This window comes from Amycolatopsis regifaucium, from assembly GCF_001613935.1.
Lineage (GTDB): Bacteria > Actinomycetota > Actinomycetes > Mycobacteriales > Pseudonocardiaceae > Amycolatopsis > Amycolatopsis regifaucium.
In genome coordinates this window covers 230687-346029 of the sequence record NZ_LQCI01000051.1, presented here as the reverse complement: position 1 = coordinate 346029, position 115343 = coordinate 230687, and the positions used below count along the sequence as shown (strand labels likewise).

At 69.1% G+C, this 115343-nt stretch carries 97 protein-coding genes, 3 pseudogenes and 1 riboswitch (1 of these 101 cut by a window edge); of the genes and pseudogenes, 59 read left to right on the top strand and 41 right to left on the bottom strand.

Going from position 1 to position 115343, the window contains the following annotated elements; translation table 11 throughout:
• From treY to glgB, 7 genes are all read left to right on the top strand, one after another.
• Positions 1-488 carry the end of a malto-oligosyltrehalose synthase gene (gene treY, locus AVL48_RS35505; protein ID WP_061985428.1) on the top strand. Its footprint begins 1795 nt before the window's first position, so 488 of the gene's 2283 nt are visible here — the last part of the coding sequence; the start codon falls outside the window, past its left edge; its stop codon occupies positions 486-488.
• On the top strand, positions 485-2200 hold the full coding sequence (treZ, locus tag AVL48_RS35500; protein WP_061985426.1) for a malto-oligosyltrehalose trehalohydrolase: 1716 nt from the start codon (positions 485-487) through the stop codon (positions 2198-2200). The genes treY and treZ overlap by 4 nt, the downstream gene beginning before the upstream one ends.
• Before the next feature lie 71 nt (positions 2201-2271).
• The gene (glgX, locus tag AVL48_RS35495) at positions 2272-4407 is read left to right on the top strand and encodes a glycogen debranching protein GlgX (protein ID WP_061985424.1); all 2136 of its coding nucleotides are present in this window, start codon (positions 2272-2274) and stop codon (positions 4405-4407) included.
• Between the two features lie 455 nt (positions 4408-4862).
• The gene (locus tag AVL48_RS35490) at positions 4863-6845 is read left to right on the top strand and encodes a maltotransferase domain-containing protein (protein WP_061985422.1); all 1983 of its coding nucleotides are present in this window, start codon (positions 4863-4865) and stop codon (positions 6843-6845) included.
• Between the two features lie 60 nt (positions 6846-6905).
• The gene (treS, locus tag AVL48_RS35485) at positions 6906-8714 is read left to right on the top strand and encodes a maltose alpha-D-glucosyltransferase (RefSeq protein ID WP_061985420.1); all 1809 of its coding nucleotides are present in this window, start codon (positions 6906-6908) and stop codon (positions 8712-8714) included.
• 6 nt (positions 8715-8720) lie between these two features.
• Entirely contained in the window at positions 8721-10106 is a 1386-nt protein-coding gene (locus AVL48_RS35480) for a maltokinase N-terminal cap-like domain-containing protein (RefSeq protein ID WP_061985418.1), read from the top strand.
• Entirely contained in the window at positions 10103-12310 is a 2208-nt protein-coding gene (gene glgB, locus AVL48_RS35475; protein ID WP_061985416.1) for a 1,4-alpha-glucan branching protein GlgB, read from the top strand. Before AVL48_RS35480 ends, glgB begins: the two co-directional genes overlap by 4 nt.
• Positions 12311-13027: 717 nt before the next feature.
• Here the strand turns inward: glgB and AVL48_RS35470 are convergent.
• Both AVL48_RS35470 and AVL48_RS35465 read right to left on the bottom strand, forming a co-directional pair.
• Entirely contained in the window at positions 13028-13852 is an 825-nt protein-coding gene (locus tag AVL48_RS35470; protein ID WP_061985414.1) for an NAD-dependent epimerase/dehydratase family protein, read from the bottom strand.
• A 36-nt stretch (positions 13853-13888) separates the two neighbouring features.
• Entirely contained in the window at positions 13889-14704 is an 816-nt protein-coding gene (locus tag AVL48_RS35465; RefSeq protein ID WP_061985412.1) for an IclR family transcriptional regulator, read from the bottom strand.
• Positions 14705-14859: 155 nt separating this feature from the next.
• On the opposite strand from AVL48_RS35465, the gene AVL48_RS35460 reads away from it, so the two are divergent.
• The 8 genes from AVL48_RS35460 to AVL48_RS35425 all read left to right on the top strand — a co-directional run bounded on the left by AVL48_RS35460 (position 14860) and on the right by AVL48_RS35425 (position 25913).
• Positions 14860-16371, top strand: coding sequence for a sodium:solute symporter family protein (locus tag AVL48_RS35460; RefSeq protein ID WP_061985410.1), 1512 nt, complete (start codon positions 14860-14862; stop codon positions 16369-16371).
• 46 nt (positions 16372-16417) lie between these two features.
• Positions 16418-17362, top strand: coding sequence for a 5-dehydro-4-deoxyglucarate dehydratase (locus AVL48_RS35455; protein ID WP_061985408.1), 945 nt, complete (start codon positions 16418-16420; stop codon positions 17360-17362).
• Between the two features lie 2 nt (positions 17363-17364).
• Positions 17365-18621, top strand: a complete 1257-nt coding sequence (locus AVL48_RS35450) for a glucarate dehydratase family protein (protein WP_061985407.1) — start codon at positions 17365-17367, stop codon at positions 18619-18621.
• 4 nt (positions 18622-18625) lie between these two features.
• Positions 18626-19771, top strand: coding sequence for a hypothetical protein (locus tag AVL48_RS35445; RefSeq protein WP_061985405.1), 1146 nt, complete (start codon positions 18626-18628; stop codon positions 19769-19771).
• A 14-nt stretch (positions 19772-19785) separates the two neighbouring features.
• Positions 19786-21243 carry an aldehyde dehydrogenase (NADP(+)) gene (locus AVL48_RS35440; RefSeq protein WP_061985403.1) on the top strand — a complete coding sequence of 486 codons (1458 nt, stop codon included), beginning with the start codon at positions 19786-19788 and terminating at the stop codon, positions 21241-21243.
• A 109-nt stretch (positions 21244-21352) separates the two neighbouring features.
• On the top strand, positions 21353-23704 hold the full coding sequence (locus AVL48_RS35435) for a polysaccharide lyase 8 family protein (RefSeq protein ID WP_061985401.1): 2352 nt from the start codon (positions 21353-21355) through the stop codon (positions 23702-23704).
• Positions 23705-23895: 191 nt separating this feature from the next.
• The gene (locus AVL48_RS35430; RefSeq protein WP_061985399.1) at positions 23896-25044 is read left to right on the top strand and encodes an epoxide hydrolase family protein; all 1149 of its coding nucleotides are present in this window, start codon (positions 23896-23898) and stop codon (positions 25042-25044) included.
• Positions 25045-25115: 71 nt separating this feature from the next.
• Complete coding sequence (locus AVL48_RS35425) at positions 25116-25913, top strand: alpha/beta fold hydrolase (RefSeq protein WP_061985397.1); 798 nt, start codon at positions 25116-25118, stop codon at positions 25911-25913.
• Here AVL48_RS35425 and AVL48_RS35420 read toward each other — a convergent pair.
• A complete protein-coding gene (locus tag AVL48_RS35420) occupies positions 25906-28653 on the bottom strand; it encodes an AfsR/SARP family transcriptional regulator (RefSeq protein WP_061985395.1) in 2748 nt (915 codons plus the stop codon). The genes AVL48_RS35425 and AVL48_RS35420 overlap by 8 nt on opposite strands.
• Before the next feature lie 124 nt (positions 28654-28777).
• On the opposite strand from AVL48_RS35420, the gene AVL48_RS35415 reads away from it, so the two are divergent.
• Positions 28778-29266, top strand: coding sequence for a hypothetical protein (locus AVL48_RS35415; protein ID WP_061985393.1), 489 nt, complete (start codon positions 28778-28780; stop codon positions 29264-29266).
• 32 nt (positions 29267-29298) lie between these two features.
• Here AVL48_RS35415 and AVL48_RS35410 read toward each other — a convergent pair whose 3' ends face one another.
• Entirely contained in the window at positions 29299-30111 is an 813-nt protein-coding gene (locus tag AVL48_RS35410; RefSeq protein WP_061985391.1) for an SAM-dependent methyltransferase, read from the bottom strand.
• A 171-nt stretch (positions 30112-30282) separates the two neighbouring features.
• Here AVL48_RS35410 and AVL48_RS35405 point away from each other — a divergent pair, with 171 nt between their 5' ends.
• The 3 genes from AVL48_RS35405 (at position 30283) to AVL48_RS35395 (ending at position 34972) form a co-directional block, all read left to right on the top strand.
• Complete coding sequence (locus tag AVL48_RS35405) at positions 30283-31626, top strand: cytochrome P450 (RefSeq protein ID WP_061985389.1); 1344 nt, start codon at positions 30283-30285, stop codon at positions 31624-31626.
• Positions 31627-31702: 76 nt separating this feature from the next.
• A complete protein-coding gene (locus tag AVL48_RS35400; protein WP_143105014.1) occupies positions 31703-32752 on the top strand; it encodes an alpha/beta hydrolase in 1050 nt (349 codons plus the stop codon).
• Between the two features lie 105 nt (positions 32753-32857).
• Positions 32858-34972 (top strand): EAL domain-containing protein, encoded by a 2115-nt coding sequence (locus AVL48_RS35395; protein ID WP_061985384.1) that lies wholly within the window; start codon positions 32858-32860, stop codon positions 34970-34972.
• A 478-nt stretch (positions 34973-35450) separates the two neighbouring features.
• Here AVL48_RS35395 and AVL48_RS35390 read toward each other — a convergent pair whose 3' ends face one another.
• A complete protein-coding gene (locus tag AVL48_RS35390; protein WP_061985382.1) occupies positions 35451-35888 on the bottom strand; it encodes a MarR family winged helix-turn-helix transcriptional regulator in 438 nt (145 codons plus the stop codon).
• A 38-nt stretch (positions 35889-35926) separates the two neighbouring features.
• Between AVL48_RS35390 and AVL48_RS35385 the strand changes: the two genes are divergently transcribed.
• A complete protein-coding gene (locus AVL48_RS35385) occupies positions 35927-36448 on the top strand; it encodes a hypothetical protein (protein ID WP_061985380.1) in 522 nt (173 codons plus the stop codon).
• Here AVL48_RS35385 and AVL48_RS35380 read toward each other — a convergent pair.
• The 4 genes from AVL48_RS35380 to AVL48_RS35365 form a co-directional block, all read right to left on the bottom strand.
• Positions 36438-37208, bottom strand: coding sequence for an SH3 domain-containing protein (locus AVL48_RS35380; RefSeq protein WP_061985378.1), 771 nt, complete (start codon positions 37206-37208; stop codon positions 36438-36440). The two genes, AVL48_RS35385 and AVL48_RS35380, sit on opposite strands and share 11 nt — an antisense overlap.
• A gap of 95 nt (positions 37209-37303) precedes the next feature.
• On the bottom strand, positions 37304-37993 hold the full coding sequence (locus AVL48_RS35375; protein WP_061985376.1) for a sigma-70 family RNA polymerase sigma factor: 690 nt from the start codon (positions 37991-37993) through the stop codon (positions 37304-37306).
• A gap of 145 nt (positions 37994-38138) precedes the next feature.
• The gene (locus AVL48_RS35370; RefSeq protein ID WP_061985374.1) at positions 38139-38636 is read right to left on the bottom strand and encodes a hypothetical protein; all 498 of its coding nucleotides are present in this window, start codon (positions 38634-38636) and stop codon (positions 38139-38141) included.
• 301 nt (positions 38637-38937) lie between these two features.
• Complete coding sequence (locus AVL48_RS35365; RefSeq protein ID WP_061985372.1) at positions 38938-39807, bottom strand: alpha/beta fold hydrolase; 870 nt, start codon at positions 39805-39807, stop codon at positions 38938-38940.
• A gap of 116 nt (positions 39808-39923) precedes the next feature.
• On the opposite strand from AVL48_RS35365, the gene AVL48_RS35360 reads away from it, so the two are divergent.
• Complete coding sequence (locus AVL48_RS35360; RefSeq protein ID WP_061985370.1) at positions 39924-43046, top strand: ATP-binding protein; 3123 nt, start codon at positions 39924-39926, stop codon at positions 43044-43046.
• Between the two features lie 158 nt (positions 43047-43204).
• Here AVL48_RS35360 and AVL48_RS35355 read toward each other — a convergent pair whose 3' ends face one another.
• From AVL48_RS35355 to AVL48_RS35345, 3 genes are read right to left on the bottom strand one after another with little or no spacing between them, the layout of a single operon-like run.
• The gene (locus AVL48_RS35355; protein ID WP_061985368.1) at positions 43205-43501 is read right to left on the bottom strand and encodes a hypothetical protein; all 297 of its coding nucleotides are present in this window, start codon (positions 43499-43501) and stop codon (positions 43205-43207) included.
• On the bottom strand, positions 43498-46893 hold the full coding sequence (locus tag AVL48_RS35350; protein ID WP_061985366.1) for a TM0106 family RecB-like putative nuclease: 3396 nt from the start codon (positions 46891-46893) through the stop codon (positions 43498-43500). The genes AVL48_RS35355 and AVL48_RS35350 overlap by 4 nt, the downstream gene beginning before the upstream one ends.
• A 52-nt stretch (positions 46894-46945) precedes the next feature.
• Entirely contained in the window at positions 46946-47656 is a 711-nt protein-coding gene (locus AVL48_RS35345) for a GntR family transcriptional regulator (RefSeq protein ID WP_061985521.1), read from the bottom strand.
• 121 nt (positions 47657-47777) lie between these two features.
• On the opposite strand from AVL48_RS35345, the gene AVL48_RS35340 reads away from it, so the two are divergent.
• The 4 genes from AVL48_RS35340 to AVL48_RS35325 all read left to right on the top strand — a co-directional run bounded on the left by AVL48_RS35340 (position 47778) and on the right by AVL48_RS35325 (position 52100).
• The gene (locus AVL48_RS35340) at positions 47778-48689 is read left to right on the top strand and encodes a glycoside hydrolase family 16 protein (protein WP_061985364.1); all 912 of its coding nucleotides are present in this window, start codon (positions 47778-47780) and stop codon (positions 48687-48689) included.
• Between the two features lie 69 nt (positions 48690-48758).
• Positions 48759-49631 (top strand): sigma-70 family RNA polymerase sigma factor, encoded by an 873-nt coding sequence (locus AVL48_RS35335; protein WP_061985362.1) that lies wholly within the window; start codon positions 48759-48761, stop codon positions 49629-49631.
• Between the two features lie 85 nt (positions 49632-49716).
• A complete protein-coding gene (locus tag AVL48_RS35330; protein WP_061985360.1) occupies positions 49717-50493 on the top strand; it encodes a cyclase family protein in 777 nt (258 codons plus the stop codon).
• A complete protein-coding gene (locus AVL48_RS35325; RefSeq protein WP_061985358.1) occupies positions 50490-52100 on the top strand; it encodes a thiamine pyrophosphate-binding protein in 1611 nt (536 codons plus the stop codon). The genes AVL48_RS35330 and AVL48_RS35325 overlap by 4 nt, the downstream gene beginning before the upstream one ends.
• A 3-nt stretch (positions 52101-52103) precedes the next feature.
• On the opposite strand, the gene AVL48_RS35320 is transcribed toward AVL48_RS35325, so the two are convergent.
• The 3 genes from AVL48_RS35320 to AVL48_RS35310 are packed head-to-tail and all read right to left on the bottom strand — an operon-like array spanning position 52104 to position 56085.
• Positions 52104-53366 (bottom strand): class I SAM-dependent methyltransferase, encoded by a 1263-nt coding sequence (locus tag AVL48_RS35320; protein ID WP_061985356.1) that lies wholly within the window; start codon positions 53364-53366, stop codon positions 52104-52106.
• A 30-nt stretch (positions 53367-53396) separates the two neighbouring features.
• Positions 53397-54782: an FAD-binding oxidoreductase gene (locus tag AVL48_RS35315; protein WP_061985519.1), complete on the bottom strand. Its 1386-nt coding sequence runs from the start codon at positions 54780-54782 to the stop codon at positions 53397-53399.
• A gap of 58 nt (positions 54783-54840) precedes the next feature.
• Positions 54841-56085, bottom strand: a complete 1245-nt coding sequence (locus AVL48_RS35310; RefSeq protein WP_061985354.1) for an SGNH/GDSL hydrolase family protein — start codon at positions 56083-56085, stop codon at positions 54841-54843.
• Positions 56086-56196: 111 nt separating this feature from the next.
• On the opposite strand from AVL48_RS35310, the gene AVL48_RS35305 reads away from it, so the two are divergent.
• The 4 genes from AVL48_RS35305 to AVL48_RS35290 all read left to right on the top strand — a co-directional run bounded on the left by AVL48_RS35305 (position 56197) and on the right by AVL48_RS35290 (position 61432).
• Positions 56197-56568 (top strand): MmcQ/YjbR family DNA-binding protein, encoded by a 372-nt coding sequence (locus AVL48_RS35305; RefSeq protein WP_061985352.1) that lies wholly within the window; start codon positions 56197-56199, stop codon positions 56566-56568.
• Between the two features lie 120 nt (positions 56569-56688).
• Positions 56689-57864, top strand: coding sequence for a sensor histidine kinase (locus tag AVL48_RS35300; protein ID WP_061985350.1), 1176 nt, complete (start codon positions 56689-56691; stop codon positions 57862-57864).
• Positions 57861-58523 carry a response regulator gene (locus tag AVL48_RS35295; protein WP_061985348.1) on the top strand — a complete coding sequence of 221 codons (663 nt, stop codon included), beginning with the start codon at positions 57861-57863 and terminating at the stop codon, positions 58521-58523. Before AVL48_RS35300 ends, AVL48_RS35295 begins: the two co-directional genes overlap by 4 nt.
• Positions 58524-58525: 2 nt before the next feature.
• Entirely contained in the window at positions 58526-61432 is a 2907-nt protein-coding gene (locus AVL48_RS35290) for an AfsR/SARP family transcriptional regulator (protein ID WP_061985347.1), read from the top strand.
• Here the strand turns inward: AVL48_RS35290 and AVL48_RS35285 are convergent.
• Positions 61404-61844 (bottom strand): hypothetical protein, encoded by a 441-nt coding sequence (locus AVL48_RS35285; RefSeq protein ID WP_061985345.1) that lies wholly within the window; start codon positions 61842-61844, stop codon positions 61404-61406. The genes AVL48_RS35290 and AVL48_RS35285 overlap by 29 nt on opposite strands.
• 108 nt (positions 61845-61952) lie before the next feature.
• Complete coding sequence (locus AVL48_RS35280; protein ID WP_061985343.1) at positions 61953-62693, bottom strand: carbonic anhydrase family protein; 741 nt, start codon at positions 62691-62693, stop codon at positions 61953-61955.
• 392 nt (positions 62694-63085) lie between these two features.
• On the opposite strand from AVL48_RS35280, the gene AVL48_RS35275 reads away from it, so the two are divergent.
• From AVL48_RS35275 to AVL48_RS35260, 4 genes are all read left to right on the top strand, one after another.
• A complete protein-coding gene (locus tag AVL48_RS35275) occupies positions 63086-63442 on the top strand; it encodes a hypothetical protein (RefSeq protein WP_143105012.1) in 357 nt (118 codons plus the stop codon).
• Positions 63443-63721: 279 nt separating this feature from the next.
• The gene (locus tag AVL48_RS35270; RefSeq protein WP_061985339.1) at positions 63722-64561 is read left to right on the top strand and encodes a class I SAM-dependent methyltransferase; all 840 of its coding nucleotides are present in this window, start codon (positions 63722-63724) and stop codon (positions 64559-64561) included.
• A gap of 6 nt (positions 64562-64567) precedes the next feature.
• Entirely contained in the window at positions 64568-65179 is a 612-nt protein-coding gene (locus tag AVL48_RS35265; RefSeq protein WP_061985337.1) for a TetR/AcrR family transcriptional regulator, read from the top strand.
• Between the two features lie 107 nt (positions 65180-65286).
• Positions 65287-65748: an ATP-binding protein gene (locus AVL48_RS35260; RefSeq protein WP_061985336.1), complete on the top strand. Its 462-nt coding sequence runs from the start codon at positions 65287-65289 to the stop codon at positions 65746-65748.
• Between the two features lie 7 nt (positions 65749-65755).
• Here AVL48_RS35260 and AVL48_RS35255 read toward each other — a convergent pair whose 3' ends face one another.
• Both AVL48_RS35255 and AVL48_RS35250 read right to left on the bottom strand, forming a co-directional pair.
• Entirely contained in the window at positions 65756-67120 is a 1365-nt protein-coding gene (locus AVL48_RS35255) for an MFS transporter (protein WP_061985517.1), read from the bottom strand.
• Positions 67121-67209: 89 nt separating this feature from the next.
• On the bottom strand, positions 67210-67812 hold the full coding sequence (locus AVL48_RS35250) for a TetR/AcrR family transcriptional regulator (RefSeq protein ID WP_061985334.1): 603 nt from the start codon (positions 67810-67812) through the stop codon (positions 67210-67212).
• Positions 67813-67897: 85 nt separating this feature from the next.
• Between AVL48_RS35250 and AVL48_RS35245 the strand changes: the two genes are divergently transcribed.
• Positions 67898-68947: an NAD(P)-dependent alcohol dehydrogenase gene (locus tag AVL48_RS35245; protein ID WP_061985333.1), complete on the top strand. Its 1050-nt coding sequence runs from the start codon at positions 67898-67900 to the stop codon at positions 68945-68947.
• Between the two features lie 46 nt (positions 68948-68993).
• Here the strand turns inward: AVL48_RS35245 and AVL48_RS35240 are convergent, their stop codons facing one another.
• Positions 68994-69890 (bottom strand): CPBP family intramembrane glutamic endopeptidase, encoded by an 897-nt coding sequence (locus AVL48_RS35240; RefSeq protein ID WP_061985331.1) that lies wholly within the window; start codon positions 69888-69890, stop codon positions 68994-68996.
• Between the two features lie 78 nt (positions 69891-69968).
• Here AVL48_RS35240 and AVL48_RS35235 point away from each other — a divergent pair, with 78 nt between their 5' ends.
• Genes AVL48_RS35235 through AVL48_RS35215 form a run of 5 tightly spaced genes read left to right on the top strand, consistent with a single transcriptional unit; the run spans position 69969 to position 74382 of the window.
• On the top strand, positions 69969-70163 hold the full coding sequence (locus AVL48_RS35235; protein WP_061985329.1) for an ABC transporter ATP-binding protein/permease: 195 nt from the start codon (positions 69969-69971) through the stop codon (positions 70161-70163).
• Between the two features lie 59 nt (positions 70164-70222).
• Entirely contained in the window at positions 70223-71254 is a 1032-nt protein-coding gene (gene tdh / locus AVL48_RS35230; protein ID WP_061985327.1) for an L-threonine 3-dehydrogenase, read from the top strand.
• On the top strand, positions 71254-72435 hold the full coding sequence (locus AVL48_RS35225) for a glycine C-acetyltransferase (RefSeq protein WP_061985325.1): 1182 nt from the start codon (positions 71254-71256) through the stop codon (positions 72433-72435). The genes tdh and AVL48_RS35225 overlap by 1 nt, the downstream gene beginning before the upstream one ends.
• Positions 72432-73346, top strand: coding sequence for a LysR family transcriptional regulator (locus AVL48_RS35220; RefSeq protein WP_061985323.1), 915 nt, complete (start codon positions 72432-72434; stop codon positions 73344-73346). The genes AVL48_RS35225 and AVL48_RS35220 overlap by 4 nt, the downstream gene beginning before the upstream one ends.
• Before the next feature lie 40 nt (positions 73347-73386).
• Entirely contained in the window at positions 73387-74382 is a 996-nt protein-coding gene (locus AVL48_RS35215) for a TerC/Alx family metal homeostasis membrane protein (protein ID WP_061985321.1), read from the top strand.
• On the opposite strand, the gene AVL48_RS35210 is transcribed toward AVL48_RS35215, so the two are convergent.
• Positions 74379-74942, bottom strand: coding sequence for a TetR/AcrR family transcriptional regulator (locus AVL48_RS35210; protein ID WP_061985319.1), 564 nt, complete (start codon positions 74940-74942; stop codon positions 74379-74381). The two genes, AVL48_RS35215 and AVL48_RS35210, sit on opposite strands and share 4 nt — an antisense overlap.
• Before the next feature lie 81 nt (positions 74943-75023).
• On the opposite strand from AVL48_RS35210, the gene AVL48_RS35205 reads away from it, so the two are divergent.
• Both AVL48_RS35205 and AVL48_RS35200 read left to right on the top strand, forming a co-directional pair.
• Complete coding sequence (locus AVL48_RS35205; RefSeq protein ID WP_061985515.1) at positions 75024-76118, top strand: FAD-dependent oxidoreductase; 1095 nt, start codon at positions 75024-75026, stop codon at positions 76116-76118.
• A gap of 235 nt (positions 76119-76353) precedes the next feature.
• A pseudogene (locus tag AVL48_RS35200) lies at positions 76354-77495 on the top strand (HNH endonuclease signature motif containing protein); the annotation flags it as partial.
• Positions 77496-77652: 157 nt separating this feature from the next.
• On the opposite strand, the gene AVL48_RS35195 reads toward AVL48_RS35200, so the two are convergent.
• Entirely contained in the window at positions 77653-78429 is a 777-nt protein-coding gene (locus AVL48_RS35195) for an alpha/beta fold hydrolase (protein ID WP_061985317.1), read from the bottom strand.
• Positions 78426-79076, bottom strand: coding sequence for a TetR/AcrR family transcriptional regulator (locus AVL48_RS35190; RefSeq protein WP_061985315.1), 651 nt, complete (start codon positions 79074-79076; stop codon positions 78426-78428). The genes AVL48_RS35195 and AVL48_RS35190 overlap by 4 nt, the downstream gene beginning before the upstream one ends.
• 49 nt (positions 79077-79125) lie before the next feature.
• Here AVL48_RS35190 and AVL48_RS35185 point away from each other — a divergent pair, with 49 nt between their 5' ends.
• From AVL48_RS35185 to AVL48_RS35175, 3 genes are read left to right on the top strand one after another with little or no spacing between them, the layout of a single operon-like run.
• Positions 79126-80073: a patatin-like phospholipase family protein gene (locus AVL48_RS35185; protein ID WP_244162328.1), complete on the top strand. Its 948-nt coding sequence runs from the start codon at positions 79126-79128 to the stop codon at positions 80071-80073.
• Positions 80070-80918, top strand: a complete 849-nt coding sequence (locus AVL48_RS35180) for an SDR family oxidoreductase (RefSeq protein WP_061985311.1) — start codon at positions 80070-80072, stop codon at positions 80916-80918. The genes AVL48_RS35185 and AVL48_RS35180 overlap by 4 nt, the downstream gene beginning before the upstream one ends.
• Positions 80915-82396, top strand: a complete 1482-nt coding sequence (locus AVL48_RS35175; protein WP_061985309.1) for a flavin-containing monooxygenase — start codon at positions 80915-80917, stop codon at positions 82394-82396. The genes AVL48_RS35180 and AVL48_RS35175 overlap by 4 nt, the downstream gene beginning before the upstream one ends.
• 51 nt (positions 82397-82447) lie before the next feature.
• On the opposite strand, the gene AVL48_RS35170 is transcribed toward AVL48_RS35175, so the two are convergent.
• Complete coding sequence (locus AVL48_RS35170; protein WP_061985307.1) at positions 82448-83200, bottom strand: hypothetical protein; 753 nt, start codon at positions 83198-83200, stop codon at positions 82448-82450.
• A gap of 4 nt (positions 83201-83204) precedes the next feature.
• Positions 83205-83795, bottom strand: a complete 591-nt coding sequence (locus AVL48_RS35165; RefSeq protein ID WP_061985305.1) for a papain-like cysteine protease family protein — start codon at positions 83793-83795, stop codon at positions 83205-83207.
• Between the two features lie 333 nt (positions 83796-84128).
• Between AVL48_RS35165 and AVL48_RS35160 the strand changes: the two genes are divergently transcribed.
• Positions 84129-86969, top strand: a complete 2841-nt coding sequence (locus AVL48_RS35160; RefSeq protein WP_061985303.1) for a helix-turn-helix transcriptional regulator — start codon at positions 84129-84131, stop codon at positions 86967-86969.
• 243 nt (positions 86970-87212) lie between these two features.
• On the opposite strand, the gene AVL48_RS35155 is transcribed toward AVL48_RS35160, so the two are convergent.
• Together AVL48_RS35155 and AVL48_RS35150 are read right to left on the bottom strand one after the other, a co-directional pair.
• Complete coding sequence (locus tag AVL48_RS35155; protein ID WP_061985301.1) at positions 87213-87644, bottom strand: HPP family protein; 432 nt, start codon at positions 87642-87644, stop codon at positions 87213-87215.
• Complete coding sequence (locus tag AVL48_RS35150) at positions 87641-88144, bottom strand: carboxymuconolactone decarboxylase family protein (protein ID WP_061985299.1); 504 nt, start codon at positions 88142-88144, stop codon at positions 87641-87643. The genes AVL48_RS35155 and AVL48_RS35150 overlap by 4 nt, the downstream gene beginning before the upstream one ends.
• A gap of 107 nt (positions 88145-88251) precedes the next feature.
• Between AVL48_RS35150 and AVL48_RS35145 the strand changes: the two genes are divergently transcribed.
• Positions 88252-88803, top strand: a complete 552-nt coding sequence (locus AVL48_RS35145) for a TetR/AcrR family transcriptional regulator (RefSeq protein ID WP_061985297.1) — start codon at positions 88252-88254, stop codon at positions 88801-88803.
• Between the two features lie 15 nt (positions 88804-88818).
• On the opposite strand, the gene AVL48_RS35140 is transcribed toward AVL48_RS35145, so the two are convergent.
• Positions 88819-89745 carry a hypothetical protein gene (locus AVL48_RS35140; RefSeq protein WP_061985295.1) on the bottom strand — a complete coding sequence of 309 codons (927 nt, stop codon included), beginning with the start codon at positions 89743-89745 and terminating at the stop codon, positions 88819-88821.
• A gap of 185 nt (positions 89746-89930) precedes the next feature.
• Entirely contained in the window at positions 89931-90257 is a 327-nt protein-coding gene (locus tag AVL48_RS35135; protein WP_061985293.1) for a rhodanese-like domain-containing protein, read from the bottom strand.
• An 81-nt stretch (positions 90258-90338) separates the two neighbouring features.
• On the opposite strand from AVL48_RS35135, the gene AVL48_RS35130 reads away from it, so the two are divergent.
• Positions 90339-90917 (top strand): TetR/AcrR family transcriptional regulator, encoded by a 579-nt coding sequence (locus tag AVL48_RS35130; RefSeq protein ID WP_061985511.1) that lies wholly within the window; start codon positions 90339-90341, stop codon positions 90915-90917.
• Between the two features lie 148 nt (positions 90918-91065).
• Here AVL48_RS35130 and AVL48_RS35120 read toward each other — a convergent pair whose 3' ends face one another.
• Positions 91066-91554 (bottom strand): MarR family winged helix-turn-helix transcriptional regulator, encoded by a 489-nt coding sequence (locus AVL48_RS35120; RefSeq protein WP_061985290.1) that lies wholly within the window; start codon positions 91552-91554, stop codon positions 91066-91068.
• Positions 91555-91625: 71 nt separating this feature from the next.
• Between AVL48_RS35120 and AVL48_RS35115 the strand changes: the two genes are divergently transcribed.
• The 3 genes from AVL48_RS35115 to AVL48_RS35105 all read left to right on the top strand — a co-directional run bounded on the left by AVL48_RS35115 (position 91626) and on the right by AVL48_RS35105 (position 95642).
• On the top strand, positions 91626-92024 hold the full coding sequence (locus AVL48_RS35115) for a hypothetical protein (protein ID WP_244162329.1): 399 nt from the start codon (positions 91626-91628) through the stop codon (positions 92022-92024).
• Positions 92025-92077: 53 nt separating this feature from the next.
• Entirely contained in the window at positions 92078-94363 is a 2286-nt protein-coding gene (secD, locus tag AVL48_RS35110) for a protein translocase subunit SecD (protein ID WP_061985288.1), read from the top strand.
• Between the two features lie 91 nt (positions 94364-94454).
• Positions 94455-95642 (top strand): cation:proton antiporter, encoded by a 1188-nt coding sequence (locus AVL48_RS35105; RefSeq protein WP_061985286.1) that lies wholly within the window; start codon positions 94455-94457, stop codon positions 95640-95642.
• Between the two features lie 36 nt (positions 95643-95678).
• Here the strand turns inward: AVL48_RS35105 and AVL48_RS35100 are convergent, their stop codons facing one another.
• Positions 95679-95993 carry a hypothetical protein gene (locus AVL48_RS35100; RefSeq protein WP_061985284.1) on the bottom strand — a complete coding sequence of 105 codons (315 nt, stop codon included), beginning with the start codon at positions 95991-95993 and terminating at the stop codon, positions 95679-95681.
• 350 nt (positions 95994-96343) lie between these two features.
• Here AVL48_RS35100 and AVL48_RS35095 point away from each other — a divergent pair, with 350 nt between their 5' ends.
• Positions 96344-97327: a LysR family transcriptional regulator gene (locus AVL48_RS35095; RefSeq protein WP_061985282.1), complete on the top strand. Its 984-nt coding sequence runs from the start codon at positions 96344-96346 to the stop codon at positions 97325-97327.
• A 131-nt stretch (positions 97328-97458) separates the two neighbouring features.
• A pseudogene (locus AVL48_RS35090) lies at positions 97459-98682 on the top strand (S1 family peptidase); the annotation flags it as partial.
• Between the two features lie 68 nt (positions 98683-98750).
• Here AVL48_RS35090 and AVL48_RS35085 read toward each other — a convergent pair.
• Both AVL48_RS35085 and AVL48_RS35080 read right to left on the bottom strand, forming a co-directional pair.
• On the bottom strand, positions 98751-99065 hold the full coding sequence (locus AVL48_RS35085) for a DMT family transporter (protein ID WP_061985507.1): 315 nt from the start codon (positions 99063-99065) through the stop codon (positions 98751-98753).
• An 11-nt stretch (positions 99066-99076) separates the two neighbouring features.
• Positions 99077-99145, bottom strand: a riboswitch (guanidine-III (ykkC-III) riboswitch).
• A gap of 63 nt (positions 99146-99208) precedes the next feature.
• Positions 99209-99793: a TetR/AcrR family transcriptional regulator gene (locus tag AVL48_RS35080; protein WP_061985278.1), complete on the bottom strand. Its 585-nt coding sequence runs from the start codon at positions 99791-99793 to the stop codon at positions 99209-99211.
• A 45-nt stretch (positions 99794-99838) separates the two neighbouring features.
• Between AVL48_RS35080 and AVL48_RS39370 the strand changes: the two genes are divergently transcribed.
• On the top strand, positions 99839-100396 hold the full coding sequence (locus AVL48_RS39370; RefSeq protein ID WP_156515794.1) for an SRPBCC family protein: 558 nt from the start codon (positions 99839-99841) through the stop codon (positions 100394-100396).
• On the opposite strand, the gene mptB is transcribed toward AVL48_RS39370, so the two are convergent.
• A complete protein-coding gene (gene mptB, locus AVL48_RS35070; RefSeq protein ID WP_061985276.1) occupies positions 100300-101739 on the bottom strand; it encodes a polyprenol phosphomannose-dependent alpha 1,6 mannosyltransferase MptB in 1440 nt (479 codons plus the stop codon). The genes AVL48_RS39370 and mptB overlap by 97 nt on opposite strands.
• 110 nt (positions 101740-101849) lie before the next feature.
• Here mptB and AVL48_RS35065 point away from each other — a divergent pair, with 110 nt between their 5' ends.
• The 4 genes from AVL48_RS35065 (at position 101850) to AVL48_RS35050 (ending at position 105940) form a co-directional block, all read left to right on the top strand.
• A complete protein-coding gene (locus AVL48_RS35065) occupies positions 101850-102485 on the top strand; it encodes a DUF4230 domain-containing protein (RefSeq protein WP_061985505.1) in 636 nt (211 codons plus the stop codon).
• 70 nt (positions 102486-102555) lie between these two features.
• Positions 102556-104883 (top strand): molybdopterin oxidoreductase family protein, encoded by a 2328-nt coding sequence (locus AVL48_RS35060; RefSeq protein ID WP_061985503.1) that lies wholly within the window; start codon positions 102556-102558, stop codon positions 104881-104883.
• A 3-nt stretch (positions 104884-104886) separates the two neighbouring features.
• Entirely contained in the window at positions 104887-105345 is a 459-nt protein-coding gene (locus AVL48_RS35055) for a hypothetical protein (RefSeq protein WP_061985274.1), read from the top strand.
• 85 nt (positions 105346-105430) lie between these two features.
• Positions 105431-105940 (top strand): SRPBCC family protein, encoded by a 510-nt coding sequence (locus AVL48_RS35050; protein ID WP_061985272.1) that lies wholly within the window; start codon positions 105431-105433, stop codon positions 105938-105940.
• 4 nt (positions 105941-105944) lie between these two features.
• On the opposite strand, the gene AVL48_RS35045 is transcribed toward AVL48_RS35050, so the two are convergent.
• The 3 genes and pseudogenes from AVL48_RS35045 to AVL48_RS40920 form a co-directional block, all read right to left on the bottom strand.
• Complete coding sequence (locus AVL48_RS35045; RefSeq protein ID WP_061985501.1) at positions 105945-107195, bottom strand: cation:proton antiporter; 1251 nt, start codon at positions 107193-107195, stop codon at positions 105945-105947.
• Positions 107196-107289: 94 nt separating this feature from the next.
• Positions 107290-108084, bottom strand: coding sequence for an SDR family NAD(P)-dependent oxidoreductase (locus tag AVL48_RS35040; protein WP_061985271.1), 795 nt, complete (start codon positions 108082-108084; stop codon positions 107290-107292).
• A gap of 100 nt (positions 108085-108184) precedes the next feature.
• Positions 108185-108433: pseudogene (locus AVL48_RS40920) on the bottom strand (VOC family protein); the annotation flags it as partial.
• 318 nt (positions 108434-108751) lie between these two features.
• On the opposite strand from AVL48_RS40920, the gene AVL48_RS35035 reads away from it, so the two are divergent.
• Both AVL48_RS35035 and AVL48_RS35030 read left to right on the top strand, forming a co-directional pair.
• Positions 108752-109522: a carbon-nitrogen hydrolase family protein gene (locus AVL48_RS35035; protein ID WP_061985268.1), complete on the top strand. Its 771-nt coding sequence runs from the start codon at positions 108752-108754 to the stop codon at positions 109520-109522.
• Positions 109519-111210, top strand: coding sequence for a flavin monoamine oxidase family protein (locus AVL48_RS35030; protein WP_061985266.1), 1692 nt, complete (start codon positions 109519-109521; stop codon positions 111208-111210). The genes AVL48_RS35035 and AVL48_RS35030 overlap by 4 nt, the downstream gene beginning before the upstream one ends.
• Positions 111211-111437: 227 nt before the next feature.
• Here the strand turns inward: AVL48_RS35030 and AVL48_RS35020 are convergent, their stop codons facing one another.
• From AVL48_RS35020 to AVL48_RS35005, 4 genes are all read right to left on the bottom strand, one after another.
• The gene (locus AVL48_RS35020; RefSeq protein ID WP_082857868.1) at positions 111438-111983 is read right to left on the bottom strand and encodes an isochorismatase family protein; all 546 of its coding nucleotides are present in this window, start codon (positions 111981-111983) and stop codon (positions 111438-111440) included.
• 10 nt (positions 111984-111993) lie between these two features.
• Positions 111994-112983 (bottom strand): TolB-like translocation protein, encoded by a 990-nt coding sequence (locus tag AVL48_RS35015; protein WP_061985262.1) that lies wholly within the window; start codon positions 112981-112983, stop codon positions 111994-111996.
• Entirely contained in the window at positions 112980-114239 is a 1260-nt protein-coding gene (locus AVL48_RS35010) for an MFS transporter (RefSeq protein ID WP_061985260.1), read from the bottom strand. Before AVL48_RS35010 ends, AVL48_RS35015 begins: the two co-directional genes overlap by 4 nt.
• 66 nt (positions 114240-114305) lie before the next feature.
• A complete protein-coding gene (locus AVL48_RS35005) occupies positions 114306-115169 on the bottom strand; it encodes an alkaline phosphatase family protein (RefSeq protein WP_061985258.1) in 864 nt (287 codons plus the stop codon).
• Positions 115170-115343 lie beyond the last annotated feature (174 nt).

Sequence of the window (115343 nt, the reverse complement as noted above, 5' to 3'; positions counted from 1 at the left end):
TCCAGCTGACCGCTCCCGGCGTCCCGGACGTGTACCAGGGCACCGAGCTGTGGGATTTCTCGCTGGTCGACCCGGACAACCGGCGCCCGGTCGACTACGGCGCCCGTCGCGCCATCCTGGCCCGGATCGCCGACGGCGAACAGCCCGCCGTCGACGCATCCGGCGCCGCGAAGCTCCTGGTCACGCACAAGGCGTTGCGCCTGCGCCGCGATAGGCCCGCGCTGTTCGCCGGTTACCGGCCGCTACGGGCTGAGGGCAGCGCCGCGGCGCACGTGCTGGCCTACACCCGATCGGCCGATCTGGTGGTCGCGGTGACCCGTCTGCCGGTCGGCCTCGAAGCCGGCGGTGGCTGGGGCGACACCGTGCTGCCCCTCGCCGACGGCAGGTGGACCGACGTGGTGACCGGTCGTGAGATCGGCACCCGGCCGCGACTGTCCGAATTGTTCGACCGTTACCCGGTCGCGTTGCTGGTGCGAGGAGACGCATGAGGTTCAGCGTGTGGGCCCCCGAGGCACAACGGGCGCGGGTCCGGGTCGACGCCGGGGTGCACGAGATGACCGCCGGTGACGGCGGCTGGTGGCACGCCGACGCGGAGGGCGTCACCTACTCCTTCCTGCTCGACGACGACGACGTGCCGCTGCCGGACCCGCGGTCACGGTGGCAGCCGCACGGCGTGCACGAGGCGTCGCGCGTCTATGACCACAGCGAGTTCGCCTGGGCTGACGACGCCTGGACCGGGCGGCAGCTGCCCGGTGGCGTGCTCTACGAGCTGCACATCGGCACCTTCACCGCGGGCGGCACCTTCGACGCGGCGATCGAGCGGCTCGACCACCTCGTCGATCTCGGCGTCACGCACGTCGAGCTGCTGCCGGTCAACTCCTTCGACGGCACCGCAGGCTGGGGTTACGACGGGGTGCTCTGGGGCGCGGTCCACGAGCCTTACGGCGGGCCGGACGGGCTCAAGCGGTTCGTCGACGCCGCCCACGCCCGCGGGCTGGCCGTCGTCCTCGACGTCGTCTACAACCACCTCGGCCCCTCGGGCGCCTACCTTGACCGGTTCGGGCCGTACTTCGCCGGGCAGAACGACTGGGGGCCGGGGCTCAATCTCGACGGCCCCGGTTCCGACGAGGTCCGCCGGTACGTCATCGACAACGCGCTGGGCTGGTTTCGCGACTTCCACCTCGACGCCCTGCGCCTGGACGCGGTGCACGCGCTGGCCGATCGGCGGGCCACCCACCTGCTCGAAGAGCTCGCCACCGAGACCGACGCGCTGTCCGCGGTGCTCGGCAGGCCGCTGACACTGATCGCTGAATCGGACCTCAACGATCCGAAGCTGGTGACCTCGCGGGAGCGCGGGGGCTACGGCCTGCACGCCCAGTGGTCCGACGACCTGCACCACGCCCTGCACGTCAAGCTCACCGGTGAAACCTCCGGCTACTACGCCGACTTCGCGGCCCCGGACGCATTGGAACGGGTGCTGCGCGAGGTGTTCTTCCACACCGGCACCTGGTCGTCGTTCCGCGAGCGCACCCACGGCCGCCCGGTCGACACCGCGGTCCTACCGGGGCACCGGTTCCTCGGCTACCTCCAGAACCACGACCAGATCGGCAACCGCGCGACCGGTGACCGGCTCTCGGCGACAGTGGCGCCGGGCCGCCTCGCCTGTGGCGCGGCGCTGCTGTTCTGCTCGCCCTACACCCCGATGCTGTTCATGGGGGAGGAGTGGGCCGCGAGCACGCCGTGGCAGTTCTTCGCCTCCTTTCCGGACCCGGAACTCGCCGAGGCCGTGCGCACGGGACGACGGCGGGAATTCTCTCGTCACGGCTGGGGTGAGGCCGAGGTGCCCGATCCGATGGACCCCGCCACGGTGGAGCGCTCGCGGCTGGACTGGACCGAAGTGGACCGTGAGGGACACCGGGAAATGCTGGAGCTTTACCGGAATCTGATCCGGTTGCGCCGTGAGCGGCCCGAGTTGGCCGATCCTCGGGTGGCGGACCTGCGCGTGGAGACCGCCCCCGACGGGTCGTGGCTCGTACTGCACCGCGGCGGGCTCCGGCTGGCGTGCAACTTCGGCCGGGCCGAGGCGCGGATCCCGCTCGGGGCCACCGCCACCCTGCTCGCCTGGGGAACGGCCACCGTGGACGGTCGCGAGGCCCGGCTGCCGCCAGAGACCTTCGTCCTGGCGGAAACGACACCCTGACGGCGGTTGCCGGAGGAAACATCCTCTGGCAGGAGCGGAAGACAGCGGTCCGGATCTGCGATCATCGGGCCATGGCCACACGACCTTCCGTTGATCACGTCCTCGCCGGCCGCCCGTTTCCGCTCGGGGCCCACGCCGAGGCGGGCGGTGTCCGGTTCGCGATCACCTCCGCGGTCGCCGACTTCGTCGAGCTCTGCCTCATCGACACCGACGGGTCCGAACGGCGGATCGCGCTGACCGAGCGGACTTTCGGCGTCTGGCACGGGCTCGTCCCCGGCGTCACCCCGGGGCAACGCTACGGCTACCGCGTCCACGGGCCCTATGAGCCGACCCGCGGTCTGCGGTGCAACCCCAACAAGCTGCTGGTGGACCCCTACGCGCGGCGCATCACCGGCGCGCTCACCGACCTGCGCGCCGCCCAGGGTTTCACGGGCGACCCCGATCGCGGTCGGATGTCCACAGTGGACTCTTTGGGCAGCGTGCCGCTGTCGGTCGTCACCTCCCCCGGCGGGCCGGACACCGGCACCAAGCCGGAGGTGCCGTTCGAGGAAGCGGTGATCTACGAGTTGCACGTCAAGGGCTTCACCGAGCAGCACCCGTTCATTCCCGAGTCGCTGCGTGGCACCTACCTCGGGCTGGCCCACCCGGTCGCCATCGAGTATCTGACCCGCCTCGGCGTCACGTCGGTGGAGCTCTTGCCGGTGCACTGGTTCCAGGACGAGCCGGCGCTGATCCGCAACGGACGGCGCAACTACTGGGGTTACTCGCCGTTGGGATATTTCGCCCCGCACGCGGCGTACGCCAGCGAGCCCGGCCGCGAGGTCGAAGAGTTCCGGTTGATGGTGGCGGCCCTGCACGCGGCCGGTATCGAGGTGATCATCGACGTGGTGTTCAACCACACCGCCGAGGGCGGGCCGGACGGGCCGACGCTGAGCTTCCGGGGACTGGACGCCCCCGCCTACTACCTGCACACCGACCGCGGTCACCTGGCCGACATCACCGGTTGTGGCAACACCCTCGAGGCCGCGTCGCCGACCGTGGTGCGGCTGGTGACCGACTCACTGCGATATTGGACCCAGGAGATGGGCGTCGACGGTTTCCGGTTTGACCTGGCCAGCACGCTCGGCAGGCCGCACGGGGGGAAGTTCGACCGCGACTCGACGCTGCTGACCGCGATCACGACCGATCCGGTGCTCTCGCGGTGCAAGCTCATCGCCGAGCCGTGGGACGCGACGGGGGACGGCTATCGCGTCGGCGACTTCGGTGCTCAATGGGCGGAGTGGAACGGCCGCTACCGCGACACCGTCCGCGACTTCTGGCGTGGCGCGACCGGCGTGCGAGATCTCGCCTACCGTCTCTCGGGTTCGTCGGACCTCTACGACCACAATCTTCGCCGTCCGTGGCAGTCGATCAACTTCATCACCGCGCACGACGGCTTCACGCTGCGCGATCTGGTGTCCTACAACGAAAAGCACAACGACGCCAACGGCGAGGACAACCGTGACGGCACGAACGACAACCGCTCGTGGAACCACGGCGTCGAGGGCGACACGGCCGATCAGGAAATCCGTGCGCTCCGGACGCGCCAGGCCCGCAACCTGTTCGCGACGTTGCTGCTGTCCACGGGCACCCCGATGTTCACGGCGGGTGACGAGTTCTGGCGCACCCAGCATGGCAACAACAACGCCTACTGCCTGGACGACGAGACGTCGTGGTTCGATTGGACCCCCGACGGGGGAGCCGACGAGGCGACGGCGATGCTGGCGTTCGCCCGGCGGGTCATCCGCTTGCGGGCGGCGAGCCCAGCCCTGCGCCAGCCGGAGTTCTTCGAAGGCCGCACCACGCCGACGGGCAAACCGGACCTCATCTGGTTCCGCCCGGATGGCGAGGAGTTCGACGAAAGCGACTGGTTCGAGGACCGTCGCACCCTGGGCATGTGGATCGACGGCTCGAACAGCCAGGCCCGCAACCGTGAAGGCGAGCTGGTCCCGGACCATTCGTGGCTGCTGTGGCTGCACGCGGGCGCCGAGCCGGTGCAGGTGATCCTCCCCGGCCGGGAGTACGGAGAGACGTTCAAAGCGTCTCTGGACACGAGTTCGACGGACGGCTCTCCGGCCGGCTTCGGCGTCCTGGAGGCGAAGAGCAGGATCACCCTCCCGGCAAGGTCGCTGCTGTTGCTGAGGGCGCCGAGGACAGGCAGCTCCTGAGGTTGAGGCTCAGGGGGCGTGGTGAGTCGGGAGGGCGAGGAAGGCCGGCACGGGCTCATCACGGGTGAAGCCGACGTGAAAGCCTCCTTGCCCACCCGGACGGTGGCGAACTCGTCCTTTGCTCCCGCCATGGCGACGGTCGCGGGGTCACGGGGTGCCCGCTTTCCGGCCCGACCAGGGTGAAGATGTCCTGCGCCGGCCAGTTCCGTCCGCGAACACGCCGCCGATGACCGCCCTCGTAGCCGTCGTCACCACGGTTTCGCCTGGCAGGTGTCGTGCCCCTCGGAAGATCGACCCGCCCCGGTGACCACGAGGGAACATCTCCTGTGACAGAAGAGTTTCGCCGCGCTCGATTTGGGTATCCCGAAAGAGGACCCTGGCGTCAGGGACCTTGATCGACTCGGGCAGGCTGTGCCTGTCTTCGTCCACCCCCGACACCTTGAGGGGCGTTGCCCATGACCGGCCGGCTCGGCATCGATGACGTCTCCCCCTGCGTGAGCTGCGGCCGGTATCCGGCCAAAGCCGTTGTGGGAGAACACATTCCTGTCACCGCGACGGTCTGGCGGGAGGGGCACGACGCCGTGGCCGCCACCGTCGCCTGGCGCGGACCGGGCGACCGGCTGACCCGGCAGACCCGGATGGCTCCTCGCGGCGCCGACCACCCTGACAGCTTCGCGGCCGTGATCGTGCCCGACGCCCGGGGCCTGTGGACCTACCGCGTCGACGCCTGGAGCGATCCGTGGGCGACGTGGACACACGCGGTCGAGGTGAAGGTCGCCGCCGGTCAGGGGCCCGACGAACTGGCCAACGACCTCGAGATCGGTGCCCGGCTGCTCGAACGCCTCGCCCGTCGTCCGGACCGGCGCGCCGAACGAGCGTTGCTGACCGGAGCGGTGACAGCGCTGCGGGACACCGAACGCGCCTTGCTCGAGCGGATCGGACCCGCGCTCTCGCCCGAGGTGCGGCAGCTGATGCACGAGTTCCCCGTGCGTGAGCTGGTCACCAAGGGCAAGGCGATGAAGCTGTGGGTCGACCGTGAACGCGCCGCCTATGGCGCCTGGTATGAGTTCTTCCCGCGCTCCACCGGAGGTATGGACGAGCACGGCAGGCCGGTGCACGGTACCTTCACCACCGCCGCGGCCGAGCTCGACCGCGTCGCGCGGATGGGTTTCGACGTCGTCTACCTGCCGCCGATCCACCCCATCGGGCGGGTGAACCGCAAGGGTCCCAACAACACCCTTGACGCGGGTCCCGACGACGTCGGTTCGCCATGGGCGATCGGTGCCGACGAGGGCGGGCACGACGCGGTCCACCCGGAGCTGGGCACGCTGGAGGACTTCGACGCCTTCGTCGCCCGCGCCGGCGACCTCGGCCTGGAGGTCGCCCTCGACCTCGCTCTGCAGGCCGCACCCGACCACCCTTGGGTGCTCAAGCACCCGGAGTTCTTCACCACTCGTCCGGACGGTTCGATCGCCTATGCGGAGAACCCGCCGAAGAAGTACCAAGACATCTACCCGATCAACTTCGACAACGACCCGAAGGCGATCTACGAAGAGGTGTTGCGGGTCGTCCTGCACTGGGTCGACCACGGGGTGCGGATCTTCCGCGTGGACAACCCGCACACCAAGCCCCCGGACTTCTGGGCCTGGCTGATCCAGTCGGTGAAGGAGGTCGACCCGGACGTCGTGTTCCTGGCCGAGGCGTTCACCCGCCCGGCGCGGCTGTGGGGCCTGGCGCGGCTGGGCTTCAGCCAGAGCTACACCTACTTCACCTGGCGGACCGGGAAGCAGGAACTCATCGACTTCGGCGTCGACCTGTGGCAGCACTGGGACGAGGGCAGGCCGAACCTGTTCGTCAACACCCCGGACATCCTCCACGAGTCGTTGCAACGCGGTGGCCCGGGCATGTTCGCTTTGCGGGCGGCCTTGGCGGCGACGCTGTCGCCGACTTGGGGCGTTTATTCGGGCTATGAGTTGTTCGAGCACCTTCCGGTCCGCGAGGGCAGCGAGGAGTACCTGGACTCGGAGAAGTACCAGCTACGTCCACGCGACTTCGAAGGCGCGCTCGCCGAGGGACGATCCCTGGAGCCGTGGCTGACCAAGCTGAACGTCATCCGCCGTGCCCACCCGGCGCTGCGGCAGATGCGCACGCTGTACTTCCACCACATCGACAACGACGCCCTCTTGGCCTACTCCAAACAGGACCCGGCCACCGGCGACACCGTGGTCACCGTTGTCACGCTTGATCCGTACATGGCTCAAGAGGGAACGCTCTACTTCGACATGGATGCCCTCGGGTTCGAGCCGCACGACCGGCTGATCGCGCAGGACGAAGTCACCGGTGACACCTGGGACTGGGGCCAGGCCAACTTCGTCCGGCTCGAACCCTGGCGTGCGGTGGCCCACGTCGTGGCGCTCAGGCGCCGCTTGGCCACTTGAACATTCGGTACCCCCGACTGATTTTGCGGATGGACGGACTTGCGGATACGAGGTGGAGCTATGCCGGAAGAGGCCGGGCCCGAGGTGGCGCTGAGGCTGGAGAACGTCCCGCACACCGGTGAGGCGATGACCGCCGACGGCATGCTGGTGGAGCCGCAAGCCGACGACTTCCGGGCGGCGCAGCAGGCGCCGTCGGACCCGGAGTGGTTCAAGGGCGCGGTGTTCTATGAGGTGCTGGTGCGCGCGTTCGCCGACTCGAACGGGGACGGCACGGGTGACCTGCGGGGCCTGGCCGAGCGGCTGGACTATTTGGCCTGGCTGGGCGTCGACTGTCTCTGGCTGCCGCCGTTCTACGCCTCACCGCTGCGCGACGGTGGCTACGACATCAGCGACTTCCGCGCCGTGCTGCCGGAATTCGGCACCGTCGAGGACTTCGTGTTCCTGCTCAACGAGGCACACCGCCGCGGCATCCGCGTGATCACCGACCTGGTCCTCAACCACACTTCGGACGCGCATCCCTGGTTCCAGCAATCCCACAGCGACCCCGATGGTCCGTACGGTGACTACTACGTCTGGAGCGACGACGACTCCCGCTACCCCGACGCGCGGATCATCTTCGTCGACACCGAGACGTCGAACTGGACCTACGACCCGGTGCGCGGCCAGTTCTACTGGCACCGGTTCTTCTCCCACCAGCCCGACCTGAATTACGAGAACCCGGACGTCCAAGAAGCGATGATCGACGTCCTGCGCTTCTGGCTCGACCTGGGCATCGACGGATTCCGGCTCGACGCGGTGCCGTACCTGTTCGAACAAGAGGGCACCAACTGCGAAAACCTGCCGCGCACGCACGAGTTCCTCAGGCGCTGCCGGAAGGTCGTCGACGACGAATACCCCGGGCGGATCCTGCTGGCGGAGGCCAACCAATGGCCTTCGGACGTCGTCGAGTACTTCGGCGACCCGGAGGTCGGCGGCGACGAGTGCCATATGGCGTTCCACTTCCCGCTGATGCCGCGGATCTTCATGGCCGTGCGCCGCGAATCGCGGTTTCCGATCACCGAGATCCTCGCCCAGACCCCGGAGATCCCCAGCGGCACGCAATGGGGGATCTTCCTGCGCAACCACGACGAGCTGACCCTCGAGATGGTCACCGACGACGAGCGCGACTACATGTACGCGGAGTACGCCAAGGACCCGCGGATGAAGGCCAACATCGGTATCCGCCGCAGGTTGGCCCCGCTGCTGGACAACGACCGCAACCAGCAGGAGTTGTTCACCGCGATGCTGCTTTCCCTCCCGGGCTCGCCCGTTCTGTACTACGGTGACGAGATCGGCATGGGAGACAACATCTGGCTCGGCGACCGCGACGCGGTGCGCACACCCATGCAGTGGACGCCGGACCGCAACGCCGGATTCTCCTCCTGCGACCCGGGCCGGATCTACCTGCCGGTGATCATGGACCCGGTCTACGGCTACCAGGGACTCAACGTCGAGGCGCAGTCGAACAACGCCTCTTCGCTGCTCAACTGGACCCGGCGGATGATCGAGGTGCGCAAACAGCACCACGCCTTCGCCGCGGGCGAGTTCCTGGACCTCGGCGGGTCCAACCCCAGTGTGCTGGCCTACAAGCGGCACTGGAAACGGCCGGACGGCGGTGAGGACGTGGTGCTCTGCGTCAACAACCTCTCCCGCTTCCCGCAGCCGGTGGAACTGGACCTCGCGGCGCACCGCGGGGCCACGCCGGTGGAGCTGACCGGCGGCGTGCAGTTCCCGAGCATCGGCGAGCTGCCTTATCTGCTGACCTTGCCCGGACATGGCTTCTACTGGTTCCAATTGCAGAACCCGGCAGAAGCAGGCGAAACGAGGTGAGACCTTTTGATCGACCCCCGTGTGCTGGTCGAAGAACTGGCCACTGATCTGAAGCACTGGCTGCCGGAGCAGCGCTGGTTCGCCGGCAAGGACCGGCCCGTGACCACCGTCCGGCCGCTCGGCGTGACCGAGCTGGTCGAAGGCGACCCGCAGTTGCTGCACGTGGTCGTCGAAGTCGATCAGGACGGGCGGCGTGAGCCCTACCAACTGCTCGTCGGACGCCGCACGCATCCGCCGGAGATCGCCTCCACCAGCTGGATCGGCGCCGGCGGTGAGCTCAACGCGTACGAGGCCTCCGGCGACGCGGACCTGACCAGCGTGCTGCTGGAGCTGATGGCCCGCGGCGGTCAGGTCGGCACGCTGTCGTTCGAGCACGAAGCCGGTGTCGAGCTCGACACCGGGCTGCGGGCCCGGCCGATCACTTCCGAACAGAGCAACACTTCGCTCGTGTACGGCGGCCAGTACATCCTGAAACTGTTCCGCAAGCTGAGCCCTGGCGAGAACAAGGACCTGGTGCTGCACCGCGCCCTGCAGAAGATCGGCAGCAAGCACATCGCGCAGCCGCTGGGCTCGATCACCGGTGAGCTGGACGGGGAGCCGGCCACGGTCGGGATGCTCCAGCGGTTCGTTCCCGACGCCGTCGACGGCTGGGCGATGGCCACCACGAGCGTCCGGGACCTGATGGCGAGCCAGGACCGGCACGCCGAAGAGGCCGGTGGTGATTTCGCCGGTGAGGCCGAGCGGCTCGGCCGGGCGGTCGCCGAGGTGCACGCCGACTTGGCGAAGGCGCTCGGTTCGGAGGCCGCCGACGCCGCCGAACTCGAACGCACCGTGCGGGCGATGGTCGCCCGGCTGGAGACCGTCGCCGGGCAAGTGCCGGAGCTGGCCGAGCACGCCCCGATGCTGCGGGCGGCATTCGAGAAGCTGCGCGGGGTGTCCGCCGACGCCGTCCCGATGCAGTACATCCACGGAGATCTGCATCTCGGCCAGGTGCTGAGGACGGTCAACGGCTGGTTGCTGATCGACTTCGAAGGCGAGCCCGCCGCCCCGGTCGAGGAACGGCAGGCGCTCCGCTCCCCGCTGCGGGACGTCGCCGGCATGCTGCGTTCGTTCGATTACGCCGCTCAGCAGATGCTGGTCGGGCAGCCGGACGACGTGGAACTGGAGCAGCAGGCAGCCGAATGGGCCGCGCGCAACCGCGCCGCCTTCTACAAGGGCTACGCCGTGGCGAGGGAAGACACGTCGGTGTCCCCCGGCGACCAAGACGAATTGTTGCGGGCTTTCGAACTGGACAAGGCGATCTACGAGGTGGCCTACGAGTACGCGAACCGGCCGGACTGGTTGGGCGTGCCGCTCGCCTCGATCGCCCGTATCGCTCAAGGAGAAGCGTGAACTCGAACGCCGCATCGGACGACCTGCCCGACGCCGCCCCGCCTGCCGCCGATATCGACCGGCTCCTGGCCGGGGATCACCACAATCCGCACTCGGTGCTGGGCGCCCACTCGGCGGGCTCGGCGTTCGCGGTGCGGACGCTGCGGCCCGGCGCGAAGGCCGTCACGCTGTGCGTCGACGGCCACCGATACCCGATGGAGCGAGTGACCGACGCGCTGTTCGCCGTCGCCGTACCCGAGCATCCCGGCGACTACCGGCTCGAGGTCGACTATGACGGGCACACCGTCGTCACGGACGATCCGTACCGCTGGCTGCCGACGGTGGGGGAGCTGGACCTGCACTTGATCGGCGAAGGCAGGCACGAGCGCCTCTGGGAGGTGCTGGGAGCGCGGGTGCACTCCTACGAGACGCCGAACGGTGTCGTCGAGGGCACGTCGTTCGCGGTGTGGGCGCCGAACGCGCGAGGCGTGCGCGTGATCGGTGACTTCAACGGCTGGGACGGGCGCGCGCAGCCGATGCGCTCGCTCGGCTCGTCCGGCGTCTGGGAGCTGTTCCTGCCCGACGTCAAGCCGGGCGCCTGCTACAAGTTTCGCATCCTCGGCTCGGACGGCACCTGGCACGAGAAGGCCGACCCGATGGCGTTCGCCACCGAGACACCACCGGCGACGGCCTCGGTGGTCACCACGTCCGGCCACACGTGGGGTGATGAGGAGTGGGTCGCGCGGCGCGAGGCGACCGACTGGACCAAGGCGCCGATGAGCGTCTACGAGGTGCACCTCGCCTCGTGGCGCGCGGGCCTGGACTACCGTGAGTTGGCCGAGCAGCTGGGTGACTACCTGGTCGAAACCGGCTTCACGCACGTCGAGCTGTTGCCGGTGTCGGAGCACCCCTTCGGCGGCTCCTGGGGCTACCAGGTCACTTCGTACTACGCGCCGACCGCGCGGTTCGGATCGCCAGACGACTTCCGGTACTTCGTCGACCATCTGCACCGGCGGGGCATCGGTGTACTCGTCGACTGGGTACCGGCGCATTTCCCGCGTGACAGCTGGGCGCTCGCCCGTTTCGACGGCACACCGCTGTACGAACACGCGGATCCGCGCCGCGGCGAACAGCCGGACTGGGGCACCCTCGTCTTCGACTTCGGCCGCAATGAAGTCCGCAACTTTCTGGTGGCCAACGCGTTGTACTGGCTCGACGAATTTCACCTGGACGGCCTTCGGGTCGACGCGGTCGCGTCGATGCTTTACCTCGACTATTCCCGTAAGGATGGGGAGTGGCTGCCCAACCAGTACGGTGGTCGTGAAAACCTGGACGCCGTACGGTTTCTCCAGGAGTTGAACGCCACCGTCTACAAGCGGCACCCAGGGGTGGTGATGGTGGCCGAGGAGTCAACCGCTTGGCCGGGCGTCACGCGCCCGACGCACCTTGGCGGGCTCGGTTTCGGCTTCAAGTGGAACATGGGCTGGATGCACGACACACTGCGTTATCTGTCCCATGAGCCGGTCCACCGCGTCTACCACCACAACGAGATGACGTTCTCCCTCGCCTATGCCTGGAGCGAGAATTTCATGCTTCCGCTGTCCCACGACGAAGTGGTACATGGCAAGGGCTCGCTGTGGGACCGGATGCCCGGCGATGAGTGGAACAAGGCGGCCGGACTGCGTTCGCTGCTGGCGTTCATGTGGGCGCACCCCGGCAAGCAGCTGCTGTTCATGGGTGCCGAATTCGGCCAGGCCGCCGAATGGGCGGAGTCACGTTCGCTCGACTGGCATCTGCTGGACGCGCCCCTGCACAGAGGAGTGTGGGAGCTGGTGCGCACTCTGAACGAACTGTACCGCTCGACCCCGGCGCTGTTCAGCCAGGACACCACCCCGGAGGGTTTCGCCTGGATCGACGCCAGCGACGCGGGCGGTAACGTGCTCAGTTTCCTCCGCATCGGCGAGGACGGCTCACGCCTGGCGTGTGTGGCGAACTTCGCCGGGACCCCGCACCACGATTACCGCGTCGGCCTGCCGTCGGCTGGCCGTTGGCGCGAGGTGCTCAACACGGACGCGGCTTCCTACGGTGGCTCGGATGTGGGCAACCTGGGCGAGGTGGAGGCGACGAAGGAGGCGTGGCACGGCCAGCCGGCTTCCGCGGTCCTCCAGCTTCCCCCGGCCGGCGTCCTCTGGCTGACCGAGGATCGCCATGGCGTGATCGGCTGATTGCCGTGAAGGCCCCCTTCCTTACCGTGACGGTAGTGAAGGCCTGGCGTTCGCTATTTGGTCGCAGTCAAGTACTGCGTGTGCGGCTTTGGGATGGGTCGTGAGTGCTGATCAGGGTTACCGCACCACTTGGCACTCACGACCCCCTCGGGAACCACGCACTGCTCATGTCGGACACTGGCCTGCCAAAAGTGTCCTTTGTGGACATTCTGTCTTCGTTCCGGCCTCCGGTGGCCAGTCCGGACCCGCGGGAGGGCACGCCATATTTGCCTTACCCTCAATAATCCTCATTGGCACTCATGACCTTCCTGAAGCTCCGCAGATCATTCCGAATCGGGCGTCGCAGACTCGGGGAGTGGCCCTTATGGACACTCAAGAGCTGGGGTTTGTGCGACTTTGCCGACACCCTTCCTTCAAGGTAGGAAAGCGGCATTAAGGGGCCTTCCTGGCTGAGGCGTCCGGTGTTCGCGGTCCCCTTGGGACGGTAACTATAGGCGTCAATAGGCCCTTTCGCCGCGAGCGTCACCTCGACCATCGGCTGTGGCGGGAGCGAAGGAAGAGTCCCTGCTTTCAGAGCCGGCAATCACAGAACGCTGTTGCACGCGATTCGCCAGGACTGACAGTCAGCCGCCGTTGCCTTACGGCTCAGATAGCCGTCCATGGCACTCACGACGCGCGGAGCGAAGTGCCGCCCACCGGGATTCCGCCGTCAGAGCCTCAGAGCGGGTTGTGCGCGCCCAGTGGCGCCGTGCAGAACGGCCCGCCGACGTACTCCGCCGCGGCACCGGTCGGCGCCGGCTTGTCCGCCAGCTGGTCGGCGTAGATCTCCGCGTTGTCGAGCGATTTGTAGCCCAGCTCTTCGGCTTCGGCGAGTGAGTAGATCCGGCGCGTGTTGTCGGAGACGCCCCAGATCAGCCGGTAGCCGGGGGAGGGGTAGCTCAGGCACGCCTCGAACAGGCGGGCACCGTCGTCGGGGGAAAGCCAGGTCGTCAGGCCGCGGGGGCCGAGCACGAGCGGGTTCTCGAAGCACGAGCCGATCCGGATGACGATCACGTCCATGCCGAACCGCGAGTGGTACAGGCTGCCCAGCGATTCGATGGCCGCCTTGCTGACGCCGTAGTAGGTGTCGGGCCGAGGCGTCGAGTCGGCGGGGAGGCCGTTCTCGCCCGCTTCGTCGTTGCGGCGGAAACCGACGGCGTGGTTGCTGGAGGCCAGGATCACCCGCGGCACACCGGCCGCCCGCGCGGCTTCGAGGACGGTGTGGGTGCCGTTGATGTTGACGTCGAGCGTCGCTTCCCACGAGTTCTCGCGGCTGTGCCCGCCGAGGTGGATCAGCGCATCGACGCCTTCGCACGCCTTCGCCATCGCTTCCGGGTCGGTCACCGACGCCGTGATCAGCTCGACGCTCTCACCTGCTTTCGCTTCGGGCTGCGGTGCCAGGTCGAGCAGGCGCAACACCCGTCCGGAACGGCGCAGCCGCGGCCGCATCAGGGTGCCGACGATGCCCGCCGAGCCGGTGATCAGGACGCGCTGGTCTGCCATGGAAGCCCCTTGTCTGTGCGTGAAGAACGGGAATGATCAGCGGATACCGGCGCGGCGCAGCTGCTGGCCGAGCTCGGCGGTGATTTCGGCGAGGAGTTCGCCGACGTGCTGAGCGTCGGCGTCGGTGACTTCGGTGACCGGCATGGAGCAACTGATCGCGTCCGTGCCGGGAATGCGGTAGGGGATCACGGCCGCCACACACCGGACGCCGAGGCTGCCTTCCTCGATTTCCGCCGCGTAGCCGCGCTCGCGGGTCTTCGCGCATTCGGCGTGCAGCGCCTCGACCGTGGTGATGGTGTTCGGGGTCAGCGCCGACAGCTCTCCGGTCAGGAGGTCGTCGATCTCGTCGTGCGTCAGTTCGGCCAGCAATGCCTTCCCCAGCGCGGTCGCGTGCGTGGGCAGCGTGCGGCCGACGCGGGAGACGAGATGCGTCGAGTGCCGTGACTCCCGCGTCTCCAGGTAGACGACGTCGGTGCCCTCGCGGCGCGCGAAGTGCGCGGTGAAACCGGTCTTCTCCCGGATCCGCTCCAGCGCCTCCGTCGCGAACGGGACGACCGGGTCGCGGTCGAGGTAGGCCGTGCCGCAGATCAGCGCGCGCACGCCGAGGCGGTAGCGGGCGGTGTTGGTGTCCACTTCCAGCCAGCCGGCTTCGAGCAGCGTGCGCAGCAAGCCGTGCAGGCTCGACCTCGGGAAACCCGTGCGCGCGTGGAGATCCGAAAGGGAAAGCCAGACGTCGTTGGCGGCGAAGGTCTCGATCAGGTCGATCGCCCGCCGTGCCGACTTCACCCCGGCGGGCTCGGACGCGGACGCGCCGTTCGCCACCATGACAGCGGGGGCTTCCTGCTGCGGCATCCGCGCTCCTCCATCCGGCCGTTGACTTGTGACTCTGGCCATATTAGCGTCCCGAACAGCGTTCTTATGGATGAACATAATCACTATAACAGACTCCGTTCATGGATGTGAACAGTACTGGGCCGCATCGTCGTGGACGCGGAAAGGAGTCAGCGGTGCATTTGCTGGACTGGATCATGGTGTCCGCGTATTTCGTGCTGATGGTGGTGATCGGCCTGTGGTCACACAGCCGGGTCAACACGGTCAGTGACTTCTTCACCGCCGGCGGGAAGATGCCGTGGTGGCTGGCCGGGATCTCCCACCACATGTCCGGCTACAGCGCGGTGCTCTTCGTCGCGTACGCGGGCGTCGCGTACACCGACGGCATCACGGTCTATTTCTGGGGCATGGCCAGCATCGGTATCGGCGTCGGCATCGGCAGCTGGCTGTTCGCCTCACGCTGGAACCGCCTGCGCTCGAAGCTGGGCGTCTCGTCGCCGCTGGAGTACCTGGCCAAACGCTTCAACGTGCCCACCCAGCAGGCGCTGGCCTGGAGCGGCAGCCTGCTGAAGATCTTCGACATCGCGGCCAAGTGGTTCGCGGTCGCGACGATCCTCAACGTCTTCGCGGGCGTGCCCTACACCTGGGGCATCATCATCACCGGCTCGATCACGTTGATCTACTGCACCGTCGGCGGCCTCTGGGCCGACGCGCTCACCGACTTCGGCCAGTTCGTCATCCAGGCCATCGCCGCGATCGTGATGCTGTGGGTCGTGCTGGACAAGCTCGGTGGCGTCTCCGGGCTGTGGACCGTGTGGCGCGACCTCCCGCCGAGCCACCTCAATCCGACGACGTCGAAGTTCACCACCGTCGTGTTGCTCGTCTACGTGCTGGTGAAGACCCTGGAGTACAACGGCGGTATGTGGAACCTGGCGCAGCGCTACATGGCCGCGCCGAACACCTTCGAAGCCCGGCGTGGCGCGCGGCTCTCCTCGATCCTGTACCTGGTGTGGCCGCTGGTGATGATGTTCCCGATGTTCGCCGCCCCGCTGCTGATCCCGAACATCTCCAACCCCAACAACGCCTACGCGATCATGACCACGACGTTCCTCCCGCCGGGGCTGGTCGGGCTCGTGCTCGCGGGCATCTTCTCGCACACCATGGCGATGGTCTCCTCCGACGCCAACGCGATCTCCGCGGTCATCACCCGCGACATGATGCCGGTGCTGTGGAAGAAGGCGAAGAACTTCACCGAATCCCAGGGGCTGCTCGCCGCCCGGGTTTCGACGGTGATCTTCGTCGTGCTGACCATGGCGGTCGCCACGCAGGCCGAGAAACTCGGTGGGGTGCTGGGTATCGTGGTGCTCTGGGTCGCGGCGCTGATGGGCCCGATCTCGGTGCCGCTGCTGCTGGGCATGCTCCCCGCGTTCCGCCGGTCCGGTTCCCGTGCGGCGCTCATCTCGTGGGCGGGCGGTCTCATCGCCTACGCGATCGCTTACTACGGCTACAACGCCACCCTCGCGGTCACCGTCTCCACCCCGATCCTGGTCTCGCTGGCGCTGTTCATCGGGCTCGGCTACCTCATGCCCGAGCGCAAGGCCGGCACCGACGCGATCATCGACACGATCGACCGTGACGACGACGTCCTACCCCGCAAGTCGCAGGACGGCACCACCGTGCCCGCCTGACCGGGCCCGTACCCGGGACCATCCACAAAGAACGAAAGAGAAATCCATGGCACAGCCCAAGATCGAACTCGACGGCCTACTGGCGTTCCCGCTGACCCCCTTCACCGAGGGGCTGGAACTCAACCTCGACGCGTTCGCGGAGAACGTCGAGAGCCACGTGGCCGCCGGAGCCGGCGCGCTGTTCGTCGCCTGCGGTACGGGCGAATTCAGCTCGCTGTCCCCGGACGAGCACGCGGCGATCCTGCGCAAGGCTCGTGAGGTCGTCGCCGGGCGCGTACCGGTCTGGGTCGGGGCCGGCGGCGGCGCGTCGTCGGCCCGTGCCGGGATCGCGGCGGCGGAGGCGGACGGCGCGGACGGCGTCCTCCTCCTGCCGCCCTACCTGATCACCGGCCCGCCGTCGGGGCTGGTCGACCACGTTCGTTACGCCGTCGGGGATTCTTCGATCCCGGTGATCGTCTACCACCGTTCCACCGGGGTCTTCACCCCGGAATCCGCGGCCGCCCTCCTCGACATCCCCTCGGTGGTGGGCCTCAAGGACGGCTTCGGCGACGTCGAACTGATGAGCCGGATCATCACCACCATCCGCTCGGCCGGCACCGACCGCGCGCGGGACTTCCTGTTCTTCAACGGTCTTCCGACCGCGGAGGTCTCCGCTCGCGCTTACTCCGCCATCGGCGTGGCCCGGTACTCCTCGGCCGTGCACTGCTTCGCGCCCGAGATCGCGGCCCGGTTCCACCGCGCGCTCGCCGAGCACGATGACGCCGTCATGGAGGCGCTGCTCGCCGGGTTCTACCTGCCGCTGGTGGCGTTGCGGGACGAGGGACGGGGCTTCGCCGTGTCGCTGGTCAAGGCCGCCGCGCGCCTGCGGGGTGACAAGGTCGGCTCCGTCCGGCCGCCGCTGGTCGAACCGACCGCCGACCAGATCGCCCGGCTGGAGAAGATCGTCGACGACGGCTTCGCCGTCCTCAAATCCGTCGAGGCCGGTGCCTGAAGATGAAGATTCTCGACGTCGTCCTGACCCCGGTCGCCTTCGCCGACCCGCCGCTGCTCAACGCGATGGGCGTGCACGAGCCCTTCGCGCTGCGCGGCGTCGTCCAGCTGATCTGCGAGGACGGTGTGGTCGGCCTGGGTGAGTCCTACGGGGACCTCGCCTTCCTCGAGCAGGTCCGGAAGGTGCTGCCGGAACTCAAGGGCCAGGACGTGTTCGACCTGCCCGGCCTGCGCCGGAAGGTCGCCACCACCCTCGGCGAGGTCGTCTTCGCCGACGCGCACGGGCTCACCGGCGGCTTCTCCGTCAGCAAGACCGTCGCCAGCGTGTACTCGCTGTTCGAGGTGGCCGCGCTCGACGCGCAGGGCCACTACCTCGGCAGGCCGGTGGTGGATCTGCTCGGCGGCAAGGCACGCGACGCCGTCGACTTCTCCGCCTACCTGTTCTACAAGTTCGGCGCCCACATCGGCGCCGAAGAGGACTCGTGGGGCGAGGTGACCACGCCGGAGGCACTCGTCGGCGAGGCGCGGCGCATGGTCGAGGAGTACGGCTTCGGCTCCATCAAGCTCAAGGGCGGCGCCTTCGATCCCGACCAGGAGATGGACGGCATCCGCGCGCTCGCGGAGGCGTTCCCGGACCACCCGCTGCGGATCGACCCCAACGCGGCGTGGACCGTGGACACCGGCATCCGGGTCGCCGAGGAACTCGACGGCGTCCTGGAGTACCTCGAAGACCCGACCCCGGGCATCGAGGGGATGGCGCGAGTCGCCGAGAAGGCGAACATGCCGCTGGCCACCAACATGTGCGTCGTGCGCTTCGCGGACATCGAGCCGGCGTTCCGGCAGCGAGCGGTCGGCGTAATACTTTCGGACCATCATTACTGGGGTGGCCTGCGGGACACGCAAGCCCTCTCCACCACGGCGGAATGCTTCGACGTGGGGCTTTCCATGCATTCGAACAGTCATCTCGGGATCAGTCTGGCCGCTATGGTGCACGTGGCCGCGGCGACGCCGCACCTGACCTACGCCTGCGACACCCACTGGCCGTGGAAGACGGCCGACGTCATCGCCCCGGGTGCGCTGGAGTTCGTCGACGGTGCGGTCGCGGTGCCCGACAAACCGGGGCTGGGGGTCGAACTCGACCCCGACGCGCTGGCGCGGGCCCATGAAGACTATGTCCGATGTGGACAGACCAAACGGGATGACGTGACCTATATGCGGAAGTTCGTCGGAGACTTCGAACCGAATACGGCGCGGTGGTGACAGGGTGAAGGTCACCGGATACGCCTACCCTTGGGACGTCGTCGACGATCCAGGATTCGTCGAGCGCGTACGGGAACTCGGCGTCGACGAGGTCGCCGTCGCCGTGTCGTACCACAGCGCCCGCGCGGCGACCCCCTGGTCGCCGGACCGCACCTCGGTCGTCGCGCGCCACGCGGCGCTGTACCGGCCGGTGCGCGAGGACGCCTGGGGAGAGCTGCGGCCGGCCGAACCGGATTGGGTGGAGAGCCGGGACAGCGCGGGCGACGCCGTCCGGGCGCTGACCGAGGCGGGCATCCCGGCGGCGGCCTGGCTCGTGCTGACCCACAACTCCCAGCTGGGCACGGAGTTCCCCGATTTCACCGTGCGCAATTGTTTCGGTGAGCGGTACCCGTGGGCGCTGTGCCCCGGGCAGCAGGCGGTCCGCGAATACGCCGCGAACGTGACGGCGGAGAGCCTCGCCGGACTCGACTTCACCTCGGTGATCCTCGAGGCGTGCGGGCCGCTCGGCGCCGTGCACCAGCACCAGCACGAGAAGACCGACGGCGTCTGGTCGCCCGCGACGGCGCGGCTGCTGTCGATCTGCTGCTGTGACGCGTGCCTGGAGGAGTGGGCCAAGGCGGGTCAAGACCCGGCGAAGGCACTGGGCAAGCTGCGCGCCGAGGTCCGTCGGCTGATCGACAGCGGTGACCTCCGTGCCACCGAGGACAAGATCCTGCCCACCCTGCGGCAGGTCCTGCTCGACACCCGGCAAAAGGCCACAGACGCGCTCCGGCGCGAAGTGATCGCGAAGATCCCGTCCGGGCCCAGGATCGTGCTCCACGGCGCGATGGACCCGTGGATCACCGGCGCGCTGCCCGGGCTGACGCCGTCGGCCCCGGACGACGTCGACGCGGTGGTGCTGCAGAACTGGGCACCCGGACGGCCCAGCGTGGGCGCCGTCGCGACCGCGCGGGCGAAACTGCCGGAGAAGGTCGCCGTGGGCAGCTACATCACCGCGGTGGCGGCGAGCCCGGTGCCCGACATCGAGGCCTACACCACCGAACTCGGCAAGGCAGGCGCCACCGAACTGCACCTGTACCACCTCGGCCTCGCCGGCCCGGGGCGCTGGGCGGACCTCATCGCCGCCGTCAGCGCCGCGCAAGAACTCTAGGAGAAGCAGAACCCATGAGCCAGGCAACAGATCCCGCCACGCTCGACCAGATCCTCGCGGCCGCCGCCGATGCGGCGGGCACGGCGGCTGCCGCGACCCCAGCCCAGCGCGCCGACTGGCTGAACGCCGCGGCGGACGCCCTCGACGCGGCCGCCGACGAATTGATCGCGCTCGCGGCCGAGGAGACGCACCTCCCGGCCGCCCCGCGCCTGCAGGGAGAGCTGAAGCGCACGACGTTCCAGCTGCGCCTGTTCGGTGAGGTACTGGCCGACGGTGCGTTCCTCGGCGCCACCGTCGACCACGCGGACGCCGCGTGGCCGATGGGCCCGCGGCCGGACATCCGGCGGTTGCTCACGCCGATCGGTCCGGTGCTGGTGTTCGCCGCCAGCAACTTCCCGTTCGCGTTCAGTGTCGCGGGCGGTGACACCGCGTCGGCGCTGGCGGCCGGCTGCCCCGTGGTGCTCAAGGCACACTCCGGGCACCCCGAGCTGTCCGCCCGCACCGGCGAGGTCCTCCGTGAGGCGCTGGTCAAGGCGGGCGCCCCGGAGGGGATCTTCGCGGTCATCTACGGCCAGCAGAACGGCGTGACGGCGCTGAAGGACCCGCGGATCCAGGCGGCGTCGTTCACCGGCTCGGTTCCGGGCGGGCGCGCGCTGTTCGACATCGCGACCTCGCGGCCGTCGCCGATCCCGTTCTACGGCGAGCTCGGCAGTGTCAACCCGGTCGTCGTCACGCAGGCCGCGATCGACGCCCGCGGTGAGGCGATCGCCAAGGGCTACGCGGGTTCGTTCACCCTCGGTGCCGGCCAGTTCTGCACCAAGCCGGGTCTGCTGTTCCTTCCCGAGGGGCACGGGCTGGAAGACACGCTGCGCGAGGCCGTCTCGACGATCCCGGCGCAGCCGATGCTCAACGAGCGCATCGCGGCAGGCTTCGCCGAAGGGCTGGCGAAGCTGAGTGAGGTCGAGGGTGTCGAGGTACTGTCCGAGTCCGGTGGCACGGAAGGGATCTCGCACGGCGCGACCCTGCTCGCCACCACCGCCAAGGCCTTTCTCGCCGACGGCGACACCGTCCGCGAGGAGTGCTTCGGCCCGGCGTCGCTGATCGTCACCTACGCCGATCGGGCCGAGCTGATCAGTCTGCTCGGGGTGATGGAACCCGGGCTCACCGCGACCATCCAGGGTGAAGAGTCCGATGTGGACTGGATTCGCCCCGTCCTTCCCTCGTTGACCCGGGTCGCCGGCCGCCTGCTGTGGAACGACTGGCCGACCGGTGTCACGGTCACCTGGGCACAGGAACACGGTGGTCCCTACCCGGCGACCACCGCGCCGACCAGCACCTCGGTCGGCACCGCCGCGATCGAGCGGTTCCTGCGACCGATCGCCTGGCAGGGCTTCCCCGACGCGCTGCTGCCGGAACCGTTGCAGGAGAACAACCCGTGGGGTCTGCCCCGCAGGACCGACGGGAAACGCTAGAAAGCTCGTGAGTGATTTGGGTCGTCCTGACGACCCAAATCACTCACGAGCCGCTTCACCACGCCGCCGCCCCTTGTTGCCGTCTTTCGACCCCTTGGGAGGCCCCGTCATGCCCGGATTCGGTTACGTGGACCGGAGAACCGCCTTGCGTGGAGGAGCGGCCGCGGCCGCTTCGGTCGCGCTGTCGACCGCGATCACCCGTCCCTCGTTCGCCGCTTCTCCGTCTCCTGCGGGGATGTCGTCCATCGTCACCGGCTATCGCGAGCTGCAGACCGGGATCAACCGGCCGTCGGCGGAGCGGACGGCCGCGCTGGCGAACCTGGACAGGGTCGCGAAGGCCTACCACGACAGCATGACGGTCGGCGGCGGTCCACTGTGGAAGGACCTCCCGCTCGGACCGGGCAGCGAGTTCACCACGTCGATGTACGCGCGGTTGCGCGCGATCGCGGTCAACTGGGGCACCCCCGGCGGTGCGCTGGCCGGTGATCCCGCCGTGCTCGGCCGGATCAAGGCGGCGCTGGAACTGTTGTACACCAGCGATCAGTACAGCGAGAAGACCGCCGAGATCGGCAACTGGTACACCTATGAGATCGGCATCCCGCTCTACCTGCTGCATATCTTGGCAACGGTGGCGGACGAGCTGACCCAGGACGAGATCGCCAGGTATTCGAAGCCGGTGCTGAAGTTCTCCGGCAACCCGAACCTGCGCACGAACAACCCGAACGTCGTCGAGACCGGCGCCAACCGCGCGGACAAGTCGACGATCGCCATCGTGTCCGGGGCGATGCTGGGTGACACCGAGCGGATCCGGCGCGGCGTCGGGGCGTTCACCGACGTCGAAGGCGGGGGAGCGGCGAGCGTCATCGCCAAACTCCACCGCGCGGCGGGTGACGGTTTCCACACCGACGGCTCATTCATCCAGCACGATTCGGTGCCGTATCCCGGGCACTACGGGATCGTGTTGCTCACCGCGGTCGCGGCGGCCGTCCACGTCACCAAGGGCACGGAGTTCGAGCTGCCCGCCGATGTCAGGGAAGCGGCGTACGCGTTGGTGTCCGACACCTTCGCGCCCTTCGTCTACGCGGGCGCGCTGATGGAGTCGGTCCGCGGCCGGTTCCTCTCCCGGCAGGGGGAATCCGCGCACGACATCGGCCATCAGCTCACCGGCGCCGTCGTCCTGCTGGCGCGGTCGGCGAGCGGGAAGCGCAAGGAAGAACTCGGCGGGCTCGCCGCGAAGTGGATCGCCGAGGACACTTTCGCGCCGTATCTGAAGATCCCCGATCCCGAGCGGTTCGCACCGGGACCGGATCTCGTCGGCGTTCCCGGCATCGAGTTCGCGCAGGAGTTGCTGGCGACCGGCATCCGGCCGGCACCGACGGTCGCGACCCACCGGGTATTCGGCCAGCAGGACCGGATGGTGCACAGCACCGAAGGCTGGTCGGCCTCGCTCGGCGTCGCTTCGACGCGGATCTCGCGGTACGAGTCGGTCAACGCGATGAACCTGCACGGCTGGTACACCGGCGACGGTTCGCTGTATCTGTTCGTGCCCAAGGCCAAGGGACACTTCACCGACGCCTACTGGCCCACGGTCGATCCGCTGCTGCTTCCGGGCACCACGACCAAGACCGGGCCGACGCCGACCCTGGAACAGGTACCGCTGACCGGCAAAGCCCACTGCGGCGGGGTCCGCTGGGACGCGCGGCACGGCGCGCACGCCCTCGACTTCGTCTCCCAAGACGGCACGCTGACCGCGAAGAAGTCGTGGTTCTTCACGCCGTCGGGGGTGGTCTGCCTCGGCGCCGGGATCACCGACGGCTCCGGCGAGCGGATCCGCACCACGATCGAGAACCGCAACCTCGGCGAGAACGGCTCGGGGGTGCTGCTGGCGGACGGTCGTCTCGTCGGCGGCTCGGAGTCCTTGCGGCGCAAGCGATGGCTGCATCTGGAGAAGGTCGGCGGGTACATCCTGCTCGACGACGCGGAGGTGACCGCGCTGCGCGAGGACCGGACGGGGACCTGGCGCGACGTCGACAAGGGAGCCAACACCAAGGGCACCACGGTGCCCTACACCCGGCGTTACCAGAAACTGGTGATCGAGCACGGGGCCGAACCCGTGGACGCGAGCTACGCCTATGCCGTCCTGCCCACGGCGTCGGTGGTGGAGACCGTCGCGTCGGCTTGGGCGTGGCGCGTGCGGGCCAACACCGCGACCGTGCAGGCCGTCCGGCTGTGGGACGCGACGCTGCTGGCGAACTTCTTCGCCGCGGGCTCGGTCGACGAGGTGTCGGTCTCCGGTCCGGCGTCGGTGGCGCTGGGCCGCGGAAAGAACGGCTGGCAGCTGGCCGTTTCCGATCCGACGCAGCGGCAGGACGTCGTCCGGGTGACGGTGCGGCGCAAGACCGTCGAGGTGCCGGTGAAGGATACCTTCGGTGCGACGCGGGTGGTCCCACTCGGCCGATGAGCCGCCCGTCTCGTGAGGGGAACTTTGCGGGACTCCGAGTCCTTGATCAACGGAAGATTCCGGACACTCAACGTCCCTGATCTTCCGTTGATCAAGCTCGCGCCCCACGACCGGAATCCTCCCCACCCGGCCGAATCACCGCCCTGAAATTTAGGACATGATCTGTCCTATATGACTTCTACGGTCATCTTATGACCGACATCGAGCCTTTCCGCATCGACATCCCGCAGTCCGATCTGGACGACCTCACCGACCGCCTCGCCCGTACCCGCTGGCCGTCGGCGCTGCCCGGTGCCGAGTGGAGCCGGGGCGTTCCGGTCGCCTATCTCAAGGACCTGGCCGAGTACTGGCGGGACGGCTACGACTGGCGCGCGGTGGAGAAGCGGCTCAACGAGTTCCCGCAGTACACCACGGAGATCGACGGCCAACAGCTGCATTTCCTGCACGTCCGCTCGCCGGAACCGGACGCGATGCCGCTGATCATGACGCACAGCTGGCCGAACTCGATCGCCGAGTTCCTGAACGTCCTCGGCCCGCTCACCGACCCGCGAGCCCATGGTCTCGACCCTTCCCGGGCATTCCACGTGGTCGCGCCGTCCTTGCCCGGTTTCGGCTTCTCGCCGTTCCCGGAACCGGCCGACGAGCGGCCGTGGGACATCGCGCGAGTGGCGCGGACCTGGGCGGAACTGATGAGCCGTCTCGGCTACGAACGCTATGGCGCACACGGGAACGACGCCGGCGCGCTGGTGACGCCGTGTCTGGCGGCGTACGCGTCCGAGCACGTCATCGGCTCGCACATCACCTCCGGGCTCGGCGTGCCGATGGGTGACCCGGCCGACTTCGAAGGGCTCACGCAACAGGAGCAAGCCGAGCTCTCGGAGCTGATGGAACGTTTCGCGGGCGGCAGCGGGTACGCGCCGTACCTGACGAACAGGCCGCAGACGCTGAGCTTCGGCTTCCTCGACTCGCCGGTCGCGCAACTCGCCTACCTGGTCGAACGGTTCAAGGAGTTCGACGGCTGGCCCGACACCGCCGGTCCCGCCGAGCCGATCGACCGCGACCTGCTGCTCACCAACGTGACGCTGTATTGGCTGACCGCGACCGGTGGCACTTCGCTGTGGCCGTACTACGAAGGCGCGGCCGCGATGCCGATGAATCAGACCGTGGTCCCGACCGGTGTCTCGCACGGCGGCCCGGCGGCGTTGCGCAAGATCGCCTCGCGCAAGAACGACATCGTGCGCTGGGCCGACCGCGAGAGTCCCAGCCACATGGTCGCGATGGCCGTCCCGGACGACGTGGTGACCGAGATCCGCGAATTCTTCGGAGAACTCCGGCGGTGATGTCGAGCGGTGGTCGTCGGCTCCGACCCATGGGCGAAGATAGCGTCGCAAGATCCACACAGGAGGAACCGATGACCACCACCCTCGAGACCGTGACCTCGGCCGACGGCACGTTGATCGCCTTCGAGCGGACCGGGGAAGGCACGCCGGTGATCCTGGTCGGCGGCGCGTTCAACGACCGGACGACCGTCGCCGGGCTCGCCACGACGCTGGCCCCGGACTGCACCGCGATCGCCTACGACCGGCGTGGCCGGGGCGACAGCGGCGCGGGCGCGGTCTACTCGGTGGAACGTGAGGTCGAGGACCTCGCCGCGGTGATCGACCACGTCGGTGGTTCGGCGGCGGTCTTCGGGCACTCGTCGGGAGCCGTGCTGGCGCTGGAAGCGGCCGCCCGCGGCGTCCCCATGACCCGCCTCGCGGTGTACGAGCCGCCGTATATCGTCGACGACAGCCGTCCGAAGCCCGCGAGCGACCTCTTCGACCGCGTCCGGGCGCTGATCGCCGACGGCGATCGCGACGACGCGGCGGAACTGTTCCTCACCGAAGCGGCGGCCACCCCGGCCGAGGTCGTCAAGGGGATGCGGACCGACCCGTTCTGGGCGTGGTTCACCGGACTCGCCCACACTTTGCCCTACGACATCGCGCTGTGTGGTCCCGGCGGTGCCCTCCCCGCGGGCAGGCTCGCAAAGATCACCGCCCCGACGCTGGTCATGGACGGCGGTGAGAGCGACGCGTGGCTGCGCGCCGCCGCCCGCGCCGTCGCCGAGACCGTCCCCGGTGCCCGGCATGTCACCGTCGAGGGCCAGGATCACGGCGTCCTCCAGCAGCCGGACGCCCTGCGCGGACTGCTCACCGAATTCCTCAGGTGACGGCCGTCAGCGGCTTGGCGGACAGGCCCATCGCGGCGTAGTGGTCGCGCGCCGCCCGGAACTCGGCGTCGGCCTCCTCACCGAGGGCGGCGCGGGCGTGCCCGATCCCCGCCAGCGCGCGGGCCTCCTGCAGCCGGTAGCCGATCCGCTTCGCCGTTTCGAGCGCGAGGCGGTGCCGCGCGAGGCTCGCCGTCGCTTCGCCGAGGGCGAGACAGGCGGTGCCCAGGCTGTTGGCCGCCATGGTCAGCAGCAGCGGATGGTTGAGCCGGGCGAGGATGCCGCACGCGCGTTCGGCGTGCTCGCGCGCCTCGTCCGGCCGATGGGCGAGCAGGAGGGCGTCGGCGTGGTCGACCAGGCTCCACGCCTCGCCGAACAGGTACCCGAGTTCCCGTGCCGAGCCGATCGAGCGTGCGGTGACCTCGAAGGCTTCCTCGAACCGGCCGAGCCGGGCGAGGACCAGACCGAGCTGCGCCGAACTGAGAACCGTGTTCCGGGGATCCTCGCGCAGCTCCACCGACCGCCGGGCGGAGGCCAGCGCCTCGTCCAGCAGACCGAGGGTCTCCTGCACGTTGCTGAGGTTGATCCAGAGTGTGGCGGTGGTTTCAGGGTCGTCGGTACCTCTCGCCGCGGCGAGGCCCTCGCGATAGAACCGGATCGCCTCGGGGTAGTGGCCGAGCATGCCGTGCAAAGCGCCCGCTCTGGAGAGAGCGGTCGCCTCGGCGGCGCGGTCAGCGGAGGCGCGGACGACTTCCAGCCGCTCCATGGCGCAGCGCATCCCCTCGGCGAGCCGCCCGTTCTCCCAATAGGCCAAGGTGAGGTCCGCCAGGCTGCGTTGGATCGTGTGCGGGTCACCGATCCGGCGGGCGGCGGCGACGCCGGTTCGCGCGACGGCGAGCAGTTCGTCGAGACGACCGCTCTCCCGGAGGCGTGCCGCGGTGTTCTCGGCGATCCGCCAGGCGTGGTCATCGTGACCGGCGTCGAACGCGTGCCGGGTCACCGCGACCAGGTTGGCCCGTTCCGCCGCATACCAGCCGTCGCCGCCGCCCTCGCGGTAGTGATCGAGCAGCCTGCCCAACGCCGGAGCCGATTCCTCGTCGCTCGCGGCGTTGCGGGCGTGCTCGGCGATGAGGTCGTGGAACGAGTACCGGCCCAGTGACGGCTGCCTGAGCAGATGGGCGTCGAGCAGGTCTTCCAGCAGCCGCTCGGCTTCGGACTCGCTGACCCCGGCCAGCGCGGCGGCCGCGGGTACGCCGATGTCAGTCCCCGGATTCCTTCCCAGCAACCGGAACATCCGCTGCCGGTCGGCGTCGAGTTCCTGATAGGACAGTGCGAACGCGGCGGCGACGTCGCGTCCGGCGACCTTCAGTTCGGCCAGCCTGTCGTGCTCGGACCCCAACCGTTCGGCGAGGGTTTCCACCGTCCACTGTGGACGATGTTGCAGCCGGGCGGCCGCGATCCGGATCGCCAGCGGCAGGTTTCCGCACAACGCGGCCACGCCCGCGTCCGGCCGTCCCGACGCCGCGGCGAACAGGACGCTCGCCTGTTCGTCCGGCAGGACTTCGAGACTGATCGACGCGGCGCCGTCGACGGCGGCCAGCCGCCGCCTGCCGGTGACCACGAGGGCGACCGTGGCCGAACCGGGTAAGAGGGGCCGCAGCTGCTCGGCGCCGGCGGCGTTGTCGAGCACCACGAGCAGCGACCGGCCCGCCGTCCTGGTCCGCCACAGTTCGGCCCGCCGGTCCACGCCGCCGGGGAGCCTGCTCGCCGGGACGTCCAGTTGCCCGAGCAGGGCTTCGAGGGCGGCCTCTGGCGGAAGCGGTTCCCGTCCGGGCGAATGGCCGTGCAGGTCCACGAACAGTTGCCCGTCGGGGAAATCGGCGGCGAGCCGGTGTGCGGCGTGGACGGCGAGCGAGGTCTTGCCGACGCCCGCCATCCCGTCGAGCACCACGGGGCGGCCGAGCCGGACGGCGTCGGAAAGGCGGCGGATCTCGGCTTCCCGGCCGGTGAAATCCGGGACGTCGTAGGGGAGGAAGCAGCGCGCCTTGCCGTATTCGGGCTCGTCGCGGAGGATCCGCTCGTAGAGTTCGCGCAGCTGCGGTCCGGGGTCGATCCCGAGTTCCTCCACCAGCCGCGTCTGCACCTGACGATAGGCGTTCAGCGCGTCGGCCTGCCTGCCTTGCTGGTGGAGCGCCCGCATGAGCAGTCCGGCGAACGCCTCCCGGAACGGATGCTCGGCGACCAGTGCCTTCAGTTCCGCGACCCGGTCTTCACCGGCGGAGATCTCTTCGTCGAGACAACGTTCCACAACGGACAGCCGGCGTTCGTCGAGCTCATCGGCTTCACCGCGCAGTACCGGACTGTCCAGACCGGACAGTGCCGGGCCGTGCCAGCACGCCAGTGCCTCGCGGAACTCGCCGCGTGAGGCGTGCTCCTCGAACGAGCGCAGATCGAACACGGGCGGGCGCAGGACGAAGCCGGGTCCCTCGGCGGTCAGGACGTCTTCACCGGAGCCCTCGGCGACGAGAGCGCGCTTCAAGGCGGTGGTGAGGTTGCGGATCTGCCGGATGGCCGTGGCGGGCGGGTCCTCGCCCCAGACGACGTCCACCAGCCGCGAAACCGAGACGACGCGATCAGCGCCGAGCAGCAGCGCGGCGAGGATCCGCTCCTGCCGTGGACCGGCCAGCTTCAGCGGCCGTGCGCCCGTCCGGCACTGCACCGGTCCCAGTACCCGAAACTCCATCACACCCCCTCCCGCGAGGTTAACCGGCGATGAGCCCACGTCGATGCGGAAGTGATGCAGCTGTGATGCGCCGTCCGGCGAACCTGCCGGTGGATGAAGTATCGAACGTGATGAGGAGAACCCTATGCGCAAGCGGTATTACGCGGCGTTGGCCGGGCTGGTCGTGGCGGCGGCGGGGATCGGCGTGCCCGCCGCGGCGACCGCGGGCGAGCAGCAGGCCGAGAGCGAGCGGCAGGCCTGCCAGCGCTCGTTCGACCGTGCCGTCTGGGAGGACATGGACAGCTACAACAAGCGTGACGAGGCCCGCTACCGGGCGATCATCCACCAGAACATGGTGACCGTCGGGCGCAAGGGGCAGCTGATCATCGGCTACCAGGACAACGTGGAGCCGGTGGTCGACATCCAGTTCAAGCTCCCGTACGAGTGGAGCATGCCGTGGACGGTCACGCACACCGTCGTCGAGGACTGCAAGATGGGCTTCGCGCTCCTTGACGCCTACTACAAGGCGCCGTCGCAGAACATCGACCGGCACTACACGATCAGCCTGACGCTGGTGCGCGAACACGGTAAGTGGCAGGTCATCAAGGACACCGTGACCGACGTCCTGCCCTGAGCGGGGTCGTCAGCAGGGCGGACTCGTGCGGGCTACGGCTTCCGGCCGACCCCCGCATACGGGAGCGCGTTGATCCCCGGGTCGTCGGACATGTCGCCCGCCCCTTGGGGGTTCCACATCGCGCACCCGACGACACCGGGCTCGACGACTTCGAAACCCTCGAAGAACGACAGCACCTGGTCGTGCGTGCGGGGGATGGGGTCGTTCTGCGTGCTCCGGTACGCCTCGATGGCTTCGTCGAGCCCGCTCGAGTCCGCGTCGGCGGCGACGTGCGAGATGGCGAGGAAACTGCCGGGGGCGACGCGTTCGCGGTAGCGGGCGAGGATCGCGTGGGGTTCCCACGAGTCCGGTACGAAATGCAGCAGCAGCAACATGAACACGCCGACCGGCTGGTCGAGGTCCAGTAGTTCCTTCGCTTCGGGCGCGTCGAGGATGTCGTTGACGTCGCGCAGGTCGGCTTGGATGGCGGCGCAGCGGTCGTTGTCGCGCAGCAGCAGTTTGGCGTGCGCCACGGCGACCGATTCACGGTCGACGTAGACCACCCGGCAGTCCGGATCGACCTGCTGGACGATCTCGTGCAGGTTGCCGACGGTCGGGATGCCGGAGCCGATGTCGAGGAACTGCCGTACGCCCGCTTCCACCATGTGCAACGCGGCACGGCGCAGGAAGGCGCGGTTGAGCCGGGCCGCGTCGCGGATCCCCGGCATGATCCGGAGGATCTGTTCGCCGAGGTCGCGGTCGGCCTGGAAGTTGTGGTCGCCGTCGAGCCAGTAGTCGTAGACCCTGGCGGGATTCGGCACGGTCGTGTCGACCTCGGGAGGCACCCAGGCCGGGTTCGCAGTCACCGTCGTCGCCGCCGTTTCCGTGGAATCCGTTGGGGCACAGGATTCTAGCGGGAGCAGGGGAGCGGGCCGCCATCGTCCGATCGTGTGGACATGCGGCGGTGGAACGCCGTGCGCCGTTCGGTGGTCCTAAGGTGACCGGGTTCAGCGTCCAGGCACCGGGAGACGAGCACGATGGCACCACCTCCGGACGTCGCCGTCGCACCGGGTCGCTGGCCCCTGCTGGGGCATACCGTTCCGATGCTCCGTGACCCGCTGAAACTGCTGTCGTCACTGCGATCGCACGGCGACGTCGTCCGGCTCGACTTCGGACCGATGCCCGTTTACCTGGTCACCACACCGGAACTGGCCTGGCGGCTGCTCGCCGTCGACGCGGGGAAGTTCGACAAAGGTCTTGTGTTCGACAAGATGCGGCCGTTGTTCGGCGACGGGCTCGCCACTTCGAACGGCGCGTTCAACCAGCGGCAACGGCGGATGATGCTGCCCGCCTTCCAGCGAAGCCGCCTCGAACTCTACGCCGAGACGACGATGACGAAGCTCGCTGTAGAGCTTGCCGATGCGTGGAAACCGGGCGAGGTGGTGGAATTCGACCGGCGGATGCAGGATCTCGCGCTGACCATCTCCGGACGCACGCTGTTCTCCGCCGAACTCGGTGACGAGGCACTCGCCGAAATCCAGCGGTCGATCCCGATCATGTTGAAGTACGTCATGGTCAGGGCCTTTTCGCCGAAGTTCGTGGAACGGCTGCCCATTCCGGCGAACCGCGAGTTCGACGCCGCGGCCGCGCGGCTGCGGCGGGTCATCGGCGAGGCCGTCCTCGAGGCGCGCGAAAAGGGCGGCGATCAGGGTGACCTGCTGTCGATGTTGTTGCTGGCCAAGGACGACGAGACCGGCGAGAAGATGACCGACGGTCAGGTGGCGGACGAGGTCATCACCATCCTCACCACCGGCGCCGAGACCACCGCCGTCGCGCTGGCCTGGTTCTTCCACGAGATCGGGGCCCGGCCGGACATCGAGCGCCGGTTCCACGCCGAGGTCGACGAGGTCCTGGCCGGCGGTCCCGCTCGCTTCGGCCACCTGCCGCGGCTGGTCTACACGCAGCGGATCATCAACGAGGTCGTCCGCCGGACCCCGCCGGTGATCCTGATGCGGCGCGCACGGGAGGACGTCGAACTCGGTGGGGTGCGCATTCCCGCCGGTGCCGAGGTCGCCGTCAGCCAGCACACCCTGCACCGCGATCCGCGCTGGTTCCCCGAACCGGACCGGTTCGACCCGGATCGCTGGGCACCGGAACGGGCCGCCGCGGTGCCGAAGGGCGCGTTCATCCCGTTCGGCGCCGGCGCCCGGTTGTGTCCCGGCCATCAGTTCGCCCCCACGGAGATCGCCCTGGTCGCGGCGACGATCGGCGCGCGGTGGCGGCTGGAGCCGCTGCCAGGGGTGAGGGTCTTTCCCAAGATCAAAGCGACCATGCAGCCGAATCGGCTGCCGATGACCGTGGTGGCCCGGGGATCGGGTTGACGGTGAGCGTTCGGTTACCAGGTGTAGGGTTCATGCTCCTTCCGAGCGTTCCGATTCCGGAGAGGATTCTGTGAGAATGCCGCTCAAACTGGCCACGGCGGTGGCCGCCTGCTGCGTGCTCCTCGGGGGTTTCCTGGTCGCCGCCCCGGCCGCGGCCGTCGAAATCCGTTGTACGGACGTGGATCTGCCGGTCACCGGCCCGATCGGGGAACCGGCGACGGTGCACGGCCGGCTCTGCCTGCCGGACGGCCCGGCGCCCGAGGCGGTGCAGCTCCTGGTGCACGGCGGCACCTACAACAGCGCCTACTGGGACCTGCCCTACGACCCGGACCGCTACTCGTACCAGCGCGACATGGCCAAGCACGGCTACGCGACCTTCGCCGCGGATCAGCTCGGTTCGGGCCGGAGCAGCAAACCGCTCAGCCTTCCGCTGCTCCTGCCGGTGCTGGCGCGGTCGATGCACGAGGTGATCGGCCATCTCCGCGCCGGCCGGGTCGGTGGGACGCCGTTCGAAAAGGTCGTGATCGTCGGGCATTCGGTCGGTTCGGGCATCGTCGCGGCCGAGGCGTCGACGTACCAGGACGTCGACGGCGTCATCCTCACCGGTATCACGCATCTGCCGTCGGTACCCGCGTTGACCTTGGGGGTGCTTTTCGGTCTGCGACCCGCGTTCGTGGACGACCGGCTCGGTTCACTCGGCAGCGACCCGCTCTATTTCACGACGAAACCGGGAGCGCGTGCCGGACTGTTCTACGCGGCGGAAAATGCCGACCCTCGCGCCATCGAGACGGATGAGGCGACCAAGGATCAGGTTTCGGTTCCGGGAATGGGAACGGTCGCCGTGTTCGGCATCGTACTGCCGGCGACGAAGGCGATCAGGGTGCCGGTTTTCCAGGTGGTCGGGGAGAAGGACATCCTGTTCTGCGGTTTGTTCGCCCTTCGGGACTGTTCGAGCGCAAAGACGCTGCGTCCGGCGGAAGCGCCGTACTACCGGCCCGAAGCGGAGCTTTCCACATATGTTCTGTCCGGTGCCGGACATTCGGTGGCGTTACACCGCAACGCGTCCGAGTATCGGGACGCCACGCGCCTATGGTTGAGGGATAAGGTCGGTGTTGTACTACCGTAGGGTTACCACCCGTTCGGGTGATCAGTGAACCATGAGTACGACCCGAGAATCGTGGAGGATGTTTCTCCACAACGGAATGCGAAGACGACCCCAGGACCGGCAGACGTGACTGCCCCATTTCGGAACAGCGACGACAATCCCGTATCGCCTGACGCCCCGAAGAGAACTTCGTCGTCCGCGACGCCCAGGCGGAAGAACGCCGCACCGACCCGCGCCACGCTGGCCAGGAAGTGGGCCTATCTGGTCACCGGTACGGCGTACCTTCCGTATACCCACGCCCAGATAGAAGAACATTTCGCCGCTCTGCTGGACGAGGTGTTCGCGGCGGTGCTGAGTGACGAGGCCGAGCCCCCGCAGGCGACCGAAGCCGGCGCGCGGCTCGTCGCGCTCAGGTGCGTCGGTCCGGACAGCCTGCGTCGCACGATGGAGGTACTGGGCAAGGGGCTCTTGCACGAACCGGAATTGCAGGGCGTGAAGTCGCTGCCTGAAAGGGTGCTGCAGGTGCTCGGAGCGCTCGCCTCCGGCTACGGAGAGGCCTTACGCGAAAGCATTCAGACCCAGCAGGAGGATCTGAGCCGCACATTGGTCACCCTCGAACGCGAGACCAGACGCGAACTGGTGCTCTCGCAGGCGCGCTTCGAGCAGTTGTTCGCCGGCTCGGCGACCGGGGTGGCCATCACCAGGGTGGACGGCCGCGTCCAGCGAGTGAACCCCGCGTTCGCCGAGATGCTGAACCGGCCCGTCGCGGACCTGATCGGACTCAACCTCTACGACCTCGTCCATCCGGAGGACGCCGACGGTCTGCGCGAGGGATACCGGAAGCTGCTCGAAGGCGAGCGCCGGCGGCTCGAACTGTCACGAAGACTCGTCGCCGAAGACGAGGAATCGACGTGGGCGAGGTTCACCGGCGCCGTGATCCGCGATCCGGCAGGCGAAGCCCGGCAGTTGATCACCCTTGTCGACGGCGACACCGACGTCTCCCTGCTCCAGCGGCAGCTGAGCCGCCAGGCTCTGCACGATCCGCTGACCGGTTTGCCGAACCGGCAATTCTTCGGCACCCGGCTGGAACGGGCGCTACGGCACGCCGACCCGGCCTTCGGCGTCACGGTCTACCACCTCGATCTCGACGGGTTCTCCCTGATCTCGGGCGGGCTCGGCCAGAAACAGAGCGACGAGCTGTTGAAGAACGTCGCCGCGAAACTGCGGGCCGTCGTGGGCGGCGAGGACGCGCTGGTCGCCAGGCTCGGCGGCGACGAGTTCGGCATCCTCATCCAGAACACCGCCGCCAGCCCGGACGTCGCCACCGTCATCGGCATGATCAACCAGGAACTCTCCGAACCGGTCTACCTCGAAGGCGGGAGCGGGGTCGCGGTCTCGGCGTGTGTCGGGGTCGTGCACCGGCCGCCGCGGGACATCGCCCCGACCGAGCTGTTGCGCGTCTCCGGCATGACCCTGCGCCGCGCGCAGGCCAACGGCTACCGGCAGTGGGCGCTGTCCGACTCCGTTCTCGACACCAGGGAGCGGCACGAGTTCGGCCTGGCCGTCTCCATGGCGGGCGCTTGGGAGACCGGCGAGATCGAAGTCGGCTTCCGGCCGCTGACATGGCTGGCGGACAGCACTCCCGCGGGCATCGAGGCGAGACTCGCGTGGAACCATCCCCGCCACGGCCGGATCGGTCACGACACCTGCGTTCGCTTCGCCAACGAGACCGGCCTCATCGTGCCGCTCGGCGAATGGCTCATCCGCACCGCTTGCGAGGAGGCGGACGACAGGCTGCCGATGGTGGTGGGACTGACACCGCACCAGGCCGCGGATCCGGACCTCGTCGGGTCGATCCGAGGCTTGCTCACCGCGACCGGCCTCGGGCCGTCTCGGCTGCGGCTGGGCTTCCCGGCCGGTGCCGTGCTCGGCGACCTCGGGGAGACCGTCGAGAACCTGCATCTCCTCGCCGAGATCGGCGTGGACGCCGAACTGCAGGACTTCGGCGCCGCCGGTGACGTCATCTGCCTCGTGGACGTGCCCGTGCAGACAGTCCGCATCGCTCCGCGGCTGGCCGAACGGCGCACGGAACCGCTGGCCGAACGCTCGGTGCGGAACCTCATCGAGACCGCGACCATGGCGGGCGCGACGGTGGTCGCGGACGGGATCGACTCGACCGGGGACGCCGGATGGTGGCAGGCCGCCGGTGCCCACATCGGGGCAGGCAGGTACTTCGGTTAGGCCGATGGTCCGTGAAGGCCAGGCCGTGATCGGCACGAGCTTGATCAACGGAAGATCGGGGACACTCAACGTCCTCACTCTTCCGTTGATCAAGGTGACACCGGGTGGAACCACCCTCGTGCAGGTCAGGCGCAGGTACATGAATGAAGGCCTCCTTGAGGGAATCAGAGTCCCTCAAGAGGCCTTCACGGACCGCGCCATCTGCCGCACCGGCGCGGGCGCACCGCACTCGGAGGCATGCACATGCAGGCAACGGGTGTGACGCGTTGACCCCGGTCGAGATCACCGCCGCGCCCGACGTGGCGCCGGTGCTCACCCGCCTCGCGGCGACCGTGCCGCAGGAAGAATGCTTCAGTGTCACCGTGACCGCGAGCGAGTCGGCCAAGACCGCCGATCTGCTCGGGAGCATCGGTGCCCATTCGCCAACTCCAACCCGACGAACCGGCCGCTTTTCAGCACGATACGACGAAAGGGTGCTTCAGGTGCTGAGCGCGTCTGACAACCGGCGCAACGTGTCGCGGGCCTGTCGCAGGTCCTCGGCGCTGACACCGCTGTCATCGAGCATCCCCAGGCGCTGTGTTTCGCTCGCTCCCCACAGTCGGTCCAGCAGCCGTGAACCCTCGGGTGTGATGGCGTACAGGGGTGAGCGGCGATGCGCGGGGTTCGGCTCCGCCCGCAGCTGGCCGGCTTCGGTGAGGTCGTCCACGACCCGCTGCACGGCCTGACGGACTTGGCCGAGCCGTCGCGCGATGGCGGGAACGGCGGCGGGTTCCTCCGACACCACACTCAGCACGTGCCAGCGGGCCACCGTCGTGCCCTGCTCCGCCGCTTCCCGCTCGCTGATCCGGCGGCTCAAGCCCGCCAGCTCGTAGACGTCGGCGATCAACAGCCGGTAGTCGCGCACCAGATCGGTCATAGTTGACAGCATACTGTCAAAATGGTCATCCTGACCGCATGGACGTCACCGAGCGGATCGCCGCCGTGTTCACCGCCACCGGGCCCCGGCCCGAACTCGCCGCCCGGCTCAGCGTGTTCGAACCGCTGATCGGCAGCTGGGATCTGGTCGTGCACAACTACGGCGAGGACGGAAGTGTCCGGACCGTCGACGGGGAATGGCATTTCGGCTGGGCGCTGGACGGGCGCGCGGTGACCGACGTGTGGATCTGTCCGGCGCGGGCGAGCCGGGTCGACGGCGTGGACGGCGAATGGGGGATGAGCCTGCGCTTCTACGACGAGAAGATCGACGCGTTCCGGTCGACCTGGCTCGGTCCGGGGAACGGCTGGGTGCTCCCGTTCCTCGGGAAGCGGACCGAGGACGGTTTCGAGATCGAATCCGACACCGGCGGCGTCCGGCGCCGGTGGATCTTTTCAGAGCTCACCGCCGAGAGTTTCTCCTGGCGGGCGGAGGAAACGCTGCCGGACGAGGACCCCTTCGTCCGGCAGCGTTTCGAGGCCACGCGTGCGATCAGTGGTTGATCTTGAACCAGGGCTGCGACCAGCCGAGGTAGGTGTAGTTCCACGTGTTCTTGATCTCCGAGATGGTGGTCTCGGTGAAGCTGCCGGGACCGTGGATGTCGTTCGACAGGAACTTGCCGCCGCCGATGGAGATCATCGTGTGCCCGGTGCCGCCGTTGCTGAAGAAGGCGAGCCCGCCCGCGGGGACCTGGGTGTCACCGGGGTGCTTGTACGAGGCCGGGAGCTGGGTCCAGTGCACGTAGGCCGTTTCCGAACCGCTCGCGGACCAGCCGTAGGCCCACGAGTTGATCCGGTCGCACCAGCGGTAGTAGTCGGGATCGTTGTTGGTGTGCACGTGCGCCTTCGCCCACGCGACGGCTTCGGCGCAGGTCCGCGGGTTGCCGGTACCGGCGGTGGAGCAGGAGAGCGTGCTGCCGGCGCAGTCCGGGGCGACCCGGCCGTCCGAACCGGTGTAGACGTAGGCGTCGCTGATGTAGCCACCCTTGGACGGCACGTAGTCCCAGATGTCGGTGGTGCCGTACTTGCCGGTCACCGTCGAGCCGTTCGTCTGGCAGTCGATCGTGACGGCGGTGCCGCTCGCGACCGTGCCGACCGAGCCGGCACCGGTGTTCGGGCTGGACCGGACGGTCACCGCGACACCGGAGTCGGTGTTGACGGTGCCCGTCGCCGCCAGCGCCTCGCCCGCGCCGCCGAGCATGACCGCTCCGGCGATCGCGAGCACGCCCATGGCGCCCCTGGCGATCCTCGATCGGATCTTCATCTCTGTCCTCCAGTGGTTTCCCCAGATGAGAGGACAGGATCGCGGACTCCCGTACAAGCGACGTACAAGTGTTCGATGGTCGGAAGTGGACGGTTCTATACCGGGACGAGCTCCGGTGCGGCGACCTGCTCGACGTCCCGGACATGGGTCGCGTAACGGGCATTCCGCTCGGTGAGCAGCACGCGCAGCCGCGCGAGCGCCCGGAACTGGGCCGCACGGACGGCACCGGCGCCCGGCAGGCCGAGCCGCTCCGCCGTCTCCTCGGCCGAAAGGCCGAACACGAACCGGAGGGCGAGCACCTGCCGGTGCGGCATCGGCAGTCTGGCCAGCAGGAGTCCGGCCTGTATCCGGTGCTCCAGCCGTTCGATCTCGTCGGGGTCGCGGCGGGCCCACTGGGTCATCCCGTCGCCGATCTCGGGGACGGAGGCGACCGGTTCGCGGGAGCGGCGCCGGTAGAGGTCGGCCACCTTGTGTCCGGCGATGCCGAGGACGAACGCGAGGAACCGGTCCGGGCGATAGCGATAGCGGGGCAGGGCGATCAGGACCGCCTGCAACACTTCCTGTGCACAGTCCTGTGCGTCGCAAGCACCCGTTCCGGCGTTCCCGAGCCGGCCGGCGCAGTAACGGAACACGTGCGGGGAAAGGAAACCGACCAGTTCCCGGACCGCTTCCGGGTCACCGGCGACGGCCGCGCGCACCAGCCTGCTGTCCGGGTTGGGCAGCCGTCCCGCCGTCGCGGCGGCACGGGAGTCCGCGGGTACCGTCGATGGCGCTACCTCGTCCAAGTCTGCACTCCAGGTTCGGGGAATTCGCCGAGAAGGGGTGCGCCCGTCATCGGGGGCCGGGACTTCGTGCGCGGTGATCCAGCTTGCCGTGCCGCCCAAGGGATGTCCACACGTTCGACGGGAAGTCATCCGAACCGCGCAATGTCTACTGTGGACGATGCGGATGCGGGCCATCGAGGCAGGACAGGACCGGGGGATAGGCGGTGGTGTCGGCGCTGAGGAGATCCGACGTCCAGACGAGGCAGTGCGCGAGTACCCGGATCCGCTGGGCGAGATCGGCGTTCCCGCAGGCCTCGCCGATCTGGTCGGCGCAGGTGTCGGTGTCGTCGCGGACGCTGGCGGCGATGGCGCGGGCGATCGCGGCCACCCTCGGGTCGAGTTTGTCCGGCCGGACCGTCATCCCCGCCGGGTCGCGCAGCCGCAGGGTGAACGGTTCACGGATCCGCAGCGAACGTCGGCGATCCTTGGCGGCCAAGGAGAACGTGTCGACCAGCCGCTCGACGACGTCGTCGAGGGCAGGTCCCTGCCGGGTCGGCGACGCGGTGGACACCAGTGCGGTGGCGAGCCGGTCGGCCTCGCCCGATCTGGTGAGTGAAAGAAGATCGCGGGCGATGGTGTGCGCCCGTCTGGGACTGGGTTTCATGTCGAGGCCCCTTGTCGGTCGTGCCGACAAGCCCATACCCCGTGGGATAGCGGCTAAACCGAACATCCGCCGGATAGGGGCGAGTGGAGGCGCGGGTTGGGCCGTTCGACTCAGGCCGTCTTGGGGGTTCCGGTGAGTGGTGGGCCGGGTTGGTCGTGAGTGGCCAGAGCTTTCAGGTACCTACCGGGGGTGGGCACCCTTCCCCAGTACATGATGGCCCCCTTCCTTGCGCCTAGCGCAAGGAAGGGGGCCATCATGTACTTCACGCCAGCAGAGCGCAGGCCACGACTACCTGTACCGGCTAACGCGTCAGCAGGTCCCGCACCGCCTTCACCACCTCTGTCGGCGACTCCTCGGCCATGAAGTGGCCCGACGTGACCGTCCGGTGGTCCAGGTCGGTCGCCCACGCTTCCCAGAGCGCGACGGCGTCGTAGCCGAGCGCGGCGCCCCAGTCCTGCTGGAGCACGGTGAGCGGCATCGTGAGCCGGTTGCCCGCTTCCCGGTCCGCCGTGTCGTGTTCGACGTCGATGCCCGCCGACGCGCGGTAGTCGGCGACGATCGAGGTCACGGCGTTGCGTGACGCCTCCAGGTAGGCAGCCCGGACATCGGCGGGGATGACGTCGCCGCGCTGTGTCCACGCGTCGAGGAAGTGCCCGAAGAACGCGTCGGGCGCGGCGCCGATCAGGGTCTCCGGCAGGCCGGGCGGCTGCGCCATCAGGTAGAGGTGGAAGCCGACGGCGGCGCTGGTGCCGTGCAGTACGGCCCACATGTCCAGCGTCGGCAGCACGTCGAGGATCGCGAGGTGGCTCACCTTGTCCGCGTGGTCGAGTCCGGCACGGAGGGCCACCAGCGCGCCCCGGTCGTGCCCGGCGAGGGCGAACCGGTCGTGGCCGAACGCTTGCGCGACGGCGACGACGTCGGCCGCCATCGTGCGCTTCGAGTAGGTCTCGCCGGTGTCGGCCGGCTTGTCGCTTTCACCGTAGCCTCGCAGGTCGGGGCACAGAACCAGATGGTCCGCCGCCAGCTCCGCCGCCACGTGACGCCACATGAGGTGGGTCTCGGGGAAGCCGTGCAGCAGCACGATCGGGTCGCCGGCCCCGGCGACGGCGACGTTGAGTGCCACGCCGTCCGCCACGGGGACGCGCTGGTAGTCGAATCCGGAGATACGCATGAGAACCTTCCTGGTCGTTCGCTGTGAGGCCAGCGTCCCTGTGCCGAATCAGCACCGGGTCAGCGGCGAACGAGCGCGTTGGGCACGATGATCACTGTCGGTGAAAGGAGGTGACGATGCGGTTCGGAGTGCTCGGTCCGCTCGTGGCCACCGACGGGCGCGGCGAGGTCGGGCTCAAGGGGCCGCGGCACCGGGCGGTGCTGGCGAGACTGCTGATCGCCCGCGGCCGCGTCGTGCCGGTGGAACGCCTGGTCGACGACCTCTGGGAGCGCCCGCCCGAAGGAGCGGTCGGTGCCGTCCAGACCTTCGTCGGAGCCCTGCGCCGCGCGGTGGAGCCGGATCGCGCGCCTCGTGAACCCGCGCGGCTGCTCGTCACGGTCGCCCGCGGTTACGCGCTGCGCGCGGATGTCGTCGACGCCTGGGAGTTCGAAGCCGCCGTGACCGCCGCCCGCGAACTGATCGACACCCACCGCCCGGACGCCGCGCTGCCGCACGTGGACAGCGCGCTCGCGTTGTGGCGCGGCCCCGCCTACGCCGAATTCGCCGAGGAGGGCTGGGCACGCGGTGAGATCGCCCGCCTGACCGAACTCCGGCTGCGGGCGAGGGAACTGCGTGCCGAGGCCCTTCTCGCGCTGGGGAGGGCGGCCGAGGCGATTCCCGATCTGGAAGCACAGGTACGCGAACATCCGTTGCGGGAGAACGGTTTCCGGCTACTGGCGTTGGCGCACTACCGGTCCGGACGGCAAGGAGACGCGCTCGCGGTGCTGAGAACGGCGCGCGAGGTCCTCGCCGACGAACTCGGTATCGATCCGGGCCCGGCCCTGCGTGATCTGGAGGCCGACATCCTGGCGCAGGCACCCCGGCTGGAGCCGTCCGTGCCCAAACCGGTCGCACGGCCGCTGGTCGGACGGCACGCGGAACTGGCCGAATTGGAGGAAGCCGCGGCACGGTCCCGGCTGGTGCTGATCTCGGGGGACGCGGGGGTGGGGAAGACCGCGCTGACCGAGGAGTTCGCGGCCCGCCTCGCCGCGCGGGGCTGGACCACGGCCTGGGGCGGCAACCCCGCCGAGGAGGGCCTGCCACCCGCCTGGGCGTGGACCCGGATTCTCGCCACACTCGCCGACGCCGGATACGGCGCCGCGCCGACGGCGGACCAGGGCGTCGTGGACCCCGTGTCCGCGCGCTGGCGATGGCATCGGGCGGTCGCGTCCTATCTGGCCGGTGCCGCCCCACTCCTGCTGGTGTTCGACGATCTGCACTGGGCGGGCGAAGAAACGCTGGCGTTGCTGACATCCGTGCTCGCCGAGCCCGGCGGTGGACCCTCGCTGATCGTCGCGACCTACCGGGGTACCGACCTGCCCGCCCCGCTGGCGGACTTCCTCGGCCGGGCCGCCCGTGCCGAGCCGACCCGGATCTACCTGGCCGGTCTGCCCGAGACCGAGATCGCGGACCTCGTCCGCGCCACGACCGGCGAGGACGTCGGCCGGGAGACCGCCAGGGTGATCCACCGGCGCACCGGCGGGAACGCCTTCTTCGTGCGTGAACTCGCCCGCCTGCTGGCCGCCGAGGGCCCGGCCGCGCTGGACGCGGTCCCGCCGGGAGTCCGCGACGTCGTCCGGCACCGGGTCCAGGCACTGCCGGAAGCCGTGCGGGTCGTCGTGCGCCACGCCGCGGTGATCGGCACGGACATCGACCTGGACGTGCTCGAAGCTTTGACTGGGGGAACCGCGCTCGACGCGGTCGAAAGCGCGGCCCAGCACGGATTCCTGACCGAGACGGCGCCGCATCGGTTCCGCTTCGCGCACGCTCTCGTCCGGGACACGCTCTACCACGATCTGTCTCGTTCGCGGCGGGCCCGCACGCACGGCGAGATCGCCGAGGCGCTGGAAAGCCTGCGCCCGGAAGACGTCGACGCCTTGGCGCACCATTTCGTGCTGTCCGGAAGGCACACCGATCGCGCCGCACACTACGCGCGGGCCGCCGCCGAACGGGCGGAAAGCCGTTTCGCCTCGACGGAAGCGGCCAAGCTGTGGGACGCCGCGCTCACCGCGTACGACCGGTCCGGCGCCTCCGGCCCGGAGACGCGGCTGGAGCTGATCATGGGCAAGGCCCGTGCGTCGGCCGTATCCGGTGGGCTCGGCCAGGCCCGGCGGCATCGGGCCGAAGCACTGGAACTGGCGGAAAAGCTGGACGATCCGCTCCTGACCGCCCGGGTGATCGGCGCCTTCGACGTCCCCGCGATCTGGACCGAAAGTGACGACCCCGCGTTGGCCTTCCGGATCACGGCCGCCGTCGAACGGACACTCGCCGCGTTACCCGCCGACCGGGAGGCCGACCGTTGCCGTCTGCTGGCGACGCTCGCCGTCGAGCTGCGGAACGCGGGCGGGCGACGGGCTCGCGAAGCGGCCGAAGAAGCCGAAGCGCTCGCACGACGCCTCGGCGACCCGGCGCTGCTGGCCTTCGCGCTCAACGCCCGGTTCCTGCAGTCCTTCGACCGGGCCGGGCTCGCGCCGCGGCGGGCCGAGATCGGCGAGGAGCTGGTCGACCTCGCCGCGCGGCACCGGCTGGTGACGTTCGAGGTGCTCGGACATCTCGTGCTCCTGCAGGCGAAGAGCGCGCTCGCGGAGTTCGCCGCCGCGGACCGGCATGCCGCGTCGGCGGATGAACTCGGGGAGAGGTATGGCACTCCGCTCGTCGGCGTGTTCACCCGGTGGTATCGCGCGATGCGGACCGCGATGACCGGTCCCGGCGGGGAAGCCGCCTATCGGGCCGCGGCGGCCGGGCTCGCCGGGACGTCGATGTCCGGAGTGGACAACGGGATCCTCGCCCTCGCGCTGTTCTGCGACCGACTCCAGCGCGGTTTGCCCCGTGAAGCACGCGAAGAGAGTTACGGTTCCTACGAATGCTGGTGCCGTCCGGTGCTTCCGATCCCGGACTCACCCCGAGACCTGCTCTACGAAGCCCGCACCTGCCTGCACGCCGTCGTCGCGCTCGAACTCGGCGACCGGACGGCGATGGAGCGGCTGTACGCCGAACTCCTGCCCGCCGACGGCGAGATCGCCGGCGCCGGGAGCGCGATGCTCACCCTCCGGCCGGTCGCGCACTATCTCGGTGACCTGGCCGCCGCTCTCGGGCGCCACGCCGCGGCCGCCGCGCATTACCGGCGGGCACACGCCATCGCGGTGAAGGCGGGCTCGCCGCATTGGGCGGCCGCGGCACGCCAGGCTTCGGATTTGTGAGAAAGGGCCCGATATATCGCAAGTGTCCACAAAGGACAGTTTGTGCCGCTCGAACGTAAGGAGGTCGAGCGTCCCGATTGCCACACAGTCCCGGCCAGCGCCGTCATGGTCACCAACCCGCGGGCAACACGCCACTTTTGCCTTAACCCCTCAATGGCTCACTTCTCGCGCATCGCACGGCGGATCTCGGCCAGCTTGTCCTTCGCGGCCTTGTCGCGATCGGCGATCTTCTTGTCGAGCGAGGCCACGTCCTCCTTGCCGCCGAGGCCGGCGAGTTCGGTCGAGCCCAGCGAGGTCGTGTAGCGCTGCTCGATCCGGTCCCGCACGTGGTCGAACGACGGCACCCCGGACTCGCTGTACTCCGGCTCCGGAACCTCCACCGGGGCCGTGGGAGCCTCCTCGACGATCTCGGCGTCGATCACTTCCGGCGTCTTGTCCGGATCCTTCTCACTCATCGTCCACTCCGTCCTTCGTGCCAGGGCACGGCTTCGGTCATCAACCCGAGCATGCCCGAGACCAGGCGCATCTGGTCGACCGTGCGGATATCGGCTTCGACCAGTCGCGGTGAGCAGACCACGATGGCGAGCGCCTGCGCCCGTGAAAGTGCCACGTTCAGCCGGGTGCGGGACAGCAGGAACTCCAGGCCACGCGGCAGATCGACCGCCGACGACGAGGTCATCGTGGTGATCACCACCGGCGCCTCCTGGCCCTGGAACCGGTCGACGGTGCCCACCCGCACGCCGGGGAATCCCGCCTGGTCCAGTGCGCGGGCCACGACCCTGGCCTGCAGGTTGTACGGCGCCACGACCAGGATGTCCTCGTCGCCGAGCGGCCGGGGCTCGCCGTGGTCGGTCCAGGCCCGCCCGTGGAGATCCGCCACGATGGCGGTGACGGCTTCGGCCTCTTCGACCGAGCGTGTCGTGTTGCCGTGATGATCGACTTCGGCGAGATACAGCCCGGCCTCGACGCCGTCGATCGCCCGGTCGGCCGCCGAGGGGTGCGAGTGCAGGCGACCCGCGTAGGACAGCCGCGAGACCGGCGCGCAGACGGCCGGATGCATCCGGCGGGTCTCGTCGAGGAAGTAGCCGAGTTCGGCCGGGATGATGTCGGCCTCGCCGATCAGGTGCCCGAGCGCGGACGCCTCGGCGCCGGCGGGATGCGTGCCCTGCACGACCTGCGGCAACTGCTGCGGATCGCCCAGCAACAGGAGGTTCTTGGCGCACATCGACACCGCGAGCGCGTCGGCGAGGGCGAACTGGCCCGCCTCGTCGATGATCAGCAGGTCGAACGGCTCCTCGCGGATCGCGGCGTTCGCGAACGTCCACGCGGTCCCGCCGACGAGATGGCCGGTGTCGTGCTCCTCACGCCAGTTCACCAGCGCGGGATTGGTCTTCGGCTGCTCCCACGGCGCCGCCGGATCCGGGGTGCGCTTGGCGCGTTTGGCGCACGGCAGGTCCGGCGCGTTCTTCAGCGCGGCGGACAGCACGTTCTCCACGGCCTTGTGGCTGGTGGAGGTGACGGCGATCGTTTTGCCCGCGCGTACCAGCTTCGCGATCAGCCTGCCCGCCAGGTACGTCTTGCCCGCGCCCGGCGGGCCCTGGACGGCGAGGGCGGAGCCGTCGAGCGCCTCGACGGCGTCGATCACCGTGCTCACCAGATCCGTCCCGGGCTCGGGGAGGGGCCGGTCGTCACGCAGCCGCGGCGTCGTGCGCCGGAGCAGGTCGACGCCGGGGTGAGCGGGCAGCGTCGGCAGCGCGTCGACGACAAGCCGGGCGAGGTCCGCGACCGCGTCGTCCTTGGGAGAGGGCCGCACCGGGCTTCCCGGCAGCACCGCGACGGGTCGGTCCGCGGACGTCTCGTCGGGCGCGCAGCTCTCTTCGAGGGTCAATTCGACGGCGGTGGCGGAGACGACCTTGGCATCCCGCGCGGACGCCCCGTAGCGCAGGCGGACGTCGTCACCGGGGGCGAAGGGATGCGGCCGGTCCGGATCGCACCGAAGCGTCAGTGAACGTTTGGCCTTGCGGACCCGGCCCGAAGGCGGCACCCATTCCCCGGCCTCCATGGCCACCGGGACGGTGCAGGCGTTGTCGGTCTCCAGATCGCCGAGCGGCGCGGCCAGCTGGCGAAAGTACTCCCACCACGCCGGATTCGTCTCGCGGCGGTGATAGCCGACGGACGCGGCGAGCAGCGCCCTGGCACGGTCCTCGCCGGTGAACTCGGCCGGATCGTCGGGCAGCCCGTCCAGCAGCGGATCGACCAGCGCGGCCAGCTGCGCGGCGCGTTCGGCGCGTTTCCGGGCGGCGACGTCCTCTTCGGTCTCGCGGAGCAAAGCGTCCACATCGGACTCTTCCGGGGGCTCGGCGAGCGGGATTCCTTCGTCCGCGCGGATCTTGTGGAGGAATTCGAACAACCGCAGTGTGGAGAGGCAGTCGTATTCGTTGTAGTCACTGATGCCGCGCAGGACCTCGTCCGCTTGTTCGGTCTCGCCGGACGCGGTGAGCGACAGGTAGTCCTCGTAGGCTTCGATGCTCGAAACCGCCGTCTTCACGTCACCGCCGCGAGCTTCCGGCATGTAGAGCGGTTCGAGGTACTTGATCGAGTACGACCGCTGCGAGACCCGGAGTGCCTTGCGTACCACGGCATATAGATCGACGAGTCCGCCGCTGCGCAGCAGGTGGTCGACGGCGTCCTCGCGGGTCCCGTGCACGGCGGCGAGCCGTTTGATCGCGGTGACCTCGTACGGGGCGTAGTGGTAGACGTGCGAGCCGGGGTGCTCGGCGAGCCTTGCGGTGGCGAAGTCGACGAACTCTTCGAAGGCGCGTTTCTCCTGCGCCCGGCTATGCGCCCAGAACGGCGTGAACTTCGTGTCCTCGTCGGCGGTCACCGCGCCGAAAAGGTATTCGAGTCCCTCGCCGGCCAGGGCGTACGGATCGCCCTCCATGTCGAAGAAGACGTCGCCGGGCGCGGGCGGCGGCAGTTCCGCCAGTGCGTCCGGATCGATGATCTCGTAGGCGATCTCACCGGTGGCGTCCTGACGGACCTGGATCGCGGCCTGGGCGCGCAGCGTGGTGAACGACGTCGCCGAGATGTCGCGCGGCCGGTCCTCCGGCGTGGCGGCCGCGAGCGCGTCGATGGTGCCGAGACCTGCCGCGACGAGTTTGCGCCGCTGGTCACCGCGCATCCCCGCCACCAGCGAAAGATCGCGATCGGCTTCCCGGGCGCTCGCGCAGTGCGCGGCGTAGGAACAGCCGCCACAGGCCGGCCGCTCGTCGGCCCACAGCGGGACCGGCAGAGTCGGCGGCCGGTTCCGCAGCCGGGCGCGGAGCCGGTCCACCAGCGGCAGGAAGTCGTCGACGCGGAACGAGCGCGTGCTGTGGTCACCCAGCAGCAGGTGCATTCGCGGGCCGCTGGGCCAGCCCGCCCGGCGCAGGGCGTCGGCGTACGCGGTCAACTGCACCACGGCCGCGGGCTTCGCGTGCCTGGCGAGCTTCGTGTCGTACACCTCGTAGCGGCCTTCGTCGTCCCGCATCAGGAAGTCGGCGCGGCCGGAGAACTCGCCATCGTGGAAGACGGCCTGGTAGATCACCGGGGCACCGGCCCGCAGCGCTTCTTCGGTGGCCTTCGCGGCGACGACCGGGTCGCGTTCGTCGATCTCGACGACGGCGCTCCGCTCGCCGCGCAGCTTGTCCAGCGTCGCGGCCTCGTGCGCTCGCCCGTGGGTGACCGCCAGCTGATCGGGCCCGGAACCCGGCCGGGGCGCCCCTGGGAGACCGGCGGCCAGCGCCTGGTTCAGGACACTGCGGTGCTCGCATTCGAGCAGATCGGCGAGATCGGACGGGGTGTACATCGCCCGGGAGTCTGACATGGACTCCCGTCCGGGCAGCCCCGGCACGCCGGAGTCAGCCGGAGGTGTGGTCGAACTTCAGATGTGAGGTGATCCGGTAGCGGTCGCCCCGGTAGATCGAGCGGGTGTATTCGATCACCCGGCCACCGGGGTCGCGGGTGGTGCGTTCGAACAGCAAGGCGGGGGAATGCTGCGGGACGCCGAGGAGCCCGGACTCGTCGGCGTCGGTGACGGTCGGTTCGGTGACCTGCACGGCCGTCGCGGGCAAGACCTCGTACCGCGTGCGGAGCAGCTCGTAGAACGAGCCGGCTTCGAAGTCGGCGCGCGTGATGTCGGGCACCAGGCCCCGTGGGACGAGGATCCGCTCGATCGCCATCGGCGCTTCTTCGACGATTCGGACGCGCGTGACGGCCACCAGCGGGCAGGCGGGGGAGACCTCGAGCCGTTTGCCGAGCCGGGCGCCCGCCGTCGTGATGGCGAAGTCGACCACCCGGCTGGTCCACTCGCCCTCGGCGGGTGGGGCGAACTGGTCGCCGCCGGTGGCGGGCAGGAGATCCTGGGAGATCTTGCGGGGCGCGGTGAACGTGCCGCGGCCGTGCTCGCGGACGAGGAGGCCGTCCCGCGCGAGTTCGTCGATCGCCGCCCGCAAGGTGGGGCGCGAAACGCCGATTTCCATGCTCAACGCGCGTTCCGAAGGCAGGACCTCACCCGGCTGCCGCCGCTCGATGAGCTTGCGCAGCCGTTCCTTGACCTCTGTCCGCCGCATGACCACAGCTTAGCCAGTGGTCGTCTTGAATTGGCTGGTGGACAACTTGTCTAGACCTATTGACTTTACCACTTTCGCGGGCGACCTTGGTGAAAACTGACCAGTGGTAAAGGAGACAGCGATGCCGAAGTTCCGTCTCACCACCTTGGCCGTCACCGCCCTCTCGGTCGCGGTGCTCGGAGCGGTGCCGGGTACCGCGAGCGGGGCGGCGGCCTGCGGGGCGCTGTTCGACGACTTCCACTACGCCTCGCACACCGACGGGCTTCTCGGGCAGCGCGGCTGGCAGGTGCGCTCGGGTGGCGGCGGACCCGGCGTCGCGGGCGCGCGGTGGGCTCCGGAAGGCATCACGTTCCCGACGTCCGGCGGGGACAAGGTGCTGCAGCTGGCTTCCGCCACCGACGGCACGCCCGCGGGTACGACGCAGACCGAGATCATGCAGCCCGATCGGCGGTTCTTCGAAGGGACCTACGCGGCGCGGATCCGGTTCTCCGACGCGCCGGCGTCCGGCCCCGACGGCGACCGGATCAACCAGACTTTCTTCACGATCAGTCCACTCCGCTACGACAATGACCCGATCTACAGCGAGCTGGACTTCTCCGAGTACCTGCCCAACGGCGGCTGGGGTGAGGCGGGGCCGGTCAATTTCCAGACCAGCTGGCATACCTACACACCGGACCCCTGGTACGCCGAGAACAAGAGCGACGCGCAGCGCCGCAGCATCGGCGGCTGGCACTCCGTGGCGGCGACCGTGTCCGGTGGCCACGTGCGGTACTACATCGACGGCGCGCTGGTGGCCGACCACGATCGCGGTGGGCCGTTCGACGTTTACCCGCGGCAGGCCATGTCGCTGAACTTCAACCAATGGTTCATCGACCTCACGCGGCACGCCGGCGGCACGAGCACCTACCTGGAACAGGTCGACTGGGTCTACTACGCGAAGAACGAGGTCCTCACACCTCAGGCGGCCGCCGAGCGGGCGGCGTCGTACCGGTCTTCGGGCGTGCGGTTCACCGACGGCACACGCGGTTGCTGACCCGGTCACATCCCTCGCCTCCCGCGGGTCGTTGGATAGGACCGGGGTTCTGCGGGAACGAGGAGTGCGGTGGACGAGCGTGATCGGCTGGCGGAACGATTCGAAGAGCACCGGACGAGGTTGCGCGCGGTGGCGTACCGGATGCTGGGCTCGGCCAGTGAGGCCGAAGACGCCGTTCAGGACACGTGGCTGCGGCTCAACCGGACCGACGCCGGGGAGATCGAAAACCTCGGCGGCTGGCTGACCACGGTCGTGGCGCGGGTGTGCCTGAACGTGCTGCGCTCGCGTGACCACCGGCGGGAAGAGCCACTCGACGCCGCTTCGTCCGAGCCCGCCGACTCCTCGGTCGATCTCGCCGCCGATGCGGTGCTCGCCGACTCGGTCGGACTGGCGATGCTGGTGGTACTGGACACGCTGGTCCCCGCCGAACGGCTCGCGTTCGTCCTGCACGACATGTTCGCCGTACCCTTCGACGAGATCGCCCCGCTGATCGACCGCACCCCGGCCGCCGCCAGGCAACTCGCGAGCCGCGCCCGGCGCCGCGTCCAACGCCGCCCCGCCACCGCGGAACCGGACCTCGCGCGACGCCGCCAAGCCGTCGACGCCTACCTGGCCGCGGCCCGCGGCGGGGACTTCGAAGCGCTACTCGAACTGCTCCACCCCGACGTCGTCCTCCGCGCCGACAAGGCGGCAGGCCCCTCACGCGCGCCGATCTTCCTGCGGGGTGTCGACACGGTGGCTCGTGGTGCGGCGGCCGCTTCGGTGCGGGCGGCTGTCACTCAGCTCGCGCTGGTCAACGGTGGCATCGGGCTCGTGATGGCCGACGAGGGCCTGCCGTCGGTGGTGCTCGCGTTCGCTTTCGTGGACGGGAAGATCGCCGAGATCGACGTCATGGCGGATCGGGATCGGCTGCGGACGTTGGATCTGGTGATTTTGGACTGATCGGTGGGCGGACCGGCCTCTCAGCCCCAACACCGGAAACCGGCCTAAAGTGTCCGAGACACCGCAGTCATCCCGGGAGGCACGCATGTCGTTGTTGGCCCAGCTGAGCACCGCGATCACCACCGGTAGGGTCGAGGTCGTCGACCTCACCGCACCGTTGAGCGCGAGCACGCCCGTCCTGCGGTTGCCGGAGCCGTTCGCGAACACGATCCCGTTCGGCCTGGAGGAGATCAGCCGCTACGACGAACGCGGGCCGCGCTGGTACTGGAACAACATCCACACGGGCGAGCACACCGGAACCCATCTCGACGTCCCGGTGCATTGGTTGTCGGGCAAGGACGGCCATGACGTCTCCGAGGTTCCGCTGCGGACGCTGGTCGCCCCGGCGGTGGTGCTCGACGCGTCGGCTCGCGCGGCCGAAGATCCGGACTTTCTGTTGTCGGTCGACGACATCCGCGAGTGGGAGCGTGAGAACGGGCCGCTTCCCGACGGTGGTTGGCTGCTCTACCGCACGGGTTGGGACGCCCGTTCGCACGAGCAGGAGACCTTCCTCAACAACGACGAGAACGGCCCGCATACGCCGGGGATCTCGGCGGACTGTGCCCGCTGGCTCGCCGAGGAGGCGCCGATCACCGGGTTCGGGGTGGAGACGGTGGGCACGGACGCGGGGCAGGCGCTGGCCCTCGAACCTGCCTTCCCCTGTCACGAACTCTTGCTGGGGGCGGGAAAGCACGGCTTGACCCAGTTGCGGAATCTGGCGAGCCTGCCGCCGACCGGATCGCTGTTGGTCGTCAGCCCGCTCCCGATCGTCGGCGGTTCCGGTAGTCCCGCTCGTGTCTACGCGTTGGTGGAACGGGGATGAAGGTCGCGGAGCTGGTCGGCCGCACGTTGGCGGAACTCGGTGTGGGTGCCGCGTTCGGAGTAGTGGGCAGTGGCAACTTCGAGGCCACCAACGGGTTGCGGGCCGGGGGAGTGCGGTTCGTCGCCGCGCGGCACGAGGGTGGCGCGGCGAGTATGGCCGACGCGTACGCGCGGATGAGCGGCCGGATGTCGGTGCTGAGTTTGCACCAGGGCGTCGGGTTGACCAACGCGATCACCGGGATCACCGAAGCGGCCAAGAGCCGGACACCGATGATCGTCCTGGCCGCCGACACCGCGGCCTCGGCGGTGCTGTCGAACTTCCGGATCGACCAGGACGCGCTCGGGGCGGCCGTCGGCGCCGTGCCGGAACGCGTCCACAGCGCGGCGACGGCGGTCGCCGACACCGTCCGCGCCTACCGGACGGCCTGGCAGCAACGCCGGACCGTCCTGCTCAACCTCCCGCTCGACGTGCAGGCCCAGGAGGCGCCGGAAGGCGTTCCAGTTCCGGAAATCGGTGGCCCGGCGCCGATCCGGCCGAGCGTCGAGGCGGTCGCCGAACTGGCTGATCTTCTCGCCGAAGCCCGGCGGCCGGTGTTCATCGCCGGTCGCGGTGCGCGGGCGAGTTCCGCGGCGCTGCGAGAGCTCGCGGAGGTTTCCGGCGCCCTGCTGGCGACGTCGGCGGTGGCACATGGTCTGTTCCACGATGATCCCTTCGCGGTCGGGATCGCGGGCGGGTTTTCGTCCCCGGGGGCAGCGGGCCTCATCGGTGACGCCGACCTCGTGATCGGCTGGGGCTGCGCGCTGAACATGTGGACCACGCGGCACGGCACACTCCTCGGTCCGGAGGCCCGCCTGGTCCAGGTCGACGTCGAGCAGGCCGCGCTCGGCGCCCACCGCCCGATCGACCTCGGCATCGTCGGAGACGTCACCAGCACCGCCGTCGACGTCCACGCGGAACTCGGCAGGCGCGGTCACCACGCGAGCCGCGAATTCCCTCCAGGAACCCGATGGAACGACGTCCCGTATAACGACTTATCCGGCGACGGGCGGATCGATCCGCGCACGCTCAGCCGCCGTCTCGACGAGATCCTCCCCGCCGAACGTGTGGTCTCGGTCGACTCCGGCAACTTCATGGGCTATCCGAGCGCGTATCTGTCCGTGCCCGACGAGAACGGCTTTTGTTTCACGCAGGCGTTCCAATGCGTCGGGCTCGGTTTCGGTACGGCGATCGGCGCGGCACTGGCCAGGCCGGACAGGCTCCCGGTGCTCGCCGTCGGCGACGGCGGGTTCCACATGGCCCTCTCGGAACTGGAAACCGCCGTACGGCTGCGGATCCCGCTCGTGGTCGTCGTCTACAACGACGCCGCGTACGGCGCCGAGATCCACCACTTCGGTGACGCGGACATGACCACGGTCCGGTTCCCCGACACCGATATCGCGGCGATCGGCCGCGGCTTCGGCTGCGAGGGCGTCACCGTGCGATCGGCCGAGGAGCTGACGGCCGTCACGGACTGGCTCGGCGGACCACGGGACGCGCCGCTCGTCGTCGACGCCAAGATCGCCGACGACGGCGGCTCGTGGTGGCTGGCCGAGGCCTTCCGCCACTGAGTGCTACACGCCCCAGTCCGGCCGCAACGGCATGCCCGAGTCGCCGTCCGGACCGACCTTGACGCCGAGCACCTGGTGCAGTTCGATCTCGCGCCGTTCGAAGGCGAGGCGGCAGGCGGCCATGTACAGCGCCCAGACCCGGCTCCGGCCGGCGCCCGCCTCGGCGACGGCCGCGTCCCAGTTCGCGTCGAGGTTGGCGCACCACGCGCCGAGGGTGGTGGCGTAGTGCTCGCGGAGGTTCTCCGAGTGCCGCACCTCGAGTCCGCTGTCGTGCATCGCGGTGGCGATCTCCCCGACGGACTCCAGCTCCCCGTCGGGGAAGACGTACCGGTCGATGAAGCCGCGCGACCGGTGCGGGACGGAGGTGTCGGGGTTGGTGATGCAGTGGTTCAGCAACCGCCCTTGCGGCTTCAGTTTCCCGGCGAGGAAACGGAAGTACGACGGCAGGTTCCGCGCGCCGATGTGCTCGGTGAGCCCGATCGACGACACGGCGTCGAAGCCGGTTTCGGTGACGTCGCGGTAGTCGAGGTGCCGCACCTCGGCCCGGTCCGCGAGCCCCTTGGTCACGATGTCCTTTTGCGCCCACTGTGCCTGTTCGCGCGAAAGGGTGACGCCCAGCGCCTCGACACCGTAGTTCGCGACCGCGTGCTCGACCATCCCGCCCCAGCCGCAGCCGACGTCCAGCAGCCGCATCCCCGGTTTGAGGCCGAGTTTCCGGCACACCAGGTCGAATTTGTGCTCCTGCGCCTCTTCCAGTGACGAGTCGGCGGACGGGAACGCGGCGCAGGTGTAGGCCATCGACGGGCCCAGCACCAGTTCGTAGAACCGGTTCGAGACGTCGTAGTGGTTCGAGATCGCGTTGCTGTCGCGGGCTTTCGAGTGCCGCAGCCCGTCGAAGACGCGTTTGACGCGACTCGGCAGTTCTTCGGCGGGCGGGGCGACCCGGCGCAGATGCCGGGGGCCGAGTTCGCGCAGCAGCCACAGGCGATCCGCGGTGCTGAGCTGATCGACCTGTGCCACGAGAGCACGCAGCGCCGTATAGATGTCACCGTCCACGTCGAGCGCGCCGGCGACATAGGCGCGCGCGAGACCGAGGTCTCCCGGAGACGACATCAGGTACGTCAGCGCCAGTGGTGAGCGCACCTGGATCGACACCGGCGCGTCCGCCGGACCGCTCGTGCTGCCGTCGTAGGCGGTGATGGACACTTGGGCGCTCGGGCCGAGCAACCGCTCGAAGATCTTCCCGACGGTCGTGCTCTCAGCCATGTTCGTCTCTCTTCTTCTTCCCGGCCCGGGTCACCGCCGCCGCACGCATTTCGCGTACAGGTCGAGCAGGCGGCCGTCGGGGTCGTAGGCCGTTTTGAGTTTCCGGTAGGCGTCGCCGTTGTACAGCCGCCAGAACTCTTCTTCGGTATAGAAACTGTCGGAGTACAGCGATTTCCGCCCGCCGAGTCGGGTCACTTCGGCTTCGATCAGCCGATTGTGCGTATCCGGCTCCTCGCCGGGGTCCAGTGGGACCGCGGACCAGAAGCCGAAGTTGACGTACAGCGTTTCGGGGTCCAGTTCGTACAGCGGCGAGTTCACGCTACCCGGCCGCTGCTTCAGCGGGCAGATCCACACCGGGCTGATCGGGATCTCCCGGCGGAAGAAGTCCAGGAACTCCGCGGCCCGCGAGAGCGGCACCTCGATGTCCTGGACGACGGTCTCTTCCGGCGGGAGACCGCGCAGCTTGAGCAGTTTCGCGGCGATCCCGAACCGGCGGTCGAGCGCCACCGCCTTCCAGTAGACCGACGACCGGAGCAGCCGCCTGCCCAGCAGCAGCCGGGGGAGCCGGTGCTGCACGCCGAACGCCCGCGAGCACCAGAACCAGTCCGTGTCCCAGCGCCACAGGTAGTCCCGGACGCTCAGGTGGTCGGTCTCCCGTTCGCGGATCGACTTGTAGTAGATGTCGAGCCAGGTGTAGTCGCTGGTCGCGGGCGCGGAAGTGGTGAACGTGCCCAGTGTCAGGTACTGCTCGCCGGGGCCGAAGACCGTTCCGTCCACGAAGTCCGCCGATCCGTTCCGGCAGGCTTCGCCGAGCGCCGCGAAGTACTCCTCGGTGTCGTCGTACCGGATGTGGTCGAGCCGCACATACGGTTTGACCGGCTCCAGCTCGATCTTCAGCCGCAGCGCGTAGCCGAGCGTCCCGTAGGAGTTCGGGAAGCCGTGGAACAGGTCGCTGTGCTCGTTGTCCGCTCGCGCGACGACGACCCTGCCGTCGCCGGTGAGCAACTCCATCTCCAGCACCGACTCGTGCACGAGACCGTTGCGGAACGACGAAGATTCGATGCCGAGGCCGGTGACCGCGCCGCCGAGGGTGATCGTCTTGAGCTGCGGCACGACCAGCGGCATCAGCCCGTGGGGCAGGGTCGCGTCCACCAGTTGCTCGTAGGTGACCATGCCCTCGACGTCGGCCGTGCGGGCCAGTGGATCGACGTCGAGCACGTGCGTGAACCCCGAGACGTCCAGTCCCGGCGTACTGGTCGCCGTCCGCGCGCGGAACAGGTTCGACGTCCGCTTCGCCAGCCGGATCGTGCCGTGGAGGCCGGCCAGTTGCGCACGGAGGGTTTCCGTGCGCGCTTCGTGTTCGGCGAACCGGACCAACCGCGCCGTCGCTCGGCTGCCGCTGTCGTTGTCAGTCATCATTGATCGCCATCAACTCATCGTGCCTGACGAAACCGCCGCGCGCAGCCCTCAATCTCTACCTGAGCCGCGGCAAGGAGACGGCGTCCGCCATCGCCGTGAAGCCCTTGTCGCCGGGGTGGAGGTGATCGCCGGAGTCGTACTCGGGTTTCATCCGCTGCGGGTCGGCCGGATCGCGGATCACCGCGTCGAAGTCGAGGTAGCCGTCGAACAGCCTGCTGGTCCGGATGAACCGGTTGACCGCCTGCCGGGTCTCTTCGAGTTCGGGGGTGTAGGAACGCCAGCCCTTCCACGGCGTGATCGTCGCGCCGAGCACCCGCAGGCCGCGGTCATGTGCCCGGTTGGCGATCTGCTTCAGCGCCGAGATGATCTTGCCCGGCTCGGCCTGATGCGGGGTCTGCTGGATGTCGTTGATGCCTTCGAACACGATCGCCGTCCGCACACCGGACTGACTCAGCACGTCCCGATCGAGGCGCGCCAGCGCGTTGACGCCGTAGTTGCCGCCGTCGAGCAGCAGCCGGTTCCCGCTGATCCCCGCGTTGAGCACGCCGAGGTGACGGCTGATCCTGTCGGCGAGCTGATCGGGCCAGCGCAGATTGGCGCCCCAGGTCGAGTTCGCCCCGTCGGTGATGGAGTCGCCGATCGCGACGACGCTGCCCCGCAGCCCGTGGCCGCGGACGTCCACTCCGGACACGTAGTGCCAGACGGCGGTCCGTTCCGGGAACGCCGCCGCCGACTCGTCGGCCGCCTTGTCGCCATCACGGGTGAAGTACGAGTTCTGCATGGCCAGCGGGTGATGGGTGACCGGGCCGGACGGCGTCGGGGTGTACGTGGTCACCAGGAGGTCGCCGTCCCTCGGCACGTTCAGCGCCGCGCCGTCACTGACGACGTCGGCACCCGGTGGCACGGTGATCTCGCCGTCGCCGCCGAAAGTGAGCGTGCGCATGGTGCCGGGGACGGCCTGCGGGGTGTCCGGTCCGGCGGCGACCGCGACGGTCACCCGGCCGAACAGCACCGGCGTCCGGCCGAAAGCGTTGGACAGCCGGACGCGGACCTCGTGCCCGCCGGCGCTGGTGTGCACGATGTTGCGGATCGAGTAGTTCGGGTAGCCGTTGTCGGTCCCGGCCACCCCGGCCGCGGGCGCCGCCGCCCAGGTGCCCACCCATCCGCTCGTGGTGACGCTCTCCACCTGGTCCGCCGAAGCCGCCGCCGCGGCTCCCGGTACGACGCCCAGCAGCAGGACGGCCGCCACCAGTAAACGCTTTCCCGAATACCCGCCTGGCAAGACACGGTTCGGTCGCATGTCGTCACGCCTCCACCCAGTCGGCTCCGCTCATCGTCGGTGAATCACCGACCGCGGTCAATGCGCGGCGCAGGACAGATTTCTGTCGGACACGGGGGTTAGCCTGAGCGGATGACGCCTGCCGCTCTCCGGAAGATCTGCCTCGGCTTCCCCGGTGCCCGCGAGGAGTTCCCGTTCGACGAGCATTCCAGTGTGTTCAAGGTGGCGGGCAAGATGTTCGCGCTCAGCGCGCTCAAGACGAAGCCGCTGCGGATCAGCCTCAAATGCGAGCCGGATCTGGCGGTCCGGCTGCGCGCCGAGCATCCGGCGATCATCCCCGGCTACCACCTGAACAAGCAGCACTGGAACACCGTCGAACTCGACGGCTCGCTGAGCGACGACTTCGTCCGCGAGATGATCGAGGACTCCTACGACCTCGTCGTCGCGGGCCTGCCGAAACGGGAGCAGGAGAAGCTGAAGTGGGTCGCGCTCGGCCAGGAGTGAGCGGCCCGCGTTTCATCCGGATTTCATCGGTCCGTGCTCGCCCGGCCTCCTACCGTGGGCGGAGACGGGTGCCGACCGCCGCACGATGACGTGTCGTCCCGGACTTCCTAGGCTGAAGCGGTGCTGGTGATCTTGCGGGACCGATTCCGGGCACGGGTGCAGGTGAGCCTCGCCCGGGCCGGATTGACCCTGCCGTGGTGGGGCGCGTTGTGCGCGACCAGCGTGAGCTTGGTGTTCACGGTGGTCGCGCTGGTGCAGCGGGACGCCCTGCTGCCGCCCGAGCCGATCGCGCTGGCCGGGTTGATCGTGATCGCGCCGTCGCTGATCTGGGTCACCACCGCCTGGATCATGCCGTGGGTGCGGATGGCCGCGCTGATCGCCGCCGCCTCGGTCCTGCTCCTCGAGCCGGTACTCCCGGATTTCGCGCCGTTGTTGCTGCTGGTCGCGGCCACCGAAGCGGGCAGCGTCCTGAAGACGACGACGGGAATCGCCATCGTCACCGTCACGTGTGAGGCGGTCCTGATCGTCGCGGGCGTCTGGGGCGGGCTGATCGGCGTGCCCGTCTATCTGGTCGCGATCCTGCTCGGCCTCAGCGGCGGGCTCATGGTCCGCTGGTACACCAGGGTGCTGGACGCCGAACGCGGCAACCGCGACGCCTCCCGCGACAAGGCGCTGCTGGCCGAGCGGCAGCGGATCGCGCGCGAGGTGCACGACGTCGTCGGCCATTCGCTCAGCATCACGCTGCTGCATCTGACCGGTGCCCGGCGGGCGCTGCAGCAGGACCGCGACATCGACGAGGCGATCGAAGCGCTCACCGAAGCCGAACAGGTGGGCCGCGCCGCGATGGCCGACATCCGCCGCACGGTCGGCCTGCTCGCCGACACACCGTCCGGAAGCGCCCCGTTACCGGGCGTGGAGGACATCGCGACGCTGGTGGAACGCACCAGGGCCGCCGGTTTGGCGGTGCGCTATACACAGGAAGGCGACCTCGGTCTGGTAGGCGCCTCGGAAGGATTGGGCCTCTACCGCATCGTGCAGGAATCACTCGTCAACGTTGTCAAGCACGCCCCCGGCGCGACCGCGGAGGTCCGGCTGAACACCGGCCGGTGGGGCGCGAAGCTCATTGTCAGCAACACCCTGCCCACGGCCGTCCGGCGCACGTCGGAGGACGGGTCGGGGCTGGCCGGGATGGCCGTCCGGGCGGCGCAGCTCGGCGCGGAACTCAGCGCCGGGCCCCAAGGCAAGCAGTGGATCGTGGAAGTCACCGTGCCGGGCACCCGGGCGGTGCAGGCATGACCGCCACCGAGATCCGCGTGCTGCTGGTCGACGATCAGGAGCTGGCCCGGTCCGGGCTGCGCCGCATCCTGCGGCGTCGCGACGGGTTCGTCATCGCGGGGGAATGCGGCGACGGCTCGGAAGTGCCCGCCGCGCTGGCCGCGCACGAGGTCGACGTCATCGTGATGGACCTGCGGATGAAGAACGTCGGTGGCGTGGAAGCGACGAGGCGGTTGCGACATTCCGGCGGCCATCCGCCCGTGCTCGCGCTGACCACCTTCGACGACGACAACCTGCTCGCCGACGCGCTACGGGCGGGGGCGGCGGGGTACGTCCTCAAGGATTCCCCGGCCGAGGACCTGATCCGGGCCGTGCGCGCGGTCGCCGCGGGCGACGCCTGGCTCGACCCCGGCGTCACCGGCCGCGTGCTCGCCGCCTACCGGCAGGCCGCCGGAACCGGCAGCGGCGGGCGTTCGCCCGAACTGCTGACCCCGCGGGAACAGGACGTGCTCCGGGCGATCGGCCGCGGGCTGACCAACGCGGAGATCGCCGCGGCGCTGGTGATTTCGGAGGTGACCGTGAAAAGCCACATCGGCCGGATCTTCACCAAGCTCGGCCTGCGTGACCGGGCGGCGGCGATCGTCTACGCGTTCGATCACGGGATCGTGGTGCCGGGCTAGCCATGGGAAACGAAGGGGGGATGACCATGCCGGACACGTTGCGCTTCGAGGTGCTCGGCCCGCTGCGGGCCTGGCGTGGGGAGACGCGACTGGATCTCGGTCCGGTCCGGCAGCAGGCCGTGCTGGCCGCGCTGGTGCTGCGCCCGGACGTGACCGTCAGCCAGCACGAACTCACCGACGGGCTGTGGGAACGGCCGCCGGAGTCGAACGTGCTGCCGGTCTACGTCCGGCGGCTGAGGCAATGCCTGGACACCTCCGGGCAGCGGCCGCGGGACTCGGTGATCGTGTCCGACCGCGGCGGCTACCGGTTCGCCAGCGCCGGGGTGCGGCTGGACGTGGCGCGGCTGGAGGAGATGGCCGCCGTCGCGGCCGCCGCCGAGGAGACGGGTGACCTCGTCACCGCGGTGGACACCTTCGCCGACGCGCTCCGGTTGTTCCACGGCGAGCCGCTCACGGGGCTGCCCGGCGCGTTCGTGCAGGGTGAGCGGCGACGGCTGGAGGAACGCAGACTTCTGCTGCTGCGCCGGAAACTGGGCGCCCAGCTGAAACTCGGCCGGTTCGACGAGGTGATCGGCGAGCTGTCGGCGCTGGTGTCCGCCGACCCGCCGAGCGAGCCGCTGGCCGCCCTGCTGATGCGCGCCCTCTACGGCGGCGGGCGGCAGGCGGAGGCGCTGGAGGTGTTCACCGACGTCCGCGAGCGGCTGATCGACCAGCTCGGCGTCGAGCCTGGCGAGGAACTACGGCAGGTTCAGGAATCGGTGCTGCGTGGTGATGACGCGCTGCTCGGCGTCACCCAGCGCCGGGAGGCACCGCGCCGCGCCCGCAACGAACTGCCGGCCACCACCGGCGAACTCGTCGGGCGGGACCGGGAACTCGCGCTGCTCGTCGCGGAAGGCGATCCGGAGTCGGTTTCGGTCGACGCCATCGACGGTGTCCCCGGCGCCGGGAAGACGACGCTCGCGGTGTCCGCGGCCCACCGGCTCCGTGAGTCCTATTCCGACGGTGCGCTGTTCGTGGATCTGCACGGATACACCGAAGGCCGCGAGCCGGTGACCCCGGAACGCGCGCTGCGGCGGCTGTTGCGCGCGGTCGGCGTCGAAGACGTCGCCATGCCCGACGATCTCGACGAGCTGTCCGCGTCGTGGCGGGCGGCGACCGCGCGGCTGCGGTTGCTGCTGGTGCTCGACAACGCCCGATCCGCTGGGCAGGTACGACCCTTGTTGCCTGCCGGTCCGGGTAGTCGCGTGCTGGTGACCAGTCGCCGTCGTCTGTCCGGGTTGGACGCCGATCGCCGGGTGTCCCTCGGCGCGCTGGGGCTCGAAGCCGCGGAACGGCTGCTGAGTCGCATCGTGGGCGCGCCGAGGGCCGAGGGGGAGCGGTTCGCCGTGCGCGCGCTCGCCGGGCTGTGCGGACGGCTGCCGCTCGCGCTGCGGATCGCGGGTGCCCGGTTACAGAACCGTCCGATGTGGACGTTCAAGGACCTGGTGGACCGGATGTCGGACGACGAGCGGCGCCTCGGCGAACTGACCGCCGAGGACCGCAGCGTCGAGGTGGCGCTGAGCCTGTCGTACGAGCAGCTTCGGCCCGCCGAAAGACGCGCGTTCGGCGCGCTGGGACTTTCGCCGACCCCCGAGTTCGACAGCCTTTCGGTGGCCGCCCTGCTGGACTGCTCGCCCGCCGAAGCCGAGCGTCAGCTGGAGAACCTCGTCGACGCGAGTCTCGTGCAGGAACCGGCGAGCGGCCGTTACCGGCTGCACGATCTGGTGGCGGTCTACGCGCGACGGCTCGCCGGAGAGCTGCCGGACGACGTCGTCGAAGCCGCGCGGAACCGGGTCTACGGGCTGTACCTCAAGGCCGCTCGCCGGGCGAGCGAATGGGGAGTCGCGCGGTTCCCGCCGCCGCCGGGCGCCGGGCCGTTCACCGGACAGCGGGACGCCTCGGTCTGGCTCGACGCCGTCGGCGACCTGCCCGAAGTGGTCACCCAAGCCGCCGAGGCGGGTCTGGAAGATGTCGCTTGCTCGATCGCCGAAGGGCTGGTCGACTACCTCGCGCGCCAGCAGCGGTACCACGAATGCCGGGCCGCCCTGCAGATCGCGCTGCCACTGGCCGAACGGGCGGAAGACGGGCTGTTGGTCGCGTCGCTTCGGTTCTGCCTCGGCTACGCCTACGCCATGCAGGGGCAGCTGGACCGGGCGCGCGGCTGGTTCGACGACGCGCTGCGAGCGGGCGAGGCCTGCGGCGACCGCGGGATGGAGGCGCGGGCGTTGGGCGGGCTCACCATGGTGGACCTGATCGCCGGGCGGCACGACCTCGCGGTGCCGGGGATGCGACGGGTGATGACCATAGCCGACGAAGTGGGCGACGGCTGGCTCGCCGAACGGTCGCTGTCCGCGCTCGGCTATCTCGCCTATCTGCGCGGCGAGTACGAAGAAGCGCTGGAACATCTCGGCCGTGCCCGCGACCTGAGCGAGGAGATCGGCAGCCCTGGGATGCTGGCCCGGGTGCTGTGCCACAGCGGCACCGTCCGTCTCGAAATCGGGAGGTTCGCCGAAGCCGTGTTGGATCTGCGGCGGTCCGTCGAACTGGCCGAGGAGACGACCGACGGCCTGCTGACCGCGTCCAGCCTCGCCCGGCTGGGCGCGGCGGAACTGGAACTCGGGAACCTCGACGAGGCGTTCGAACTCCAGCGGCGGGCACTGACCGCGGTCACCGAAGAGACCATCGCCGGGATTGAGTCCGAGATCCGCAACCGGCTCGGCCGCACCCATCTCGCCGCGGGCGACCCGGTGGCCGCCAGGGAGCACTTCGAATGGGTGCTGACCACCATGGGACCCGACGGCGACGCCCTGCAACGCACCCTCGCCCTGGAAGGTCTGGACCTCACCAGACAGTCGGCACGCCGGCGTTGACGATCGTGAAACGGTGTCCTGTCATGGTCGCCCGCCAGCGGTCGAAGTAGGCGTCACCGGCGTCGGCCAGGTGAGCTCCGGGGCGGACCTCGTGGACGACGTACGCCCAGTCCGCGCCGTCGCACAGCACCAGTTCCCGCGGTGCCCCGCGCTTCCGGAGTACGGACGCGCACAGGGCACCGCGCCTGCTGACGGCGCCGTCGTCCAGACAGCGCCGGAGGTCGTCGACGGCGTGGGCGGCGGTCGCGAACAGCGTCCACCGGTACTTGGGCGCCGGACGGCCGGTGGCCCACGGTGTGGAGAACGCCGTCCAGCTCCAACCCGGTCCGACGACACCGTCCAGTTCCCCGGGACTCGGCCGGTCGTCCTCGGGCACCACCGTGTTGTACGGGGTCCGGCTCGCCGGGCTCATGCACGCCTCCTCGTGGACCAGCGGACCGCGCTCACGGATCCGTGCCGGAACCGTAAGGAGGCGCCATGAAATCCCGATGAAACGTCGCCGCGCCGCTGTCCCGTGGGGTCAGCTCCCCGGCACCACGGTCAGGTGCCGCCCGTTCAGCGGCTGGGGCGTCCGGGCGTTGCCGTCCCCGAACAGGCTTCGGAACCGCGCGATCGTCGCCGGGGAGACGGTCTGCTCGGACATCAGGAACCACTGCACGCCTTCGGTGAACGGCGCCGTGGTGAGGGAGCCGCTGTAGCGGAGCGTGCCCCGGTCGCGGGGAAGGAGCGTGTTCAGGTCGAAGTCGGCCAACGCGACCGTCTCGCCGCATTCCGGCGCGAGTTTCGCCAGGATGTGATCCACCGGCGACGCGGCGCCCGCGCGCAACGGCACTCCGATCACCAGCAGCTTTCCGGCGGCGCTGCGGTGGACGAAATGCATTTCCAGCGGATCGGTGCGACCTTTAAAGCGGTGCTCGGACGGGGTGTGGAAATGGAACTGTTCGAGTTCGTAGCGGACCCCGGCCAGCGTGACGTGCCCGGTGCCGGGCCGAACCACCGCCTCTTCGGTTTCTTCGTGGTTTCTCGTACTGCATCCGCTGGATTCGGCTGCGTCCTTTCGGACGTATTCCAGGTCCAGATCGGAATGGCCGTAGGAGATATACAGCCTCGGCAGGGTGGGATCGAACCGGATCGCGCCAGGGGAGATGTCGACCGGGCTCTGTGACGGCTGCCGCGATTGGGCGGTCGTGCCGCCCCCGGTGAGCAGGAAACCGGTGAGTACGAGGGGAACGACGAATGCGGTAAGGCGCCTGCGCGTCACGCTCTGAACCTTTCGAGGACCCGGACGAACTGTGCCCATCCGGTCAATGTCGGCCTCACCCAATGGGGGCGATGCGCGAGAAGAACACATCTTTTTCCTCTGCCGTGAAATGCACAAGCCCCCTGTGCAGGGCAATTTCCGGCACAATTCCCTCGATTCGTACGAAACGGAGTGTGATCTGTGTCGGCCTTCCGTAAAACTCTTACTGTGCGCATCCGGGTCGATACCCCTAGTATCCGAGTGTGTCGATCTTGACTGTGCTCCTCAGCCTGGTGGCTCTTTTTCCCGCCGCGGACCCGGTTGCTCGCGCGGGTGCCTGCGAAAGGGCGGAAGGGGTGACTGTCGCCGTCGATCTCAAGGGGGCCGGTCGGCCCGAAGTTCTCTTGCGCTGTGTGGCCGGCTCCCCCGGCGATGCGCGGACCGCGCTCGAACGCTCCGGGCTCGACGTGCGTCTCGGGAGCGGAAGCGGGCCGTACGGGGATTCCGGCTACGTCTGCCGTCTCGAAGGCCTGCCCGCTGACGATTTCTGTACCGGTCACCGGGACGGCGCGCCGTTCTGGAAGGTGTGGCGGGTTGGCGTCGATCCCCTCGCCTGGCGGGAGTCGCGGACTCAGGGCGGTCCTGGCGCGGTCCGCGTCTGTCCTGGCGGCCTCGTCGGCTTCGCCTTCGGTTCGAAGACTTCGCAGATGACGGTGACGCCCGAGCAGGTGGTGACCAGGCCGGGCTGGCTTCCGCCCCCTTGCCCTTAAGTGGCGATTCGCAAATATGGCGTGATCGGCCCGTTGCCGTGAAGGTCCCCTTGCTTACCCTGAGGGTAGCGGAGGGCCCTTCGCTACTTGGCTGCGGTCAGATACTCCCCACTGAACACGGCGTGTCCTCGACTAATCACAAGGGGCACCCTCCGCTCAAGTCGGACATTTGCCTGCCAGCTGTCCTTTGTGGACGATCAAGAGCCGGGCTGCGCACTAGCGCTCCGCCACTATGAACACGTGTTCATGAACGTGTGTTCATAACTGAGGAGGTCTGGCGTGACCGACATCGTCAACACGGCACAGGCGGAAGCGTGGAACGGTTACGAGGGACGGCATTGGGCGGCTCACCCCGAGCGCTACGACGCGGTGAACGAGGGATTCAACGAGACCCTGTTCGCCGCGGCCCGTATCGGTGAGCGGGACCGGGTGCTGGACATCGGGTGCGGAAACGGCCAGATCACCCGGCTCGCCGCCGTCCGCGCCCCGCTCGGGAGCGCGACGGGCGTCGACCTGTCCGCGCCGATGCTCACCACCGCGCGGGCCCGCGCGGAGGCCGAGGGAGTCGCGAACGTGACGTTCGAGCAGGGCGACGTCCAGGTATTCCCGTTCGGGGAAGCCGTCTTCGACGTCGCGCTCAGCCGGTTCGCGGTGATGTTCTTCGCCGATCCCGTCGCGGCCTTCACCAACGTGCGGCGTGCGTTGCGGCCGGAAGGGCGGCTCGCGTTCCTCTGCATGACCGAACTCGCCGGAACTGATCTCGGCGTCGTTTTCGGCGCTCTGGCACCGTTTTTGCCGACGCCTACTGGCGAGGACGGTACCGGTCCCACTTCTTTCGCCGATCCCGCCCGGATCCGTTCGGTGCTCACGGACGCCGGATTCGTCGATGTCACCTGCACCCGCGTCGAGGCGGACCAGGTCTGGGGGAGTGACGTCGGCGACGCGGCGGCCTTCATCGCGGACTGGGGGCCGGTCAAGTATCACCTCGATCAGGCGGGCGCCGAACCCGCGGACGGTGCGCGGGAAGCACTTTCGGCCGCGCTCCGGTCGTTCGAGGGGCCCGGCGGGGTCCGCTTGCGAGGGGCGGCGTGGTCGGTCACGGCGGCCGCGGGGCGCTGATTCCGTATGGCACCCAGGAAAGCGGCGGCCCTGCGCGACAGTGAAGACGGCCGAAGCCTGCGGGAGCACCTGATCGCCACGGCCGCGAAGCTGATTTCCCTGCGCGGAACCGCGGAACTCACGGTCCGCGCGATCGCCCGTGAGGCGGGTGTCGCCGACGGCGTGCTGTACAACCACTTCGCCGACAAGGAGGAGTTGCTGGCCAACGCCTTGGCCGAGCATGTCCGGACCGTCGAACGCGGACTCGGTGCGCTGCCCGAGCCCGGTTCGGGTACGGTCGAGGCCAATCTGGGTGCGCAGCTGGCCTACGGTTTGGCTCTGCACAAGGAGATTCTGCCCGCGTTCGCCGGGCTTCTCGCCCGCCCCGCCGTGCTCGCGCGGTTCGGGGAACTGGCCGGGGACGGGGCGAACTGGCGGGATCGCCTCGCCGGATATCTGGGCGCGGAAAAGGAACTCGGCAGGATTTCCGGCGATGTCGAGGCAGCGACGGCGATGCTGGTCGGCGTCTGCCACGAAACCGTGCTGTCCGGCCTGTTCCCGCACGGTCCGAAGGTGGTCACAGCGCCCGCGGTCGACGCGGTGGTCGCGACGGTGCTGGCGGGGATCGCGGGCCGCTGACCTGGGCGGGGTGCGCCTCGGCGGATCGCGGGTTGATCGGCGTGAGTTCTGGGTAATCCGATCGTGCGTCTTCAGCAGAGAGGCCGCGCGACGGGAAGGGTGCCTCCATGATCAGTATCGCGGAGCATCCGGTTCCGGGAACCTGGGTGCTGGATCTGCGAGCGACGACGCCGCGTGCGTTGCCGGAAATACGGGCCTGGGTGGTCAGATGCCTGCCAGACCTCGGCGAAGGCCATCGTGACGATGTTTTGCTCGCCGCGACGGAACTCGTCGCCAACGCGTACGTGCACGGTGGTGGCGCGCGCCACATCCAGTTGTGGCGCGGCGTGTCGCCGTGCGCGATCCGTATCGAGGTAGCGGACGTCAGCGTCGAACAGCCTCGAGCGCGCCGTTCGCAAATCGAGGATCCGCGCGGGCGTGGGCTACTCGTCGTCGACGGCGTGGCCGTGCAGTGGGGCGCCCGGCGTGAGTCGGTGCGTGGCGGCAAGCTCGTCTGGGCGCATATCCGCTGTGACGGCGGTTGCCCGGAAGCACTTCCGCGCGTACGCGGTAAGCACTCCCGGAACTGACCGCCGCTCAGACGGCGCGGCGGGCCGTGAACAGGCCCACCGCGGAGATCGCGGCGAAACCGAACAGCAGCCAGCGCGCCGACATGACCACCGACGGTCCACCGAGGTTGACCAGGAGCCCGGCGATCGTCGCGCCGAACGCGGTCGACATCGTCAGCACCGTTGCGATCGCGCCGGCGGCCTTGCCCGCCTCGTCCGCCGGAGCGGAGGTCATCGCCGCCACGGACAGATGCGGCATCGCGATGCCGATGCCCAGGCCGCCGGCCAAAAGCACCGGCAGCCACGCGAGAACGAGGAGCAGGGCCGGATCCTCGGTCTGCATCAGGCCCAAGAGGGCGAAGGCCGCGGTCAGGCAGGCCGGGCCGGCGAGCAGAAGCCGCCGGATCGTCGCCGCCCGGTGCGCCGACGCGCTGACGAGCTGACTCACCGACCAACCCAAGGACAGCGCGGCGGCGAAGAAGCCGGCCGCCGCGGGTGGGAGCCCGCCGAGCTGCTGACCGAACAGCGGAAGAAAGGTCTCCACCGCGACGCCCGACGCCAGGACCATGATGCTCAGGTAGATCCAGCGCAGCTTGGCACCGGCCCGGTACACCGATCGGGGCAGCACGCTCGACGTGGCACGGTTTTCCGCCACCAGGAACGCGGCCACGAGCGCGAGACCGAGTGCGAGACAGGCTGCCATCGCGACTCGATCGGCGAGGATCCCGGCCACCCCCACCGCACCGGCCGCTGCGACGACCAAAGTCAGTGACCGGACCGGAACCGGCGCCACCTGAGCCGTGCGCTCACCCCGAGGCAGCGCGCGCGGCACGAAGACGGCGAGCACGACCGCTGCCGCGGCCAGGACCGCGAACGCCATCCGCCACGAGCCGAACTGTGCCGAGAACCCGCCGAGCGCCGGGCCCGCGAAGTTGCCGACGCCGAACATGGCGGAGATCAGTGCGCTGCCGCGGCTCCACAGCCGCCTCGGCAACGCCGAATGGATCAGGGCGAAGCCCAGTCCGGTCAGCAGTCCGGCACCGAAACCCTGTACCCCGCGGCCGAGCAGGAGTACCGGCATTGACGGGCTGACCGCGCACAGCACCGAACCGGCGGCGAAGACGCCGAAGCCGATCAGATAGGACCCCGCGCCCCCGTACCGCGAAAGGGAACGGCCGACGAGCATCGTCGCGACGACCTGCGCGATCAGGAACGCCGTCATGGTCCAGGCGTACAACGGCCGCCCGCCGATCTCTTGGACGGCTGTCGGCAGCAGGCTCGCCGCCACGTAGATGGTGATCGCGCCGATGAGCACGCCACCCGCCAGGACCACCGCGGTGCTCGTATGGTGCCTCAGTTCCCGCCACGATCCGACGTCTTGTCCGATGCTCACGCGCTTCTCCTCGCTGTCGAGTGGATTGCGCTTCGCATCATGTCGGCGCCCGAAGACCCGGTAATCGGACAAAACGGACGTGAATCACGTCACATTTTCGTGCGGCCTTCGATGGCGGCGCGGGCGGCCTCGACGGACTTCCGGACGACCACGTCCGTGGAATAGCCCTGTTTCGTGAAGACGCGGTCGAGGTAGAACGTGCCGTAACCGTGCGCCTGGGTGAACAGCTGCTCCATCAGTTCGAGCCCGTCCTGTGGCCGGTCAGCGACGGCGAGGCAGAGCGCGAGGAACTGGTCGGTCAGGCGGCGGGTCTGCTCGTGCAAGGTCGCGTGTTCCGGCCCCTGCAGGCCGTCGGAGTAAATGACGTTCATTCCGGCGCGGCGTTCGATCAGGTACGCCGTGTACGCGCCCGCGGCCGCGGCGAGTGCGGCGACGGGATCGGATTCGGCCTCGATGGCGTCGTGCACCCGGTCGGCCAGCTGGCAGGCCACCGTGGCGGCGATGGCGGCCATCAAGCTTTCCTTGTCGCGAAAGTGCCGGTAGGGCGCGCCGGGGCTCACCCTCGCGCGGCGGGCGACCTCGGCGACGGAAAAGGCGGCGAGGCCCTGCTCGGCGATCAGGTCGAGGGAGACCCGCACGAGTTCCGCGCGAAGGTCTCCGTGGTGGTACTTGCCGCCCATGTCGTGAATCACACCCCAGGTCGTGGAATATGTAAGAGCCCTCTTACGTCGTTGTAAGTGACCTCTTACATGGTCTCACTGTTTCTCGGAGGGTTTCATGAGCACGACCACGCACGCCATCGCCGCGCCGTCCCCGGGCGCCCCGCTGTCGCCGACCACCATCGAGCGACGCGATTTGCGCCCGGAGGACGTGCTGATCGACATCGCGTACGCGGGGATCTGCCACAGCGACATCCACCAGGTGAAGGAGGATTGGGGCACCGCGATCTTCCCGATGGTGCCGGGGCACGAGATCGCCGGCGTCGTCGCCGCGGTCGGGTCCGGCGTGACGAAGTACCAGGTGGGGGACCGCGTCGGGGTCGGCTGCATGGTCGATTCCTGCGGCGAGTGTGAGTACTGCCTCGCGGGCACCGAGCAGTTCTGCCGCAAGGGCAACATCCAGACCTACAACGGCGTCGGTTTCGACGGCGAGAACACCTATGGCGGTTACAGCCGTCAGATCGTCGTGAAGGACGCGTTCGTGTGCCGCATCCCGGAGGGCATCGACCTCGACGTCGCCGCTCCGCTGCTGTGCGCGGGCATCACCACCTACTCCCCGCTGAACCGGTGGGGCGCCGGGCCGGGCAAGAAGGTCGCCGTCGTCGGCCTCGGCGGGCTCGGCCACATGGCGGTCAAGATCGCGGTCGCCATGGGCGCCGAGGTCACCGTGCTCAGCCAGAGCCTCAAGAAGCAGGAGGACGGCCTGAAATTGGGCGCGAAGGACTACTTCGCGACCGGTGACGAGTCGACGTTCCAGACCCTGCGTGGCCGCTTCGACCTGATCCTCAACACCGTCTCGGCGACGCTGCCGGTCGACGCCTACCTCGGCATGCTGCGCGTCGGCGGCGCGATGGTGAACGTCGGCGCGCCCGGCGAACCGCTGTCCTACAACGCTTTCTCGCTGCTCGGCGGGAACAAGGTGCTCGCCGGGTCGATGATCGGCGGCATCGCCGAGACCCAGGAGATGCTCGACTTCTGCGCCGAGCACGGTATCGGCGCGGAGATCGAAACGATCTCGGCGGACCAGGTGAACGTGGCCTACGACCGGGTCGAGAACAGTGACGTCCGCTACCGGTTCGTCATCGACGCGGCGACCATCGGCGCGTAAGTCCCTTGGTGGCGGCCGGTCTTCCTCCGGGAGACCGGCCGCCGCTTCACATCAGCAGCAGCGGCAACGTGTTCATCGCGGTGTGCGCGGCGATCGGTGCCAGCAGGTTGCGGTAGCGAGACCACAGGTAACCGGCGAAAAGCCCGAAAAACCCTTGGAAGGCCACGATCGCGCCCACGGTGAGCGGAAGGGATCCTTGCCCGTGCGTCGGCAGGTGCAGCCACGCGAACAGCAGTGACGCCAGCAGAATCCCCGGCCACCGCCCGAAAAGCGCCTCCAGCCGGGTCTGCAGCAGGCCGCGGAAGAAGACTTCTTCGAGCACGTTCGCGGTGAAGAAGGTCAGCGTCGCGCCCACCGCCAGGTACACCGGGTCGGGATAGTCGTCCGTGGTGGGGAGCGGCGGCGCGAGCGGGCCGAGGACGTAAAGCCAGCCGAACACGAGTACCGCCGGAACCGGCGCGAGCCACTGCCACGCCTGCCGAGGCCACCAGATGTGCCTGAGGCGGAACGGATCCGGTTCCTCTCGCGGGCGCAGGATCCGCAGCAGAACCAAGGGCAGCACCAAGAACACGAGCGGTTTGGCGAGTGCCCAGATGTCGCGGACCAGCGCTTGCTGTCCTGTCGCCGACACCAGGAACAACGCCGGCGGCCACAAAAAAGCGATGAGCGCCAAGGTCGTCGCCTGTCCGCGCAGGGCACGCCGGTCGGCCGTGTGGGGGAGCAGTCCCGGCGTGTGCGGCGGTAGCCCGCGGATCAGCAGGATCCCCGCCAGCGCGGGAAGAAGCGCGCCCGCGAGGGAAAGTTCCTTGTCCGAGTCCGCGGACGGTTTGATCGCGTCATGGCCTGTCACCAGCAGCAGTACAGGGGCGGCGACGAACGCCGCGAGCCCGCCGACGAGTATCCGCCAGTCGGTGCCCGCCCGGACTCCGGTCTTTTCCGTCACCGGGCCAGGATCATCGAATCGGCGCTTGCCCGCGTCATCATTTCGGAGGACTCAGCCGACCGCGAGCAGGACGGGCCGGTGCTGGAACTGCGCGGCGTGACCGCGGGCTACGGCGGCGAACCGGCACGGCTGGCCTACGTCGTGGTGATGGTGGAAGGCCGCGTACGGGCGAGCGGAACCCATGAGCAGCTGCTCGCCACGGACACGCTGTACCGGGAGCTGGTGGAGGCGCTGCGCATCGCCGGGGACGGGGTCCTTGTGAAGCCACGCTAACGAGGGATTTCAGAAACTCGCGATGGACCGCACAGCGGGCACCGGTAAGACTTCGCGCCATGAAGGCATTGGTCAAAGCCGACCGAGCACCGGGGCTGGAACTCACCGACGTGCCGGACCCCGCCGTCGGTCCCGGGGAAGTCGCCGTCCGGGTGCTGCGCGCCGGTATCTGCGGCACCGATCTGCACATCGACTCCTGGGACGACTGGGCGGCGCGCACCATCGCCGCGCCCCTGGTCGTCGGGCACGAGTTCGTCGGCGAGGTCGTCGAAATCGGCCGGTCGGTGACGAGCGTCAAGGTCGGCGACCTGGTCAGCGGCGAGGGACATCTGGTCTGCGGAAGCTGCCGCAACTGCAAGGCCGGGCGACGCCACCTGTGCGCGCGGACCAAGGGCCTCGGCGTGCACACCGACGGCGCCTTCGCGCAGTACGCCGTGCTGCCGGAGGAGAACGCCTGGGTGCACCGCAGCGAAGTCGACCTCGACATCGCCGCGATCTTCGACCCGCTGGGCAACGCCGTCCACACCGCGCTGTCCTTCCCGGTCATCGGCGAAGACGTCCTGGTCACCGGCGCCGGACCGATCGGGATCATGGCCGCCGCGATCGCCCGCCACGCCGGCGCGCGCAACGTCGTCGTCACCGACGTGAGCGAGCACCGCCTGGAGCTGGCCCGCAAGGTCGGCGTCGACCTCGCGCTGGACGTCTCGTCCGCGACCATCGCCGACGCACAGGAGCGGCTCGGCATGGCCGAAGGCTTCGACGTCGGCATGGAGATGAGCGGACGGCCCGAGGCGCTGCGCGACATGATCGCGAACATGTCGCACGGCGGCCGCGTCGCGCTGCTCGGCCTGCCCGCCTCCGACGTCTCCGTGGACATCGCCGCCGTCGTGCTGAAGATGATCCAGCTCAAGGGGATCTACGGTCGCGAGATGTACGAGACCTGGTACTCGATGTCCGTGCTGCTGCAGGCGGGGCTGGACATCTCGCCGGTGATCACGCACCGGTTCGGCTACCAGGATCACGCGAAGGCGTTCGCCACGGCCAGAGAAGGCCGTTGCGGCAAGGTCATTCTGGATTGGACGGAGAACTGATGTACGGCGCGATGCGCGACGACCTCAAGGCCGGGCTCGCCGAAATCCGCGAAGCCGGACTGTACAAGGGCGAGCGGGTGATCCGGGGGCCGCAGCGGGCTTCGGTGAGTGTCGCCGACGGCGAAGTCCTCAACTTCTGTGCCAACAACTACCTCGGTCTCGCCGATCACCCGGTGCTGGTCAAGGCCGCGCAGGAGGCGCTGGACCGCTGGGGCTTCGGCATGGCGTCGGTGCGGTTCATCTGCGGGACCCAGCAGCCGCACAAGGAACTGGAAACGAAGCTTTCGGAGTTCCTCGGCACCGAGGACACGATCCTCTACAGCTCCTGTTTCGACGCCAACGCCGGGCTGTTCGAGACGTTGCTGACCGACCAGGACGTCATCATCTCCGACGAGCTCAACCACGCGTCGATCATCGACGGCGTCCGGCTGTGCAAGGCGAAGCGGATGCGTTACCGCAACCGGGACATCGCCGACCTGGAGCAGCGACTCAAGGAGGCTTCCGGCGCGCGGTACCGGATGATCGCCACCGACGGCGTGTTCTCCATGGACGGCTACCTCGCCCCGCTCGACGAGATCTGCGCGCTGGCCGAGCGCTACGACGCGCTGGTGATGGTGGACGACTCGCACGCGGTCGGCTTCACCGGCCCGACCGGCCGCGGCACGCCCGAGCTGTTCGGGGTGCAGGACAAGGTCGACGTCCTGACCGGCACTCTCGGTAAGGCACTGGGCGGAGCGAGCGGCGGCTACACCTCGGGCCGCGCGGAGATCGTCGAGATGCTACGGCAGCGCTCCCGGCCGTATCTGTTCTCGAACTCGCTCGCGCCGTCGATCACCGCCGCCGCGCTCGCCACGCTGGAACTGCTGGGCTCCTCGGGTGAGTTGCTGGAGAAGCTGCGCGCCAACACCGAGCTGTTCCGGCGCCGGATGACCGAGGCCGGTTTCGACCTGCTCCCGGGTGAGCACCCCATCATCCCGGTGATGATCGGCGACGCCGCCAAGGCGGGCAAGATGGCGGATCTGCTGCTCGACCAGGGCATCTACGTGGTCGGTTTCTCGTACCCGGTGGTGCCGCACGGTAAGGCCAGGATCCGGACGCAGATGTCGGCGGCGCATTCGACCGAGGACATCCACCGTGCGGTCGACGCGTTCGTGACAGCAAGGTCCATGATGGACGAATGATCGATCCGCGACGGCTGCGGGTACTGCGCGCGCTCGCCGACCACGGCACCGTGACGGCGGCGGGCCAGGCACTGCACCTGACGCCGTCCGCGGTCTCCCAGCAGCTGGCCGCTCTCGAAGCCGAATGCGGCCAGCAGCTGTTGAGGCGGTGGGGCAGGCGGGTATCGCTGACCCCCGCCGGTGAACTGATGGTGGTGCACGCCAACGCCGTCGCCGCCGAACTGGAACGGGCGCAAGCCACCCTGGCGGCGCTGGATTCCGGGGTACAGGGGCAGGTGCGACTGGCGAGTTTCGCCTCGGCGATCACCATGGTCGTCGCGCCGTCGATCGCCGCGCTGCGCGCCGGTTCACCCGGGGTTTCGGTGCGGGTGCAGGACGTCGAGGGGCATGCGAGCATCCCGCTGCTGCTCGACGGAGAGATCGACCTGGCGATCACCGAGGAATACCGCCTCTCGCCACGAACGGATGAAAGCAGGCTCAGCCGGTTCCCGTTGTACGTGGAGCCGTTCGACGTCGTGCTGCCCACCGCGCACCGGCTGGCCGGAGCGTCCGAAGTGGATATCGACGAACTCGCCGACGACGAATGGATCGCGCCGAAACCGGGAAATCCCTGCCGCGACGTGCTGACGATCGCCTGCGCCAATCCGGAGATCCGGCACGTCTCCGACGATTTCCACGCGATCACCACCCTGGTCGCCGCGGGGGAGGGCGTGGCCTTGGTGCCACGCAACGCTTTCACCGCCGTGCCCGGCGCGGTCGCCGTCCCGTTGCGTGGCGAGCCGCCGCTGCGCCGCGTGTTCGCCGCGGTCCGGCGGGGGAGCGCGGATCACCCGCTGCTCAAGACCGTCCTCGCCGCCCTGCTGGAAGCGGCCCCCCGGCATGCGAATGCGGACCAGGGGATCCGCCCTTAGGATCTGGGAAACCCGCCGTCGAAAGAAGGACAGGGCGCGCATGCTCCAGATCGATGGCCTCACCTGGACCGTCACGATCGGACTGGTGCTCGCCCTGCTCGCACTCGACCTCATCCTCGCGGCCGTGCGGCCGCACAAGGTCGGCTTCGGTGAGGCGGTGGCCTGGTCGGTCGGCTACATCCTGGTCGCGGTGGCGTTCGGCGTCTGGCTGACGCTGGCGCACGGCGGGGACTTCGGGCAGCAGTATTTCGCGGGCTACATCGTGGAGAAGAGCTTGTCGGTCGACAACCTCTTCGTCTTCGTGATCATCATGACCACCTTCGCGGTGCCAGAAAAGCACCAGCACAAGGTCCTCACCTTCGGGATCATCGTCGCGCTGATCATGCGCGCGATCTTCATCGCGCTCGGCGCCACGCTGCTTTCGTTGTTCTCTTTCATGTTCCTGCTGTTCGGGCTACTGCTGATCTACACCGGCGTCCAGCTGTTCCGGCATCGCGACGAGGATCCGGACGTCGAGAACAACGTGGTGGTGCGGACGGCGCGCCGCCTGCTGCCGCTGTCCACGGAGTACGACGGCGGCAAGCTGACCACCCGCCTCGACGGGAAGCGGGTCGGCACGCCGCTGGTGGTGGTGCTGCTCGCGATCGGCGGGATCGACCTGCTGTTCGCGCTGGACTCGATCCCGGCCGTCTTCGGCGTCACCGACGAGCCGTACCTGGTCTTCGCCGCCAACGCCTTCGCCTTGCTGGGCCTGCGCGCGCTGTACTTCCTCGTGAAGGGCCTGCTCGACCGCCTGGTGTACCTGTCGGCCGGCCTCGCGATCATCCTCGGGTTCATCGGGATCAAGCTGATCCTGCACTGGGCCCACGTCGACATCGACGAGAGCGTTCCGGAGATCTCGACGCCGGTCAGCCTCGCGGTGATCATCGGGATCCTCGTCGTGGTGACGGTGGCGAGCCTGCTCAAGACCCGCAAGGATCCCACCGCCAAAGCACACCCGGGCTCGCTGCGCGGCTCCCGCTCCGAAGAGGACTAACGCCAGCCGTGGGTGAGGAGGTCGAAGATCCGCTCGACGTCTTCGCGGGGATCCGGCCTCCCCCTGGTGAGCGCCGGGATGTCCAGGACGAAGCGCGCGAGCGCGCGGCAGGCGATGTCCTCGGAGTCGACGCCGGTCTCCTCGGCGATGGCCGCGCCGAGGGCGTCGGCGTGCCGGGTCCACATGCGCTCGCCGTACTCCCGCAGTGCCGGGGTGCCGCTGACCAGGGCGGTGAATTCGGCGTACCGCGGATGAGTCGTTATGGAGAGCCACGAGGCGAGCACATACTCGCGCAGCGCTTCGACCACGCTTTGTCCATCAGTGCGTTGCCGCACTGAGGCGATCAGGTTCGCTTCGCGGTCCTGAGCCTCGTCGAAGACCAGCGCCTCCTTGCCGGAGAAGTGTTTGAAGAGCGTCGTCGTCGACACGTCGGCCGCCTCGGCGATGTCGCGGATGCTCACCTGGTCGTAGCCCCGCTGGAGGAACAGCTCCAACGCGGCGTCCGCGAGCGCCTGACGAGTGGCGGCCTTCTTGCGTTCGCGCCGTCCCAGTGTCTCCATGTGCGCACTCTAGCGCAGCGGTTGTCGGAGTCACTAAGTTGACTCGTTGCACTTTTTGACTTGTTCTGCTTTTCTGAGGTCGTGACTTCGAGAATCAGCATCATCGGCGCGGGTCCGGGCGGCTTGACCTGCGCCCGCATCCTGCAGAAGCACGGCGTCCCCGTGACGGTGTACGACCGTGACCCGCACCCTCACGCCCGCAACCAGGGCGGCACCCTCGACCTCCACGTGGACGACGGGCAGCTGGCCTTGCGCGAAGCGGGCCTGACCGAAGAATTCTTCGCCCTCGCCCGGCCGGAAGGGCAGGAGATGCGCAGGCTGGATCCGGCCGGCCGGCTGCTGGAGCGGCACGTCCCGGCCGAAGGCGAGTTCTTCAGACCTGAGATCGACCGAGGCCAGCTGCGCGATCTGCTGCTCGGCTCACTCGAACCGGGCACCGTGCGCTGGGGCTGGACCCTGGACGGCGTCGATGGGGGACTGCTGCGTTTCACGGACGGGACGACGATCGAAACGGACCTCGTCATCGGAGCCGATGGCGCGTTCTCAAGGGTCCGTCCGGCGGTGTCGACGGCCGTCCCGGAATACGTCGGGATCACTTTCCTCGAGGCCTGGTACGAGGATGTCGAGAACGCCCACCCCGACCTCGCCGCCCTCGTCGGTCAGGGCAGCGCCATGGCCGCCGACGGCGACCGATGCGTGTTCGCGCAACGCAACAGCGCAGACCGCATCCGCGTGTACATCATCCAGCGGCTGCCCGTGGACTGGATCGCCGCGGCCGGGCTGAACCCCGGTGACACCGCCGGAATCCGGTCGTGGCTGCTCGACGCCTTCGCCGAGTGGGCGCCGAGCATGCTCCGGATGATCACCGAAAACGACGGCCCCTACGTCGATCGTCCATTGTTCGCCCTGCCCGTGCCGCATACGTGGGAGCACCAGCCGACGGTGACCTTGCTCGGCGATGCCGCCCACTTGATGCCGCCCCTGGGCGTCGGCGCCAATCTGGCCATGCTCGACGCTTGCGAACTCGCTCTCGCGCTGGCCGGTTCCGGCAGTATCGGTGAAGGTGTCGCCGCTTATGAGGAGACGATGGTGCCGCGGTCGGTTGAGATCGCTCGGCGGCTTGAGGGTGGGGCTGCTGGGTTGCTTGATTCGTATGATGGCGCTCTTGTTCGGTGAGGTCTGTAGGTGTGTTGTTGTCGGTTTTCGGTGACAGGGCTCGGTTCTGTCGTTGCCGGAAATCGGGGACGCTTGCCGGTGGCCGCGTGATCGGAAGTTGTCGGTGGTCGGTCGTACGGTTTTTGGCGTGGATACTTACCAGGCCGCGCCGGTGGCGCTTCTCGAAGAACTCACTGATCCTGACTTTTTGGAGTTGGTCAATGCTTCGGTAGATTCGTTGGACGACAGGGATTCCGTGGCTGTGGCGCAGGTGGCGTCGGCGGGGATCGCGCGGTTGGAGGCGGTGCGGTTTCGGGCGTTGGCTCAGCTGAGTCGGCATCGTGGGGGTGTGGGGAGTGTGGTGCAGGAGGTGGCGTTGGCGTTGTCTTTTGTGGACAGTCATGCGGGTGCGGTGGTCGCCGCGGCTGAGGCGTTGACGACGCGGCTGCCGTGCACGCTGGGGTTGATGGACCGGGGGAAGCTGGGTGGTTTCGGTGCGATGAAGGNNATGCCGATCAGATCCGGAAAGCGGCGAATCACGCCGCGATCAGCATCGACCGTGACGGCGCGGACCGGCGTGCCCGTCGGCATCGGGAAGGTCGCCGTCTTACCCTGCGGCAGGGTGAGGCGGGGGTGGCGTCGATCGAGGTCGAAGACGGCCCGGTGGAGAAGGTCACCGCCGCTTACCGCCGGATCGATCGTGAAGCGCGTGCTTTGCGGAAGGGTGGGGAGACGCGGACGTTGGATCAGTTGCGCGCGGATGTCGCGCTGGATTTGCTGCTCGGTGGGCAGTGCTCTGGGGGTGAACGCACCGAGGTGTTCCTCTATATGGACCTGTTCACCTATCTCGGACTCAACGATGATCCGGCCGAGTTGGCCGGGCATGGGCACATTCCCGCTGGGTTGGCGCGGCACATCGCGACGGGGCCGGACACGGTGTTGCGGCGGATCATCACGGATCCGTTGTCGGGGCAGGTGCTGGATTTGGGGCGGGATCGGTATCGGCCGTCGGCGGGGTTGGGTGAGTTCGTACGGGTGCGGGATCGGGAGTGCCGAAGACCGGGGTGTCATCGTCCCGCGCAGGCCTGCGATCTGGACCATGTGGTGCCGTGGCAGTTCGGCGGCCACACCAACGCCGAGGAGCTGATCGACCTGTGCCGCCGTGATCACCGGCTCAAAGACGAGCCTGGCTGGGTTTACCGGCTCGCGGCTGACGGGACCTTGACGGTCACCACCCCGACCGGGCACGGCTACGACAGCACGCCGCCGCCGCTCCACGAGCCGCGCACGCAACGCCCGCCGGCCGANNGGACCGCGTATCCGGTCGGTATGGCTCGCTCGACTCGAGACGGCATCCGTCGAAGAAGACGTGCCGTGTCCCGCGCGCGGATCTATTAGCCTGCGAGGGCGCGTCGTGACGGGTTAAGGACGGCGTCACGAACCCCGCGCACAAAGCCCCCTGACCAACGAATCCCCACCGCTCCGAGCTGTCGCCGCAAAACGGCAACGGCCGCAAACGATGCGAGCCGCGTCCGCAACGGACGGCGTACCCGGTCTATCCCAGAAAGTTGTTCACCAGCTCGCTGGACTCAGGACGGCATTCGTCGAAGTACGCATGCCGCGCCCCCGCGAAAACGTGCATCCGCGCACTAGGAATCCGTTCGGTCAGCAAAGGCGCGTTCGCGGGCGGCGCGAGAACGTCGTCATCTCCGTGCAGGACCAAAGTAGGCGCGGTAATTCGCGGGAGGGCTTCCCAGGCGTCGTGTGTGTTGCTCGCCACGAGGTGACCGCGGACGGCGTGCGGAGGCATCCCGTGGGCGCCGAGGACGGTGTACGGGCCCGGGTTCGCAGCCCGCCAGGTGGGGGTGTACATCATGTCCTCCAACGCTTCCCGCGCTTCGACCGAATGCCGTTTCGCGAGCGCCAGCCGGACGTCGTTCGTGCGTTCGATCCCGTGCGTCCCGCCCGGCGAGGTGCAGCCGAGGACGAGCCGCCGTACCCGGCCGGGATATCGCGCGGCGACCCATTGTGCGACGCGGCCGCCCATCGAGGTGCCGTAGACGTCGGCTTCGGCGACGCCGAGTCCGTCGAGGACCGCGATCACGTCGTCCGCGAAACCCGTTGTGGAGTAGGGAACATCGGGTGCGTCGCTGGCGCCGGTGCCGCGGTAGTCCATGGTGATCGTGCTCGGGAAGTCTCCACGTGCGCGGTTCCACCACGTATGGTCGTTCGCCTGTCCGGCCAGCAGCATGAGCGGCCTTCCCGTGCCGTGCCACTGGTAAGCCAACCGTGTGCCGTCGGCGGCGACGACGTGGCCGGTGCGGGTGGTCATTCTTCTCCGGTCCGGTCGTGACGCGACGCGATCCCGTCGTACATGACGCGGCGGACGGCCTTGCTCATCGCCGCCTGTCCCGCCGGCGACGGATCGCGCAGCCCGGAGAGGATCGACGCGAGAATCATCCCGTTGATCGCCCGCGCGGTGGCGTCGACGTCCAGATCCGCGTGCAGATAGCCGAGGTGGACGCCGTGGTGCAGGTAGCCTGCGGTGAGTTCGGCGGCGGTCTCGTAGAAATCCAGCACGCGCTCCCGCATCTCCGCGTCGATGCCCGCGGCTTCGAGGAGGAGGAACCGGGCCAGCCGGGGGTCGCTGCCGAAGATCTGGGCGAGCGCGTCGCCGATCCTGGCGCTCTGCTTGCGGTATTCGGCCAGGCTGCTGACCGCGTCCGGGGCGTTGTCCGCCGCCAGCGAGGCGACCACCTTCTCGACCAGGTCGGTGATGACATGGTCGACGATGTCCCGCTTGTTCTGGAAATACCGGTAGAACGTGCCGTGCCCGATGCCCAGCCGTGCGGCGATGTCGGCGATACCGGTCGCGTGGTAGCCCCGTTCGGCGAAGCAGTCGAACGCGGTCTCCACGATCTCGCGCCGTAGCTCCTGCTTCTTCCGTGCGGCCCTGCTGACCGGGGTCTCCGTCGTCATGACGGTCAGCTTATTGCCTGACACGTTCGAATGACATACCGTTCCGAAAATGACACGTCATTCCGAGAGGGCGCTAGTGCTCGGTTGCGGCGGCACCCTGGGCTTCGCCTGGACCGCGGCGGTCCTCGACGCACTGGACACACGGGCCGGCTGGGACCCACGTGAGGCGGACGTCCTGGTCGGGACCTCGGCAGGCGCCGAGGCGGTAGCCATGCTCGGAGCGGGCATCCCGGCGAAGGCGATCCTCGGGGCACTGGTCGGCACACCCGACGGCGATCCCGTCGTCGCGGCTCACGTGCGGCGCGTGCCGAACCGGTTCCCGCCGGTGCCGTACCCGCGGTGGCCTGCCGCCGGACTGGTGCGAGCCGCGGTGCGCCGGGACGTCGACACGCTCGCCGGTCTCGCGGGACTCCTTCCTCAGGGCAGGGGAGACGCGGGCTGGCTGTGCGACCTCGGGAACGCGCTGGCGCCCGACGGCTGGGTATCACATCCCGCGACCTGGCTGGTGGCCGCGGATCCGGCGGGCCGTCGGATCGCACTCGGCTCCCCGGACGCGCCGCCCGCCCGGCTCGGCGAGGCGATGGCCGCGTCCTGGGCGATCCCCGGCTGGTTCCCTCCGTCTCTCGTGGACGGACGTCCGCTGCTCGACGGCGGGACGGTTTCCCCGACCTCCGCGGATCTCCTGCTCGGACACGACGTCGGCGAGGTTGTGCTGATCGCGCCGATGAGCAGTGAGGGCGGGGCGCCGGCGCGCGGCCCGAGCAGGCTGGAACGCCTGCTCCGCACCGCGATGACCCGGCGCGTCGACGACGAGGTACGACGACTGCGTGCGGCGGGCGTGCGGGTGGTCAGGATCGAACCGGCGCCGGCCGACCTGGCCGCCATGGGCGCCAACTTCATGGACGGGCGGCGGCGGGCGCACGTGCTCGCCACCGCGGTGAGGACGGCGCCAGACCTGGTCGCCGCCGCCTTCGCACGGCAAGGAGTGCGCGCGTGAGCAAGTACCCGGCCCTCGACCTCGACGGGGCACATGTGGCGATCACCGGCGCGGGACAGGGCATCGGCCGCGCGACCGCGGAACGGATGGCCGCTCGCGGCGCGCGCGTGTCCATCGGCGACCTCGACTTCGAAGCCGCGAAACGCACTGCCGCCGACATCGGCGGGACGGCCTATCGCCTCGACGTCGCCGATCCGGTTTCTTTCGCCGCTTTTCTCGGCGACGCCGAACAGGCGAACGGACCGCTCGCGGTACTCGTCAACAACGCCGGCATCATGCCCAACGGTGGTTTCCTCGACCTCTCCGACGCGCTGAACCGGGCGACCATGGAGGTCAACGTCTTCGGCGTCGTCCACGGCATGCGGCTGGCACTGCCCGGCATGGTGGAACGCGGACGCGGACATGTCGTCAACGTGGCCTCACTGGCCGGGAAGTTCCCCGTCAAGGGGCTGGCCATCTACAACGCCAGCAAGTTCGCCGTCGTCGGGCTGACCGCGGCGACACGGCTGGAATACGCGCCCCACGGGGTCAGCGTCTCCGCCGTGCTGCCGTCCGCGGTCGACACCGCGCTCGCTTCGGGGCTCGACATGCGGCCGATCCCCAAGGTGAAGCCGGGCAGGATCGCCGACGCCGTCGTGACTTCCGTCCGTACCCGCGCCGCCGAGATCGCGGTGCCCGGTTACGTCGGCGCGCTCGCCGCCCTCGCGGGCGTGACACCCGAACCGGCGCTCAACGCGTTCCGCCGTCTGATGCGGGACGACCGTGCCCTGCGCCTCGACTCACCGGAGCGCGCGGCCTACCGCGACCGCCTCGACCAGGACATCCACCGGGAGGAAAACGCATGAACGCGCAGTACGACGCCGTCGTCGTCGGAGCCGGTTTCGGCGGGATGGGTGCGGCGATCCAGCTCAACCGGCTCGGCTACGACAACCTGCTCATCCTCGAACGCGAGTCCGACCTCGGCGGCACGTGGCATGTGAACCACTATCCCGGTCTGGCCGTCGACATCCCGTCGGCCACCTATTCGTACTCGTTCGAACCGAACCCGCACTGGTCGCGGCTGTTCGCGCCGGGGGCGGAACTCAAGCGGTACGCCGAACACGTCGCGGACAAGTACCGGCTACGGCGCTACATGCGTTTCGGCACCGTGGTCACCGGCGCCGTCTGGGACGAGACGAACGCGCACTGGACGGTGTCGCGCGCCGAGGGGGAGCCGGTCACCGCGAAGTATCTCCTCACCGCGACCGGATTTCTTTCCCAGCCCAAGAAACCCGACATCGCCGGAATCGATTCCTTCACCGGCAAGGTCATCCACACCACCGCCTGGGACGAGGACTACGACCTCACGGGCAAACGCGTGGCGGTGATCGGCACCGGCGCGACCGCGGTCCAGCTGATCCCCGAAATCGCGAAGATCGCGCGCGAGCTCACCGTGTACCAGCGCACCCCGATCTGGGTGAGCCCGAAACTGGACTTCCCGGTGCCCAAGGCGGTCCGCCGCGCGTTCGCCGCCGTTCCGCTCACCCAGCGGATCGCGCGGCTGACCGGGACGGCGGTGCTGGAACTGATGATGGTCTCCGGCGTCCTGCACTACAAGCAGCTGCCGATGGCGAACCGGCTCGGCAAGCTGTGGTGCCAGGCGCATCTCCGCCGTCAGGTGCGGGATCCTGGTCTGCGCGCGGCACTGACGCCCCGGTACTCGTTCGGCTGCAAGCGTCCGACGTTCTCCAACGAGTACTACCCGGCTTTCACCAAGGACCACGTGCGGCTGGAGACGACGCCGATCGCGCGGATCGACGAAACCGGGATCGTGACGGCCGATGGCGGACGGCGGGAGATCGACGTCCTGGTGCTGGCGACCGGGTTCGACCTGTGGGAGGCGAACTTCCCGGCCATCGAGATCATCGGCCGCGGCGGCCGCGATCTCGGGAAATGGTGGCGGGAGAACCGGTTCCAGGCTTACGAAGGGGTCGCGATCCCGAAGTTCCCCAACTTCATTTCGCTCAACAGTCCGTATTCCTACTCGGGACTGTCCTATTTCACCACCATCGAGACGCAGATGCGGCATATGGAGCGCCTGTTCGGCGCGATGCGGCGGCGCGGCGCGACCGAGTTCGAGGTCACGCAGGAGGCCAACGACGCGTTTCTCGACCGGATGACCGAACGCCTCGGCGACTCGATCTTCACCCTCGGGAACTGCGCTCCGGCGAACAGCTACTACTTCAACCCGCACGGGGAGGCGACCCTGCTTCGCCCGTCGTCGACCTTGAACGCCATCAAGGAGGCGGGCAGTTTCCCCATCGAGGATTACACCTTCGCCTAGCGAAACGGATGCCGGGATCCCGCGCGATCCCGGCATCCGTGAGAATCGCGTTTACTGCCTGCGGAGCCGGAGCGTGACGCCCGCGCCCGCCGCGGCGAGGAACACCGCGCCGATCGCGTAGGGCCACCACGGCACCGAGGTGTCGCCCACCGGTGAAGCACCGTAACCACCGGCGGCACCGGTGCGGTCGTAGGTCGATCCGGGCAGCTTGTCACCGTAGCGGCTCATCAGGGCCTCACGGTAGGCGGCGAGCGTCATCTTCTCGCCGGTCTTCGCCACCGACGAGCCGTCGAGGACGGTCACGGTGTCGCCGTCGACGGCATACCAGGCACCGGCCTGCGGTTCGCTCAGCAGATAGCCCTTGCCGGTCAACGCCGCGAGGCGCTTCTCGACGTCACCCGAGGCGACGTTGAACACCGACCAGCCGGTGCCTTCGCGCTGGGACCAGATGGTCGCCGCGCCACCGTTGCCGAGGGTGGCGGGGGTGGCGATGTAGGCGAGTTCCGCCGGTGCGCCGGGAGTTCCGGCGATGAAGGCCGCGGTCGGCTGGTAGACCGCGACGGGGGTACGCGGATCGGCCTTGGCGGTCCGGGCCGCGACGGCCGTGTCGGCCTTCGCGGCACCGGGGAACACCGCCTTCGCGAGCCGCTGGGTGGTCGCGTCGCTGGTGACCACTGTGGACACCGCGGCGAGGTCGGCCGCGGTGGGCGTGCCGCTGGGGGCGTCGGAGGCGGACGCCTGGCCGCCGAGCGCGAGCGACAGCCCGAGAGCGAGGATCGTGGCGCCGAGGAAGGTTCGCTTCATGGTTTCAGTCCTTGATCCCGTAGACGGTGTGGGTCCAGGTGAACGAGTTGTTGGACCGATAGGCGCTGTAGTTCATCTGGTTGTAGCGGGGGCTCGAACCCCACGGGTCGCCGTAGTAGACCGTCGTCGCGCCGTTCGTGTTGTCGTAGCCGTAGAGCACGTGCATATGGCCTCCGCCGTTGCGCCAGCCGATCCGGGTGCCGATCGGCTGCCGCGCGTCGACCTGGCCCTTGATGGACGCGAAGCTCAACGTTTGGCCCGAGGAGCTGTAGGTGCCGACGTTGCTGAATCCGAGCCAGCGGAACACACGCTGCTGATCGCTGAGGTAGCCCTGGTTGTTGGCGCAGTCCGTACCGGATTCGTTGTGCGCGACCTGGCAGAACTTCGTCTGGGACAGGGTGTACCCCCACCAGGCGGCGATCGTGTTGCCGCTGGCGTCCCAGCACCAGTTGCTCTTCTCCTGTGCCTGCATCGTGATCGGGATCGTGGTGGCCGCCGTGATCGTGGGAACCGCGGCGGCGGGCGCCTGCAGGGCGACCATCGCGGCGACACCGGCGCAGGCCGTGGCCAGCCCGCGCCTGAATGAGGTTTTCACCGTGGGGACACTCCTAACTGGATGGTCGAAACGCGAAGCACGCGCGGACGGCTACCCGAAGGGACAAGTGGGGACGTCGGCTACCCGAACGGGTGGCCGTCCGGCGCGAGCGGGGGACTTGCGCTGTGGCGAGATAACAGAGGGGCACTGCGAACTGAATGAGATTCACCCTCCGGTGGCGCCCGTGGCAAGGCGTGAGGCAATACGTAAGGGTCCGTATTGCGGCTGCGGTGGGTCGGCTCGCGCAGGTCGAAGCCGGGAAAGCGGAGGGCTGATCGTCACTGTCCGTGTTCCCGCCTTTCGGCGGGTGTCCGATCGGTATGGTCTTCGAACATGCCGACGATCGGTGCGGCACCGGTGTTCGTGGCGCGCGACGCCGAATTGGCCGAACTGGTGCGCGTCACCACGAGCCCGCCGTCGGTCGCCGTCGTCGAGGGCGAGCCGGGTGTTGGCCGGAGCCGGTTGCTCGAAGAACTGGTCGCCCATCCCGGGATCGCGTCGCGCGTGGTCTGGTCCGCGCGCTGCGGTTCCTTCGTCCGCCCGTGCCGGTTGGCCCCGCTGGTCGACGCGCTGCTCGGGAAGAGCGCCTTCGCCGCCGCCCACGCGGCCGGCTTCTCGCCGGTCACCGGGGTCCTGCGGCGGCTGATCCCCGAATGGTCGCCGTGGCTGCCGCCGTTCCCGGAGAACGTGGACGCCGAGACCGTGCGGCAACAGGAGTTCCGTGCCGTGCGCGAAGTACTGACCGGCTGTGGCCCGGCGGTACTGGTCCTCGACGACGTCCACGCCGCCGACGACGACACGTGGGAGTTCGTGCGCGGACTGGCGGCGTCCCCGGCGGTGCCGCTGAGCGTGGTGGTCAGTTCCGTGGCGGGTGGACCGCGGCGGTTCCCGCCGATGCGGGAGATCGCGGAGCGGCTCTCGCTTCCGGCGTTCACCACCGCTCAGGTGCGCAAGCTGCTGGACACGTCGTTCGGCCGCTGTGCGCCCGATTTCGCCGAAGCGGCGCACCGGCGGACGTCGGGGAACGCCGCCGACCTGATGGCGCTGATACGCAGTCTCGGTGACACGGCCGAGGCGTTTTCCGCTGACGCACTGGCATCGGCGACCGTGCCCCCGGTCGTGCGGGGCCGGGTCGCCGAGCTGATGGCGGCGCTCGGCCCGGCCGCGCGGGACGTCGTCCGCGCGGCCGCGGTACTGGGTTCCCCGGCGGGGGAACCGGATCTGGGCGCGGTGGCGGCGCGATCGTCCGGGGAGACCTCCGGCGCGGTCACCGAAGCGGTCGAAGCGGGACTGCTCCGGGATCTCGGCTGTGGCCGGTACGTCTCGGGAAGCCCTCTGATCGCGGAAGCGGTCTACGCGTTGTTGCCCGGCCCACAGCGATGCGCGATGCACGGCCGCGCCGCCTCCCGGCTCGCCGCCGGTGCCGAACCCTTCGCGTCACTCATCGCCCGGCACGCCCGGCTGGCCGGTGACCTCGCCGCGTGGACACAGTGGACCGGCGTCGCGGTCGACAACGCCATCGAAGACGGCCTGACCGAGGAAGCGAGCCGTCTGCTCGAAGCCGCGTTGCGGGACACCGATCTGCCGCGGACCGCGCGCGAATCGTTCGCCGTCCGGCTCGGCAGGGAACTGCCGCGCAGCATCGCCCACGCCGGCACGGTCCGGCTGCTGCGCGAGATCCTGCGCGAATGGCCGCTGAGCAAGGCCGCGCGGGGCGAGATCCGGGTCCACCTCGGCCAGGTGCTGATCAACCAGGTGGGCAAGGTCGAAGCGGGCAGGCTCGAGATCGAACTGGGCGCGGCCGATCTCGGCAGGCGGCAGGCGCTGCTCGCGAGGGGATTGGTCACCTTGGCGTTGCCGCATATCGGGACTGTCCCGGTCGAAGAGAACTTCCGCTGGCTCGATCAGGCCGAAGAGGCGAGCAAGGGCGAACACGACGCCGGGCTGCTCGCCGCCATCACCGCCAACCGGCTGTCGGCGCGGATGCAGGTCGCCGATCCGGACGCCTGGCAGGACATCGCCGAGCTGCCGAGGGTCCCGGAATCGGCCGAGGTGTGCCGTCAGGTGGCCCGCACCTACATCAACCTGGCCGACGCGGTGGCCTGGAACGGGCACTACCCGGTCGCGCGGGCCTATCTCGCGACCGCTCGGCGGCTGATCCGCGACGACCACCAGCCCTATCTCGACGCGCTGGCCGACGGTACGGAACTGCGCCTGGACCTCGCGATGGGTGAGTGGGCGACCGTCGCGGAGAAGGCGCGGGCGATGCTGACCAGGGTGGACAAGGACGGTTCACTCGCCGCCGAGCCGCTGCTCGTTCTCGGCTGGTACGAGTACGGGCAGCATCGGCCCACGGCGGCGCTGCGCAGTTTCGACGCGGCGTTCGCGCTTTCCGCGGGCAGCGTTCCGGTGCAGGCTTCGGCGTACGCGGGCCGGGTCGCGGTCCATCAGGCGGGCAAGGACCTGCAAGCCGCCCGACGCCTCGCCGAGTACGGACTGGATACCGTGCGCCGCAAGAAGAACTGGGTGTGGGCGGCCGAACTGATGCCGTTCGCCGTGCGCACCATGCTCGGACTGGGACAACTGGTCGAAGCGAGGGAACTGCTCGCGGAATACCGGCAGGGCATCGACGGCAAGGACACCCCGGTCGCCAACGCGGCGGCGCTGCTGTGCCGGGGCATGCTCACCCAGGCCCGAGGCGAGATACTCGCCGCGGGTGACCTGCTGCTCGGCGCCGCGCAGGCCTATCACGCGCTTCCCCTGCCGTATTTCGCCGCCTACGCCGACGAACTCGCGGCCGCATGCTTCGCCGAAGCCGGTGAACGAGGCCGAGCCGTTTCCGCGTTCACCACCGCGGAGACGGCGTATGCGCGCCTCGGCGCCGCCGTGGACGCGCTTCGCTGCCGCCGGTCGTTGCGACGCTGCGATCCGGAGGCGCCTCGCCGAGGCCGCAAGGGGTACGGCGAAGCGCTGTCGCCGAGAGAACTCGAAGTCGCCAGGCTCGCTGCCCAGAACCTCACCAACCGGGCGATCGGCGAGCGGTTGTTCCTGTCGCCGCGCACCGTCGAGATCCACATCGGACGGGCGTTGCGCAAACTGGGGCTGCCTTCGCGCACGGTCCTGACCGAGGATCTGCTCCGCGACGCGGCCGGCGAAGGTTCCAAAACCGCGTGACGACCTTATTTCCTAGGGTTCCGATTCCCCGGCCGTCCGACAGTCGTCGGGCAGTCGCGAATTCCCCTGCGGCCTTCGTGCGTACTTCCCCGATCCGGACGCCGGAGCCGCGGTGGCCAGTTCGGTGACCCAGGAAGGCTGTGACGGCAAAGCTTCCGCACGTTCTGAGTCCACTTCAGACTCGTCGGCAGGGCGGGGAGGGGATCACCGGTGGGGCCGCGGCGCGCGGCCCCACCGGTGTTCTCATTGTGGCGCCGTCTTCGCGGTGAACCGCGTGCGGAGGTTCACCGCGACGGCCAGTGCCGCCGCGGCGCCGAGCAGGAACACGCCGGTGGGCAACGGTTGCAGGACCATCAGGCAGCCGGACGCGACCGCGGGCGGGTGCACCACCCGGAACACCAGCATGGCGCCGAGTCCGGCCGCCGCCGCGATCGCGACGGACACCGGTCCCGGCGCGAGCAGGAGCGCGGTGAGCAGGCCGCCCACCACGGCGAGCGCGTGGCCGCCGAAGACCGCGGCCGGCCGAGCGGACGGCAGCGCCGGGTTGGCCAGTACCAGGGCCAGACTGGCGGCGAGCGGGGCCGATGCCGCGGGTCCGATCCCCGAGCCGATTCCGGCGGCGGCCACTCCGCCCGCGCCGGCGGCGGTCAGCAGGATGGGCACCGCGTGCTTCACCGGGAGACCTCGGGGAAGTCCAGGTCCGGTTCGGCGACGTGGTTGAAGTAGTTCGACAGCACGTTGAGCGCGATATGCGCGACCACCTCGGCGACCTGTGCGTCGGTGACGCCGGCGGCGCGGGCTTCGGCCAGCCGCTCGTCGGAGATCCGGCCGCGGTGGGCCATCACGACGTCGGCGAGCCGGAGCACCGCGCGGGTGTGCGGGTCGGGACTGTCGGCCTCCCGGACGCTCGCCAGCTCTTCGGCGGGGATGCGCATCTTCTCGCCGCGGAACGTATGCGCGGCGAGGCAGTAGCCGCATTCGTTGCGCCACGCGGTGAACAGCGCGAGCAGTTCCCGTTCCCGCGCGGTCAGTTCGCCGTGGGTGAGGGAATCGCGCAGGGCGAGGTAGCCGCTCAGCGCGGCGGGACCGTTGGCCATCGCGGCGTAGAGGTTGGGCACCCGGCCGAGCTGGTGACGGACGTCGGTCAGCAACGGATGCTCGGTCAGGTGGGGCATGCGGGGCACGGGCACTCCAAACGGTACTGGTCTGTTCCGAGTGAGACGGTACAGATCTGTTCCGTCTTTGGTCAACCGCTTCGGTACAGAGTGGTACTGTTTCGCTCGTGGGCACCCGAGCGCGCGAGCGATTGCTGAGCACGGCGGAAGAGCTGTTCTACGCCGAAGGCATCCGCGCGGTCGGCATCGATCGCATCCTGGACGAGTCAGGCGTCGGCAAGGCGTCGCTGTACCGGCACTTCCCGAGCAAGGAAGCGCTGGTGGAGGCGGTGCTGCGGGAACGCGACCGCACCTGGCGGCAGTGGCTTTCCGATGCCGTCGACGGCTATCGCCTCGACCCGGCGGACAGGGTCCTCGCGGTCTTCGACGCGCTCTACGAACGCTTTTCCCGCAAAGACTTCCGTGGCTGCGCCTTCATCAACACCATGGTCGAGACGGCGGATCCGTCGAGCCCCGTGCACGCCGTCGCGGCCGAGCACAAGGTCGCGCTGACCGGCTATCTCGCTGGTCTGCTCGCCGACGCGGGCCGGGCCGGCGCCGCCGAACTCGCCGAGCAACTCGTGCTGGTCGTCGACGGCTCGATCGTGACCGCGGTCCGGGAGAACTCCCCGGACGCGGCCCTTCGCGGAAAGTCGATCGCCGCCGCCCTGCTGCGTTGACCACTCAGGCAGGCCTCACGAGGCGGTGAGGGCCCGGCGGAGTTCTTCGTAGGTCGGCGCGAGGGTCCGGAGAGTCGCCGCGGCGGTCACGTCGTTCCCGGCGACGAGGTCGTACTGCAACGAGCCGACCGAACGCGCCTGCGTTGCGGCGATTTCCGCGGCGGCGCCATGGTCCACCCGGCGCAGGCAGGCCGCCGCGTCGGCCAGTCGTCGCGCGCCGACCCGGACCGCGAAGTGGACGAGCTGCCCGCGCGAATCCGCGTCCAGTCCGGCTTCGATCCGCTCGGCCAGCGACAGGGCCGCGTCGGCGTTGCCAAGGCTGCCCGGCGGGAGCCCGGCCCCGTTCTCGCCGCCGAGCCAAGCGGCCGCCCGGGGGAGCGAAGCGACGATCGCGGCGTCCTCGTCGACGACGGTGTGCGGGACGAAGTTCGTGCGCAGGGTGTGCGGCTTGCCGTAGGCGACGGTCTCCGCGCGCCAAGCGGCGGCGAACTCCGTCCGCGGCAGCCGCGCGTACGGGTAGCCCTGCGGGTCGTGGACGGTGACGGTTTCGCTGTCCACGGCGAGCGCCACCAGATAGTGGTCGGCGCCGATCGGACCGGTCATCCCGGGCTGATAGCGCAGATGCCCCATCTCGACCGGGCCGATCATGACCGGTCCGTCGGCCAGTCCTTCGGCGAGCCGGGCGAAGGCCGCGTCCGGATCCTCTTCGCTGACGGTGTCCGCGGTCCAGCCGAGGGCGGCGAGCGCGTCCCCGATGCCGATCTCGGGATCCCAGCCGAACGGGTCGAAGAACGGCAGCGCGCCGCCAACGAGCTGCATGCCGAACGGGCTGCCGGTCAGTGTCTCGAGTACGGCGGTTCCCGGGGCGCCGGAGCCCAGCATCATCGACAGGGAATGGGTGTAGCAGTACGGGCCGGAGCCTTGATAGTGGAGGTCGTTCACTCCGTCGAGAGTGGCATTTTTCGCGGTGAAACACCATGTTCCTCCGGAACTGTCCGCTGTGGACACCTATGGTGAACACCGTTTTCATCACCCGCCCGGCTCGGCGAACCCGCAGCCGCCCGGTCCGGGGCACCCTGCTGCTCCTGGCCGGTCCGCGGCGAAGGGAGTTTTAACCGCGCTCCAGGTCAGCCCTGTTCGAGGGGAAGGCCCGCGTCGGCCCAGTCCTCGATGCCTTCCCGGTACTTGCGGACGTCGGTGTAGCCGAGCGCGGTCAGCCGGTCGGCGACCTGTCCGCTGTTGGGGCAGGCGGGGTTCGAACAGTAGGTGACGATCGCGGCGCCGCGGTCGGGCAGCACGGTGGCGGCCTGCGCGTCGACGTCGGCGAGGACGAGGGGAACGGCGCCGGGCAGATGCTGCTTGGCGTAGTACTCGCTACCCAGGGCGTCGACCACCGTCACGGTCTTCGCGTCGATCGCGGCCTTCAGCTCGTCGCGGGTGATGAGTGCGGTCATGTCGCTACCTCCAGTTAATCGGACTATAGTCCGCATGTGCCCCGTGACCATAACGGACCGCAGTCCGTTTACGCAACCTCGCTGGAACTCCTGCGCACGCCGCCGCCCAAGGAGCGCGCGGACGCGGCCCGCAACCGGGCCGCGATCCTGGACGCGGCCGCGTCGCTGTTCGCCGAACACGGCGTCGACGCGGTGTCGATGGACCAGGTGGCGGCGGCCGCGGGGGTGGGCAAGGGGACGCTGTTCCGCCGCTTCGGCGACAAGGCGGGACTGGCCGCGTCGCTGTTGGACGCCAGGGAACGCGTGCTCCAGGAGGGAGTCCTGCAGGGACCGCCTCCGCTGGGCCCCGGCGCCCCGCCGTCGGAACGGCTCGCGGCCTTCGCCGATGCCTACCTCGATTACCTGTTCAAGCATTTGCCGCTGGTGCGGATGTCGGAGACCGCGGCGCCGGGGGCGCGCTACCGCATCGGCGCCTACCGCTTCTGGCACCGGCACGTGGCGATCCTCCTCGACGGCACGCCCGACCCGGAGCACGCCGCGCACGCCCTGCTCGCGCCGATGGCGGCCGAGCACGTGACCGCGTTGCTGCCGGAACTCGGCGAAGAGCGGATCCGCGCGGGGATCACGCGCCTGTGGCGGAAGGCGATGATTTCCGGGTGATCAGGCGGATCCGGCCGCGGCCAGGACCGGATGCCAAGGAGTCGCGTCGAAGATCAACCTGATGGCTTCGATCCGGCCGTCCCGCAGCCGGAAGTGCTCGGCGGTGTGCTGGATTCCCATCGGCAGCAGGGTTTCCACGTCGTGGCGGTCATGAACGGTCCTCCGGATAGCGGGCCAAGCGGTCTTGGTTTTCCACCACACGTAGGCAGAGGTGCCGGAGCAACGCGGTTTCGGCCGGGGTGAAATTGCGGAAGACCGCCGCCATGGCCGCTTGCGAAGGCCGGCGGAACTCGTCGAGCCAGGTCCGTCCGGCAGCGGTGATCCGGGCGAGTACGGAACGCCTGTCCTCCGGGGCGGGGACGCGTTCGGCGAGTCCGCCCCGCTCAAGCGTGTCGACGAGGCCGGTGACGTTCCTTGAACTCACTCCCGCCGAGGCGGCGAGATCCTTGATGCTGATGCCGGTTTCGTCGACCGCCAGGCGGAGCAGGATGTCCAGGGCGCCGGGGCTGAGCCCGCGGTCGCCCGTGCCCGTCGAACGCAGTTTGTCCAGGCCGCGAGCCGCCGCGCGGATGGCCGCGGCCGCTTCCAGAACACCGAGGTCGTCGTCGTGGGCGAACTCGGCGAGCGCCGTCCTCACCCGTGGGTCGAAGAGCCGGTCGTCTCGATCAACCGGCCAGTAAGGTGGCCAGGAGAACCCGGGGAGTGTCGATGACGGTGGAGCGCCGGACGTACCGGCCTGCCAGGCAGGCCGTGCTGCTGCTGCTCGCCGCCGTCCTGACCGCGCTCGGGCTGTTCTTCACGCTCCACTCGGCTGATTCCGCGTCCGCGGACGAGTCGCGCGGGGCGAACGCGACGATCGATTCGTCGCTCTCCAAGGCCGTGGCGCCGGTACGCGCCATGGGCAGGCTCGCCGCCGAGCCGGCGCTCCTGGGGGTGCAGGGTCACGGCGACCTGCCCCTCTTCGGCGCAGTTCCGCACGGGCCCGCGTCGCCGACGCTGCTCCGCCTCGGCGAGCTCCGCACCGAAGCCACTCCTCTCTCCCGCGCGGCGCACCGCCTCGCGCTGGGGGATCGCGCTCCTCCTTCCCCGGTAGCCGTCCGAAGCTGACGGGCGCGTCTTCCGCGTGCCCGAACCGGGGAACCGATCGAGGAGAAACCGTCGTGCCGCGCGAAACCGCGCGGCGAGGCATGACCGGGCGAGCCGTTGTCTCGCTGGTCATCCTCGCCGCGACCGTGTACCTGTTGCTGACCACCGCCCCGCGCCTGGGGCTCGATCTGCGTGGTGGCACGCAGATCGTGTTGGAGACCAAGGATTCGCCCACCGCCACCGCCGGACCGGAGACCACCGACCGGACGCTCGAGGTGCTGCGCCGCCGGGTCGACGCGCTGGGCGTCGCCGAACCCATGCTGGCCCGCTCCGGCGACAACCGGATCATCGTCGAACTACCCGGGGTGCGGGATCCGCGTGAGGCCGTCGAGGTGATCGGCCGGACCGCGCAGCTGTCCTTCCATCCGGTACGCGGCGCCGGATCCGCTTCCGATGGAGCGGTGGGTACCCGCGTCCTTCCCGACGAGAGCGGGCAACCGATCAAGCTGGGGCCCGCGGCGCTGACCGGCGAAGGCGTCGACGAGGCACTGTCTTCGATCGATTCGCAAGGCGGTGGCTGGCTCGTTTCCGTGGCTTTCAAAGGAGACTCCGGCCGCGCCTGGGAGCGGCTGACCGGGCAGGCCGCGTGTTCTCCGCCGGGTGATCCGGCCCGGCGGGTGGCGATCGCGCTCGACGACAAGGTGATCTCGTCGCCGCAGGTGAGCCCACAGGTCGCTTGCGGGGTGGGGATCGTCGGCGGGAGCACGCAGATCACCGGACGGTTTTCCCCGGCGGAGGCGAAGGATCTGGCGTTGCTGATCAACGCAGGCGCGCTGCCGACACCGGTCGAGATCATCGAGCAGCGCACCGTCGGTCCCACGCTCGGCGCCGCCGCCATCGACGCGAGCGCCCGCGCCGCCGTGATCGGCCTGGCGCTGACCGCGCTGTTCCTGCTGGCGGTGTACCGGCTGGCCGGATTGATCGCGGTGGGCGCGCTGGTCGCGTACGCCGCGGTGTCCTACGCCGCCCTGCTCGCCGTCGGCGCGACGCTGACCTTGCCGGGGCTCGCCGGATTCGTGCTGGCCATCGGGATGGCCGTCGACGCCACCGTGCTGGTCTTCGAACGGGCGAGGGAGGAACACGCGGTCGACCGCGGTGGTGCGCTGCCGCGCTCGGTCAGCCGCGGGTTCAGCGGGGCGTTGTCGGCGATCGTCGATTCGAACGTCACCACCCTGCTCGCCGCGGGACTGCTGTTCTGGCTCGCGTCCGGCCCGGTGCGCGGGTTCGGGGTGACGCTCTCCATCGGTGTGGTCGTGGCCCTGTTCATCTCGCTCGTGTTCACGCGGGTGCTGCTGCACCTCACGATGCGGGGCGCGGTCGCGCGCAAACCGAGGCTTTCCGGGCTCACCCACGAAGGCCGGGTCCGCCGGTGGGTCAACCGCCGCGATCCGGAGTTCCTCGCCCGGCCGCGCCGGTGGCTGATGGTGGCGGGCAGCGTCGTCATCGCGGCCGTCACCGGGCTCTTGGTGGCCGGACCGAACCTCGGCGTGGAGTTCACCGGCGGCCGGGTGATCGAGTACGCCACCTCGGCGCCCGTCGACGTCGAACAGGTCCGGGACGCGGTTTCCGAAGCCGGATTCCCGCGCGCCGTCGTGCAGCTGTCCGGGGACAAGGACATTTCGGTACGCACCGAGCCGATCGACGAGGCCGCGACGGAGCGGATCCGGACGGCGGTCGCCGGGGTCGCCGGTGACGCCACCGAGATCCGTGACGAGCAGATCGGCCCGAGCCTCGGCGCCGAACTGCGCACCAAGGCGATCATCGCGCTCGGCCTCGCGGTGCTGGCGCAGCTGGTCTACCTCGCGGTGCGGTTCGACTGGCGGCTCGGCCTGGCCACGGTGGCCGCGCTCGCCCAGGACGTCCTGATCATCCTCGGGATCTTCGCCTGGCTGGGCAAGTCGATGGACGGCGTCTTCCTCGCCGCGCTGCTGACGGTGATCGGCTATTCGGTCAACGATTCGGTGGTGGTCTTCGACCGGGTACGCGAAGTCCGGGGGCAGCGCCGTAAGGAACCATTCGCCCGCGTCGTGGGCACCGCGGTGCTCCAGACCTTGCCGAGGACGATCAACACCGGGATCGGTGTGCTGTTCGTGCTCGGGGCGCTGCTGTTCCTCGGGGACGGGTCGCTGGCCGACTTCGCCCTCGCGCTCCTGCTGGGCCTCGTGGCGGGCACGGTGTCCACTGTGGCCACCGCCGGCCCGGTCGCCATCCTCCTCGACCGGCGATGGCCAGGGGCCGGACGCCCGGTCAGCAAGGCGCCGCGGGCACGGAAGCGCGACGACAACGGCGCGGTGGTGTGATTGTCGCTCCTTTGTGGACCGCCGCGGTCGTCCCGTCTCTATGCTCGTTCCCGGTGGCAGGGGAGTCCACCGGGAACGAGGGGCCGGGTAGATGATCCAGAGCGTGCTCGTCGGCGCGGTCGTCGTGCTGATGTGGACGATGACGGCGGCGCGGCTGGAGCGGTGGCGGGTCACCGCGCCGATCGCGATGGTCGTGGCCGGGCTGGCGATCGGGTTCAGCACCCGCAACGTCCTCGGTGCGGGCCTCAACACCGAGATCGCCCTCAACGTCGCGGAACTGATCCTCGCGCTGTTGCTGTTCGTGGACGCCACCGCGGTCAAGGGCGGCTACCTCGGTCACGACGCCAAGACCGCGGTGCGGTTGCTGCTGATCGCACTGCCGCTGACGATCCTGATCGTGCTGGGCGTCGGCCTGCTGGTGTTGCCCGGCCTCGGCTGGGCGGTGGTGCTGCTGATCGCCTGCATCATCGCCCCCACGGATTTCGCGCCCGCGACGTCGGTGGTGCACGACGTCCGCGTGCCCGAACGCGTGCGGCATCTGCTGAACGTGGAGAGCGGCTACAACGACGGCGTCGTCGCGCCGGTGTTCATCTTCGCGCTCACCCTCGCGGGAAGCCACCACCACGCGAACACGCCGGGGGAGGCCCTGCGGGCCGCGATCCCGGCGGCGTTGCTGGCGGTGCTGGTCGGCTCTGTCGTCGGCGCGGTGGCCGCGGTGGCGATGAACGTGGCGGGCAGGCACGACTGGTCCACCCGGCATTCGGCGCGGGTCGCGGCCGTCGCGCTGCCGCTGCTGACCTACACCACCGCCGTCGCGATCGGCGGCAACGGGTTCGTCGCCGCGTTCATCTGCGGGATCGCCTACAAGACCGCCCGGCACCCCACCGAGGACGAACTCGGGCTGGCCGAGGAGGTCAGCTCGCTGTGCGGGCTGCTGATGTGGTTCGTGTTCGGCAGTACCGCGGTGCTGGTGCTGTCGTTCGGCCTCACCTGGGGCGTGGTGATCGTCAGCGTCGTCGCGCTGTCCGTCGCGCGGCTGATCCCGGTGCTGCTCACCTTGCTGCGGACGGAGTTCCGGTGGCGGGACCGGATGACCATCGGCCTGCTGGCGCCGCGCGGGGCGGCGTCGATCGTGTTCGGGTTGCTGGCCTACAACTCGCTCGACGGGGACGCGGCGGATGTCGCGCTGAGCGTCATGGCGGTGACGGTGCTGGCGAGTGTCGTCGCGCACGGGGTGGGCGCGTCGGCGTTCCTGAACCGCAAGTCCAAGGCCTCGTGAGCCGCGGCGACCGCCGGATCCCCGCTCAGAGCCGCTTCAGCTGGTCATGGCCTTCCTGATCGCCGCTTCGAGTGCCTGCACGTTCTTGGCGTCCATCGCGCCGTAGGTGAAGGTGTTCATGTCCACCTTGTCGGCGTACATGGGCACGTCCTCGACGATCGCCTTGGAGGCACCCGGCACGTCGAAGACGAGCCTCCCCGGCTTGAACGCCGTAGGCGGGATGTTCTTGATGCCGTTGATCTTCCCGACGCTGAACGTGTGCTTCCGGTCGCCGAGTCCTTTGACGGCGGCCTTGATGGTGATCGTCCTGCCGCTGAACCGGATGGATCGGCGTCTGGCGTGGATGTACACGAAACCCTCCCCTGGGCACGGAAAAAGGCACTTTACGAGGGAGGCGGGGGCCGCGCGGGCGCTCGTTCCCGAACCGTTATCCCGGCGTGACGGTGAGTGGACGGGCTGAGCGGAGCGGTGCGCCCAGGGGTGGAACCGGGATTTCTTCACGGATCTGGCGGCCGGTGCCGAATTCCTGACATCGATGGCATCTCAGGGCCGCTGGAACGATTCCGCGAGTTAGTGCCTGGTCAGAACCCCGGCGACGGCGACAACCCCGTCCGGAGTGCGGCCGGCGGCGGAAGGAAAATGAAGCCATTCGGCGCAGTTCTTGACTTGGTCTAGTCCAGTTACCGCTCTAACGTAGAGGGATGGAGCTGGAACTGCGCCACCTGCGCATCATGTGCGCGATCGCAGAACTCGGGAGCATCACCAAGGCGGCGAACACGCTCGGGATGGCGCAGCCCGCGTTGACCGCCCAATTGAAACGCATCGAACGGACACTCGGCGGGAAGCTCTTCCTGCGTGATCACACGGGGACCCGGCCGACGGCGCTCGGCCTGCTCGTCCTCGACCGGGCCAAAATGGTGCTTCCCGCCGTGTCGTCGCTGCATGACGAGGCGGCTCGGCTCGCGCAGCACACCGGTACCGGCGAGCCGGTCACGTTGCGGCTCGGCTCGGCGACGGGCCCGATGCTCGGGGCGCTCCTGCAGCGCCTCGGCAGCACCCATCCCGACATCCATGTCGCCACGCATACGTCGTGGTCGTCCAACAAACTCGCGGACATGACCGCCGAAGGCGCGCTGGACTTCGCCTTCGTCGGCGTCTGCGGTGACGCCCCGCCACCACCGGCGCCCGGTCTCCGGTGGCGGACCCTCGCGCACCACCCGGTGTTCGTGCTGATGTCGGCACGCGACGAGCGAGCGCAGCACGATTCGGTCGAACTCGGCGCGCTGGCGGACGAACGGTGGTGCGCGACCCCGGGGGACGGCTGCTTCGGCGACTGTTTCGCTTCCGCGTGCGCCCGGGCGGGCTTCACCCCGCGTTCGTTGTACGAGACCGATGTCCTGACCTGCATCGAGATGGTCGAATCGGGCCACGCGGTGGTGCTGTGCCAGCCGCTGTTCCACGAGATCCCCGGTATCGTCGCCGTCCCGATCGCGGGAAATCCGCTGAGCTGGCGAAATCTCGTCGGCTGGTCGGAGCGGGGGGAGATGGGTCCCTTCGCCGCGGAGATGATCGCGTTGTCCCGCGCGGTGTACGGCGAACTGATCGACCGGCGGCCCCTCTACTCCAAGTACCTGGAGCTGAACCCGGGTTATGGCGTCGACTACACGGACGCCGTAGTGCGCTGACCTGCGCGAAGACCCTCCAAAGGTCCAGTCCACTGGGTGGATATGACCCAAATGGTATGTACCTTTCGCGTGAGGCGCCTCGTACGGTCGGGGACGAGATCCCCTCCGGTACGTGTCGAGGAAGCGCCTAAATGAACCGAAAGATCGTAGCGGCCGCCGCGGCGGCCATCACCGGCGCCGGGCTGGTCGCGGCCGTCGCGCTGACGCCGAGCGCCAGCGCCGGCCAGACTGTTTCCGCGGCGGACCAGGTCCAGTCGGAGATCGTCGCGGCACTGTCGCGCGACCTGAAAATCAGCCCGGACCAGGCCAGAACCCGCCTCGCGAACGAGCAGAAGGCGGCACACACCGACAGCGCCCTCAAGGCCAGGCTCGGTTCGTCCTACGCCGGATCCTGGCTGGACGCGGCCGGGACCACGCTGACCGTCGCCGTCACCGACGCGGCGCTGGAGGGCACGGTCCGCGCGGCCGGAGCGATCCCGAGGACCGTGGCGCGGAGTGCCGCTCAGCTCGACGCGGCGAAGCTGTCGTTGGACACCAAGGGAACCAGCGCGCCGAAGAGCGTGCCCGGCTGGTACGTCGACGCCACCACCAACTCGATCGTCGTCCTGGCCAACGCCGGTGCCGAGGCAGCCGCGAAGTCGTGGGCGACCGCGTCCGGCGTGCGGGCCGACGCGGTGCGGGTCGAGACCAGCACCGAAAGCCCGGTTCCGCTGATCGACGTCATCGGCGGCAACGCCTACACGTTCGGTTCGGGCCGCTGCTCGATCGGCTTCTCGGTCGAGGGTGGCTTCGTGACCGCCGGGCACTGCGGCACGACCGGCACGCGCACCTCGAACCCGAGCGGGACCGTCGCGGGCTCCAGCTTCCCCGGTAACGACTACGCCTGGGTCCGTGTGGACGCCGGCAACACGCCGCGCCCGCTGGTGAACCGCTACCCGGGCACTGTGCCGGTGGCGGGATCGCAGGAAGCCGCGATCGGTGCGTCGGTCTGCCGTTCCGGTTCGACCACCGGCTGGCACTGCGGCACCATCCAGCAGAAGAACGCTTCGGTGAACTACCCGCAGGGCACCGTTTCCGGTCTCACGCGGACCAACGCCTGTGCCGAACCGGGCGACTCCGGTGGCTCGTGGCTGGCGGGCGACCAGGCGCAGGGCGTCACCTCCGGTGGCTCCGGCAACTGCAGCTCCGGCGGCACGTTCTACTTCCAGCCGATCTCGGAGATCCTGAGCGTCTACAGCCTGCGTCTGCTGACTTCGGGCTCGAACCCGCCGTCCAGCACGACCACGACGCCGACCACCACCCCGACCAGCCCGACGACGTCGAACCCGCCGGGCGGCACCTGGGCGNNGGCCACACGCAGGGGTGGCCCGGACCCGACCGTCCCCGACGTCGTCCGTGCGTCGGGGACGGTCCCTTTTCTGTTTCAGTGCAGGACTTTCAGTCCCACCACGCAGGCGACGATCCCCACGATCAGCAGAATTCTGGCCAGTGACACGGTTTCCGCTCCCGACCACATGCCGTAGCCGACGGTGAGCGAAGCCCCGATCCCGACCCAGACCGCGTAAGCGGTACCGACCGGGAGATCCTTCATCGCGTAACCGAGACCGACCATGCTCGCCGCCAGCGAGACGCCGAAAATCACCGACGGGGTCAGCCGGGAAAGTCCCTCGGACCTGCCGAGGGCGGTGGCCCACACGGCTTCCAGCACACCCGAAACGATGAGGACAAGCCAGGACATGACACGCTCCCAGAGCGCCGTCTTGTCGCTGGCCGGGTACGGCACCCACTCGTCCGGGGACCTCGATCACGAGGCTCCGCTTTCAGGGTCGCACAGGGGTGCGCAGGCTGCCCGCAGGTTGGACGAGGATCACGACCTTCTCCTTACTCCGCACCGAGAAGCGTGCGGGTGGTCTTGGTCACCAGGTCGACGGCGCGGGGCGGGGGCGCCTCGCCGCGGTCGAGGTATCGCCGGACCGCGGCGTAGGGGAGATCCACGAGGGCCAGCATCAGCTCGTCGGTGCTCCGGCCGGTCAGCGGGCGCAGCCGTCGCACGACCTTGGTCATCACCGCGGTGAGGCGGCGGTTGGCCTCGTCGGCGCGGGCTCGGTCTTCGGCGGTCCAATCGTCGATGCCGAGTGAACGGTCACCCGCGTAGAGCAGTTTGCCCTCGCCGGGATGGGCCCGGCACCAGCGGACGACCTGTGCCGCGGCCTCGACCGCCGCTTCGATGGCCGGTTCCCGTTCGAGTACCGCGAGGTAGTCCTGCTGGAAGCGGGTCAGGGTGCGGAGCCAGACGGCCGCGAGCAGGGCCGGACGGCCGGGGAAGCGGTGATAGATCGACCCGCTCGGCGCGCCGACCTCGCGGGCGACGGCCGACATGGTCACCGCCGCGATCCCGTCGGCGGCGAAGATCCGGACCGCGGCGTCGAGGAAGTCGTCGGCGTTGTGCCGCGGTGGGCGTCCCATTATCAGAGAGTATCCTCTACTATGTTTTAGTGGAAGGTCTCTAGAATGGGGAACGCGATGCGCGTGTGGAACAGGCATTCCCGGGTGGTCGCCGTGTCACCGGAGCGCGTCGGCGCGCTGATCGACACACTGGCCGCGGACGACGACCGGCTCTGGCCCATCGCCGCGTGGCCGCCGATGGGGTTCGATCGGCCGCTCGGGGTGGGTGCCGAAGGCGGGCACGGGCCGGTGCGGTACGTCGTCGAGTCCTATGAACCGGGCACGTCGGTGCGGTTCCGCTTCACCGCGCCACGCGGATTCGACGGATTCCACGAGTTCACCCTGCGCGCGACGGGAACGGAGGAGACCGAACTCGTGCACCTCATGGTGTTACGGCTCCGGTATCCCGCTTGGTACACCTATCCGCTGCTGTGGCGGCCGATGCACGACGCCTTGCTGGAGGACTGTCTGGACAATGCCGAGCGCGAGCTCACCGGCACGATACGGACACCGGCGCGGTGGAGCCCTTACGTCCGGCTCTTGCGGAACCTGATCTCCGGCAAAAGGTTCTTTCGCTTCAGCGCGAACAAGATCCCGCCGAGGAGTACGACGGCGATCAGGTAACCCAGCACCAGTGACAGGGCACCGCCGTTCGCGGGCGGGAGCAGAACGCCGAACACCGCGCTGATCCCGGCAAGGATCCAGCGGCCGCGGCCGGTCGTGAGGCTCACGGCGAGCAGCGCGACCGTCCACAGGAGATACCACGGCTGCACGACCGGACCGAGGACCAGCATCGCGGCGAAGGTGAGCCCCGCGCCGTAGAGCGGGTGCATCCTTTCCCGGTAGGTGAGCCACAACAGCCTGGTCCCGACGGCCAAGCCGAGGATCGCGCCGATGAGCGAGAAGACCTTGATCGCGCTGTCGGTCAGATCCGCTCCGAAGAGCTTGCCCACGCCGCCGACGAGGAAACCGAGTTCGTTGGTGGGCGCCATCCAGCTGTGGACCTGACCGGAAACCCCGGAAAGGACCCGGACCCAGCCGAAACCGAGCCCGCTGCCGAGTGAGATCGCCACGGTGACCGCGGCGAATCCGGCGGGCAAGCCGAGCGCCACCGCCACCCGGCCCAAGGGTGTCGCCCGGCGGAACAGGTCGACGCCGACGAACAGCAGGCCGGCGACGGCCACGATCTTCACGTTCGCGGCGGCGCTCACCGCGCTCACGCCCGCCGCGATCAACGCCGGCCGGGCGGCACCGGTCTTCGCCGCACCCATGAGGACGAGTTCCAGCCCGGCGACCATCAGCCCGACCATGAGTCCGTCGTTGTGCACCCCGGCCACGATGTGCCACAGCACCAACGGGTTGAGCAGGGCCAGCCACAGCGCGATCGACGGTGAGACCCCGACGCGGCGGGCCAGCCGGGGGAGCGCCCACGCCATCAGCGCGATGCCCGCCAGTCCCAGCAGCCGGTGCAGCAACACGGTCGGGATCAGGTCGTCACCGGCGATATGGGCGACCGTGCGGGCCAGCGCGACGAACGCCGGACCGTACGGTGCGGGCGTGTCCCGCCAGTAATGGCTGACCGACAGCGTGACCGGCGAATCGGCGCCGAGCGCCTCGGCCGGGCCGACGAGGTAGGTGTCGATTTCCTTGGCCGCGATCAGGCCCTGCGCCAGATAGCTGTTGATGTCGCCGCTGAACAGCGGGCGGGCGGCCAGCAGGGGCGCGCACCACGAGGCGGCGATCCAGTACAGCCGCCGCCGCGGCAGTTCGGCGGCGAGCCGTCCGATGCCCAGCCAGCAGAGCACGAGCGTGGCCATCCCGGCGACCCCGAATGCCACCACCAGCACCGATGGCAGGCCGATCCCGGACGTGACCAGCACCAGCACGACGATTCCGGTGAACCCCGCCCAGTGCAGCGTCCCGATGTTCAGCCCGGTTTTCTCCGGTGCGGGCAAGACGTTCTGCATGCGGCCAAACTACGCCAAGTGCGGAAGCCGGTTCCGCCGAACGTCCGAGAAACGCTCCTGGACGCTTCGGTCCGGTGTCCGCCGGGTACCCACGCTCTGGAGAGGCGGTGGTGGGCGTGAAGAAAAGCTGGGTGCGCCTCGGGGCGTTCGCCCTGGCCGGAATCCTGATCGTCGCGGCGGCATTGCAGCTCACCGGGCTGCTGCCGAAGCTCAACCCGTTCGGAACGTCCACTGTGGACCGTTCCCAGCCCGCGGTGCTCCAGGCCGTCCGCGATCTGAGCCAGTACCACGCGGCGGTCGGCGACTACCAGGTCATCGTCGACATCGAAAGAGACGTCAAATGGGTGCCCGCGAGCATCGCCGGGGAGCGGACCCTGTTCGTGGCGGCGGGCTCGGTCGACGCGTACGTCGATTTCGGGCCGATCGTCGAGAACGCGCTGACCGTGTCGGAAGACCGGCGGACGGTCGAGGTGCGGTTGCCGGAGCCTCAGCTGGCGAAACCCAACCTCGACAACCAGCGCAGCTACGTCTTCGGCCAGGAGCGTGGGCTGGTCGACCGGCTCTCGGCGTTGGTGACCGTGCCGCAGCAACAACAGTTCCACGTGGCCGCCGAGCAGCGGATAGCCGACGCCGCGCAGCGTTCCGGCCTGATCGAGCGGGCGAGGGCGAATACGAAGGCGATGCTCACCGGGATGCTCACGGCCCTCGGCTTCCAGGTGACGTTCCCGGGCGAACCGGCCGGTTGACCGCGTCCGCTTTGTCCGGTGTTTCAGCTGGTCAGGCCGGTGGTATGGCTTCCGCATGAACGCGAACCCGGTGCCAGACAGGATCGCTGAGGTCTGGGGCGAACGGACCCCATACGCGCGCGAAGCCGCGTGGCCGCGCAGACGGGACCTCCACCTCGGAGACGGCATCGGCGAATCCGCCGTCGATCGCTGGGTCCAGTCGGCCTGCGTGCTGTGCAGCAACGGCTGCGCCTGCGACATCGCGGTCAAGGACGGCCGGATGGTCGGCGTGCGCGGCCGTGAGACCGACTTGGTCAACCACGGCAGGATGGGCCCAAAAGGCCTGTACGGCTCGTGGCAATGGAACGGCGAGGACCGGTTGACCCGGCCGCTGATCCGTCGCGACGGCGAACTGGTGGAGTCCGACTGGGAAACCGCGATGGATGTCGTCGTGCGGCGCTCGAAGGAGCTGCTGGCCGAATCCGGGCCGCTGTCACACGGCTTCTACACCAGTGGCCAGCTGTTCTTGGAGGAGTATTACACCCTCGGGGTCATCGGTAAGGCGGGACTGGGCACACCCCACATGGACGGCAACACCAGGTTGTGCACGGCCACCTCCGCGGCCGCGATGAAGGAGAGCTTCGGCTCGGACGGCCAACCCGGCACCTACGCCGACATCGACCACTGCGACGCGCTGTTCCTCTTCGGCCACAACATGGCGGAGACGCAGACCGTGCTGTGGGCCCGGGTACTGGACCGGCTCGCGGGCGCCGAGCCGCCGGTGGTGGTCGCCGTCGACCCGAGGACGACGAAGGTCGCCGAGGCGGCGAAGAATTCCGGCGGCGTCCATCTCGCTCCACTGCCTGGCACGAACCAAGCGCTGATGAACGGCCTGATCCGCGAGTTGATCGTCAACAAATGGGTCGACGAGGATTACGTCTCCGCACACACTCTCGGCTTTTCCGAACTCGAGACGACGGTCGAGCCATACACCCCGCGCCACGTCGCCGAGGTGTGCGGGATCGACGCGGGCGCGCTGGTGCGGGCCGCGGAGATCTTCGGTACGTCCGGGCGGGTGCTGTCGACCGTGTTGCAGGGCTTCTACCAGTCGCATCAGGCCACGGCGGCGTCCTGCCAGGTCAACAACCTGCATCTGCTGCGGGGGATGATCGGCAAACGCGGCGGTGGGGTGTTGCAGATGAACGGGCAGCCCACCGCGCAGAACACCCGCGAATGCGGCGCCGACGGCGATCTTCCGGGGTTTCGCAACTGGCAGAACTCCGAGCACGTCCGGCAGCTGGCCGAACTGTGGAACGTCGAGGAGACGACCATCCCGCACTGGGCGCCACCGACGCACGCCATGCAGATCTGGCGGTACGCCGAACAAGGTTCGATCCGGTTCCTCTGGATCTCGGCGACCAATCCGGCGGTATCCATGCCGGAACTTCCGCGTATCCGGGAGATTCTCGGCAAGGAAGAGCTGTTCGTCGTGGTGCAGGACGGTTTCCGGACCGAGACGGCCGAGTTCGCCGACGTCGTCCTGCCCGCCGCGTTCTGGGGTGAGAAGCAGGGGACGTTCACCAACGCCAACCGCACGGTGCACCTTTCGGAGAAGGCCGTCGATCCGCCCGGGGAGGCGCGCGCCGATCTGGACATCTTCCTCGACTACGCGCGACGGATGGACTTCCGGGACCGCGACGGCGATCCGCTGATCGGCTGGGAGACCCCCGAGGCCGCCTTCCAGGCCTGGCAGGAATGCAGTCGAGGCCGGTTGTGTGACTACACCGGGCTGTCGTACGAGAAACTCCGCGGCGACAGTGGTATCCAATGGCCATGCGACGGGGATCGGCCGGACGGCACCGAACGGCTTTACCAGGACGGCGTTTTCGCCACCCGGACCGACGAGTGCGAGGACTACGGCCACGACCTGCTCACCGGCGGGACGGTTTCGGCGCAGGAGCACCAGGCCTTGCGCCCGGACGGGCGCGCGTTTCTCAAAGCGGTGGAATACACGCCTCCGCCGGAGGAATCCGGCGAGCAGTATCCGTTCGTTTGCACGACCGGGCGTACGGTCTACCACTTCCACACCCGGACCAAGACCGGCCGTTCCCGGCACCTCCGGCGCGCCGCACCGGAACCTTGGGTGGAACTGGCCGCGGCCGACGCCGCCGATCTCGGGGTCACGGACGGGGACCTCGTCCGAGTCGAGTCCGTCCGGGGCGGTGTCGAGGTCCCGGTCCGGATCGGCCGCGTTCGTCGCGGCGTCGTCTTCCTGCCGTTCCATTACGGCTATTGGGATACCGACGGCGAAGGCCGCCCCCGCGCCGCCAACGAACTGACCATGACCGAATGGGATCCGGTGTCCAAACAGCCGCTGTTCAAGATCAGCGCCGTCCGCGTCACCAGGGTGGAGGGCTGACCCGTGCATCTCGCGACCTATCTCGGCCTACTGCGTACTTCGCTGACCACTCTGGCCGACGCCTTCCGCGAAGTCGGCCGCGGCCACGGGGAAGAGCCTGACGTACAGCAGACCTGCCTGCTGCTCGCCGGGCGGATCGACCGGCAGGCGGCTGCCCTCGCCCCGATCGTCGAGCGCTACGGCGAAGATCGGGAGCCGGAGCCGGAACGGCTTCACGCCGCGGGCCTGAAAACCACCCGTAGCGGCCCGGTCGGATTGCTGCGGGACCTGCAGGATCTCTACGCTCTCGCGTCGTTCGCCGACGTCACCTGGACCGTCGTCGGTCAGGCCGCCCAAGGATTGCGTGATCGAGAACTGCTCGACCTCGTCGAAAACCGCGAACAGGAGACCGCGCGCCAGCTGACCTGGATTCGTACGCGGATGAAGCAGAGCGCTCCCCAAGCACTCATCGCCGCACGATGATCTTCGCGAACGTGCGGTGGTTCCCGCGACGGCCTTGACCGTGTCACCGCGTGCTGGTGGGCTGACGAGGTCGACTGGAGGCGCGATGGTGACGAAGCCGAAGAGAACCCTGAGCTATACCGAGCCGCTCGCCACCGGAGAGGTCTCGATCGACGCTTCGCCGGAGAAGGTGTATCGCCTGGTCAGCGACCCCGTCGCGATGGCCGAGTGCGCGGAGGAGCTCCGGAAGGCTCGCTGGATCCGGGGTGCGAGCGAGGCCGCCGTCGGGAACTGGTTCTCCGGCAGCAATCGCAACGGATGGCGGCGGTGGGTGACCCACGCCGAGGTCACCGAAGCCGAGCCGGGCCGTCGGTTCGCCTATCGCGTGCGGACGCCGTTCTTCGTGCCGATTTCCCGCTGGGAGTACGAAATCCGGCCCGAGGGCGACGGCAGCCGGGTCATCGTGACGAACTGGCTGCGGGTGCCGCCGTGGTTCGTCCCGTTCGCCATCATGATCACCGGCCAGCCCGACCGCGCCGGGACCAACCGGGTCAATATCGCCGCCACGTTGCGGCGGGTGAAGGCCCGCGTCGAGGGCCGGGAGTGGCGCGTTTAGCGGACTAAACGCTGGGTTCCTGCAGGCCGCGGCTCTCCAGCTTGCGCATCACCGGGCCGGACAGCAGACCGTGCACGAGGACCGACACCGCGATCGTGAGCGCCGTGACGCGCCACAGCGAGTCGGCCATCGGGAAGTCGCCGTGCCCCAACGCGTAGGACAGGTAATAGAGACTGCCGATCCCCCGGATGCCGAAGAACGCGATCGCCGTCGCCGCCGGCCGGGTGGTGGCGCCGCCGATCAGGGCCAATCCACCGAACAGCGGGCGGACGATGATCACCGCGGCCACCGCCACGAGGACCTCGACGAGCCGCAGACCGGCCAGGAGCCCGTCGCCCAGCGCGACACCGAGGCCGAGCAGGGCCAGCGCGACGAAGAGCCGTTCCAGCTGATCACCGAATTCGTGCAGCACACCGTGGTACTCGTGTGAGCGTTCGCTGGCGCGGATGGTCGCCGCGGTGGTGAACACCGCGACGAAACCGATTCCGCCCAGCCACTCGCACAGCGCGAACGGGAGAAACGCGATGGCCAGCACCACCAGCCCGTCGGAGTACTCGCCAAGGCGCAGCCGTTCGTTCCGCACCCGGAACATGAGCCAGGACAGCAACCGGCCGCAGGCGAGGCCGACCAGCACGGCGACGACGAGCGGGACGACGACCTCGGTCAGCAGCCACGGCACCGGTGAGGTGCTCGCCGTGCCGACCATGGCGAGCGCCACCAGCACGAAAGGCATCGCCAGCCCGTCGTTGAGCCCGGCCTCCGAGGTGAGCGTGAACCTGATCTCGTTGTCCGCGCCCCGGCCGTCGTCGGTATGCGGCGCCGGTACCTGGACATCGCTCGCCAGCACCGGATCGGTCGGCGCCAGTACCGCCCCGAGCAGCAGGGCTGCGGCCGGGGACAGGGCGAGCGCCCACCAGCCGAGCAGGGCCACCGCGCAGATCGACAGCGGTAACGTGATCGCCAGCAGCCGCCACGTCGAGTTCCACGACCGCCAGCCGAGCAGCCGGTCCGACTTCAGCCCCGCGCCCACGAGCGACACCAGCACACCGAGCTCGGTGATCACTTCGACGGCACCCACATGCGATCGCGGATCGAGCACACCTTCGCCGTAGGGGTGCCCCAAGGGGAGCAGCCCGAAGATCAGCCCGCCGACCAACAGGACCAGTGGCATCGACAACGCGCGTTCGTGCAGCAGGTTCGGCAGCACCGCGGCGCACAACGCCAGAACGCCGGCCCCGGCGAGCAGTATCTCCATTCGCGCGGAGTACCCGGCCGGGACTTCGCGCAACCACACGACGCTCGGTAGCCGACTTCGAGTCCTATATGGACTATCAGTCGGACGCCGCCGATCACGGCACGATCGAGTCGACGTACCCGCCGTCGACGCGGACCGCGGCCCCGGTGGTGGCCGAGGCGAGCGGGGAGGCGAGATAAACCACCAGGTTGGCGATCTCCTCGGGCTCGATGAGCCGCCGCAAGAGCGATTGCGGCCGGTGCAGGCGCATGAATTCCCGCTGTGCCTCGTCCCACGGGAGATCCTTGTCGACCAGCTCGTAGACGAAGTCCTCCACACCGCCGGTGTGGGTCGGGCCCGCGATCACGGAGTTGACCGTGACGCCCGACCCCGCCGCGGTCTTGGCGAACCCCCGCGAGACGCCGAGCAACGCCGTCTTCGACACTCCATAGTGGATCATCTCGGCGGGGATGACGATCGCGGAATCGCTGGCGATGTACTGGATCCGACCCCAGCCGCGGTCCGTCATCCCGGGCAGGTACGCCCGGGTCAGCCGGACCGCGGCGAGGACGTTGACCTCGAAGTAGCGCCGCCACTCGTCGTCGGTGATGTCCAGAGGGGACTGCGCGCCGAAGATGCCGAGGTTGTTGACCAGGACGTCGACGTCGGACGCCGCTCCGAGGACCTGGGCTGTGCCGTCGCCGGTGGACACGTCACCGGGCGCGGCGACGACGTCGGCGTCCGGCAGTTCGCCACGCAGGCGGTCGATCGCCGCCGTCACGCCGGATTCGCCCCGGCCGTTGAGCGCGACCCGGGCACCGGCCCTCGCCAGCCCCGTGGCGATGGCGAACCCGATGCCCTGGGTCGATCCAGTGACCAAGGCCGTCTTTCCGCTCAGATCCAGTCGCACGTTTGAAGCGCCTCCGGAGATCGATGGTTGCCTCAGTCTCGCGCAGAAGATCACCTGGCGCAGGCCGGTGGCAGGAGGCAGTCGCGACCTTCCACAGGTAGCCGTCGGGGTCGGCGAAGTAGCCGGAATAGCCACCCCAATCGGCGGCGACGGCCTCCTTGACGACGGACCCGCCCGCCGCGACGGCGGCCCGCATCACCTCGTCCACCTCCTCACGGGACTCGCAGAGGTGATGGAAGGACGAACCGCGGACACCGGAGCCTTCCGCGGGGACTCCGGCATCCTGCGCCGCGGCCTCTCGTGCGTAGAGCGCCAGCGCCGGGGACCCACCGCCCAGGGCGCACTTCACGAAGCCGGGGAAGTCCTGTTCTGATCAGCATTCAGAGGACTAAACGCGGGCCGCCTTGGCGTACCGACGGGCAAGCGCGGCGAAGGCCGCTTAGGTTCCGGTGGGCCGACGACCTCGACGTCCCTGATCCTCCGTTGATCGAGCTCGTGCTGATCAAAACGTGGGGACCGGCAACCAGCCGCTCCTGGGTTCACCCGTGATCCACACAACAGATCGCCGCAGGATCGCACTGATAAGCATCAAAGCAGTGCTCGGAGAGCGATATACGCAACGATCATGCCTTATCGACGCAGCAAAACGGCAGATATCTTCGCCGGTATGAAGGTCGCCGTCCACCAGGGCCCCTACGCCGAACTGCCCGATGCGGTCGCGGCGTCCGGGGCCGATCTCGTGATTGCCGCCGAAATGATCACCACCGGCTATCACATCGGCGCCCGTTCCCGAGAATTCGCCGAGCCGGCCGACGGCCCCACCGCGGCCCGGATGTCCGCGCTGGCGAAGGAAACCGGGGTCGCGCTCGCCTACGGATATCCCGAGTCCGACGGCGCCCGCGTCCACAACAGCGTCCAGCTGATCGACGCGGCCGGACGGCGCCTGGCGAACTACCGCAAGACACATCTGTTCGGCGACATCGACCGGTCGTGGTTCGCACCGGGTACCGAGGCGGTCGTGCAGGCCGATCTCGACGGCGTCCGGGTCGGTCTGCTGATCTGCTACGACGTCGAATTCCCCGAACTGGTGCGGGCGCACGCGCTGGCCGGGACCGAACTGCTCGTGGTGCCGACCGCGCTGATGAGCCCGTACGAGCTGGTCGCCGACACGCTGGTACCCGCGCGGGCCTATGAGAGCCAACTGTTCGTCGCCTACGCGAACCGCTGTGACACCGAGCAGGAACTGACCTACTGCGGGCGTTCCTGCGTCGTCGCCCCGACCGGCGAAGTGCTCGCTCGCGCGGGCGGCGGGGTCGAGCTGATCAGCGCCGAAGTCACCCGTGAGGCGCTTCTCGCGTCGCGCGAAGAGAACACCCACCTGGCCGACCGACGGCCCGACCTGTACCGAGCACTGACCGGACAAGGAAGCACCGCATGACCTCCGCCGTTCCGACCGCGATCCACCAGGACGAGCGGGCCGGTCGGCCGATCACCATGTTCGGCCCGGATTTCCCGTTCGCCTACGACGATTTCCTCGCCCATCCGGCCGGGCTCGGCACGCTTCCGGCCGAGCGGCACGGCACCGAGGTCGCGGTGATCGGCGGTGGCCTCTCGGGCATCGTCACCGCGTACGAACTGATGAAGCTGGGCCTGCGTCCGGTCGTCTACGAGATCGCCGAGATCGGCGGCCGCCTGCGCACCGTGAACTTCCCCGGCTGCCCCGAGGACGTCGTCGCGGAAATGGGCGCGATGCGCTTCCCGCCCGCGTCCACCGCGCTGTTCCACTACATCGACAAGGTCGGCCTGGAGACGACGCCGTTCCCGAACCCGCTGGCACCGGGAACGCCGAGCACCGTCGTCGACCTCAAGGGGGAGAGCCACTACGCCCGCACCGCGGACGAACTCCCCGCGGTCTTCGGCAAGGTCGCGGCCGCCTGGGACAGCACGCTGTCCGAGCAGGCCGCGTTCACCGAGATGCAGACCGCGATCCGCGACCGCGACACGAAGACGATCAAGCGGCTGTGGAACGAACTCGTCCCGCGGCTGGACGACCAGACGTTCTACGGTTTCCTCTGCGACTCGCCCGCGTTCGCCTCGTTCCGCGATCGTGAGATCTTCGGGCAGGTCGGCTTCGGCACCGGCGGCTGGGACACCGACTTCCCGAACTCGGTCCTGGAGATCCTGCGGGTCGTCTACACCGGCGCGGACGACGAGCACCGCGGCATCACCGGCGGAAGCAGGCAGCTTCCCTTGCGGCTGTGGGAACACGCGCCGGAGGATCTCGCGTTCTGGCCCGCCGGGACGAGTTTGCGCACGCTGCACGGCGGCAATCCGAACCCCGGCGTCGCCCGGCTGCACCGCACCGCGCCGAACAACATCACCGTGACCGACACCGAAGGCCGGATTCGCACCTACCCCGCGGCGGTGTTCACCGCGCAGAGCTGGATGCTGCTGTCGAAGATCGAATGTGACGAGGCGCTGTTCCCGATCGACCACTGGACGGCGATCGAGCGCACGCACTACATGGAGTCCTCGAAGGTCTTCGTCCCGGTGGACCGGCCGTTCTGGCTGGACAAGGATCCCGAGACCGGCCGCGACACGATGAGCATGACGCTCACCGACCGCATGCCGCGCGGCACCTACCTGCTCGGTGACGATCCCGACGCGCCCGCGGTGATCTGCCTGTCCTACACCTGGGCCGACGATTCACTGAAGTGGCTGCCGCTTTCGGTCTCCGAACGGGTCGAGGTGATGTTGCAGTCCCTGCGGGAGATCTACCCCGGCGTCGACGTCCGGCGGCACATCATCGGCGACCCGGTGACGGTGTCCTGGGAGGCCGAACCGCATTTCATGGGCGCGTTCAAGGCCAACCTGCCGGGCCACTACCGCTACCAGCACCGGCTGTTCACGCATTTCATGCAGGACCGGCTGGAGGAGCGCCATCGCGGCCTCTTCCTGGCGGGCGACGACGTTTCGTGGACGGCGGGCTGGGCGGAAGGCGCGGTGCAGACGGCGCTCAACGCGGTGTGGGGCGTGCTGCACCACTTCGGCGGCGAGACGGATCCGGCGAATCCGGGGCCGGGTGACGTCTACGACGACATCGCGCCCATCGAACTGCCGGACTGAGTACGGCGCTTCACCGGCCATGCCGATCACGGCGAACACTCCCGAACCCGCCGCGAGCATCGTCAGCGGTCGCTTGGTCGGCAGCGTGACGCGCCAGGAGCTCCACCCTGCCGAGGGTGGGCAGGGGGAACTGGACGTGCACAAGCACCCCGGGTTCCAGGACGGCGCAGACGAGTGCGACCAGCAGAATCGTCACCGGCACCAGGGCGGCTAGGAAACACGGCCGCTCACGCGGAGAACTCGACCTCCGCCGCGGGCACCACGCGCAGCCGCCCGCCAGGGTGAATCGCCGTGGTCAACAGCAGATTGTGCCGGGCGATGACCTGCTCGGCGGTCAGGCCCGTGGTGGGATCGCCGTCGGCGGACGGCGCGTGGCCGTCGCCGACCAGCACGACGTCCAGCCCGTGGCTCTGCGCGGACCGGGCGGTCGCGTCGACGCAGTAGTCGGTGGCCAGCCCGGTCAGCACCACGGTGTCGACGCCCCGGTCGCCGAGCAGCCCCGCCAGCCCGGTGCGGTAGAATGAGTCCGTCGCCGTCTTGTCGACCACCGTGTCGACCGGTTCGAGGCCGAGCAGCGGGCTGACCCGGGTGCCCGGCGACGCGGGGTCGAAGTCGGTGCCGGGCGCGCCGATCTGCCGCAGGGCGATCACCGGAACGCCTTCCGCCCGGGCCCGGCGCGCCAGCGCGGCGATCCGGGCCGCCAGTTCCTCGCCGCGCCAGACCAGCGGAACGAGCATGTCCTGCACGTCGACGATCAGCAACGCTGCCTTCATGTCCGGCAGCCTAGGGCAGCGCGGCGGGCGATTCGGCCTCCGGGATGAGCAGCCTCGGCGCCCCCGAGCCGTCGGCGGACACGGCCCAGACGTCGGAATGTCCTTGCGTACGGGGAAGGGCGTAGCCGACGGTGCGGTCGTCGAGCCAGGCGGGCTGGTCGTCCACGTTCCGGGTCTCGGCCAGTGGTGTCACGGTGCCGCTCGCGAGAGCGAGCACCGAGACCCGCCAGCCCTTGGCGGGATCGCCGTCGATGGCGGCCTTGTAGGCGATGCGGGTCTCGTCGGGGGACAGGGACGGGCACTCGACGTTGTCCCGCAGCGTCCGGATCGTGCGGGCGGCGGAATCGCCTTCGACGAGATAGCGGTGGGGGCCGGTGGACATGGTGGCGTAGAACCGGTTCGGTTGCCTGGCGAAGGTGACGCCCCAGAAGTTGAAGTCCGCCGCTTTGTACGGCTTGCCGTCCACGGTCACGGCGAAGTCTTCGAGCGTGCCCTCGACGTTGTCGGTGCTGAGGTCGAGGGTGCCGGCGCGGGTGGAGAACCGGCCGCCGTTGTAGGAGTCGCCGGTGACGAACACCGTCCAGGCGAGCCGCCGTCCGTCGGGCGAGACACGCGCCCGGTTGGGCAACCCCACCAGCGGGATCTCCTGCGTGACCGTGAGACGGCTGTCGAGCACGGCGAGCTGGTAGGTGGTCAGCCCGGTCTCCGGGCGGAGACAGATCCCGGTCCCGCCCGCCGCGTAGACGCGGCTGCAGCTCACGTCCGACACCGCCCGCGCGCCGCCCGGATCGGCCGCCGAGACACTGGACACGTGACCGCGGTCGGCGTCGGCGGTGCTGCGGAACAGCAACCGCTCCCCGTCGAGGGTGACGGCACCGCTGGTGCCCGCCGACGCGGTGTCCTGATTGCGCGCTCCCGCCACCCCGACGTAGATCACGGCGGCCGCGGCCAGCGTGAGTACTCCGGTGACGGCGATCAGGACGCGGGTGCGGGTGTTCACGGTCGTGCCTTCCTGCGGGGGGCCAAGAGAACGAAGGTGGCGGCGACGGCGGCGAGCACCGTCCCGGCGGCGATCGCGATCGCCGCCGTCGCACCCCAGAACTGCCATGAAAGTCCGAAAAGGACGGACGAGACGAAGTAGGCGAGCGCCTGCCCGCTCTGCACGATCGCGATCCCGGTGGTGCGCAGCGCCTCGGGCAGCAGTGGCCCGGCCAGCGCCATCAGCACGCCGTCGGTCGCCGCGTAGAACACGCCGTACAGACCGAGAGTGAGCGCGAACAGGGCCCAGCCGGTCAGCGGACTGAGCAGCAGCAGATAGACCGCGATCAGCGCGCCGTAGCCGGCGAGCATCACCGGCAGCCTGCCGACCCGGTCGGCCAGCGCGCCGAGCGGAGCGGCCAGCAGCAGGTAACCCAGGTTCGTGCCCACCGCGAGCAGCGGGAACCAGCCGGTGGCGATGTCCTCCTTGTCCTGCAGCACGAGGTACACGAACCCGTCGCCGATGGTGGCGAGGCCGAGGACACAGGCGGCGATCAGCAGCCGCCGCACCCCGGTGGCGCGCAGGAGCCCGGCCGCCGCCCGCAAGGACACGGTGCCGGACGGCGGTTTGGGCGCGCGACGATCGCGGACGAACAACGCCATGAGCAGCACTCCGCAGGCGGCGATGCAGAAGCTGGTCACGAAGACGGCGTCGAATTTCTCGACCCCGGTCGACGAGCCGACCACGGCCAGCACCGCGACCGCGGCGAGCGGGCCGAGAAACGCGCCGACACTGTCCATCGCCCGGTGCACCCCGAACGCGCGGCCCAGCATGTGCTCGGGCACCGACAGCGTGATCAGCGCGTCGCGAGGCGCGGTCCGCAGGCCTTTGCCGGTCCGGTCCGCGGTCAGCACCACACCGATGGCGGTCGCCGACGACCCCGCCGCCACCAGCCCCAGTTTCGCCACCGCCGACATCGCGTAGCCCAGCCCGGCGACCGCCTTGCGCCGACGCACGCGGTCCGCGACGTAGCCGCCGACCAGGCGCAGCAACGCGGTGGCGCCGGTGTAGAGGCCGTCCACCACGCCGTAGGCCGCGGGGCCGAGGTGCAGCCCCAGCACCAGGTACACCGGTAGCACAGCCGTCACCATCTCCGACGAGACGTCCGTGACCAGACTGACGGTGCCCAACGCGAAGACGTTCCCGCCCAGCAGGGCGAACGACCTCTTGGACACGCCGCCGGAATGCTCCCGGCGGCCGATCGTGGACAGGTACACGCGTTGGACCACCTTTCCCCGCCCGCGGGCGCGTCCACAGTGGACACGCCCGCGGGGTTCACCCGATTACTGCCACACGCTCGTGATCGGCGACTTGTTCGCCGCGTTGGCGATGCCCGGCAGGCCGAACGCCGCCTCCATCGTGCGGAGGATCGAGTAGTGGTTGATGGATTCGCTGTAACTGCCCGGCTTCACGTGGGCGCCGACGAAAGTGGTGAAGATCTGGTTCACCGACGTCCCGCTGTCCTCGTCGAAATTGACGATCAGCAGACTGTTGTGCGTCTTCGCCCACTGGGCATAGGCGTCGAGGTTGTTCTTCAGCCATTTGTCGCCGGTGTCGACCGCGCAGTCGTGCATGTCGCTGCACAGGTCCGGGGTCACGAAAGCCACATGGGGAAGCTTCGTGAAGTCGCTCGGGAACGACGAGAACCGTTTGTTCGCCGACGCGGGGACGTTGCCGAAGCTGACCCAGCTGTTGTGCTTGCGCGCGTATTTGCCCTTCGTGCAGCCGGTGTAGCCGTCGGAGGGCATGCTTTCCGCGTATCCGGTGAACGTCTTGCCGATACCCGCCAGCTGGGACGCGATGTTCTCCTTGTTCCCCAGATCCTGGCATTTGTTGCTGTCGACACCGTGCGTCGAGCCCGCGAACTGGGCGATGTAGTTCGGCTGGCTCGGGTGCGTCGTCCCGTACGCCTTGGTGAACTTGGCGCCCTGTGCGGCGAGCTTGTTGAAGTACGGTGCCTTGGAACTGCCGTTGATCTCCTTGTAGTCCTTGTTCTCGAACATCACGAGAACGATGTGGTCGAACGCGGGCACCTTCGCGGCCGCGGGTTCGATCGCGGCAGTGGTGGTGTCCTGATGCGACACCAGCAGCCCCGTGGCCAAACCGGTCGCGGCCACGGCCGCGACCGCGATCCGTTTCCAGAACATGAAACCTCCTGGGAAAAGGTTGAAACTTTGACGACCAACCATCGGGTTCAGCGGCGCTCCGCGGGCGTCGACAGAGTAAGACATCTGATGTCTCAGCTGCATTTAAACGGCAGGAAACTCCCTGGCCCATCAAGATCGCCTGACTGGAGTAGTCGGATGGTGTAGAACGCCTCA

Excerpts from the sequence above, each read along its gene's own strand:
- AVL48_RS35415 (WP_061985393.1), top strand. The coding sequence starts at position 28,778 with ATGCGCAAGCGGTATTACGCGGCGTTGGCCGGGCTGGTCGTGGCGGCG.
- AVL48_RS35295 (WP_061985348.1), top strand. The coding sequence starts at position 57,861 with ATGACCGCCACCGAGATCCGCGTGCTGCTGGTCGACGATCAGGAGCTG.
- AVL48_RS35355 (WP_061985368.1), bottom strand. The coding sequence starts at position 43,501 with ATGAGTGAGAAGGATCCGGACAAGACGCCGGAAGTGATCGACGCCGAG.
- AVL48_RS35030 (WP_061985266.1), top strand. The coding sequence starts at position 109,519 with ATGACCTCCGCCGTTCCGACCGCGATCCACCAGGACGAGCGGGCCGGT.
- AVL48_RS35325 (WP_061985358.1), top strand. The coding sequence starts at position 50,490 with ATGAAGGTCGCGGAGCTGGTCGGCCGCACGTTGGCGGAACTCGGTGTG.
- AVL48_RS35265 (WP_061985337.1), top strand. The coding sequence starts at position 64,568 with ATGGCACCCAGGAAAGCGGCGGCCCTGCGCGACAGTGAAGACGGCCGA.
- AVL48_RS35080 (WP_061985278.1), bottom strand. The coding sequence starts at position 99,793 with ATGGGACGCCCACCGCGGCACAACGCCGACGACTTCCTCGACGCCGCG.
- AVL48_RS35360 (WP_061985370.1), top strand. The coding sequence starts at position 39,924 with ATGCGGTTCGGAGTGCTCGGTCCGCTCGTGGCCACCGACGGGCGCGGC.
- AVL48_RS35210 (WP_061985319.1), bottom strand. The coding sequence starts at position 74,942 with ATGGAGACACTGGGACGGCGCGAACGCAAGAAGGCCGCCACTCGTCAG.
- AVL48_RS35455 (WP_061985408.1), top strand. The coding sequence starts at position 16,418 with ATGGCACAGCCCAAGATCGAACTCGACGGCCTACTGGCGTTCCCGCTG.
- AVL48_RS35385 (WP_061985380.1), top strand. The coding sequence starts at position 35,927 with ATGGACGTCACCGAGCGGATCGCCGCCGTGTTCACCGCCACCGGGCCC.
- AVL48_RS35465 (WP_061985412.1), bottom strand. The coding sequence starts at position 14,704 with ATGCCGCAGCAGGAAGCCCCCGCTGTCATGGTGGCGAACGGCGCGTCC.
- AVL48_RS35405 (WP_061985389.1), top strand. The coding sequence starts at position 30,283 with ATGGCACCACCTCCGGACGTCGCCGTCGCACCGGGTCGCTGGCCCCTG.
- AVL48_RS35020 (WP_082857868.1), bottom strand. The coding sequence starts at position 111,983 with ATGAAGGCAGCGTTGCTGATCGTCGACGTGCAGGACATGCTCGTTCCG.
- AVL48_RS35380 (WP_061985378.1), bottom strand. The coding sequence starts at position 37,208 with ATGAAGATCCGATCGAGGATCGCCAGGGGCGCCATGGGCGTGCTCGCG.
- AVL48_RS35435 (WP_061985401.1), top strand. The coding sequence starts at position 21,353 with ATGCCCGGATTCGGTTACGTGGACCGGAGAACCGCCTTGCGTGGAGGA.
- AVL48_RS35390 (WP_061985382.1), bottom strand. The coding sequence starts at position 35,888 with ATGACCGATCTGGTGCGCGACTACCGGCTGTTGATCGCCGACGTCTAC.
- AVL48_RS35340 (WP_061985364.1), top strand. The coding sequence starts at position 47,778 with ATGCCGAAGTTCCGTCTCACCACCTTGGCCGTCACCGCCCTCTCGGTC.
- AVL48_RS35170 (WP_061985307.1), bottom strand. The coding sequence starts at position 83,200 with ATGAAGCGAACCTTCCTCGGCGCCACGATCCTCGCTCTCGGGCTGTCG.
- AVL48_RS35330 (WP_061985360.1), top strand. The coding sequence starts at position 49,717 with ATGTCGTTGTTGGCCCAGCTGAGCACCGCGATCACCACCGGTAGGGTC.
- glgX (WP_061985424.1), top strand. The coding sequence starts at position 2,272 with ATGGCCACACGACCTTCCGTTGATCACGTCCTCGCCGGCCGCCCGTTT.
- AVL48_RS35175 (WP_061985309.1), top strand. The coding sequence starts at position 80,915 with ATGAACGCGCAGTACGACGCCGTCGTCGTCGGAGCCGGTTTCGGCGGG.
- treS (WP_061985420.1), top strand. The coding sequence starts at position 6,906 with ATGCCGGAAGAGGCCGGGCCCGAGGTGGCGCTGAGGCTGGAGAACGTC.
- AVL48_RS35425 (WP_061985397.1), top strand. The coding sequence starts at position 25,116 with ATGACCACCACCCTCGAGACCGTGACCTCGGCCGACGGCACGTTGATC.
- AVL48_RS35220 (WP_061985323.1), top strand. The coding sequence starts at position 72,432 with ATGATCGATCCGCGACGGCTGCGGGTACTGCGCGCGCTCGCCGACCAC.
- AVL48_RS35190 (WP_061985315.1), bottom strand. The coding sequence starts at position 79,076 with ATGACGACGGAGACCCCGGTCAGCAGGGCCGCACGGAAGAAGCAGGAG.
- AVL48_RS35035 (WP_061985268.1), top strand. The coding sequence starts at position 108,752 with ATGAAGGTCGCCGTCCACCAGGGCCCCTACGCCGAACTGCCCGATGCG.
- AVL48_RS35470 (WP_061985414.1), bottom strand. The coding sequence starts at position 13,852 with ATGGCAGACCAGCGCGTCCTGATCACCGGCTCGGCGGGCATCGTCGGC.
- AVL48_RS35185 (WP_244162328.1), top strand. The coding sequence starts at position 79,126 with ATGACACGTCATTCCGAGAGGGCGCTAGTGCTCGGTTGCGGCGGCACC.
- AVL48_RS35115 (WP_244162329.1), top strand. The coding sequence starts at position 91,626 with ATGACGGTGGAGCGCCGGACGTACCGGCCTGCCAGGCAGGCCGTGCTG.
- AVL48_RS35490 (WP_061985422.1), top strand. The coding sequence starts at position 4,863 with ATGACCGGCCGGCTCGGCATCGATGACGTCTCCCCCTGCGTGAGCTGC.
- AVL48_RS35370 (WP_061985374.1), bottom strand. The coding sequence starts at position 38,636 with ATGAAACCCAGTCCCAGACGGGCGCACACCATCGCCCGCGATCTTCTT.
- AVL48_RS35105 (WP_061985286.1), top strand. The coding sequence starts at position 94,455 with ATGATCCAGAGCGTGCTCGTCGGCGCGGTCGTCGTGCTGATGTGGACG.
- AVL48_RS35195 (WP_061985317.1), bottom strand. The coding sequence starts at position 78,429 with ATGACCACCCGCACCGGCCACGTCGTCGCCGCCGACGGCACACGGTTG.
- tdh (WP_061985327.1), top strand. The coding sequence starts at position 70,223 with ATGAAGGCATTGGTCAAAGCCGACCGAGCACCGGGGCTGGAACTCACC.
- AVL48_RS35305 (WP_061985352.1), top strand. The coding sequence starts at position 56,197 with ATGACGCCTGCCGCTCTCCGGAAGATCTGCCTCGGCTTCCCCGGTGCC.
- AVL48_RS35440 (WP_061985403.1), top strand. The coding sequence starts at position 19,786 with ATGAGCCAGGCAACAGATCCCGCCACGCTCGACCAGATCCTCGCGGCC.
- AVL48_RS39370 (WP_156515794.1), top strand. The coding sequence starts at position 99,839 with ATGGGGAACGCGATGCGCGTGTGGAACAGGCATTCCCGGGTGGTCGCC.
- AVL48_RS35225 (WP_061985325.1), top strand. The coding sequence starts at position 71,254 with ATGTACGGCGCGATGCGCGACGACCTCAAGGCCGGGCTCGCCGAAATC.
- AVL48_RS35085 (WP_061985507.1), bottom strand. The coding sequence starts at position 99,065 with ATGTCCTGGCTTGTCCTCATCGTTTCGGGTGTGCTGGAAGCCGTGTGG.
- AVL48_RS35150 (WP_061985299.1), bottom strand. The coding sequence starts at position 88,144 with ATGCCCCACCTGACCGAGCATCCGTTGCTGACCGACGTCCGTCACCAG.
- AVL48_RS35245 (WP_061985333.1), top strand. The coding sequence starts at position 67,898 with ATGAGCACGACCACGCACGCCATCGCCGCGCCGTCCCCGGGCGCCCCG.
- AVL48_RS35430 (WP_061985399.1), top strand. The coding sequence starts at position 23,896 with ATGACCGACATCGAGCCTTTCCGCATCGACATCCCGCAGTCCGATCTG.
- mptB (WP_061985276.1), bottom strand. The coding sequence starts at position 101,739 with ATGCAGAACGTCTTGCCCGCACCGGAGAAAACCGGGCTGAACATCGGG.
- treZ (WP_061985426.1), top strand. The coding sequence starts at position 485 with ATGAGGTTCAGCGTGTGGGCCCCCGAGGCACAACGGGCGCGGGTCCGG.
- AVL48_RS35350 (WP_061985366.1), bottom strand. The coding sequence starts at position 46,893 with ATGTACACCCCGTCCGATCTCGCCGATCTGCTCGAATGCGAGCACCGC.
- AVL48_RS35310 (WP_061985354.1), bottom strand. The coding sequence starts at position 56,085 with ATGCGACCGAACCGTGTCTTGCCAGGCGGGTATTCGGGAAAGCGTTTA.
- AVL48_RS35095 (WP_061985282.1), top strand. The coding sequence starts at position 96,344 with ATGGAGCTGGAACTGCGCCACCTGCGCATCATGTGCGCGATCGCAGAA.
- AVL48_RS35315 (WP_061985519.1), bottom strand. The coding sequence starts at position 54,782 with ATGACTGACAACGACAGCGGCAGCCGAGCGACGGCGCGGTTGGTCCGG.
- AVL48_RS35215 (WP_061985321.1), top strand. The coding sequence starts at position 73,387 with ATGCTCCAGATCGATGGCCTCACCTGGACCGTCACGATCGGACTGGTG.
- AVL48_RS35320 (WP_061985356.1), bottom strand. The coding sequence starts at position 53,366 with ATGGCTGAGAGCACGACCGTCGGGAAGATCTTCGAGCGGTTGCTCGGC.
- AVL48_RS35260 (WP_061985336.1), top strand. The coding sequence starts at position 65,287 with ATGATCAGTATCGCGGAGCATCCGGTTCCGGGAACCTGGGTGCTGGAT.
- AVL48_RS35345 (WP_061985521.1), bottom strand. The coding sequence starts at position 47,656 with ATGCGGCGGACAGAGGTCAAGGAACGGCTGCGCAAGCTCATCGAGCGG.
- AVL48_RS35005 (WP_061985258.1), bottom strand. The coding sequence starts at position 115,169 with ATGTTCTGGAAACGGATCGCGGTCGCGGCCGTGGCCGCGACCGGTTTG.
- AVL48_RS35400 (WP_143105014.1), top strand. The coding sequence starts at position 31,703 with ATGCCGCTCAAACTGGCCACGGCGGTGGCCGCCTGCTGCGTGCTCCTC.
- AVL48_RS35420 (WP_061985395.1), bottom strand. The coding sequence starts at position 28,653 with ATGGAGTTTCGGGTACTGGGACCGGTGCAGTGCCGGACGGGCGCACGG.
- AVL48_RS35045 (WP_061985501.1), bottom strand. The coding sequence starts at position 107,195 with ATGGAGATACTGCTCGCCGGGGCCGGCGTTCTGGCGTTGTGCGCCGCG.
- AVL48_RS35285 (WP_061985345.1), bottom strand. The coding sequence starts at position 61,844 with ATGAGCCCGGCGAGCCGGACCCCGTACAACACGGTGGTGCCCGAGGAC.
- AVL48_RS35290 (WP_061985347.1), top strand. The coding sequence starts at position 58,526 with ATGGGAAACGAAGGGGGGATGACCATGCCGGACACGTTGCGCTTCGAG.
- AVL48_RS35160 (WP_061985303.1), top strand. The coding sequence starts at position 84,129 with ATGCCGACGATCGGTGCGGCACCGGTGTTCGTGGCGCGCGACGCCGAA.
- AVL48_RS35050 (WP_061985272.1), top strand. The coding sequence starts at position 105,431 with ATGGTGACGAAGCCGAAGAGAACCCTGAGCTATACCGAGCCGCTCGCC.
- AVL48_RS35365 (WP_061985372.1), bottom strand. The coding sequence starts at position 39,807 with ATGCGTATCTCCGGATTCGACTACCAGCGCGTCCCCGTGGCGGACGGC.
- AVL48_RS35450 (WP_061985407.1), top strand. The coding sequence starts at position 17,365 with ATGAAGATTCTCGACGTCGTCCTGACCCCGGTCGCCTTCGCCGACCCG.
- AVL48_RS35135 (WP_061985293.1), bottom strand. The coding sequence starts at position 90,257 with ATGACCGCACTCATCACCCGCGACGAGCTGAAGGCCGCGATCGACGCG.